Below are 84,275 nucleotides of genomic sequence, written 5' to 3' on the forward strand. Positions count from 1 at the left end.
TGTTTTTTTGATTTCGATATTTTTGGCTATAGTAGGATATTTCTCAGCGTCTCCATTGATGAGTTTGGTAGGGGCAGGGCCGGAAATATTGGAAGATTCGGTCACTTATTTTAAAGTTTCGTCTTTTGGCTTTGTATTCCTCTTTTTGTTTTTCGTTTTCCAATCCTTGATGAGAGGAATAGGCAATGTACTGTTGCCTATGTACATAGTCTTTGGCACGGTACTGCTGAATTTGGTGCTGGATCCCCTGTTTATTTTTGGCTATGGAAGTATAGCAGGCTTTGGGGTAGCAGGTGCGGCTATTGCCAGTATTGTCACTCAGGGTTTGTCCGCGGCGGCGGGGCTTTTTATACTCTTTAGGGGAAGGGAGGGAATCAAAATAAAGTTAAAGAACATGAGGCCTCAGTTTACCTGGGTTAAGCGTCTGTTTGAATTGGGTATCCCGGCGAGTTTGGAGCAGTCCTCCAGAGCAGCAGCCATGACAGTGATGGTGATGCTGGTGACAAGCTATGGAAGTGAAATAGTGGCAGCATATGGGATAGGGGCGAGGATTCTAAGTTTGGTCATCGTGCCAGCACTTGGGATGGGAATAGCCACGACTACTTTAATTGGTCAGAACATCGGTGCGGGCCAGATCAAACGAGCGGAAAAGATAGGTGACCTGAGCGCTACCGTTGCTTTTTTTGGACTTACAGCGGTAGGCCTGATGTTGTTTCTGTTTGCGGAGACGCTGACAGCTTTTTTTGTCCCGAACGATCCCCAAGTAATCAAGGATGGTGCAAGGTTTATCAAAATTATGAGTCTTAGCTTCGGTCTTCTGGGGGTACAACAAGTATTGAACGGGGTGTTCAACGGTAGCCGTTTTACCCAGGCGTCCATGTTGATTTCCATCTTTAGTCTATGGGTGGTCCGCTTTCCGGTAGCTTTTGTGCTCTCCCATAAAACTGACCTGGGTTTTGAAGGTATCTGGTGGGCATTTCCGATTTCCAACCTGGTCGCTGCACTTGTCGCGTTCTCTTACTACAAAACCGGGTATTGGAAAATCAGAACCTTCCGCAACAGAAAACAATGGTTGGAGTCAGGATTAGGTTAGGTAAATTGTTTTGCCATCGCCTTAATCGTATCTGAGAAAAACGCCAAAGTGTGGAAAGAGCTCGGAGGCCAATAAATTCCTGACTTCTATAGCTACAATGCTCTGATAAGAATGGAACTAAGGGTGAAAAACGACAAAATGTGTCTGATATGCGATTGGTAGTTCTTTATTAGCTGAAGAGGTTTTTGGATGAGCGGAAAATTAACTTTCTTCGCCTTCGTAATTTTTGTAAACACAATGACCTGGCAATTAATCAAAGACGCCTTGCAGGGCAAGGAGCAGGATTTTACTAGTCTTACCCTGAAAACAGCCATTTTCATTCTTGCGATTCCCATGATTCTGGAGATGATGATGGAGTCTGCCTTTGCTGTGGTGGATATCTTCTTTGTGGCAAAATTGGGAGAGCATGCCATCGCCACTGTAGGGCTGACGGAATCAGTGATTGTGCTGGTATATGCCATGGGGTTTGGGATAAGCATGGCCGCTACGGCTTTGATATCAAGAAGATTTGGGGAAAAGGATTATAAAGAAGCAGGCGCGGCGGCTTTCCAGCTGCTAATAGTTGGGGGTGCAATATCGATTATCCTAGGGGTGCTGGGCTGGATTTTCGCGCCGGATATTTTGGGATTGATGGGAGCTGAGGCACAAGTGATCGAGACGGGCGTGAATTATACCAGGATCATTTTTGCCGGCAATACAGCGATTATGCTTCTGTTCTTGCTTAACGGTGCTTTCCGTGGGGCCGGACAGGCCCATCATGCGATGCGGTCACTTTGGATCGCCAATGGCTTGAATATGATATTGGACCCGGTTATGATTTTTGGTATAGGAAGCTGGGATGGTTATGGTCTGGAAGGCGCGGCTATTGCTACCACTTTTGGAAGAGGGGTAGGTGTCGTGTATCAATTATACCATCTGTTCAATGGTAAGCACAGGCTAAAGATCCTCAAAGAAAACATCATGATTTCCTGGGAGATCATAAAAAAGATAATGGAGATCGCCGTTGGTGGAATGGGGCAGTTCTTGATTGATTCGGTGTCTTGGATAGCCCTAACCCGGATGAATGCTGAGTTTGGATCAGCTTCCTTAGCCGGTTTTACCATTGCTTTTAGGATTTTGATTTTTACACTTTTGCCAGCATGGGGTTTGTCAGGTGCAGCGTCCACATTGGTAGGACAAAACCTGGGAGCCAAGCAACCTGATCGCGCTGAAAAAGCCGTTTGGCTGACCACTAGATATACCGTGGTCTTCATGGCTTCTGTCACCGGGATTTACCTTTTGTTTAACCAACAGCTTGCGGGGTTCTTCACGGATATTCCGGAAGTACAGCAAGTGGCAGCCCAAGGGCTTTGGGTAGTGGTGTTGGGTTATGTCTTCTTCGCTGTTGGGATGGTATTGACGCAGGCATTTAACGGGGCTGGGGACACCAAAACCCCCGCCTGGATCAATATCGGGGTTCTGTGGTTTATTGAAATCCCACTGGCGTATGTGCTTGCTTTCCCGTTTGGACTGGCGCATCTGGGGATATTTATCTCCATCGCATTTAGCCATAGTTTCCACTCTTTGGTTGCTCTTTTCTTCTTTAAAAGGGGTAATTGGAAGTTGATGGAGGTGTAATTGCTTGTCCTCACGTTACGATTTTCATAAATTGGATGTATAGCCATGCTTGGCAATGAAAATGAATAATACTAAAATTTGATTTATAACCATAACCCCAAACACGATGACTACAATTAACACTTACTTGACTTTTGAAGGAAATTGCGAGAATGCCTTCAATTTCTATCGTACTGTTTTTGGAGGAGAATTTGCCCATGTAGGGAGATTTTCTGATATGCCGGAAGATCCAAATTATCCAATCTCTGACGAAGCCAGAAATCAAATCATGCATATCAGTTTGCCGATCAGCAAGGAATGCGTGCTGATGGGAAGTGACACCGGTGGACATGGTGGGCCGTTGACTGTTGGGAATAATTTCTCACTTTCAATAAATACGGATTCCAAGGAAAAAGCGGATACCTTTTTCTCTCAACTTTCCGCAGAAGGGAAAGTGACGATGCCCATGGACAATACATTTTGGGGGGATTATTTTGGGATGCTTACAGATAAATTTGGAATAAATTGGATGATCAGTTTTAATGAGGCTGCCCAACAAGGGTAAACTGGCATTAGGTTTTGTTTTGTATAGCCGGGGAGTTTGATTCCCAGCTATTTTAGGGCCTGCTTAAAAACGCCAGCAATAGATTAAAAGCTTTCATTTGGAATGATTAGCTTGTTTTTCATGCGAGCGGTTTTTCAGCAAGCCCTATTTAGTGGAAGATTGGACGATTGCATACGTCCTTGGTATTAGGTACATCAAGCCCTGCTTTCCGATTAGTGTTTTATGATTCTAGAAGCCTGGGCATTCCTGTAAGTTTAAGGTTAGTGCAGTCCTTAGCTTTTTTGGCCTTTTTTCTGACAGAGGACTGTGTCAGATCGTAAGTTCTAGACCTTATTTCTTTGTAAGGTATTTTTCAGGCATTTTAGCCATGAGCCAGCGTGGATGGGCTCTTTGGGAAAAGGCCGCCAAAATCCTGTATAAAACAGACATCTGAGCACAGACATGTTTTATCCGATTTAAAAAGCCTGGCATTCGGCTAATTAGTAGGAACCTTGGCTGCCTTTAAATGAAAATTCCATATCAAAAAGTCATTTTTGTTTTAGTATTTGTAAGGAAACAGGAGGTTTATTCAATAAATATCTTATGTCAATCGAGTTGACCATGTTATTCTAAAATTAATTTTACTTAGTTTTAGACACATGAAGTTCTATGTCAGCAGTTAAAATATTAAACAAAACGCTATGAATTACTCTTTACTAAGAGATGAAGAGTTAGTTGATCGTTTAGTAAATGAAGAAGATGAGGATGCCTTTCAGGAAATATACAACCGCTATTGGAAACTAATATTTTTACAGGCGTACAGAAAGATTGGAAGCAAGGAAAAAGCGGAGGGGCTTACCCAAGATCTATTCATGAGCTTATGGGATCGAAGAAATATGGTAGGCATCCAGCATCTTTCAGGCTGGCTGAACCAGTCCATACGTTATGCCATCATTAATTTTTACAAATCCCAGGTTGTAAAGGAAAAGTACAGGCAATTTGCCAAAAACCATACTAATTCTTCAGAGAGCAGTAGCGATCATTTGGCCAGACTGAATGAATTGTCGGAAAGTATAAGACTTGCCATGGATTCTCTTCCGGAAAAGACGAGGATGGTCTTTAAAATGAGTAGGGAGGAAAACAAACCGGTAAAGGAAATAGCTGACCTGTTGGACCTTTCCGAAAAAGCGGTAGAATACCATATCAGTCAAAGCCTTAAGAAGATGAGGATTTATCTAAAAGAATACCTGATGGTGATTCTCTTTTGGATCTTCAAAACTTGGTAGTCGATCACCTGTTTTCCATCCAATCAAATTCCTGTATTAGCCCAAGAGGAATAAATTCAAAAAAAAATCACAAAAATATCATGTCGTGTTTAGGGATAGGCTAAGTCTGATTGACTATACACATGAACTGAGCAAACTATGAGCAGAGATTACCTTCAGAATTTACTGGAACGCTACCAATTGGGCAACTGTACCGATGAAGAACGGGCAATCGTGGAAGAGTGGTACGATTCCCTGGGCAAAAAGTACAATTTACCGGAAATAAGTTCAGAGGAATTGGAATCAATTGGGGAAATGATGTGGGCTCGTGTCATTGGTGAATCTGCGTCTTCATCAAAAAAGCAAATTGAGCCAATCAACCAAGTTCGTGCTGTTAGACTGTGGCCGAAATTTGTGGCTGCCGCGGGAGTGGTCGGTATTGTTATATGTGCGGCATTGTTGTTCAATGTTGTCTATAAACAATCCGATGTCACACAGCAAGAACGGATAGCGGCGATTGCCGAGCCTATTACGAAGGAAAACAGAACCGACTCACTTATGATTGTGGAGATGGAAGATGGAAGTAGGATAACCCTTCATACAGGAGCCAAAATAATTTATCCTAAAGCGTTTGAAAAGGATAAAAGAGAGATCTTTTTGTCGGGAGAGGCATTTTTTGAGGTGAGCAAAAATACCGACAGTCCATTTTTCGTGTTTTCCAATAGTTTGATTACCAAAGTAATTGGGACTAGCTTCTATGTAAGGTCAGGGGAATCTCCAGAAAGTGAAGTGGAAGTGGTCACGGGAAAAGTGCTGGTCACCGCAAATAATCAAGGCGTGTCTGCAAGTGATGCCAATAAGGAGGTTTACATCACACCAAATCAAAAAGTAATCTTCAATGAGGAGTCAAAAGAATTAATCCCTGCAATAGTTGATAATCCAAAACCACTCAAGAGCGCACAAGCCCTTGTCGAGTTTGGGTTTAATTATAAAAATGTACAGTTACAGCAGGTTTTGAATGATATTGAAGTAACCTACGGGATAAATATAATTCCCGACGATTCAAGAATATACAATTGCACCTTTACAGGCGATTTAAATGATGAAAACATGTATTCCAAACTTGATTTGATCTGTCAATCCACCGGAATGTCATATGAAGTAAACAACCTCAGCATCATCATCAAAGGGAATGCATGCAGCCTCTAACCTAATAAATCTATTATTCTCATGAAACAGCAGACTATGTAAACACCGCTACTATCCCCCTAAAACTTAACAGATATACCTGATTCTTTTCCCTCATAGGATCAGCTGAGCGTAGATAAAAAACTGGCAATGCCCTAACATTGCCAGTCAACTACTACCTGATGGTAGGATATTGCCCAAGTTAATTTTAGAACAACGACATTACAAATATATATGAAAAAAAAGCAGCATTTTGCTTTAAAGGATATTTATTATAAGATATCCATGCTCTTGATTATTGCCATTACATTCTCCATAGAAGTGGCAGATGGACGAGTATTAGATAAAAGAATTTCTATTTCATTGCATAAAGTTGAGTTGGTTGACTTTTTGGAAAGCCTTCAGTCTATGGCAGATGTTAGGTTTGTCTATAGTCCATCGGTCATTCCTGTCAATGAAAAGATCTCTCCGAAATTCAATAGGCAAAAGCTGAGTGAGGTACTCAGCGTGACCTTGTCTGATTTTGGAGTCGATTACAAAGAAATGAGCGGACAACTTGTTCTTTTTAAACATAATCCGGAAGAAAAGAAAGATGGGGAAAAACCCTACATTATCCCGCTCAGCTCACCCCAATCTAAAATCCTTTCCGGGAAAATTACCGATGTGAGAGGAGAGGGAATTGTAGGGGCCACTATCATGCTGAAAGGCACCAGCATTGGAACAACCACAGATATTGATGGATCTTTCAAGTTTTATATTCCCGACGATCATGAGGAGGGTTTTCTGGTGGTTTCTTTTATAGGTTACAAACCCCAGGAAGTGAAAATCGGAGATCAAAGTATTTTTCAGATTACACTGGAAGAGGAGATTGGCCAGTTGAGTGAAGTTGTGGTCAATGGTTACTCTGAGATCAGGAAGGAATCGTTTACAGGAACCACAGTCACCATTTCAGGAGAGGATTTGAAGCAGGCTAATCCCACCAATATCCTTGCCGCCATTCAATTGTTTGATCCTTCTTTTAGGGTGTCGGAAAACACTTCTTTAGGATCCAATCCCAATGCTTTACCGGAAATCACCGTCAGAGGCTCCACAGGTTTACCCAGCAATACTTCTGAATCTACCGATGATTTCAATTTGAGCAAAGCTTCATTGCTCAATAATCCAAACCTCCCCACTTTCATTTTGGATGGTTTTCAGGTGAGTATTCAAACTGTTTTTGATCTTAACTATAACCGCATTGCATCTATCACTTTGCTGAAAGATGCGGCTGCTGCGGCTATTTATGGTTCCCGTGCTGCAAATGGAGTAGTAGTCATTACGACCAACCCTCCTGAGGAAGGGAAAATTCATGTGACCTATACCGCCGATGTAAATATCAGCGGACCAGACCTTTCCGTGTACCAGTTGCTAAATGCTGAAGAAAAGCTGGAATATGAGCGATTGGCAGGACTATATAGTACCAGTACCAATACTAATGGTAACAGCCAGAATGAATTGGATTTGCTCTACTATCAAAAGAAGAAGAATGTGGTCAGTGGGGTGGACTCCTACTGGTTGTCCGAGCCTGTAGAGACCTCAATAGGGAGTGCCCACTCCATTTATGCAGAGGGAGGTTCCAACACGATGCTTTATGGAGTGACAGGAAGATATCAAAAAATGAAAGGTGTCATGAAAGGGTCTGAACGAAACCGGTATGGAGGGGATTTAAGGCTTACTTACCACTTGAAAGATAAAATCACCTTTAACAATCAGCTGTCGATCACGATAACAAAAAGCCAGGAGTCTCCTTATGGAAGTTTTTCGGATTATGCGAGAATGAATCCCTACTACCCCAAAAAGGACGACAATGGCAATGTTCTTCAAGCAGTGGACAGCTGGCAGCGCCGAGAGGCCAGTGGCACACAGGTGCAGGATGTAGTGCTGAATCCTGCATACAATGCTACCCTGAGCAATTCTGACGTTGAGAATTACACTCAGATCATCAATTCGTTTTCCACTATATACCGAATTACACCGAGTCTGCGCATGCAAGCACAAATAAGTTTAAATCGGATATTATCGGACAGGGATAGATACCAATCACCATTTAGTAATGAATTCTATAACTATACCGGTGATGCCTTGAAAAATAGGGGAAGGTATGATTATGCGGGGGCAAATGAGACTTCTATAGATGGGAATTTTGTGGCCTCGTATAATAAGGCTATTGGAGACCATTTTTTCAATGCCTCTCTAGGGGGGAACTGGAGAACCTACAGTTCTGAATTCAAGAGCTTTACGGCTACCGGGTTTATAAGCGACAGATTCACAAATATTTCTTTTGCCAATCGCTATGAGGAAAATGCTTCTCCTAATGGAGATAGGTCTGTAGAGCGATTGCTGGGATTATTTGCCAATATTAATTACTCTATAAAAGATAAGTATCTCTTTGACCTGGCCACCCGGATTGACGGTTCGTCAAAGTTTGGAACCGAAAATAAATATGCTCCCTTTTGGGCTGCCGGTATTGGTTGGAACATGCATAATGAGGATTTCTTGTCTAATAGGTCTTTTATCAATAGACTAACGATAAGGGCCACAACCGGCGTTACCGGTGAGGTTTCTTTCCCATCGTACATGTCCAAAACCACTTATGAATACAGAAATGATTGGTATTCGACAGGAGTGGGTGCCGTGAGTCTGGGTTATGGCAATGAGTCGTTGAAATGGCAGAGAACACGAAACTATGACTTGGGTGTAGAGCTTTCGCTTTTCAATAATAGAATCTACCTGTTGCCGAGGTACTATTATAGAAGTACCGAGGATGTTCTGGCAGATATCATCGTTCCGACATCTGTGGGTTTTGGTTCATACAAGGCCAATCTTGGCGTAATGGAGAACAAAGGTTTTGAGTTAATGCTTAGAACCAATGTGATACACGGATCGGGAGGCTGGTTTGTAGGGCTCTTTGCCAATATTGCCCATAACAAGAACACCATCAAGAAAATCTCTGAATCGCTCAAGAAGTACAATGATGAAGTCGATGAAGACCAGGGAGGAGCGCCATTGTTGAGGTTTAGAGAAGGAGAGTCGTTGAATACCATATATGCGGTTCCTTCTTTGGGTATCGACCCTGAAAACGGAAGAGAGCTGTATGTGAAGCGGGATGGGACAATCACTTATGAGTACGATGCCAAAGACAATGTACCGGTAGGCGATAGTTCACCTATAATCGACGGCTCTTTCGGTACCAATATCTCATATAAGAATTTCTATCTATCGGTTAATTTTTACACCAAACTCGGAGGGGATCTCTATAATCAGACATTGGTGGATCGAGTGGAAAACGCCGATCCGAGATACAACGCAGATAAGCGAGTGCTGTCGGAAAGGTGGCAAGAGTCGGGAGATGTGGCATTCTTCAAGGATATAGCGATCAGGGAAAACACGAATGCCTCCTCACGGTTTTTGCAGACGGACAACGCCGTAGAGTTGCGTTCGGTAAATCTGAGCTACGAAAGTTATGGTAAACTGGCTAAAGACCTGAAAATGCAGAGCCTGAAATTCACGGTAACCATGAATGATATCTGGAGATGGGCACCTGTGAAGTTGGAACGTGGTATCCAATACCCGTTTGCAAGAACAGTTACATTCTCAGTTCAGGCCAGGTTCTGATCAGCACCCGGATCAATCGAAATAGACAGAAGAATTTATACTATCAAAAACATTGAAATGAAATCGACACGATTAAAATCATCATTAAAACACATAGTGCAATGATTATTTTAATCGTCAAAGATTCCATCTGACCAATTAAAAACAAAAAATATGCAGATGAAAAAATACCTGATATTATTCTCGGGCCTGCTCATTTTCTCTTCATGTGCGGATTATCTGGATGTGAGACCGGAGTCCCAAATTGAAAAAGAGGTGTTGTTCAGTACGGAACATGGTTTTTTTGAAGCACTTAATGGTGTTTATGTAAGAGGTACCGAAGGCGATATATATGGCAATGAACTTACTTTCGGTTCTCTTGACGTTTTGGCCCAGAATTATTCCATGACCAATGGTTCCAATACCTTGGCTGAAACCTATGCCGAAACGGCTGAATTCAACTACCTGGACAATTCTTTTGTAACCAGGAAGAACAGCATCTGGAATGGATTGTACAATGCTATTGGGAATAGCAACCTCATTCTTGAAAATATTGATGAAAGAGAAGATGTGTTTACAAATGCGCTTTATGCCCCATTGATTAAAGGTGAAGCCAAGGCACTGAGAGCTTACTTGCATTTTGATTTGCTGCGATTGTTCGCACCGTCCTTTTTCAGTAATCCTGCAGCTCCTGCTATTCCTTATGTGGTCAATTACTCTACCGAGATTACACCTCAATCCACCGTGTCTGAAGTGTTGGACCTGATCATTGAAGAGTTGCTTGAAGCAAGGACTTTGTTGGAATCTGATCCGATTTTAACAGATAGCTATGTGGTAGGCTACACCTACAATAATGATTTTGATGGCCTGCCCGATGATGGATCCAATGAAGAACAGGGCAACGATCTGTTTATTCAAAACAGAAGGCACCGAATGAATTACTACGCTGTTTGTGCGGAATTGGCAAGGGTGTATTTGTATAAAAACGACAAGGTAAATGCACTCAGATATGCGTTGGAAGTCATTGAATCAGGCAAGTTTCCGTGGACAGATAAAAATGATTTTACAGCAGATGACGATGAACTCAAGGATAGGGTTCTTTATAAAGAATTGATTTTCGGATGGTATATACCGGCCAGGGAAAACGATCTGAGAAGCAGATTTGAAAATATTGCCACCAGTACGGCTATCGTATCCGCAGAAGGAAATATCCTCTATGAAACAGGCGGTGTAGGCGCAGATGATTTCAGGTTCAAAGAATGGATGAAGCAAGAAAGTGACGGGATAACCACAAAACTGCTGCTTATGAAATTCAAGCGGGACGGAAATGCAAATCTACACAGTTTGATGGCCCCTGCATTGCGTTTGAGCGAGATGTATTATATCGCTGCGGAATGCAGCTTTGATTCCGATCCGGAAAGGGCATGGGGATACTTCAATACAGTTAGATTTAACCGAGGTATAGGGACGGAGATTCATAATGAAACTGATTATGAATTTTTTATATCCGAGCTAATCAAGGAGGCTCGCAAGGAGTTTTATGGAGAAGGCCAGATTTTTTATATGTACAAGAGATTGAACCGGGATATCATGGCCCAGTCTGGAGGGACTATTTCTGCCAGTGATAAGGTGTTTGTTTGGCCTATGCCTGATGATGAAATTGTTTTTGGAGACAGAGATTGATATATAAACGAACTTAACATGACAAGATATTTAACCTTACTTATTCTAGCATCTATCTCCTTGTTTTCATGCCGGGACGAGGATGAGCTTTTGTACCGGTCTCCTGACAATGTTTTCTTTAATTTTGATGACGAAAACACGAATGACCGAGATAGTGTTTTTTACACATTTGCCTATAATCCGGAGTTGGGATCAGATACGGTTTTCCTACCAGTCACCATCTCGGGAAAAAGGATCCCTCATGACAGGAAATTTTTTGTGTCTGTGGTCGATTCAGCGACTACAGCCGTCCCAGGCACCCATTATGAGCCGTTGGAAGCCTACTACCTCATGCCTGCGGACTCAGGACAAACACACATTCCATTTATTATGTATAGTTCTGACCCCATTCTTGCGGATACTTCAGTGTCAGTCAGTATGGTACTTCGAAGTGGTGAGGATTTTGGGGTTGGTTTCCCTGACTTTATTGCCGCCAAAGTAGTGTTTTCCAATAGACTGGAAAAACCGGAATGGTGGGATTTGTGGGTTGGTCAGTTGGGGGCTTATTCCCGCACAAAACACCAGCTTTACTTGATCGCTGTTGGGAATCAGGATTTGATCTCTTCCTATGCAGACTATCTGTTTATTCCGAGAAGCCTTTTTTTAATTGATCAGCTAAGAAAGTTTATCAATGACCCATTCAGTTGGGCTGAAGCTCACTCTGACGAATATTCCTTGGAAAAGGTAAATGACCAATTGTACTATTTCTATAGTATATCAAACCCTGACACAAAATATGAATTGACATATTATCCTGATGATGCGAAGTTTTATTTCTACAATGAACACAATCAACGGGTGACTATAAATTAAATACATTTTGGAAGGACGAATCTCTTTGCTGCGGATTTCACACACGATGTTTAAGATATACATGTCTTCATCACAAAGAAAAATCTCATTGAGGTTAGCTTTCATCGCTTACAGACATGATCAAATGATCGGGTTTAAAAAAAATAAAATCACATGAAATCATATTCAATCATATCCATAGTGTGCTGCCTGTTTTTGGCAACCTCATGTTATGAGGACTTGGGAAACTATAACTACGATCTCCCTGAAGAGCCCGTGGTACTTGGAGTTGTCGATTCGGTGTTTCAAGTATCGGTTGGCGACAGTCTGCGGATACATCCCACTCTGGATCACAGCATGGCGGACACGGATAATTTCTCTTTTGAATGGCAGATTCAAATAGCTGAGGAAATGAGGCACGAGACCTACACAGGGAAAAATCTGGAGATACAGTTTGGATTTAAAGCGGGTAGATATCCCGGTATATACAGTGTGCTGGACAAGTCTAATGGCATGAAATATTTTTATCCTTTTACTATTGAATGTCAGACACAGTTTTCTAAGGGGATTGTTGCTCTTTGTGATGATAATGGGCGGGGCAAACTTGCCTTTGTGAAACCTGATTCCACAGTTATCAACAACTTATATGAGAGTCTCAATAACGGATCACTGCCGGACAACCCGTTTCAATTGGTTCCTATTATCAATCAGGCAAATACAAATACGGGGCTGACCAGGTATTGGTTTTTAGGAAAAGATGAGATCAATCCGGGAATAGGTATTAATGCCAACACAATGTTTTTCGAGGCAACTCTCGAGGATAATTTTTTCTCTCCGCCAAATTCCATCATGCCAAATTATGTATATCCCACCATGCTGGGGGCCTCTACAGGGGTGTTCAACAATAAGCTTTATTTGGGAACTACCAGTACACAGGATATTAGCCCTGATTACGGCAGATATGGCAATGCTATTGCCGGCGATTACTCACTGGCTCCGAGTTATATCTATGTGGATCTTCAGTATTATCTAGGCTTTGATATTAAGCATTATCAATTCGTGCGTTTTGCGAGTAGTGGCGCTTATTATGGAGTGGATTATAAGGTAGATACAGTAGGGACTGGATTTGATCCCAAAAAACCTGGCTTGGTATCCTTTTCCCACATGCTTTATTTGAATGGAGCGACTTCTTATGCTTATGGAACTGATTCGGCAAATAACTTTGTGGAGTTTAAATTCACGTTGAACGGAGAGACTTTCCTGACGGATTATGTACGTGATTTTGTCCGTCCGGACCTGATCAACGAATCCAATATCTGGATTGGCAATCAATTGGGTATTATCTACTTCACATCAAACGATAAAATCTATCGCTACAACCCTATCAATGAAGAAATCAGAGCTCTTTCAGCAGATTTTGGAGGTAAACCTGTGACGATGATAGAGTTTGTTCCAAACAGTGATTACATCATAGCCGGAACTGAAGGAAGTCTTTATTATTTGGATATTGGAACCGGAAAGGGAGGGAATATAGCCCATCAAATAGATGGTTTCGTCGGTGCTCCTGTTGATGTGTTTATAAGAGAGTAAGCCTTTACAAATACTACCCAATCAATTTTATTTATACAATAGCAAAAGGAGCTGGGTTTTTGGATCGTATAGTACGGTTTAAGTCACTTGTTTTTAAACCATACGGACACTTATTCAGCCCTTTTTTTTTCTTTACCCAAAAAAAGTCTCTTTTATATTTTAGGGTTTTTGGACTTGTCCTTTACTTAAGGATAGATGGTTTTCTATTGTCAGTATTTATTTCGATTAGTTAGTTGAATATTTTATTTAATAAGTAAAAGATGAAGTTTAAGTTTATAAAATTCAAAATTATATTATCTACTATGCTCGTGTTTCTTGGCCTTGCTGGGTATTCTCAGCAACTAAAGAAGGTTTATGAATCGGAGCCGGGTGTTATTATAGATGATGCCGTTTTCCAACATATAGATCAGGAGGCACATAAGCTTATGGAGCATAGACACCCAGAGCGCTTTGCTACGTTGGCTAAACAGCTGGTCAATGATCATGTTGATCTTAAGTTATTGGAATCCTTCCAAAACAAGGTAGAGGCATCTGAAATCTTTAATACAAATGCTTCCGGAGTACTTGTAGTAGCGACCATTTATAAATGTGAGGATTGTCCAAATACACACCTCCGGGCCGCTTCCGGTTTTGTGATTGCAGAAGAAGGAATTGCTGTAACAAGCTATCATATATTCAAAGGCGATGCCACGGATGAAAATTCTGATTTGGCAGTGGTTGTGATGGATTTTGATGGGCATGTTTATCCCGTAAAGGAAATCCTTGCTGCAAGTGCCAATGATGATGTGGCTATTTTTCGATTTGATGCCATGGGTAAGAAAACGAATGTGTTGTCTCTGGGGCAGGATATTGTTCCAGGTCAGGATGTAAGTATTATTTCACATCCGCATTCTATGTTTTATTCTTTCACTTCAGGTGTTGCCACGAGAAGTTACCTTCGGAATGATGCCAAAAAGACTAGCGTTACCGCAGATTTTTCACAGGGATCGAGTGGAGCTCCTGTGTTTGATACGAAGGGCAATGTAGTGGGAGTTGTGTCTGCCACGCTGGCACTTTACAATTCTGATCGGAATGTACAAATGGTTTCAAGGGAGATCATCCCAGTTAGTCGGCTAAAAGCCCTGATTAACTAAGTGTCTTAAAATGTTTTCAAATTCAGCATTAACGTAAAACTCAACCAATAATACAGATAAGATCAATTATGAAAAATAGTTTAGTTATTCTAATTTTGGCCATAGGTATTTATGCCTGTCAGCCGTCCAGTGAAAAAATTGAGAGGGAATCAGATCACTTTACCATAGAGGGTGAGATCAAAGGTCTCGATGTTTCTCAAATTTATTTTATGCACCGAGACTCTACAGGTGACCACAAGGACACCTTGCTCGTTGACCGTGGGAAATTCAGTGTCTCTGGCACTGTAGATGAACCCCAGTTCGTGATGATTTACTCTGATGAAGTCAGATTTCAGAAGGTGTTTTATGTGGAAAACAAAGCAATGAAACTCACCGGTACATTTGATTCATTGGCGCACGTGGATGTGAGTGGATCACCTGTACAAGATGATTTTGAAGTTTTGGAAGAAAGAATTCAGACACATAGAGATTCGGTGATGAAATACTGGAATATGGCGCAGGAGGCCGGTGAAGCGGGTGATTCATTGCGGTATGAAGAATACCAGACTATTGCTGATTCCATGTATAGATCCGAAGCAGCAATAAGAAAACAATTTGTACTCGAGTTTTCCGATAGTTTTGCGAGCCTTAATGAACTGTTGAATTACAGCAATGAGGAGAACCTGGACGAATCACGCATGCTGTATGCAGGCTTGTCGGAAGCTGTCACTACTACTAAAAAAGGAAAGGAAGTAGCCACACATCTGGATAATCTGGACATGGTCAAAGAAGGCAAAATGGCGTTGCCATTTTCTCAAACCGATGTAGAGGGTTCGGTAGTCAGTTTGGAGGACTATGAAGGGAAATATGTCTTATTGGAGTTTTGGGCCAGCTGGTGCGGACCATGCCGGGCAGAAAACCCCAACCTTCGGGCGGAGTATCTGAAATATCATGATAAGGGATTTAATATTCTGGGTATTTCTCTGGATGAATCCAGAGAAAAATGGTTGAAAGCTGTGGAAAAGGATGACTTGCCCTGGACTCAGGTCTCAGACTTAAAAGGGTGGCAGAATGAAGTGGCGGTGCTTTATGGTGTACGCGGCGTCCCCGCCAACTTCCTTGTTAGTCCAGAGGGAAGAATCATAGACAAAGGACTGAGAGGGGAAGTACTGAATGCTAAGCTCAAGGAGATTTTTGATTAAAGGTTTTTTGTTTTTTTGATTTAGATAAACTGGTATTCAGGACAGGATAGCCGGGTAATTGTATGCTCGGCTGTCTTGTTTTTTTATATGATACATATCCTCTGCATCTCCGTACTTGGATTTTTAGCGCTGCCTGTATAATCTAACTAAAGCCCCATGTTCTGTAGGATTCAAAGACTTTCGGAAAAAGCCGTAATTTTGGCTTTTCAATCTAGATTTATCCTTACCTATGACCAACAACGACATAGCCCGAAGCCTTCGCTATACTTTTGATTTCAATGATTTCACCGTGATAGAAATAATTAAGTCCGGGGGTGAGACGGTAAACCGTGAGTTGGTGGCCAACTGGCTGAAACGTGACGATGATCCTGAGTTTGAAGAAATGTACGACAAGGAATTGGCGACTTTTCTGAATGGATTTATCATTCTCAAACGTGGTAAAAAAGATGGGGTGCAACCTGTGGCTGAAAAAAGGCTCAATAACAACATTATCCTCAGGAAGCTTAAAATTGCCCTAAATCTAAAAGATGAAGATATTTTGGAGATATTGGAATCGGTGGGCAGGACGGTCAGCAAGCATGAACTGAGTGCTTTTTTCCGTAAACCAGGCCAGGCTCAATTCAGACCTTGCAAAGACCAGATTTTAAGAAATTTTTTAAAGGGTCTTCAGGAAAAATACAGGCCTTCCACAACCGGCTAATCCTCAATAAACACATCCACTACTCTCCCTATTTCGCCGGTATCCAGCATTACTTTGATCCCGCGTGGATGGGTGGGGGAGGAAGTGAGGATTCTTTTTACGAAACCCGTAGTCAGTTTGCCCGTCCGTTGGTGGTGCTTCTGTACTATGCTGACTTCACTGTCTAGATTTATGTTTTTTCTTATTGTGCCTGTGCGTGTTTTCTTTTCCATTTTATAATCGCGATGCTGAGACTGTGTCAGGACTTTGGTGGAATTCCATACTTCTGATAAGTCAGATACAATTTTACGGGATAAGGACGTAATCTAAGGGATTATTGCCCGTTGGGACTAACTGCCCCGATTAAGTGCTTTTTCCAGCGTTAAGGTTTGATATGCGATCCCAAGTATTTTAGGCTGGAGGTTTTTGCATGGGATCATACATTTTGGTGTGCTTTATACTTATATCCCTGCAAGGTTACTGTTATGTTTTTGTCAGAACTTGACTCAATGAAATCAGTTAGAACTACCTGAATATCATGGTCAATAAACTGGGCCTTCTCTGTGTTGATGATCAACTCACTGCCCTCAGGGATTTTTTCCAGATTTTTCATCAACAACGCCTTATTCAAAAAGGATACGTCTTTATGGAACTGTAGGAGGTAGGTTTCTTTCATTTCTGTCAAAGTGACCGCACGTATAAAGTTAGTTTTGATCACGAAAAACAGTCCGAACACCATACCTATACCTATTCCAACCAGTAGATCAGTAAATAAAATTGCTATGACTGTCATGATAAAGGGTATAAACTGATCCCATCCGTTTCTATACATATATTTGAAAATGGCCGGTTTGGCAAGTTTATATCCCACAAGAAACAAAACTGCGGCCAGGCAGCTTAACGGGATCATGTTCAGTATGTTTGGAATCGCTAATACCAAAATCATCAATAAAACCCCATGAAAAACTGCTGACATTTTTGTTCTTGCTCCAGAGGCTACATTTGCAGAACTTCTCACAATGACAGCTGTCACCGGCAGTCCACCTATCAATCCTGAAATTGTGTTGCCTATTCCCTGCGCCACTAATTCTTTGCTGGGAGGTGTAGTTCTTTTAAAAGGATCCAATTTATCAGCGGCATCTATGCTCAGGAGTGTTTCCAAGCTGCCGATGATGGCAATAGTGGCTGCTACAATCCAGAAAGTACTTGCCCCGATGCCTGAAAAATCAGGAAAAGTCAACAGGTCACCGATATTGCCCATAGAATCGAGTACTGGAATGTTCACTAGATGCTCTCCGGTCAATTTCCACTCAGGAATCCAGAACCCATATAGATAATTAATAACTATCCCCGAAATAACAGCCCACAAAGCGCCAGGTATAGCTCCAAATAATTTGTGGTTTTTGACTTGGGGTCTTTCAAAAAGGATCAAGATTCCCATGGCAATCAGTACTATTGGAATAGCCCCGATACTATGGTATTTGATCGCGTACCATATTTCCGTAAAAGTATTGTGGTTATCAGCCTGTAGAAATGCCTCATCCCCCATAAGATCTACATCATATCCTAGCGCATGCGGAATCTGTTTGAGAATCAAAATCAATCCTATGGCGGTAAGCATACCTTTAATCACTGCATGTGGAAAATAATAACCTATCACTCCGGCCCTGACTATTCCAAGTCCGAGTTGAATCAGTCCGGCAGCCACCAGTGCTGCAAGGAATAAAGGGAAAGAGCCCATGCTGGTGATGGAATCCAAGACGATTACAGTCAGGCCGGCAGCAGGCCCACTCACACTTACATGTGACCCTGACAAAGCCCCTACAATGATTCCCCCCACTATTCCCGCTATTAATCCGGACATGGGCGGTGCGCCACTCGCTACCGCAATACCCAGACACAGGGGAAGGGCGACCAAGAACACCACCAAACTTGCTTTTAAATCGTATTTTAAATTCTTACCAAGAGGTGTGTTCATGAAAATTAGTCTTTTTGGGGATTCGAGGACGGTGAAATAGACCTCTGTATAGTAAAGGCTTTCGTCCTAATATAGACCTAATATAAATAGAAGAAAATTCTATTTATATAAGCATTCGTGAAATACTTTGTTCAATGGCCAGAAAATTAAAATTCTGTATCGACATTTTCATCTTTTTTTGTATCAGGTCTAGATTTAAATTCCCTATACTCCCTTCGTGGGTATGTTTGAGTTGGCTTTGATTTGGAGAAAAGTTTCCGGATTCTATATCCATCCCAACTTGCTTATAGGCATCCCGGAAAGGTATTCCTTTCAGTACAAGTTCATTGACTACTTCCACAGAAAAAAGATGCTTATAAAATGGATCAGTTAGTATATCCTGCCTCACTTTTATCTCACTCAGCATGAAAGTACACATGCGGAGACAGCTTTTTAAGGTCTCTATCCCCGGAAAGATCTCTTCCTTCAGCAGCTGTAAATCCCGGTGATAACCTGTGGTAGTATTAGTTAAAAGTAAGTTTATCGCATTTGGGATAGCCTGGATTTGATTTGTCTTGGCGCGGATCAATTCAAAAACATCTGGGTTTTTTTTATGTGGCATGATACTGCTTCCTGTGGTGAGATTATCCGGGAAACTGATAAATGCGAAATGCTGGTTCATAAATAAGCATACATCAGAAGCTAACCTATTCAGAGTACCGGCTAAGCCAGATAGCCCAAAAGCAAGTGTACGTTCGGTCTTTCCACGGCTGTTTTGTGCATTGATCACATTGTGGTGAAGATCAGCAAAACCCAATAACCGAGTGGTCATCGTTCTATCCAACGGAAAACTTGAACCGTACCCCGCCGCTGAGCCAAGCGGGTTTTTATTGGCGAGATCAAAAGCTGCTCTCAAAAGGCCCAAATCCTCAGTAATACCTTCGGCAAATGCACTGAACCATAGTCCGAAAGAAGAGGGCATGGCAAGTTGTGTATGGGTGTAGCCTGGCATCAGGTCATTTTTATGCTTTTCGGCCAACTCAATCAGCAAGTCAAAAAGCTCACTGCTCTCTTCCACGATTTCACGGATGGCTGATCTGTAATACAACTTCAGGTCTACTAATACTTGGTCATTTCTACTTCTACCACTGTGAAGTTTTTTGCCCACATCACCAAATCGCTCAGTCAACAGGAATTCAACTTGCGAATGCACGTCCTCTACTCCCTGGGCAATCTCAAATCCACCTTTTTCTATTTCCTGATAGATGTCTTTTAGTCCTCGCTGCAGGATTTCATTTTCTTCGGCAGTCAAGAGTCCTATAGTGGAGAGCATCTGTGCATGCGCCATAGACCCCAATACATCGAAGGGTGCCAAGAGTATATCAAATTCGGGATCCCGTCCTATAGTAAAGGACTCCACTTCTTTTTTGCTGCCGGTTTCTTTTTGCCAAAGTTTCATTTCTAATTGGTTTTGAGCATGTCTGCGTAGGTGTCCAGGAGTTGGATATAACCTGCTATGCCGTCCTGGATTTCGTTCAAATAAATAAATTCGTCCGCTGAATGAGATCTCGCTGAATCGCCAGGGCCTATTTTTACAGAAGGATAGGGAATTAGTGCCTGGTCAGACAGGGTAGGGCTTCCATAGGTTTTTATTCCAAGTTTCTCGCCGACTTTTAGGATCAAATGCCCTTCCGGTACATGAGAAGATTGAAGCCTTAGCGATCTGGGGGTCAGTTCGGCTTTCAGTGAATCTTTCAATTCCTCCAAGGCTTCCTCTAAAGTATAGACATCTGTCACCCGTACATCTAGGACAAACTCACAAAGATCAGGTACTACGTTGTGCTGTTGCCCGGCATGGATTACAGTTGCCGATACTTTTGTCTTTCCCAAGAACTTTGATACTTTTTGGAATTCAAAGTCCTTGATTGTCCGCAAGTCTTCCAATGCCAGGTATAGTGCATTCACCCCTTCCTCTCGAGCTGCATGGCCTGCTTTTCCATAGACTTTAGCATCGATCACCATCAGTCCTTTTTCGGCAACAGCCATCTCCATCAGAGTAGGTTCACCTACTATGGCAAGGTCACAGGCAGGGAGTTGATTGATCACGGAAGCTATCCCGTTTTTGCCGGAAATCTCCTCTTCAGCTGAGGCAATCATGATCAGATTATAGGGGAGATCCTGCCCATAAAAATGTGTAAATGCAGACATCAAGCTTACCAAAGGTCCTCCAGCATCATTGCTGCCTAATCCATAGAGTTTGCCATCCGCTGTACTAGCCAAAAAAGGATCCTTCGTGTAACCTGAATTTGGCTTCACCGTGTCATGATGGGAGTTCAGCCAGAGCGTAGGTTTGTTTTTATCAAAAGGATTGGCCAAAGCCCAGATGTTGTTGTCAGACTTGGAATATGGGATTTCCCGATTGGCAAAAAATTCCTCTATGATATCCGCGGTCGCACTTTCTTCCTTGGATAGGGAAGGGGTTTCTATAAGTTGTGTCAGGAGCTCAACTGCATCTTCATATAATTCTTGGATATCTTTCACAGTTGATGGTCAATAGAGGTCATACCGGCTTCTCTCTATTGTCGTGCCGGAGAGTTTGCCTTTTGCGGCCAGGTGAAGATTTTCTGCTTTCCCGATCCATACGTGATTTACGCCCTTCGCCAATGCTTCGAAGGCATTGTCCAGTTTTGGGATCATCCCTGAGTGGATTACATTTTCATTTCTTAGCTCCTCGTAAATATCCTCGTTGATGAGTGGAATGATGGAGCTTTCGTTTTTCTCGTCTATGAGCACCCCGCTCTTGTTGAAGCAGAAATATAGATTCACCTGATGATCTTTGGCCAGGCTGGTGGCCAGGGCAGATGCTATACTGTCCGCATTGGTGTTGAGGAGTTGCCCTTTTGCATCGTGGGTGATCGCATTGACTACAGGAAGTAGATTTCCGCTCAATAAATGGTCTATCAGTTTGATGTTAACTTCTTGGATATCACCTACAAATCCATAATCTATGCCTTTGACGGGACGCTTGACAGAGCGGATGATATTTCCGTCAGCCCCGGTCATTCCGATCGCGTTTACTTTAAGAGCTTGAAGCTTAGCGACGATATTTTTATTGATCAATCCCGCATACACCATGGTGACCACGTCCAGGGTTTCCTGATCGGTAATTCTCCTCCCGTCCACCATTTCGGGCATTACGCCGAGAGATTCTCCAAAACGAGAAGCCATCACACCTCCGCCATGAACCAGGATTTTGTGTCCGGGAAACTTGGCGAATAACGCTAAAAACTCATCTAGTTTTTCCGGAAAATCGATGACATTTCCACCGATTTTGATAATGTTGATTTTCATAAATCAAGGTTATATTTAAAATTGTCCCAACAAGTGGCTGATTACCGCCTGGGCAGCATAAATTCGGTTTTTTGCCTGTTGTTGTACTAAAGAGCGGTTTCCGTCGAGAATCTCATCAGACAGCTCCAGGTTTCTTCTTACCGGGAGGCAATGCATGACTTTGGCATTTTTAGCCTGGGCAAAATGCTCTTCGGTAAGCATCCAAGAAGCATCCGTAGAGATTATTTTACCATAATCCTTGAAAGATGACCAGTTTTTAACATACACAAAATCAGCGTTTTCCAATGCTTTGCTTTGATTGTGTTCTATAATAGCCCCTTTCGTGAACGCTTCATCTAATTCATATCCCACAGGATGGGTAATAGTCAGCTCATGGTCCATTCCCAGGCTCCATTCCGCAAAAGAATTGGCCACTGCATGCGGAATGGCCTTGATATGCGGTCCCCATGTGAGTACTACCTTAGGCTTCTTTTTTCCTGACCAGTTCTCCCTGATGGTAATCTGATCCGCCAGGCTTTGAAGGGGGTGTCTGGTTGCGGATTCCAAGCTGATAACCGGAATCCCGCAATAGTTGACAAATTGGGAAAACACAAAATCTGAGCTGTCTTCCTCCTTGTTGGTCAAAGATGGGAAGGAGCGGATCGCCAGTATGTCAAAATAAGAGCCTAAGACCGCGGCGGCATCTTTGATATGCTCCACTGTGCCCCGGTTCATCACTGCGCCATCCTGCATCTCCAGTGCCCATCCTTCCTTGTCCATATTGAGTACAATAGGCTCTATTCCCAGATTCAAAGCTGCCAACTGTGTGGAGACTCTCGTCCTGAGGGATGGATTAAGGAAAATACAGCCGATACGCTTTCCAGATCCCTTTGCCTTGTCCAGATTAGGGTTTGCTTTGTAAATAAGTGCCTGCTCGATCAGCTCATTGCCCAGATCGAGGGATTCAAATTTTGTGAAATGCTGTAGTGGCTGGATTTTATTGGCCATTTTATTTTATAGGTGATTTACTTAAAATTTCTTTTAATGCGGTTATAAACGAATTTAACTGTTTCCAACTGATATTTAAAGGTGGCAGGAGTCTTATCGTATTCTTTCCTGCCGCACTTCCTGTAAACATGTGGTATTTAGTCACCAATTCTGAGCGGACAGGGCCCGCCTCCCGATCCAGATCAATGCCGATCATCAGGCCGGTTCCACGGATAGCCATGATGCCGGGGATTTCTTTTAATCCTGCCAGGAGCTTTTCGCCAAGGGTGCTTGCGTTTTCCAGAAGATTTTCATTTTCAATCACTTCCACTACTGCCATACCTGCGGCACAGGCTAGGTGGTTGCCTCCGAAAGTAGTTCCTAGCAATCCGTATGTTGCCTTAAATTCCGGAGAGATTAGGATTCCTCCAATCGGAAATCCATTCCCCATGCCTTTGGCCATGGAAATGATATCCGGCTTTAGGTCTTCAACCAATTGGTGTGCAAAGAATCTGCCTGTGCGTCCAAATCCTGACTGAACCTCGTCCAAAATCAACCTTGCTTCATATTTCTTGGCAAGTGTAGCCAATCCTTGAAGGAACTCTCCAGATGGAACCTGAATCCCGTTTACACCTTGTATGCCTTCAATGATAATCCCCGCTATTCCCTTTGACTTCAGCACATTTTCCACGGCCTCAAGGTCTTCCCATGGTAGAATGTGGAAATCTTCACGCTCATTGCATGGGGCGACGATTTTTGCATTGTCAGTCAAAGCCACTGCGCCGGAAGTCCTTCCATGAAAACTTCCTGAAAAAGCGATAAATCCAGACTTCCCTGTGGCAAAGGAGGCTAGCTTAATGGCATTCTCATTGGCTTCAGCCCCTGAATTGCACAGGAAAAGCTCATAATCCGGATAGCCGGAAAGCTCGCCTAGTTTCTCCGCATATTCCTTTTGGATCGGAATCTGAACAGAATTGGAGTAGAAAGCAATCTGACTCAGCTGTTCTTCGATACGCTTCACATAGTGGGGATGGGTGTGGCCTATGGAAATCACGGCATGGCCACCATAGAGGTCTATATATTCTTGTCCCTTATCGTCCCAGAGTCTTGCTCCTTCCGCTTTTGCGATGGTCACGGGAATCAGAGGATAAACATCAAATAATTTCATTTTGAATTACGAGTTACGAAATACGATTGACGAGCCGGTTTTGAACTTCGTAAATCCATTTCTAAGTTGGAGAATAATGAATGCTGAATAATGAACACCAAATTTCAAAGTGTCCACAAATCAGTCTTGAATCTTGTGTCTAAAGTCTAATATCTAATTAAAACCCTATACTTTTTAGATTCAAGCCCATCCTCTCCTCTAATCCAAACGCCAAATTATAATTCTGAACTGCCTGTCCTGAGGCTCCTTTCAGCAGATTATCAATAGCAGAATAAATCACCAATTGACCCGCTTCTTTTTGCACATGGAGGATGCATTTATTAGTGTTCACAGCCTGCTTCATATCTATATCCTGATCCGAAACATGTGTGAACGCTGCGTCTTGATAAAACTCTTTGTAAGCCGCTACCGCTTCCTCCTGAGTTCCCCCAAAAGGAAAATAGGCTGTGATCCATATACCTCTAGGGAAGTTGCCCCGGTAAGGGACAAAGAGAATTTCAGAAGAAAAATCAGAATCCAATTGGGAAAAAGTCTGGTTGATTTCTTTTAGGTGCTGGTGGGTAAATAGCTTATAGACAGATATGTTTGAAGATCTATAGCTGAAGTGGGAGGTCTCAGCAAGTTTCTTTCCCGCCCCGGTACTCCCTGTCACCCCAGAGATCTGAATTGTATCCTTTACCCAACCCTTTGCGATAGCAGGGAGCAGTGCCAGTTGGATTCCCGTGGCAAAACATCCTGGATTTGCGATTCTTTTAGCTGATTTGATTTTCTCAGCATTCACCTCTGGAAGTCCGTAAACAAAACCATTGGACTCGTCGCGAAAATCCGTGGACAAATCAATCAAAACGGTCCCGGGAGAGAAAGAATGTCGCTCCAGAAAACCTTTGGTTTGACCATGTGGCAATCCTAGGAATACAGCTTCAATTCCTTCGGTTTGTACCTCGTCCGTGAATACTAACTCACAGTCTCCGATCAGATCCGGATGAACTTCGCTTACTTTTTTGCCTTTCTGGCTATTGCTATGTACATAGATCAGCTCACAGGCAGGATGATGGACCAGAAGGCGAAGGAGTTCTCCGCCCGTATATCCCGCTGCGCCTATGATCGCTGTTTTGATTCTAGTCATTGTCTGAGTTTACTTTATGGAAGATCGCGGTTTGGTTGCCCAATATGCGGGTGAACCCTTTTACGTCTTCCGCAGTGTATCCTTTGTTCATTTCCCCGTAGCTGCCAAACTTGTTGGACATCAGGTCATGTGGAGAATTGATTCCCAGCAAAGTGAATCGATAGGGCTGAAGCAACACGCGTACATCCCCGCTCACATAAGTCTGCGTACTGGCCATGAACTCTTCCAGATTTCTCATCACGGGATCCAGATAATGTCCCTCATGGAGGTGGTTTCCGTAGAACTCAGCCAATTGGTTTTTCCAGAAAAGCTGCCACTTGGTAAGCGTATGCTTTTCCAACAATTGATGCCCCTTGATGATGATCAGTGGAGCTGCGGCTTCAAATCCGACTCGACCTTTGATCCCGATGATAGTATCCCCTACATGGATATCACGGCCTATCCCGTAAGGTGCGGCCAGTGCTTGTAATGCCTGTATGGCTTCTACGGAATCCTCATACTTTTTGCCATCCACGCCTTTCAATTCGCCTTTTTCGAATGAAAGAATCAATTCATAGGGCTCAAAAGCCGTAGCCTGGGTAGGCCAAGCTTCTTCGGGGAGGTAATCAGAAGAAGTGAGTGTTTCTTTACCTCCCACGGAAGTTCCCCAGATTCCTTTATTTATAGAATAGGCGGCTTTTTCGAAGTTCATCTCCACCCCATGTTTTTTGAGATACTCTATTTCTTCTTGCCGGGATAGTTTCAGGTCACGTATAGGAGTGATTATTTCTATGTCAGGGACGATGGTCTGGAAGATCATATCAAATCTTACCTGGTCATTTCCAGCTCCCGTAGAACCATGGGCTACAGCTTTTGCGTCAATGGACTTTGCATATTCCGCAAGAGATTTTGCCTGAAGAATACGCTCAGCGGATACAGAAAGGGGATAGGTCTGGTTTTTCAGCACATTGCCATAGACTAAGTATTTGATCACCTCATTGTAATAAGTGTCCATGACGTGAAGGATCTTAAAAGAAGCAATGCCAAGTGTTTTGGCCCTTTCCTCTACACCTTTCAGCTCTTCTTCGGAAAATCCACCTGTATTTACCAAGACTGCATGCACTTCATAGCCCAATTCTTTGGAAAGGTGCAGCGCACAAAAGGTGGTATCCAAACCACCACTGTATGCTAAAACTATTTTCTTCATTGTTGTAGGATTTTTGCTTCCAAAAAGGAAGAATTGATTTATAAGAAGATGCCTGAAATGGTATCCTTGGACTTGTTCAATTTAAGCATCACGTATTTCTTTAATCTTACCCAGCGATCAAATAATTTGAGTTCTTTCTTGAAATCATCTCTGAGTGCCAGCTCTTGAGTATGGTTTCTCTTCGAATTGGGGTCATATAACATCGCCGTGCAAAGACAGTTTTGTCTGTTTTTGCTCATTAGAATCTCATAGTTGACACAGCTTTGACAGCCTTTCCAGAACTCATTGTCATCTGTAAGGTCAGAATAAGAGACGGGTATATAGCCAAGTTCCGAGTTTATCTTCATTACGGCAGCTCCGGTGGTCAATCCGAAAATTTTAGAATCCGGAAATTTTTTACGGCTGAGTTTGAACACTTCGTTCTTGATCTTGCGCGCAAGGCCATACTTTCTATACTCTGGAGAGACGATCAATCCTGAGTTGGCCACATATTTACCATGTCCCCACGCTTCAATGTAGCAGAATCCTGCCCATTTGCCATCTGAGGTCAGAGCGATTACAGCCTTTCCTTCTTCCATTTTGGTTTCCACATAAGCTGGGCTACGCTTGGCTATGCCGGTACCACGGGCTTTGGCGGAATTTTCCATCTCATCCGTGATCTGAGTGGAGTATTCTTTATGGGAAGCATTGGCTACAATAATCTGGAAAGTAATATTATCCATTAGGGATTGCATGTGTTAATTCCGAGAAGATCGGAAGTTTAATAAATAAATCAAGGGTTAAAGGCGCGGGTAGGTACTCCTCGTAGGAATACAAAAATTCAATACAGGGTTAAACCCTATAGAAAAATCTACACGTCCTTATAGGAGTGAAAAAAGCAATAGCGTCAACCCTTGCCACTACCGATGTAGCAGGTGAGCAAAATGGCGCTATGTGATTTACTTGTGTCATGCGTAATCAGGTGGCAAAATTCATTCCTTAGAAAGGAAAATCCAAGGATTTCAGTGAAAAAAAAAGAGGTGTTGTGATGTTTTTACAATATTCGCAATTAAAGGTGGTGAAACATGTGAAAAACATATTTAACGGAATATTGTTTTGTGCTTTTTTGCAGAGTGTGCAATAAACTTTCACAGGATATAGCTGACCACCCAGACAATCAACAGCAATACTGCTACCCACGCAATCCAGGGTGAACGTTTAGGGAATTCAAATTTACAGATTGGGCAGATGTTTTCTTTAGCATCTATCGGCATTGCGCAGGACGGGCATTCTTTGGTTTTCACGCTAAACTGAACTCTTTTTGTTTGATTTATAGTTTAGCTAAAGTTACTCAAAGATTTTAGTGATGAAAATAGAAATATGGTCCGACATAGCATGCCCTTTCTGCTACATCGGAAAAAGGAAAATTGAAAAAGCACTTGGGAAATTCTCTTATAAAGATCAAGTGGAGATTGAGTGGAAGAGTTTTCTGCTCAATCCTGACCAATTGACTCAGCCGAATAAGAGTTCACTGGAATACTTGTCCGAAGCAAAAGGATGGTCGCTGGAGCAAACCAAAGAGATCATGGGCAACGTGACTAATATGGCGGCCCAAGAAGGGCTGGAATATCACTTGGACAAAACCGTAGTAGCGAATACCAAGAAGGCCCATCGGATTTTGCATTTGGCAAAAAAAGCCGGAAAAGGAGATGAAATGAAAGAAAGGCTGCTAAAAGCTTATTTTACCGAGGCTGTGAATATTGACGATGATGGGGTTCTTTTGGGAATAGCTTTGGAGATTGGACTGGAAGAAAGCACTATCCAAGAAGTGCTGAACACAGATAAGTTTTCGAATGAGGTAGATCAGGATATCTATGAATCCCGTCAGATAGGGGTGAGAGGAGTACCTTTCTTTGTGTTGGATCGTAAATTTGGAATTTCAGGAGCTCAACCGGATGGGGTTTTTGAGGATACTCTGGCAAAGGCCTGGAAAGAATTTACGAAAACAAATCCGTTATTTGAAGTTTCCGATGGGAAAGGGGGGACTTGTGCGATAGATGGTGAATGCTGATTTGAGCCCTGATGCCAAATGTAAAACAGGCAGCTGCTTAGTCGGTCTGATCTTACAACGAATCAATAACCGCAGAGAATACCTGTCACATTCACCCAACTCAAAATCAGACAGTATCAAATCCATCCCTAAAATAATTCTACTAATCTTGGTATTGATTTCCGGTGTGGGCACTGAAGGGAATTCTCAAGGTTTTGTAAAACGCTATATCAACAGTATCATCAATGATACTTCAGATATCAGCAAACCTCAGTTTTTAGTCTATCCCACCTTAGCTTACTCTCCGGAAACCAGCTGGGAAGTCGGGTTTTCTTCACTCTATGTTTATTATTCTAAGCGGGATACTACCAATCGCCTAAGTGAGATCAGTGGCTTTACTTTCTTCACGTTGGAAAATCAATATGGGCTGTGGTTTGACCATGCTTTGTATTCTGACCAGAGTGAATGGTTTTTTCTAGGCCGCTTGCGTCTGCAGAGCTTTCCATTGAGGTATTACGGAATAGGGATGGATAGTTCGCCGGAATATTTGGCCTTGGTAGAAGCCAATCAGATTCTCATTAAGGAGCGTGTGCTTCGCAAAGTACGGGACAACCTTTTCTTTGGGGTAGAACTTGACTACCAGCGGCTCGGAGGGGTAAATTTTGTCTCAGCTCCGGATTCACCTGTTTTTGAGCATCCAACAGGAAGTAAAGGTTCGTCCAATCTGGGAGTGGGAGTCGGTTTGGTTTATGACAACAGGCACAATGTGCTCAACGTAAGGAATGGGTTTTTCTCAGAATTGGGCTATCTAAGATATTTGGATGGGTTGAGTACGTATCAGTTCAATACAGTAATCTCAGATACGAGAATCTACAGACCTTTGGGAAAGAACAATGTGTTTGCTGCACAGCTTTTGGGACAGTTCAATAAAGGAGATGTACCCTTCAACCAACTCGCTCTTATGGGAGGTGACAGCATGATGAGGGGATATTATTCCGGGCGTTTTAGGGATAACAACCAAATAGCCTCTCAGGTAGAATTGCGCTTTCTTCCTCTTCCTTTAGGATTTTCCAAACGGTTCGGCGCGACAGCCTTTGCGGGTGCTGCTACTGTTTTTCCAGATTTCAATAACCTTAACCTTGATAAAATTGCCTGGTCAGCCGGTGCAGGTTTACGTTTCTTGCTTTTCCCCAAGAAGGATATTTATACCCGTCTGGATTACGCGCTTACTGCCGAGGGATCAGGTTTTTATATTTTTATTGGAGAAGCATTCTGAATTTTATTGAAGAGTTTATTCTAGAATATGTATGTCCGCTTTTCTGCCAGTAAAACAATAAAAGCATCATAGGATTCGGAAAACACCAGCGTCAAGGCCACTTCGGTCACCCTTCTTCGGTCTTCCGTCCAGTAAAGCAAAGAGAATAGGGTTACTGGCATCATTGCGGATAATCACATTCTAAAATTATCCGCATAAAAATGTCCTCAAAAATCTTCTGAAGTTGACTTTAAGGGTGTAATTGATAAGTGTTTTTTGCAATTTCCAGAATATTTTTTCATTTTTTTGCTGATCTTATTTTTCTGGAATAAATTATAAAATCCTGATTATCAATATATTATATTGGTTTCATTTTTTTCAATGCGCAAGATTTCAGGAGTAGCGCTGAATAAATTTCTAATCTTATTTAGATTAATTACAATTAAGGATTACTTTTGCTGCCGTTCAAACAGGAATCTATGAAAGCAGCAATACCCTCACTGATTTTTTGCATTGGCTTCTTATTGTCCATAGAAGGATTTTCCCAGACAGGGGATGTTTCAGGTACCTTGAAATTCGAGGATGGTGCACCAGTAGCTTACGCCACCGTTTATATCAAATCTCTAAATAAGGGAGTTCTTTCCGATGAAAAGGGAAGGTTTGAGCTTGGGGCCATCCCCTTTGGTACTCATCAGATTACGGTTAGTAGTATAGAGATTGAAAAGCATGATTTCGATATTACTCTGGACAAGCCTTCATTGGATTTAACCCCTATCGTGAAGCATGCCAGTCACAATGATTTGGCTGAAGTATTGGTGGAAGGTGCTTCTTACAAACAGGAAATTGAAACGACCGGATTTGCGGTTAATGTCATAGAGACAAAAAGAGCCGCTCTGCAATCCATACAGACCAATGATCTGTTGAATAGGTCGGTAGGAGTGAGAGTTCGTCAAAATGGAGGTCTAGGCTCTGCTGTTTCTTATAATCTCAACGGGATGTCAGGTAGTTCTGTCCGCATTTTTATCGATGGTGTCCCCATTTCTACTTACGGGGCTTCTTTTAGTCTGAACAGTATTCCACCTGCCCTCATAGAGCGGATAGAAGTTTATAAGGGAGTAATCCCGGCCCATTTGGCAGATGACGCTTTGGGTGGCGCGATCAACGTCATCCTGAAAAAGGGGGCGATGAACAATCTGACTGCTTCTGTTTCCTACGGTTCATTTAATACCCAGCAGGCCATTGTCAGCGGGTCATACCGTAACTCTAACACCGGCTTTACCGCGAGAGCTTCTGCTTTTTACAATTACTCGGACAACGACTACGAGGTCTGGGGGAAATTTGTGCGAAATATCCTTCCAAACGGGAGATACGAATACGTAAGAGCCAAGCGCTTCAATGATGCTTACAAATCTTATGGGGCAAATGTCCAGCTTGGCTTTACCAATGTAAGGTGGGCTGACCAGTTTCTGATAGGTTACAATGTGTCTGATGATTACAATGAGGTACAGCATGGTACCTACATGACCATCCCATACAAGGGGAGATTTACAGAATCTCAGGCGAATGTTCTGAGTTTGACTTATGCCAAGGCGGATTTTTTGGCCAAAGGCTTGGAAGTTTCTTTCAATGGGATGTTTAGTGACAGAAAGCAGGTTGTGAATGATACTGTTCGTTGGAATTACGATTGGTTTGGCCAAAAGAGCATAGGTCTAAACGGAGTTCCCATTCTCAGACCTAACGGTGCCCAACAAGGAGCTCCTACAGTGAACCATATCAATAGGAATATAGGGACTTTCCGTGGGGGATTTAATTATTCGATTTCTGCAGACCATAGACTTATATTCAGTCACATGTACTACACTATAGACAGAACGCAGCGTGACGAAATGAAATCGGCGGCAGAAAGGGAATTTATAGGAACAAGGGATTTGACTAAGAATGTCTCAGCATTGGCCTATGAAATGACGCTTTTTAAATCCAAGTTCAAAACAAATCTTTTTGGTAAATATTACCAGCAGAAGATAGACCGGATGGATCCCAAACTGGTCAATGAAAATGGCGAGAGGGTAAAGGTAGAAGACAGGGTAAGCAGCAATAGAAATACCACAGGTTTTGGCTTAGCCACCTCATACGCTTTCAATACAAAAATGACCTTGCTTGTCTCAGCCGAGCAGGCAGTACGTATGCCATCTGAAAATGAAATATTCGGGAGCCCAGGGGAAAACATTATTGAGAACCTGGGAATCAGGCCTGAGATCAGCAACAATCTAAATATTGGTCTGAGGACCGGCCCCTATACTTTTTCCACTGACCATAAAATAAATCTGTATGCTTCCGGCTTTCTACGGGACACTAAAGATAAAATTGTCAGAAGAATCAACCCTCGTCTGAATGATGCCGTGCAGACAGACCCCTTTGAAAACTTAGGCAAAACAAAATCCATAGGATTTGAAGGGGAAATCAACTATGCCTTTAAAGAAAACCTGAGTGTACTGGTTAATTTCTCCAAGTTTAATTCTGTGTTTAACATGAGGTATGACAACAACGGAAATGAGTACACCTACTATAATCAGCAGCTGCCAAACGAACCGTTTTTTACTATCAATACTACTGTTCAATACGGCTTAAAAAATCTGATACAGGACAAATCATCCCTTAATCTATATTACAGTTTTGGGTTTGTAGATCGCTTCTATACCACCTGGCTAGAGATAGAAGACTTCCGTACTCCTAGACAGTTTATCCAGGATCTGGGTGTGAACTATGTATTTCCTAATGAGAAACTGGTGCTGAGTGCTGATCTGCGGAATATTTTTGATCAGCAAGCTTACGACAACTTCGCTGTTCAGAAGCCGGGCAGAGGTATCTATTTGAAAATAAATTATTCGATCAATAAGTTTTAACCAACCACAATTAAATGATGAAAAAGCAATTTTTAAACCTCATGATTATTGGAGCGATTTCAGGAGGACTTGCCCTTACCAGCTGCAGTGATGATGGGGGAGATCCTGTGACTCCACCAACAGAACAGGAAGACCGATGGATAACGGTGGCTGGAGCTCTGATGGGTGAAAATCCCGGCGATGGAAATGGAGGGACTATGGTCTATTCTGTTTCTAAAGAGGAAGCCAAAAACCCAGAAACCCAAATTTCGGTTTACGAAAATGGTTTTGGGGTGAAATCCAACAGAACGGCTCGTCTTCAGTCTTCCGAAGACGGCAGCACGCTATTTAACATAGCATATACTGGCGATAATGGGGGAGAGTTCTCCAGATATGCAGTGAACGGAGGAGGTGCTTTTGCACAGTCAGATGTGTCTGTGAATATATCCCAGTATGCTGGGACTTCTCCCCGTTGGTTGAAGCTATTTGATGGAGATAAGACTGGAGTGGCGCTGAATATGGCCAATATTCAGGCTAATAACGCTCCTGAGAGCGGGAATGAGGATGATCCTTTTAAATATTTTAGAGGTGTCGCCACTATTTTGGCACTGGATCTTCAGGAATCTTTAATCAAAAACTACGTACAATACGAAATTCCGCTTACAGAAGGGGAAGAAGCCGAAGGACATGCCATCTTCAGACTGGACGGTTCCGTGCTCAATGCTGCCGGCAATAAGCTGATTATCGGTACCTGGATGAGAAAATACGATACAGAAACCCTGTTGCCAACAGGTGACTTTGAAAGATTGGGTACCAAGTCAGTGGTTGTAGATTATCCTTCTTTTGCGAATCCTACTATAATCAATTCCACAGTGGGACATGGTGATAATAGTGGCTATAGAAGTCATTTCAGCTATTTAGGTGATGATAAGAATATTTATCAAGCTACCGAGAGAGATCCGAACGGTTCTCATATATTGAAGATCAACCAGAACAATGAATATGACGACAGTTATGTTTTCAGCTTGAATGATGCCCTTGGACTTACTGGAGTGACCATCGAAGCATGGAAATATGTGCAGAACGGTAAAGCATTTGCATTGATTTCACATGATGGAGCTGATAACGGATTCGTGGTGTGGATGGATTTGAATGCAAGAACAGCTTCTGTTGTAGATCTGCCCTATGATCCGGACCTGGAGTTTAACCAATACCAAGGTTTTGTAGCCGATGGGTCTGATTTGTACATAGCAGTTACCCCAGTGGGCAAAAACGGAAACATTTACATTTTAGATAGCAATACTGGAGTGGCCACAAAAGGTGCAACATTGGTAAACCAACCGGGAAATCACTATATCGGTATTTTCTAAACCCGGTGGATTGCTTTCCTTACCCTTGATTTTTTGAATATCAAAAGGGTAGGTTAGCCAAGAAATAAAATCCCGGAAGAAGAGGTATAAACGCTTCTTTTCCGGGATTTTTTTAAACTCTTCTTACCACTCGGTGTACAGAGGTTTATCTAGTAAGTATAGCTCTTGATCTGTTACAGGCATTCTTCAGCAAGCCCTTAGCAAACACTTTGATCGATGGTCATCACTTACCAAACTCCCCGGTTTTTCATTTGCAAGGTATAGACGGCTTCAGAGGCGGTGATAAACAGTGTTTTTCTGTCCAGTGCCCCAAAGACTACATTAGCAGTCCACTTGGCAGGAACTGGTATATGGGCAATCTGCTCACCTTTTTTATTGAAAACAGTAACTCCATCACCGGTCAGGTAGAGATTGCCACGTTCGTCTATGGTCATGCCATCTGATCCCATTTCACAGAACAGTTCTTTATTGATCAGGTAGCCATCCTCTCTGATCTCATATTTGTAGGTTTTCTTTGCTCCTATATCAGCTACATAAAGGTACTTACTATCCGGCGTCCCTACGATACCATTGGGCTGCACCAGATCATCCGCTACCTTAAATAACTCAGTCTTGTCTGCTGAGAGATAATACACATTTTGACCTTCCTGCTCAGATTCCTTGCTGCGATCCCAGTAGGAACGGGGATAAAGGGGATCGGTGAAGTAGATTCCTCCCTTTGGGCGCACCCATAGATCATTGGGGCCATTGAGTTTCTTGCCTTTGAAAGCAGTGATCCAGACCTCGTGGTTGCCATCTGTATCTATGGCCCAAAGTTCGTTTTTATTGTCCGCACAAGCGATCAAGGTACCATCCAATAGGAAGTACATTCCGTTAGACCTGCCTGCACCTTCTTTGAATACACTTACTTCATTGGAAAGTGCGTTCCATTTATGGATCCGGTCATTGGGCTGGTCAGTGAAGTACACATCGCCAAACCTGTTCACAGCGGGGCCTTCTGTGAAGGAAAAACCGTCTTGGACTTTGACTAATTCAGCATTTTTAGCGACAATGCCTCTTTTATCTTCTATTTCCTGGGAAAAGACGTGGGTACAGCCCATCAGGGCAGCCATAATGATGGATGATTTGATAAGGTTCATAGAGTGTGGATTAGATTCTGTCCATAGTGACTACCAGCACATTTAAGTCTTCGCTGTAAGCCATCCTGGTGATTTTTTGATGAGTGTCTGATTTTATTTTCCCTAGGGATTTCCACGCTGCGTTGGAATACTTGCGGATGAAAATTTCATTTCCTGAAGCCATTAATAAGTGCTTTTTGTCGATCCAGATAAAGTCCCTGGCACCTTTGAGACCCTCAAGGTACACTTCCCTCGCCCCGGATTCAATATCGAAGCTTTTGATGATTCCCGGTTCATCACCGGAGACTTCGGTCAGGTAGGTGATTTTTGAGGTTTTAGGCCGTTTTACTATTGATCTTTCTATGCTGCTGTCAATGGATATGAGGTCATTACGTCCATTTGCATATAGTAGTCGATTAGGCTCCCCTAGGACAAACATGGCCGCTTTGTTGTCATACCAATCGTAATATCCTACCGGCTCAATGTCATCGTACAGTAGTTCCGCAGGCTCAAAACTGGTGGGATAGAGCCAGATTCTTTGCTTCTTATCTTCCTCCATCACCACTGCTGCGATGTACATCCCGCAATCAGTGATTCTGGGAGAAAATTCGCTTCGGTCATCAGTTTTGGAAAGGTTGGTGAATTTTTCAGACTCGAAATTATAGACGATAATATCATGGTTGCCATTTTCATCCGCGGCAGAGAACACCAATTGATATTCATTGATGAAGCTTGGCTGATTATCATACTCAGGTCTGTCAGTCAGTTTTTTAGCAGATTCAGGTAGGATTTTTAAATTGCCCCCTTTGCCCGTTGTCTCCAAGACCCATAGATCGGTACCTGTCTGGGAGTACCCGGAAGTCAACAGGAAGGCACATAAAAAGAACAGATAGAGGTATTTTATATTCATAGAACACGGATGATTGGGCAGGCAAAATACAAAATTACCAGGATTAAGAAAGTCTGGTGGGAGGACTAGTTTGCTTAGGCTTCACAGGGCTGTCTTAATGGCAGTTTGAAAAGATGACCAGTTGGAAAACCAATGTTGCCACAGGTATGATAGGTGGCTATTTTCATTTACAAAAGAAGAAACACTGTCTCCAGACCGTTCATTTTCGTACACTAGGTTGTTCATTTCCTTTGCAATAAAATAGCATACCCTGCGAAATTCCGTGTTTTAAGCTATGTTTGGGGTATGGCATCTTTTTCGTAATTAAACAGAACATGAAGGTAATAACCCAAGGATTCTCAAAACTGCCCTTAGAGCTGGTCTTTTGGATCGGAAGCTTGATAGCAGTGCTCTTCCTGGATCCTCATGGTGGCAGTCATTTTAGTCTCTGTCCCTTGAGCCAGTTGGGCATCGAATGGTGTCCTGGGTGCGGGTTGGGCAGGTCTATGAGTCTGCTTGCAAGAGGAGAGTTCCAAGCTTCCTGGAGCATGCATCCACTGGCCTCTCTTGCATATTTGGTTATTATCGCTCGGATCTGGCAACTTATTAAAAATTTAAAAACAACACACAATTATGGCTAATGTATTAAGACATCTTCCTGAATTGGAAGGAATGGAACTGGGCTACATCCAGGGTTTGATGAAAAACATGGATGAGGATCAAGCCTCACTTTTCGCACAGGTTTACCGTGCCAGGAGAAAAGACGCCCAAATGATATTGATTTTGACACTTATTGGATTCTTCGGGTTTGCGGGTTTGCACCGGTTTATCCTGGGACAGGTGGGATTAGGGATTCTTTATATATTGACTTTCGGATTATGCTTTATCGGTACAATCGTCGATTTGGTCAATTACAAGAGCCTTGCCTATGAATTTAACATCAAAGTGGCCCACGAGACCATGAACATGCTGAACGCAAATTATCCGGGGGAAGCCATGAATACTACGGTATAATCCCTGAAAAAGTGTTTAACTAGGAGGCTGCCGCATAAGTAGGTTTTTTTGTCAGGCTAGCGAAGTCGAAGCCTTTAATTCGCTAATTAAGCCCATTTCGACTTCGCCCAATGTGACAATTATGAATTATGAGACAGCCTCTTTTGTTTATTTATGACCATGACCAGTGGGATTTGCCGAGTCTCAAGTTGCGTTTAGATTTACTTGATGGAGGCTTTTCATAAAGCTAGACGCGTTTAAGCATCTCTATGTGCTCTATGCCATCTTCCAGATACGGCCTGCCTTCATTTTCAAAACCAAGGGACTTGTAGAAATCATTGAGGTAGGTCTGTGCTCCAATTCTTATGGTGCAAGAACCAAATTCCGATTTTATAAAGGAAAGTGATTGCTCCATGATCTTTTGCCCTAATCCCTTCCCTCTAGCACTTTTATCACATGCTACACGTCCAATAGAAACCTCTGGATAAGAGATGCCGGGGGGTAAGACTCTGGCGTAGGCTAATAGGGCATCATCAGACTTGATCATGACATGATAAGCTGCCAGATCCTTATTATCAGCATCCTGGTACAGGCAATTTTGCTCTACCACGAAAATCTCATTTCTAAGCCTTATTATAACATACAGTTCCTGGGTACTTAGTTGTTCGAAGTTTTTTATCTGGATATTCAAATGGATTGATTTTGGGATTTTACGCTTTATTAGTCTCTATAATTAAAATTGATGGAATATTCTGATCAAAAATCCACCGATAAATGTAGAACGGATAGCTTTGCCTACAAGAAGATAACCTAGAATGTATTCTCTTACCAATCCTCCCCATTTTCAACTTCCGGTTCATCTGCATCAAAACTATCAAACATAGCCAGACCACTTTCAGAAAGTGTCAGATGGATGCTTCGGAGTTTTGCATGGATGGTCTGTAAGGTACTAAAGTCAGGCTGCTGTACATGAAAAGGAATCCTGATCAGGTTTTCGGCATCCTTAGAAAAAGGGGGTGGGGGATCACTTCCCAGAAAATAAGGCCACAGTGTCTTGCCACAGCTATACCCCCATGTAGTAATGGCAAAATCCTTATCGTACTGCTGAAGCCGTTCATTGATTTCCTCAAAAAATTGAGCTGATTCCCCTAGTCTTAGTCTGGAGCCAGCACGGGATTTACCTTTGGTTTTGAGGTATTTGATCTGGCTTTTGCCCTGCTTCTGCCTGACCATATAGGCACGGAACACCTTATGGTCCAGCATTTCTCCATTATGAAAATATCCTGTGGTGGCGATTCCCGCCCGGATCATCACCAAAGCCAAGTGGAAGTCATCTATTTCTGCCAAACTCCCAGAGGAATCCGGTAGTGTATGCCAGGGCAGGGAGATTCTCGCAAGCCAGGATTCTGAATCAGCTATAACCCATTGATGCTTAGTTTTTTCAAATGAGGTTGATAAACCATGCTTTTTTGTAAACTCTAAAAGGGCTTGGTACTTTTCAAGGCTAATTAACTTTGGTTGGCCGGAAATCATAGCGGGGGATGCTTTTCAATTATATTTGTGCAAATAAACCGAAAAATCATGGACGAGGAAATCCAAGGCTTGATCATGCGCATGAGTGATCCAAATGAAAAGGAGGCTTTTTATTTTGCGGATAAATTGGGGACAAAACTGGATGAAAACTCTCTAGCTGAGGTATACAAGTTGGTAAAAGGGGACAATTGGGAAATTGCATATTTGGCTTGCAGGGCACTTTCCAAATCCAGCTTTAATGAGCAATCCCTAGATGTGGTTTTTGAAGCAATCTATGACAAAAAAAACAGACCCCACCAGGGAGCCTTTGTTCAGGTCTTGGAGGAATTTGATCTAAGCCAACGTTTTGTGGATATTTTTAGAGTCTATTTATTCGGCAACTTCAAGGCACAGACATTGGCTAAAATGTACTTGGATGAGGTGGAGTTTGACATTACTCCAAGGACGCTGCGCAAAGTAGAAAAACACTGGAACCATTACCTGCACAATCCAGAAGATGAAGGTAGTCTGGAATTAAAAAAACAAGAGGTAGTACCCATTCTTGAGGAGCTCAGGGAATTATTTTCTGAGGACTAGGGGATATTTGCCTGATTTTTGAGCTAATACCCATACAGGATAATGTAGGTTATGCTTAATAAATCGGATATAATAAAATCACATACCCCCTTCTTCACGATGCACGGGTTTGACTCAAACCCATGCGGATCAGTGTTTGAGAAGGCTTTTGAGGGTGGTAGGCAAGTTGTGGAGGTGCAATGTCGAGAAGAAAGCGATGGGGTGGTTGTAGAATATTATTTCGGTATCCGCATACATTCTGTTGAGGAACTGGTAAGCCAGTATCTTCCAACTCTGATCACTAATGTGGAGGAATCGCTTACTTTGTATATGTCTCTGGACAAGTTGGGGAATTCCCGCCTAGGTAAAATCAAAATTTCTACTACTGAGGAGCTTACTGAGTTACAAAGTGCCATTGAAAATTTCTTCAGTATAAACGGGTTTAGCAGGTTGGATCAAATGAGCAATCCACTAAATCTAGAGCAGGATTTTTTTTACCAACAAAGTAAGCCAAGTAACTCTAATGAGATGGTGGAGGTCGCCTTTCGATCCATTGCACTAAGCAAGCTTTTCAATCCAGAAGATTATCCTGTTTTGAGACAGGCCTACCTGGAAAAAATGGATTACAGTGAGATGACCCCGTTGACAGTAGCCTCATTCTTCCATTTTCTCAATTTTCTGGATCATCTTAAGCCAATAGCGGCTTGAACCTGTCTTGTTCCCAAAAATCAAAAGCCTGTGCAATAAGTTTTTCTGTGGCTGAAATGGGCTGTTGAAATGTTAGATTTAAGCTAAATAACCCGTTATCGAAACTTCCTTTTTACCCCTCTAACTGCCTCGGCATCAATAGGGTCTTCAGGCCACTCATGCTTGGGATAGCGTCTTTTCAGATCCTTCTTCACTTCGAAATAGCCATTCTGCCAAAAGCTTTTTAAATCTTGGGTAAGTTGAACAGGTTTATAGCCGGGCGAGAGCATTTCTATCAGGACATTGACTTTGCCATCGTTTACTTTGGGTGTTTCCAGAAGACCAAATAATTCCTGAAGCCGTACAGAAAGAAGGGGGGCGTCTCCGCTTCTATAAGTAAGTCTGATCTTACTTCCGGATGGAACGCCGATTGTGGCAGGTGCGAGCTGATCCAATTCCTTTTGCTGCTCATAATCCAAGGAATGCAACAGGATTTGACTGATATTTAACTTCTTGAAATCATCGTTTTTCTGGATCCCTTTTAGGTAAGGTTCTATCCAGGTTTCAGGTTTTTCACAGAGATCAGCCACAGACCAGTCCGGCCATTGCTGCTCAGGATTCCATTGTTTCAGGGATTGCACACGCAAGATCAGTTGCTCTACCTCATCATTGAAATCCAGCAAATATTCTCCTTCCTCACGGATAGCTTCCAATATAGCCTCCGTCACATCTCCCTCCGAATATTTTGCCAAAGGTCTTGTGCCCAAAATAATGGATCCGATCCGGATCTCTGAATGAGCCTGAAGACCGCCTTTTTTTCTGTCCCACTTCAGAACTTCCTTGGATTTCAGCATAGGTGCCAGATCCTTTGGATTTATCGGAGCGGCCATCCATATTTTACCCATGCCTTCACGGGCATCCACATGGGCCACCGCAAGCCAGGATTCATGGGCTAAATCATCCTTATGCCCAATCTGGGCTATCTTGCCATTGGCGAGTTGAAATTGTGCATTGTTGCCGGGGCGTGCAGCGGCGATACGCTCAGGATACGCATAGGCGAGGAGCAGTCCGGTTTGCCAGGGATCTACAGGTCCGTTTTCCGGTTGTATAGAAAACATTCGTCTATACGAGGCAGCCATCTTTTCGATTTTTTTTATTCTTGGAATGCTCACGTTGTGCTGTCGGAACCTTCGGAGTGCTTCTATCCTGAGGTTCAAATCCACACCCGCATCCGGGCCAAGAGGATCCCGCTCGTCCAGTATGGCCGCTATATCGGTAGCCAAGCCTAACTGATCAATTTCTTCCGCATTGATCAGCATATGGGCTATACGGGGGTGAGTTGGAAGTTGATGCACTTCCCTGCCGTGAGGCGTAAGTTCGCCCCCGGCGATAGCTTCTATGGATTCCAGGGTTTTTTCGGCCAAAGCCAAAGTGCCAGCAGGAGGAGGAGTAAGCCAGGTCATGGAGCGGATGTCCTGCTTACCCCAGGCTTTCATATCCAGAACCAGCCCTGTGAGATCTGCTTCCATCAATTCAGGAGTACGGTATTCGTCCAGTTGGTTTTGAATAGCTTTAGTCCAAAGTCTATAGCTATGACCAGCGGTCAATCGACCTGCCCTTCCTGATCTTTGATCAGCGGAATCCTTGCTGATCCTATGTAAAACCAGTCGTGATAAACCTGATCTGGCAACAAATCGGCTCGACTTTGCAAAACCGGAGTCCACCACGACCTTCACTCCCTCTATAGTCAGAGATGTCTCCGCTATATCTGTGGAAAGTACTATTTTTCGTTTTCCTGAGGGATGGGGCATGATTGCCCTGTTCTGGTCTCCAGGCGAAAGTTGTCCATAGAGTGGCAATACCGCATCATCCGGCAGTGCTTTTCGTAAAATCTCCTGGGCTTTTCGGATTTCTCCCTGTCCCGGAAGAAAAACCAGAAAATCTCCTTCATGAATCTTGGTCAAAGGAATAACCTGCCTTGCTGCATCTTCCCCAATCGCGTATTGATCCACCTCATTCAGGTAATTTACTTCCACTGGATATTGTCTTCCTTTGCTTTCGATGACGGTGGATTTAAGCAATCCTGAAAGTACGTTCGCGTCAATTGTCGCAGACATCAGCAGTATCCTGAGATCAGGTCTCAATACTTGTTGTACTTCCCTACATAGCGCCAAGGCAACTTCAGAATGAAGATTTCTCTCATGAAATTCATCAAAAATCACCAACCCTACATCTTCCAGCGCATTGTCTGAGTGGAGCATGCGGGTGAGAATCCCTTCTGTAATCACCTCAAGCCGGGTATTTGCCGAAATGGCAGATTCGAAGCGTATTCGATACCCTATCAGATCGCCTAGCTTGGTGTCCGTCATAGAGGCCATCCGCTGTGCTATGGTCTTTGTGGCCAATCGTCTGGGCTCCAGCATGATGATTTTTTTGCCCTTCAGCCAGGGTTCATCTAGGAGAGTTATGGGTAGGAGTGTACTCTTGCCTGCTCCTGGAGGAGCCTGGATGATCAGGGAATTCGCAGCAGTGAGTTGGGATTTTACCTGTGGGATTATCTCCGCTACCGGCAGATCAAAAGAAGTAGGGTCAAAATTCTGGAGCATGGCTGCAAAAGTAAGATTTCCTGACCAGAAAGGGAATTGTGCGGTAATTACGTCACTGCGAGACTTAACATTTGGTTGCCAACCGCACAAAATCGGAATGACGTTGTAATGTCATCTCGACCAGAGGAAGAGATCTCAAGCGATACTACATTCATCACAATTCCCATAGACGTCATCGGTAATGGTGAGGTACGAACCTGAAGCAGTCTCTTGGAATAGAAAGAAGAAGGTCAGGGACTACTAGGGTATTATTCTTCTATTGAAATAGAAGAGGGACTGTATAATCCCATACATCTTCCATTCAAGCTTCTCAGTGAAATCCAGCAGAAAAGAAACTCAGTAGGGTGGATCAGTATGGATCATTCGGCAGACTATGTGGAAATAGCGATGTTCGGCCCTGGAAGTGAAATACTGACACCATTCATCAAAAACACAGACCTGCACTTCTTGATGCTCAAGGCTGCGGAAGTAAAAAACAAGTTTTAGCCCCGTCGAATTTGAATAAAGGTCAAAAGCTCATCGGGAAGATGAAATAGAGATGTACTTTGGCGAAAAAGCTCGCTTGAACAGTTTTTCAAGCTAGTTTCGCTGAAGACCTTTCCCTATGACCACCAGTTGGGAATTTGGGGGTTCAATTGCTTTTTCGCTCCCTAAAAGAGAAAAGTTCACCTGTTTGCCATGGGATTGGATGATGACAGGTAGTTTTTCATCCCGGCACCATACCAATCCTTTAATTCGGTAGATTTGATGATAGCTTATGAACAAAGTCATTGTGAGTAGATTGATCAGCATCTCCTTGTCGAAGGGTGTGTCAAAATCCAACAAGAAGCTTTTTAAGGGATGCTCTGAGACGTTTTCACTCCATTGTTGGTGCTTTTGTGGGTTCCATTGGCTTTTTCCTTTGTCGAAAGTGTCTATCGGAAGCATGCCCTGGTCCACTGGAAGTATGTCCGCAATGGAATTGATCTCCCCCAATTGTTTTATCAGCTTGACCAGGTAGGTGTTGGAAACCGATGATTTTTTGTTCAAAACAATTACATCCGCGGCCGCCAGTTGTCGGTTTATCTCGGGTATTTCTTCCGCCCAATCTTCTATGCAGGCAGCATCAACTACACATAGGATCTGTTGAAGGTCAAAAAAAGCGGCTACCTCATGTTGGGAGAAGAGTGCGGCTATCCCTCCGGGGTCTGCCACACCGGAGGCTTCGATGAACACATTGTCCGGTCTGGTCTCCAAGCGGATGATAGAGGCGAGCACTTCTGCCAGTTCATCATCCAATGTACAGCAGATGCAGCCGTTGTTCAGCTCAAAAAGGGAATCATAGGATGCCGCTACCAAATGGGAGTCAATGGATATTTTCCCGAATTCATTCTCTATGACTATATTGTTCTCATCTTTTTTGGCTTCCAGGAAGCGGTTCAAAACAGTGGTTTTGCCCGCTCCCAGGAAGCCTGTAAGTAGATATACCTTTATTCTGGTGGCAATCATTGTATTAGCTTCGGTTTATATTGGCCACTCGTCCTTAAACTGGGTCATCATGGAGAAATTTCCGGATTCTTTGTCGGTGACCAGGCAGGCAGTCAATTCACTGGTCAGGGTTTCTTTATCCAGATCTTGTCCGATCAGTACCAGTTCATTCATGCGATCCCCATAGTTCTGGTCCCATTTAGCCAGGATCAAGTCCTGATTCTCCATATATCCGGGATTTCGAAGTCTTTCCTTCTCTGAATAGGCTGCCCACCAAGTGCCAAAAAGATCAGCTTTCAATGACCCCCCGGCCTGGCTCCAGAGTAGCGCATGATGAGGTCTAGAAGCCAGCCAAAAAAGCCCCTTACTCCTCAGTACCGTGTCCGGCCAGGATTGACTGATATAATTCCAGAATCTTCCGGGATGAAAAGGGCGGTGGTCACGGAACACAAAACTACTGATCCCATACTCCTCAGTCTCAGGAACATGTTCCTTGTTCAGTTCTTTCAGCCAGCCTGCCGACTGTTCTGCTTTTTCATAATCAAATAGATGCGTGTTGAGTATTTCCTTTGGCTCAATCTGCCCATAGGAAGTACGGATGATTTTTGCGTCGGGATTCAGTTTGATGAGCATGCCTTCCAAAAGCTTCAGATTCTCTTCTGATACAAGATCACTTTTGTTCAGTACGATCACATTGGCGAATTCTATCTGGTCTGTGAGTAGATTGACGATGGATCGGGAGTCTTCCTCATCATCAGTCATATTTCTGTCCACAATTGTTTCATTGCTACTGAAGTCCTTAAAGAAATTAAATGCATCCACTACAGTGACCATTGTGTCCAGCTTGCTGATCTGATTGAGATCCAAAAGACTGTCGCCTGTCTCAAAAGAGAAGGTTTGTGCCACAGGAATAGGTTCGGAGATGCCCGTGCTTTCTATCAGCAGATAGTCGAATCTGTTCTGCTTTGCGAGTTTCTGAACTTCCTGGATCAGGTCTTCCCGAAGTGTGCAACAGATACATCCGTTGGACATTTCTATGAGCTTCTCTTCCGTACGTGAGAATTTGACCTCGTTTTGCACCAGTTTGGAATCAATGTTTACCTCGCTCATATCATTTACTATGACTGCGACTTTATAGCCTTCACGATTGTTGAGCACGTGGTTGAGCAGGGTGGTTTTTCCTGCGCCTAGGAAACCGCTCAGCACGGTTACCGGAATTCTGTTTTGCATAATTTATAAGTTGGGATGATTACAATCAGGAAATTCAATTTTTGATTTTCTTATATAGAGCCAGTTGATATAGTGGGCTATCCCTACCAGGACCGCACCTGTAGGGGTGATAATCAGTTCCAGTTCCTCCGGGCCCCAAAGCAAGCCATAAGCAATGATGAGGAAGCCCAGACTGACGATGATAATGGGCAGTTTCTTTTTGTGATGCCTGCTGAAGCCATGGGACAAGGCAAAAAGTGCAAGAAAAAGGCTGAGCAAAATGATGCTGTATTCAATCCAGGGGTTTTCTAAGAACCCGAGGCTGAAAAAGGGCAATGCACTGATCAGAAAAGGAAGAAATGCACAGTGGATAGCACAAGCTACAGAGGCTGAGAATCCAATAAAGTCCAGGTGTGTTCCTACAAAAGTGTTTTTCATTAGAGATTTTTTGCAATTATGTTGCAAGTATAAAAATCCCCTCAATTAAATGCAACATAATTGCATAAATGAGGTCTGCTATGTAGGTTTGAACTCCAGAAACTATATCGCTATGCTGAAGACGAACGCCTTATCTTTTGAATATGATGCAAACAACCGGTTTGAGTTCCCAGACCTATCTGTAGAAGATGGGGCAGATCAGCTGATTTTAGGAGAATCAGGGATTGGAAAAACCACTTTTCTCCATCTGATAGCTGGGTTATTACCTCCTAAAACCGGAAAGATATTTATAAAAGAGACCAACATCACCCGATTGAAAGGAAAGGAACTGGACGCTTTCAGAGGACAATATATCGGGATAATATTCCAGCAACCACATTTTATCCATTCCCTCACATTAGGGGAAAATCTGGCAATGATTCAATATTTGGGAAAGAAGAAGTCTGACCCTGACCGGGTCAGATCAGTTCTTGACTGCCTGGGCTTACTTTCCAAAATCAAAGACCGCCCTCACCTGCTCTCTCAAGGCGAGCAGCAGCGGGCTGCTATCGCCCTCGCTGTGGTCAATGAACCTAAGTTGATCCTTGCTGATGAGCCTACCGCTGCATTGGATGATAAAAATTGCATCAAAGTAATAGAGTTACTTCGGAGCCAGACTAAAATTAATAAGGCAAGTCTTGTCATCATCACCCATGATCAGCGGCTCAAAGCCCAGTTTAATAATGCCGTGACGCTTACCGACAGATCAGTTGACCAGCCCATAACAAGTGAATTATGAATATTTCCATCTTAAGTATTAAGAATATTACTTCCAAGCCACTTTCCACTGGCTTGAGTCTGGTGCTGTTGGCGCTGGGTGTGGGGCTAATATCCTTGATCCTACATATTGACAGACATCTGCAATCCCAGATGAACAACAATATCCGGGGGATCGATATGGTGGTAGGGGCAAAGGGCAGTCCCCTGCAATTGATACTTTCCGCAGTATTCCAGATAGATGTGCCTACGGGAAATATCAAGCTTTCGGAAGCCAATAACTTGAAGAAAAACCGATTGATAGAATATGGGATCCCACTTTCGTATGGAGATAGTTATGAGACTTTCAGGATCGTGGGAACCAATGAAGAATACCCGGAGCTTTACTCCATGCAATTGGAAGAAGGGGGCTTATGGACTAAATCCCTGGAAGTGACTATCGGTGCCACAGTGGCCGAAAAGACTGGAATGAAAATAGGGGATACATTTCTAGGCTCACATGGGTTAAGTGAGGGAGGGCATGTGCATGAAGACCAGTTTTATACCGTAACGGGGATTTTTCAGTCTTCCGGTTCTGTTATTGACCAGTTGATTTTGACTGGTTTGGAAAGTGTCTGGGATATACATGACGATCATTCTTCACATACGGCGCATGATGATGACCATGAGAATCATGATCCAGAACCTAAAGCTTCTGGCGAAATAAAAACTTCAGAGGAAGAGGAACATGATCACGACCATGTAGTTCCTGACGAAAACCGTGAAATTACCGCTATGTTGATCAAGTTTCGAAGCCCCATGGGCATGGTGCAGCTGCCACGCATGGTCAATGAAAACACGAATATGCAGGCAGCTCTTCCTAACTATGAGTTGTTGAAACTATTCAGTTTGATGGGAATAGCTACCACTTCATTGAGCATGGTGGCATTTGTGGTGATATTGGTGTCGGGAATCAGTGTTTTCATCAGTCTCTACCTGAGTTTAAAGGATCGCCTTTATGAAATGGCTCTGCTTCGCACCTATGGAGCATCCAGACAGCAGCTCCTCGGCATGATATTTCAGGAAGGTCTTTTGATCGCATTTTCGGGATTTTTGCTTGGAATCATGCTCAGCAGGGTAGGATTGTTTGTAATAGCTTACCTGTTGGAATCGGATTATCGGTATGGTTTTAAAGGTTCAATGCTGATCATTGAAGAAGGCTATTTACTCATTATCACCCTAGCAATAGGATTCTTGGCAGCTTTGACACCTGCTGTTCAAGTGTTTAAAATCAATCTATCAAAAAGCTTGGCTGATGCTTAAAACATCTCTTCTTATCTTCTCCTTTTTCCTGGCTATCTCAGCGTATTCCCAAACAAAAATCGACTGGGATATACTCTCTGACGTCACTTTCACTGATAAATACAGTGAGGAGGTACAGGCTTATTACTATTTTCCCACCTTTGGTCCCTCGGTTTTGTCCCTGAATAAAAAAGAAGTAATCATCAGGGGATATGTACTGGAAATTGACCGGGGCAATGATGTGTATATACTTTCTGCCAATCCCTTTGCGGCCTGCTTTTTTTGCGGAGGGGCAGGCCCGGAATCTATCGTGGAGCTTAAGCTGGACAAGGATCACCCCCGGTTTAAAATGGATCAGGTGGTGACTTTCAAAGGTACTTTGAAGCTAAACGCTGTGGATATTTATCAGTGCAACTACATCCTGGAAAATGCCAAAGTGTATAAGAACTAACCCGGGGTATTAAAATCCGCTTTGAAACAATCTTTAAAGTAAAAATACAAAGTGCTAGCTGGGAATATCCTGATTCTTGGCTAGCACTTCATATTATTTAAAAATAGGGCTTAATAGAAACCTTTCCTGTACCAGGTATTCCGCCTCCCTGTTCGTTAAAGTCCTCAGCACGTTTGAACACACAATTGAATGTGAAATCTCCCATAGCCAGTCCGGTAGATACTCCAGCGCTTCCTGAGCCTGGAGTTTCCTGATACCTCTGCCCACTGACAGACATACTGCCGGATTCGCTTCCATATCTGCTGAAGAGATCAGTTCCAGGGGGAGTGATTATCACAAAACCACCATCCACCTCGTCTGATTCGGGATCCCTGATAGGCAGTACTGTTGTGCCTCGAAGCATTGCCTGCACCAGCATTTCAAAGTCTCCATCTACGATATTGAATGTGATCATCCTATAGCTGGGCTCGCCGGGAATATCGGTGTACATTGCAATCAATTCGTCATTTGGTATAGTTCCTGAAAATGATTCCCCGTTTTCCAGATTTACCTGATAGGTATGTGCCGCAGGGACTTCAGATCCGCTTCCACAGGAGAAAGCTCCCAAAAGAAGAAGTGAGAAAATAAGTTTAGAAAAAGACTTCATGGCTTAAAAGTTGAATTTGAGGCCTGCGGCGAGCACCAGTCGGTCAAAATCACTGATGATGTATTTCACTTCAGCAAATGGCAGGAAATTTTTGCCTAGGTCAAAATTGGCTCCTGCGCCGAGATTAAGGCCTATACGTCCTTGGCTGACAGAAAAGTCAGTAGTACCCCCGATAATGGAAAGGTCAGTTTTCACCTTCATCTGCGTGAAATTCAATCCCCCTAAGCCATATAGTTGAATGGAATTCTCTTCTAGGAGGATATAATTCAAGTTTCCGTTGATCTCAAAGGCTGAGGTTTTGACCACCGTCTCATCCTTTGGGAAATAAAAGGAAAAGCTGGGTGAGATCACCAATTTTTCTGCAATAGGGAACTCAGCTATTGCACCTATTCCAAGGGTGTTGATGTTGGTACCATAAATCAACTGTCCCCCGATTCGTTTAGAATCCTGAGCCCAAAGTTGCCCCATACCTGCGATCATTGCGATCGCAAAAACAAGTAATGATTTTTTCATTTGAATTTGTGATTGATAAATACTAGATAAAACAAGGCTATTTAAGCCATTCTTTCTTTAGTCTGGGAAGAGGGGAAAAGGTAAACACGGAACTAAAAAATAGAATTGAAATTGACTTTGTTCCAAATCCAAAGGCTTAATATTGAATAGTGGCGTGATTTGATTTGTTACGACAAAGGATTCTTATGCCCATGCATTTAATTTCACCTCATTGGACGAGAGTTTGTTGGGATTTCAAAGTGGATTTTCTGATGATCAGCTCAGACCTTAATGTAATTGTGTCCGTGTTTTGAAGAACTGCACCATTATCTCCGTTGAGGTGATTGATGAGATTTCTCATGGCCAATTCTCCCATTTCAAACCCGGGATAGTTTGTGGTACTCAACTTTGGCTCAATCAAACGTGAAATCACGTCATTGTTGAATCCCATCACAGCTATATCTTCAGGCACCCGCAGCCCTCTTTCTTTCAATTCATTGATACATCCCGCGGCCATAATGTCATTGGATACAAACAGCCCGTCAGGGAGGCTATCGTGGCTTAGGATAAAATCTACAATGGACTCAAACTTCTCTTCAGTGAAGTCCGTATGCAGGACCAATTCAGGGCGATATTCCAGACCCTGATCAATCAATGCATATCGATATCCTTTCAGTCTGTCGAGATATACATTTACCTGTCCGTTGCCCAGTACATGCACTATTTTTTTGCACCCCTCCTTGATCAGGTGTGCAGTCGCGTTGTACCCGGCTTGGACGTTGTCTATCATCACTCCGGCAAACTGGGTGTTCAGGGGGATTCTGTCAAAAAACAATACGGGGATGTTCTTCTCAAGAAATGGCTTGAAATGGTCATAAGTGACGGAATTGGCTGCTAGGGATACCAAAAGACCATCTACCCTTGAGTTGTACATCGTTTTTACATTGGCCTTTTCTTTTTCAAAGGATTCAAAGGATTGGCTTATGATCAGATTATACCCCGATTGACTGGCTACTTTTTCCATTCCGGCCAAGACGGAAGATTGGAAATTACTGTTCAGTCTGGGAACGATTACTCCTATATTGTTTGTCCTTTTGCTCCGCAGATTTGAGGCGAATACATTAAAACGGTAGCCCATTTCACTGGCAGTGTCGTAGATTTTCTTTTTGGTCTTTTCATTTACTGCCGGATGGTCATTCAAAGCCCTACTTACTGTAGTGGATGATACCCCTGCACTTCTGGCTATATCATAGATAGTGACTTCTTTGCTCATTTCTGTACAAATTAAATTAGATGTGACCCTCTTGTCGTACTGCTTCCCTGAATGGATATGTATGGCCTTCGCCCAAAATTTTCCAAGTTTTGGACATAGTTAAATGAAATTTACCACAAAGTACAATAGTTTCATGAAAATAATAAGAAATCGATTTCATGAAATTGCTATTTGTTTTTGGGCTGCTTAGGTTTTAGTGCAATTAAGTATTCTATTTTGTAACACCTATGATTTATTCCATTTTTTACTGTATAAATATATTTAGGTAAATAAAATTCTGATTTATGGTTCATATATTCTTTACTTCTAATTTTTTGAGCCTAAAAATTTTATCCGAGGCTATTTTGTGTCTGAACAAAATGTGCTATGGATTGCAGTTTGTTTGAGAAATTCCTAATTGAATATCATTTCTTGTAGTTATTATGAATATTTTTTCTGCAATCGGTTGCAGTTCTAAATGTTTTTGCCCAGATTCATAGCTCTGATTTCACTTAAACCTAAGTCTATGAAGGAAAAAACGTAAATCCCCCTGGGCGGTACCTATGCTCTCAAGCCTTACCGTCTCTTTCAGGACACTTAAAAAATATCCCAATCCTAACCAATTACAATTAAACCTAAAATGCATATGAAACATGCTAAACACACCTATAAAAGGTGGATTATGAAATCGCGCAAAATCGATTTGAAAATCCCCTTATTTATTTTGACCTATCTCCTTGCCTACACTGCGATTCTCGCTCAAACTACGGTTCGGGGAAGAGTAACTGATGACACGGATACAGGACTGCCCGGAGCCACTATACTGGTGAAGGGTACCAGTGTAGGCACCACATCTGATGTGGACGGAAATTTCTCTCTTTCGGTTCCAGATCAAAACGCTGTTCTGGTATTTTCCTTTATAGGTTACCAGGCCCAGGAAATCCCGGTTGCTAACCAATCAGTCATCAACGTGAAGCTAGATCCAAGCACAGATTCTTTGGAAGAAGTAGTAGTGGTGGGATATGGTACACAGCGGGAAGAAGCAGTGACGGGGTCGGTGGCTTCAGTCTCAGGAGATCTCATCAGGGAAATACCTTCTACCAACGTGACTAACGCCTTACAGGGGAGGATGCCAGGAGTGGAGTTTTCCCAGACTTCATCCAGGCCAGGAGCCGCTATGCAGATCCGAATACGGGGTTCCCGATCTCTCAATGCCAGCAATGATCCATTGATTGTCCTTGACGGGATTCCTTTTCCAGGATCCATCACAGATATCAATCCGAATGATATTAAAAGTTTGGATATTCTTAAAGATGCTTCGGCCACGGCCATTTATGGTTCCCGGGGAGCAAACGGCGTCATATTGATCACCACCAATCGGGGGTCAAAAGGACAAAAACCAAGAGTCAACTATAACGGTTTCTACGGCCCACAGACAGTTTTCTCCAAGTTTCCAATGATGAACAACGAGGAATTTGTGGCATTGAGGTCGGCAGCTGGCTTGTTCAACAATGGCCCAGATGAAAATGATGCCATAAATACCGACTGGCAGGATCTTTTGTATAAAACCGGGTCATTGTCCTCGCATGATATCAGTGTTACAGGAGGTACAGAGGGTGGGAATTACAATGTTGGCCTAGGGTACCTACAAGACAAAGGGGTGATCCCTACCCAGGAGTACAACAGGATTTCCCTTCGGGCTTCGATTGACCAGCAAGTGGGGAAATATTTTCGCTTTGGGCTTACTACCAATAACAACTACAACGTCACCGAAGGCGGGCAGGTAGGTCTGGGGCTTCTAGGGTTTACACCTATTTCTGATCCTTATCAGGCTGACGGTTCTTGGAAAAGAACAATCAGCTCGGCACTGGATGATTCGTGGGTTTACTCCCGAGAGATCGTGGAGAGCCTGGAAGATCAATGGTTGAGTGAATCCCGTGCCTTCGCTTCCTACAATTCTATTTTTGCTGAGGTGAAAATCCCTGGTGTGGAAGGATTGAAGTACCGCTCCAATCTAGGTCTTGACTACAGACAGGTAAATGGAGGCAGCTTCACGGCTCAGGGTGTCAATAATGTCAATCCGGAGACACCATCTTCTGCCACCGTCAGCAATTCCCATAATTACCATTGGGTATTCGAGAACCTTGTGACTTATGATAAAGCTTTCGGAAAGCATTTATTCAATGTGGTAGGCTTATACTCTGCGGAGCAAAACACATTCAACAGATCTCAAATGGGAGCAAGGGGAATACCTTCGGAGGCATTTCAGTTCTACAATATAGGATCCGCAGACGGTGAGATAATAGTTAACCCTGGGGATCAGCAATACCAGCAATGGGGATTGATGTCATGGATGGGTAGAGTGATGTATTCATATGATGACAAGTATATGCTTTCAGCGACCCTTAGATCTGACGGTTCTTCCAGATTGGCAGACGGATATAAGTGGCATACCTATCCGGCCATTTCTGCAGGTTGGAATATAGCAAGGGAGTCATTCTTGAATAACAGCACCACTATCAACAACTTGAAACTCCGTGTAGGATATGGACAGACCTCTAACCAGGCTATTTCACCTTATGCCACCCTGGGACAATTGGCGACCAGACCATATAACTTCGGAAATGATCATTATGCTACCGGTTATTATGTTTCACAACTACCAAATCCAAACTTAGGATGGGAATATTCTGAAACCTGGAATGTAGGGGTAGATTTTGGACTTCTGAACAATAGATTAAGCGGTACTTTGGAATATTACCTCACCAATACCAACGATATTTTGCTAAATGTCAATCTTCCAGGTACTTCGGGAGTGGGCAGTTACACCGCCAATATAGGGGAGACCCAAAATAAAGGTATTGAACTCTCTCTAAACGGGGTAATCATCCAGAATACCAATGGTTGGAGCTGGGAGGCTGGGGTGAATATCTATGGTAACAGGAATAAGCTGGTGTCTCTGGCCTCAGGACAGCTGAGAGATGAGTCCAACTGGTGGTTTGTGGGACACCCAATTGATGTGATATTCGACCACAAGAATATAGGCCTGTGGCAAGAAGGAGACCCACACCTGGATATTTTAGAACCAGGAGGAAATGTGGGTATGATCAAGGTGAAATACAACGGTGATTTTGATTCAGAAGGCAAACCGACCAGACAGATTGGACCGGATGACCGGGAAATCATGAGCGTGTTGCCGGATTTTCAAGGCGGATTCAATACCCGTCTGGCCTATAAAGGGCTTGATTTGAACATCGTTGGGGCCTTCAAGAGTGGCGGTATTCTGATCAGCACATTGCACTCCGCTTCCGGGTACCTGAATATGCTGAGCGGACGTAGAAATAACGTAAAGGTGGACTATTGGACTCCGGAAAACACAGATGCCAAATATCCTAAACCGGGAGGGATCATTTCCGGGGACAACCCAAAATATGGAAGTACATTGGGCTACTTTGATGCTTCCTATGTCAAGATCCGCAATATCTCCCTAGGTTATAATTTCAATCAAACCTTACTGGAGAATGTGGGTGTGGACCGGTTACGGGTGTACTTCAGTGTGCAAAACCCTATAGTGATCTCCTCTCCATTTTACAAGGAAACCGGACTGGATCCTGAAACAAATTCCTTTGGAAATGAAAATGCAGCGGTCACCAGTGCCTATCAGAGTAGGCTGTTGACCTTAGGTACCAATGCGCCTGCTGTCCGCAATTTTCTTTTCGGTATCAATTTGACATTTTAAGGATGAACATCATGAAAATTAGAACAAGCAACCCCATACTTGTAATTGGATTTACAATTTTATTATTGACAGGCTGTTCCGGGATTTTGGATGAACAACCCCGCAGCACCTTTGAGCCCAGTTTCTTCAAAACTGAAAACGGCGTTTTGGGCGGACTGACAGGAATGTACGCTCATTTGAGATACATCTATGGCCAAGCGTACTATTACAATACCACACTTACCGGTACGGATGAAGCTACCTACGCCCAGAGCGCCGATCAGAACTTCCAAGTAATGGATATTTCCGGGCAGGGTGAAATCACCTCTACCAGTAGCCGGGCAGATGCGCTCTGGGGTACAGCGTTCACCAATATCAATACGGCCAGTGGTATTATTGAGAATGCTGCCGAGGTAGGTATTTCGGACGCATTGATAGCTGAAGCAAGGTTTTTCCGGGCCTTTGACTACTTCCTTCTGGTTCAGACTTTTGGGGGTGTGCCGTTGGATCTGGGCGCCGGTGATTTGACATTCAACTCTAATCCGGTAAGGATATCTACCCGGAATACCGTTCCTGAGGTATATACAAAGGGGATTTTCCCGGATTTGCTACAGGCTGTAAATGATCTTCCTGTGAACCCTCGTCTCACCGGAACTGCCACAAAGACCCTGGCTCGGATGTATCTGGCAAAGGCATATCTTACCTATGCCTGGTGGCTGGAAAATCCCAACAACATACCGACTTATCCCGAAACCAGTAGAATAGACCCAGATGGACATGACCCACAATGGTATTTTCAGCAGGCTTATGATATCGCCATGGAAGCGATCAATGATCCGGGGCCTTTTGGCTTACAGGAGACATTTTACGATGTGAACTGGGCGCCTAATGACCGTAATAATGAAATACTGCTGTATGCCGACCGTACCGAAACCAGTGAGTTTTACAACGGGAGCAGTCTCACATGGGGGAATGGCGGCGCGCCGGACAACTTTGCTGTATGGATGATGACATGGAACTATACCGTGATGCAGAGCAGCTCTTCACCTAATTCCTGGTCGCCTGTGAATTCCGTTCAAAGAGACGCGGTACAGTCCCTTGGAAGGCCTTGGACCAGAATGGCTCCTACCATAGGCGTGATCACCAATACCTTTGCCGATAAAAGCAATGACTCTAGGTATGATGGGACATTCACTACCAGCTACAGAGGTAACTGGAATAAAGCTGGTATAAGTGGACCCCTATACAACGCCAACCTGATTGAAATCAATCCGGGAGATCCTGTACTTACATTTTTGGATGAGGAGCCTGATCAGCCTATAGATTATTCCCTTCCTGTGGCTCAGGCAGCTAACATAGGGGCAGGAGTACTTCCTGGTAGATCCGATTTTGTGATATCTCCTTCTGGAATCAGCAGAATCGTCTATCCAGGGCTTTGGAAACTTGGCGTTTATCGTACGGACAGTGGTACGGGGCTAGGCCAGCCAAACGCCGCTAGTACCAGACCATATAATATCGCCAAGTTTTCTGAGCTTTACCTAATTGCCGCTGAGGCTTCCGTAAAGGGTGCTACAGGTGGCATGTCCGCACGGGACCTGGTGAACGTGCTTCGGGCAAGAGCAGGGAAGTGGAGATGGGACAATAATGGAAATCAGGAGAAGATAGAGGATAACAGTGCTGAGATGATCTCTGCCACTCCAGCAGTAATTGATATTAATTACATCCTTGCCGAGAGATCTCGGGAGTTTTACGGAGAGGGATACCGATGGTATGATCTGATCCGGACACAGAAGTGGGAAGAATTAGCTTCTACTTATGAAATAGGTGGTTCGAACTATGGTGATCATACCCCTAGGACCATTACCAGATCTATACAGCCTTTCCATTATTTGAGACCTATCCCTCAGGGTCAGATTGATTCTATGGAAGGGGATGTTTCCGATTACCAGAATCCGGGATACGATTGATTTTGGGAAATTCTTTAAACCTTAGAAGCTGCCTCTCATAGTAGGGGCAGCTTTTTTTCTGAAAGTAGCTAATAGTTCCCACAGATTTTCTTGGAAAAAGGCGCAGATCACCGCGAAATTATCCGAAAAAGGAAAGTTTATCTATCGTATTCGTTTGTAAGACCCTAGTCCATGAATATTTTTTTGCACAGTAGGAGAGGTATGTTGCCTCTGGTTAAAAAAACAGTTCTTTGGCTAGGATATAAGACCCCATCGCCAATACAAACCAGCCAAAAGCAATCTTCAGCTTACTGCCTTTTATTCTTTTGGATAATAGAATCCCTAACCAAATCCCTACCACTGCCAAGCCTGTAAACAAAAACAGAAAAGTCCAATCAATAGGCACTCCACTGCTCACATATCCCGCAAATCCAAGTAGGGAATTAAAGGCAATGATAAACAGAGAGGTACCCACGGCCAGTTTCATAGGCATTTTCGCAAAAATGACCAATGTTGGGATAATAAGAAACCCCCCTCCCGCACCGACAAGTCCCGTCATTATTCCCACGCCTATTCCAAGCAGGAAAATCATGGGATAATTAAAGTTTATTTGCGGGGCTTCCAGCAGGTCGTATTTGCCACAATCCACGCAGGGACGGATCATGGAAATGGAGGCTGCTATCATTACCACGGCGAAAAGCACCATAAGAAAAATGGATTTTGTAAACTCAAATCCATCCACAGTAAATAAAACCTCTGGGATGTTGGGAAGAATGCCTAATCTAGCCAGATACAACGTAGCTATGGAGGGGATTCCAAAAATCAACGAAGTCTTAAAATCTACTCTTTTCTGATATATATTCTCTATTCCACCTACGAGCGAGGTGCTGCCTACAATGAACAGTGAATAGGCAGTGGCGATGACTGGGTCGATACTGAAAATGTAAACCAGAATAGGGACAGCAAGGATAGATCCCCCGCTTCCTATCAGACCAAGTGATGCCCCTACCAATAGTGCCAGAACATAGCCCAGTATTTCAATCCCCTGCATTGTTTATAGTGATTCTTGATTTCATGACAAAGGTAAGTCTTCGTGCAGATGAACAAGGTAACTTTGGTCACACTTGAAGACAGAGAGCTCGAGAAAAATAAGTACTTCTTTTAAACCTGGACTACGCATAATGCGGGTTAATGAGAAAGGGGTTTACAATCCTGATGGTCTCAAGAACGCAAACCCCGATCATTGTGACTTTGTCACTAGTAACTGTAGTCTATCCCAACCAGGCAGACCATGGTATTCTGCTTAATATAAGGACAAGCCCGATCGCGTACATCATGTAAATACTTCTGAATCTTGCACGGGAAGCTCCAGGCTTTTTAGCCTTGATGTATCCTATACTGATTACTACTATGGCAATGATGTTGATCAGTGGATGCTCCAGTGCCATTAGTCTGGCTCCAGAGTCAGACATTGCCGAGCCGGATTTCAGCATTTCCAATCCCAATGGGCTAAGGAAATAAAGAATCAAGCCAACCAACAACTGGATATGGGAGAGGATAAAGGCTATCAATCCGATTTTACGGTCTTTCTCTGTAAACTCACGCCCGGACAGTGAGCCGATCAGCATGTAAATGATTACCACTATCAGAGCAAGTAGTGCCAGATAAGCGATTCCCGAGTGGAGATGTTGTATTCCTGTGTACATGATGAAATGTTTGATTGGCGCAAAGTTAACTAATTATAGTCTACGATAGCCAGGACGGATTGAGAAGAATTTGCTTGACTATATCGTGTGTAAAGTTGTGATTATAGAGGGGGCTAGGGCTTAATGTAGGGGAGGGAGTGCTACCCAAATCTGAAAACTTCCCAGTAAGTCTGTTTCATTCTTTGAGTGGAAATCCCAGTCTTAATTTGTCTGTTTTTATAAACCGGGTTTAGTTTTTAGCCATATCTGGGAAAATATATGCGATATTTTATAATCAATGGTAAAAATGATACATTTCAATTATTTTAATTAATTTTTATTTTATTACAATTTTTAATTTTTTATATTTTTAATACGGTGTATATTTTAATAATATTCTTTATTTTTCAATAATATTAAAATAATATTCTTTTAATTTAAAAAAGTATAAATTGTTATTTTTTATATGAGAGGGTTATTTAAGTTTTTTTTTGTTCTTACCTTTTTCAGATCAATTCATGGATCCGGATTGTATTAATTACCCCCTTCCCCAAATAGCCTAATTAAGTAATTATTGCTATCAGCCTAAGCTGGTAGCTCTGTAGTGCTGTCCCCTATTTATAAACAACCCTTATGAAACACAATTTTACAAAAAGTAGGAAATCACCGCCATTGGGGATTTTAATGTTATTAACAAGTATGATGCTCTTTGCCACATTTTCGGTGGCTACTGCCCAGACAAGAACTATTACGGGGCAGGTATTGGATGAAAGTGATTTACCCATTCCCGGTGCCAACGTCTTGGTAAAAGGGACTTTAGTAGGAACGGTGACCGATTTAGACGGAATGTTTTCCGTAGAACTGGAGGAGGGTCAGAATACGTTGGTTGTCTCCTTTATAGGATATAAAGCAAAAGAGATTACAGTTGAAAACGAAAGTGTGCTGACCGTAAAGCTAAGTGGCGATATAGAACTGAATGAAGTAATAGTCACCGCAGCCGGAATAGAGCGGAATACTGCCAATTTGGGATATGCAGTATCTACACTTGGTGCGGACAGATTGGGGCAGAAGAACGAACCTGACCCGATCAGGTCTCTATCAGGCAAGATTGCGGGAGTTAATGTACAGGGATCGGGTGGAGTAGCGGGTGGAGCAACCAATATAACTATCCGCGGTAATTCTTCCTTGGGAAATAATAACCAGCCCTTATTCGTAGTAGATGGGATTCCCTTTGATAATTCAACCTATGATGCAAGTGGTACTAGAAATACACAGTCATCACAGTCAACTTCCAGCAGGGCTTTTGACATAGATCCCAATAATGTGGAAAGCATGACCGTACTGAAAGGCGCTGCAGCTTCTGCACTGTATGGTTCCCGTGCGGCTAACGGCGCGATAATCATCACCACAAAATCAGGATCAAAAAAGGGTAGAAAGGGCACTGAAATAACACTTGCTTCTTCATACAGTTTGGAGGAGGTTTCCGGTCTTCCTGATTACCAGCATATGTACGGGCAGGGAACTAATGGGGATTACCGTGCAGGCGTTTATGGGTCTTATGGCTCTCCATATAGTTCAAGAGCTACTATTCCCCATCCACTAGCCTCCAGTGCTTATCCATCCAGTGTATTTCCTGACTTCTACGAAAGTGACGGAGTGACTCCAAGAGAAGTGCCCTATCAATCTTATGCGGGTAAAAATCAAAAGGATTTTTTGAGAACAGGGCAATTGCTGGAAAATGGAGTCTCCATCAACACCGGAACTGAAAAGACCGGATTGTCAATCGGAGTGAGTAGAATGGATAATAAAGGGGTCGTTCCTGGAAACAGTATCTCAAGGACTTCTTTTTCTGCGGGAGGAAATGCTAATCTGGACAATGGTTTTTTTGTCAGGGGAACAATCAATTATGTTAAAACCGATCAGGAGAGTCCTCCGATTGGGGGATCAGGTTCAGTAATGGGAAATCTCCTGTTCATGCCTACCAGCTATGATCTGACCAACTTGCCCTATAAGCATCCCGAAACGGGTGCAAATATTTACTATAGAGCGCTGGACAATCCCTACTGGTCAGTAGAGAACAGTCCTTCTACAAGCAATGTGGATAGGTATTTTGGAAGTTTTGTTTTTGGAAAGGATATCACTTCCTGGCTGACCATCCAGAATACATTTGGGTTTAATGGATATTCTGATTCACGTGTGAGTGTACTGGGTAAGGGATCTAGTGTATATGCCAATGGCACTATCAATACTGATGATATTTACAGACAGGAGTTGGACAATACGCTATTGATCACGACGAGTTTCAGCTTGACAGAGGATCTGAAACTAAGAGGGATTTTGGGCAACAACATCAACCAGCGTATGACCAGACGTTCGGCTTTCTCGGGCGATGGAATTATTGTCTCAGGAATTAATGATATCCGGAATACTACCACAATCACACTTTCCGAAATCCCCAGAAATCAGGCGTTGATCAAACAGCGGTTTTATGCCTTTTTTGCAGATTTAACGCTGGACTATAAAAACTTTGCCTCCATAAATTTTGTAGGCAGAAATGATGTTTCCTCTACACTTCCGGCTGAAAACAGAAGTTACTTATATGGTGGTGTAAACGGTTCGTTGACTTTTACAGAAGCACTTCAAATCAAAAATAACTTCCTGAACCATGGTGCAATACGGGTGGGGTACACACGGGTGGGGAATGAAGCAGCAGCATACCAGACCGTCAATGTGTTTAATGCGAATGAGACTTTTGGAGGAATAGGGTCTCCCTTTTCTAACGGAAGCAATACTAACGTAAGTACGCAGACCTTATCAAACAGCCTGACTAATTCCTCGCTGAAGCCGGAATTTATCACGGAGTTTGAGATAGGAACTGACCTTAGCTTCCTTCAAAATCTATTTTCACTTGATATTACCTATTATGACAAGCGGAGTACTTCCCAAATATTTGTCGTGGATTCACCACCATCCTCCGGTTTTCTCACGCGGATAATCAACTTGGGTGAGACTTCCAACAAGGGGATCGAAATAGGACTCACAGCGAATCCTTTGATGTCAGACACAGGATTGAACTGGTCTATTTCAGGCAATTTTACCAAAAACAAAAATACGGTAGAAGATATTGGCGAGAACTCCCAGTTGGTCTATGGAGGAAATGTACATATTGCAGGGATGCCTTATGGGTTGATTTTCGGAACCCGATATGCCCGGGATGATGAGGGGAATATTCTGGTAAATCCAGCAACTGCCAAGCCGATCACCGCAGCTACAAATGGTCCGATAGGAGATCCAAATCCTGATTTTATGGTCGGGCTTACCAATACCTTCACTTTTAAAGGATTGACGCTGGATGTGCTTTTTGACTGGAAGCAGGGAGGAGATATTCTGTCCACGACCATTGGCGAAACGTACGCCAGAGGTGTTTTGAGAGATACCGAGGACAGGGATTCTTTCAGAATCGGACAGGGAGTTTTGGGAGATGTCAACACCAGAACGCCTCTTTTGGATGAAAATGGTAACAAAATCCCTAACAATACCGCCTTGAATTACAATGATTACTATTTCGGGAGCGGATTTGGCCCGAGTGGTGCATCTGCCGGCTACATAGGTGAAGCCACTGTGTTTGATGGGACGGTATTCAGGCTGAGGGAGATTTCCTTGGGATATTCTTTGCCTGTTGCATTACTATCCAAGACACCTTTTGGAAGAGCGTCAATTTCCATAAGCGGAAGAAATCTTTGGTACAAAGCTCCCAATACCCCCGATGCAATGAATTATGACCCTGAGGTAAGCACTTCCGGTGCCAATAACCTTGGCAGAGATGCTTTAGGTGTTCCATCCACCAAAAGATATGGGGTAAACCTCAGTCTTAGTTTCTAATAAAAGTCAACTACAACAAAATGAAGAAATACAGCTATATAAAAGGTTTACTGCTTCCACTATTAGCACTGACATTAGTCAGTTGTGATGATTTCATAGATATCAATGAGGATCCAAGCAACCCTACAGTGCCACAACTCAACTTGCTTTTACCTGCTTCCCAGCTTTCAATTGCAGGGAATTTTGACAACATAAATAGAGGGGCATCCAATGTGGTACAACATCGCGCATCGGGAAGTCTTAACAGGTATGACCAATCAGGTACTACTTTTCAGAATGCTTGGTTGGGATATTATACCGAAGCAATTCCTGATCTGGAAACCATTATTTCCACAGGTACGGAGCAAGGTGAATGGGGCTATGTGGCAGTGGCCAAACTTCAAAAGGCATATCTGTTCAGTGTGATGGTCGATGTATGGGGCAATGTCCCTTATTTTGATGCGGGGGTTGCACCAAATCCCACTTTTGATGAGGGGGAGGTGATCTATGATAATCTTCTTGCGCTGATAGATGAAGCATTGGAAGATATGGGCAGAGGTTTTAATGTTTCCGCTTCGGCAGATTTGTTTTATCAGGGATCCAGAGAGAATTGGGAAAAAATGGCCAATTCACTCAAATTGAAAATGTACCTCACGATCAGAAAATACGATGAGGCAAGAGCCAGGCAGGGCATCATGGATATTCTCCAGGCAGGAAATTACATTCAGGATAATGAAAGTGACTTTACGTTTCAGTTTGGTACAAACACTGCGCCGAATGCACGCCATCCTTGGTATTCCTCTGGATATGCGCCTGGCAGAGATGGTTATGTGAGTATGGTGCTGGTGGACAGGCTTCAGGACCAGGATGATCCTAGGTTAAGGTATTACATATTCAGACTTAATGAAAAAGCGGGTCTTGCCAATTCCCAGACAGGGGAAGGATATTATGGCAGATATCCGGGAGACGGAGCTTCTTCACCTGCGGATCAAAATACACGTGCAATAGTGGGGGTATATCCGGCAGCGGGACTGTATGACAATGGCATGATGCCAAGTTTGGGAGCAGAAAATACATTTCTCACCAATGAAGGTGCTACTACGGGAACTACATCAAATTCCTTCAAAATTGCCCTTTTTGCGGAGGGTGATGGGACGGGGGCTGGTATCCTTCCCCTTATTACCAATTCCATGATGCTATTCAGCCGTGCCGAGGCTGCTCTTACGTTGGGAACCGGTGAAAATGCAGAAGAACTGATGAGAGAAGCTGTAATAGCCCATTTTAATGTGATCAATTCCGTATCGCCTGCATTTCCAATATCCAGTCAGACGACAGATGGTTTTACAGAAAGACTGGGTGCACAGTTCCAAAGTCTTGATGAGGAGGGGAAGCTTAGGCTTGTCATGATGCAAAAATGGATATCACTTTATGGAAATGGAGTAGAGGCGTACAATGATTTACGACGTACCGGCTATCCTGAGCTCCAAGAATTGATTTCCCCATTGGATGTGTTTCCGGGAAGATTTTATTATTCCGAGACCGAGTTGACATCCAACATCTCAGTCATCGATATACGGGAACAACTCCAGCGTGATCAGCAGATAGTGCCTGTATTCTGGAGAAGGTAAGTGTGTTATAACCATTACAATCCGCAAAAATTGCAAGTGAACGGAGTATTCTGCTTAAATAAATAGGTAAATGTATTCTCTTCAACAGTCAGGGTGTAAGCCTAGCTGAAAGAAACAGGTAAATCTATATTTAAGTTTTATCTCTATCACTTGGCCGATTCCGATGTGGATTTATACAACAAAAATCATAACCAATGAAACTATACAAATATCTAACAGCAGCAATGATCCTGGCTATAGGAAGCTGCAAGACCGTGGATTACGATTACGAAGATTTTATCTATGCAGCTACTCCGAGAGTGACGTTGAATACCGAAGCTTCAGCCTTGCCTACCTATCAGACAGCCAAGGCTTCCTTTTTCAATATGGCTGACCCGGAATTCGCCACAAACCAGCTATTTGAGTGGGAGCTTTCCTATTACGATGCTGAAGGCAGGGCACCTGTATCGGAGATTGAGGTGTATGTCAGTTTCAACCGTAGAGAAGGAAACGTACCAGTGTATCCTATTGTGCTATCTCTTGCAGAAGTACAGCCCAATGAGCGGCAGTTTCCTCTGCCCAGCTCCGTAAGAGCAACTGATATTCTCTATGAGCGCGTTACCGAATTCCCAAAGTCATACAGTTTTACGGCTACCGAACTGGCAGAAATTACAGAAACTGATCTGTCTACTGTCCAGGTAAATGATTACTTTCTCTTCAAATTTATAGTGACAATGGAAGACGGAACCAGAATAGTCCAATACAATGACAACTCCTGTGATGAGTCCCGGGGAGAGCTGTGTGACTGCAGAGTTGGAGTGAGGTTTAAAAGCATGTAATTATATAAATCAGGAGGGAAGTGATAATCTTCCCTCTTATTAAAATCTTAGTAAAGAAAATATGTTTAAAAGATTAATACCTATTATCCTGATCCAATTAGGGGTAATCACCGGGATGATGGCTCAGTCCGTTACTTCCCCAAAGGAACATTTTGGTTACGACGTAGGAACCGATTATGAGTTGTTTAATTTCACACAGACAGAAGCTTACTTTAAGAAAATAGCAGGTGAGTCAGACCGTATCAAGCTGGAGACCATAGGCAAAACCGCCGAAGGAAGAGAGCAATACATGCTGATCGTGACCTCTCCGGAAAACCACACAAAGCTGGAAAGGTATAAGGAGATTTCCACTTCCATGGCCAGAGCGGAAGGGCTATCGGAAGAGCAGGCTAGGGCGATGTCCAAGGAGGGCAAGGCTGTGGTCTGGATTGATGGCGGTCTTCATGCCACCGAAGTTGTGGGAACGCACCAATTGATAGAGACGATTTATCAGATTAGCTCTAGAACAGATGAAGAAACCATGAATATCTTGGATAATGTGGTCATTATGTTCGTTCATGCCAATCCTGATGGACAGGAATTGGTTTCTGATTGGTACATGAGGAATTCAGACACCACCAAACGCAGTACCAGTGGTTTGCCAGTCCTGTATCAAAAGTACATAGGGCATGACAATAACCGTGATTTCTATATACAGAATATGGTTGAATCCCAGAATATGGGCTACCAGCTTTTTGTGGAGTGGATCCCTCAGATTATGTATAACCATCACCAGCGTGGTCCTGCAGGATCGGTACTGGCAGGCCCTCCCTATAGAGATCCTTTCAACTATTTATTCGAACCCTTGATGGTCACCGGAATAGATGCGGTAGGTGCTGCGATGTACAACAGGCTGATCACGGAGGATAAGCCAGGTTTTACGAGGATGACAGGTTCTACTTTCTCAGTATGGTACAATGGAGGGCTGAGAACCACCACCCATTACCACAATATGATCGGTATTTTGACTGAGATTATTGGAGGCCCTTCTCCGGAAGAAGTTCCATTGGTGCCTTCCAGACTTCTGCCCAACAGTGATACGCCTTATCCGGTTACTCCCCAAAAATGGCACTTCAGGCAATCAATTGATTACTCAGTCTCGCTCAATTACGCACTTTTAGACTATGCCGCCAGGAACAAAGACCATGTGCTGTACAATATTTATTCCATGGGAAGAAGTGCAATCAATAAAGGGAAGATGGATAACTGGACACCTTTTCCCAAAAAGATAGATGAAATCAATGCTGCCTACAAGGCGGATATGGCGGGGAAAAAACCTTCTGAGTCCGGTGATAGGGGCTTCTCCCGCGGTGGAATTCCTACTAAGTATTATGACAGTATCTATCAGCAACCTTCAAAGCGTGATCCCCGCGCATATATTATTTCGGCAGATCAGGCAGATTTTGGCACGGCGGTGAAATACATCAATGCGCTAATCAAAACCGGAATCAAGATTGAAAAAGCAAATGCTGATTTTCAGGTAATGGGTAAAACGTATCCGAAAAATTCCTATGTAGTAAAAACAGACCAGGCATTCAGAGCACACGTAATCGATATGTTTGACCCACAAGATTATCCTAATGATTTTGAATATCCGGGTGGGCCACCGATCAGGCCTTACGATGCCGCAGGCTGGACATTGGCCTATCAAATGGGAGTGGAAGTGGATCGGATTCTTGATCCATTGGATGAACCCTTTGAGACGCTGACTTATGGAGTATTGGAAGAATTGCCACCGGTTGCCATTCCGGATTCCAAATCGGGATATCTGATCAGTTCCTCACTCAATGAAGCGTTTCCGCTCGTCAATGCACTTCTGAAAGATAAAGCACAGGTATTCAGATCTCCTACAGCAGTAGAAGGACTTCCGGCAGGATCTTACTTTATTCCTGCCAAAGATGGTGCGAAATTGAAAGAGCTGACCAAAGAGATCAGAGTGCCTATCATAGCTGCCAAAAGCAAACCAGCCGGATTGTTTGAGCTGAAAAAGCAGCGGATTGCTTTGTACGATTCGTATGGTGGATCTATGCCTTCTGGCTGGGTGAGGTGGATGCTGGAGCAAAATGGGTATGATTTTGAGCTTATTTTCGCCAAGGAGATAGATGCCGGAAACCTGAACAAAAAGTACGACATGATCCTGTTTATCAGTGGGGGGATCCCTGCTTATAAAGAGAGTGGCCCAACAAATAATTATTATGGAAGGCAACCTGATGCAGCTGATATACCGGAGGAATTTCGGTATCGTCTGGGGACAATTACGCCCGAAAAATCTATTCCACAACTAAAATTATTTATTGAAAATGGTGGAAAGGTTTTGACAGTTGGAAACAGTGCTTCACTCGCATATCACTTGGAGTTGCCGGTAAAAGATGGACTTACTGAGATAAACAAAGAAGGGAAAGAGGAGAAACTTTCGCAGGGAAAATACTATGTGCCCGGGAGTGTGCTAAGATCAAAAACCGATCCTGCGAATCCATCAAATTGGGGTATGCGTGAGCATGTGGATGTGATGTTTAACAATAGCATGGTGTTCAAAATGAAACCGGAGGCGGAGCTACAGCAGCTTAAAGTTGTCGCCTGGTTTGATTCAGCCACTCCTCTAAGGAGCGGATGGGCATGGGGACAATCCTATTTGGAAGACGGGGTCATTGCTTTTACTGCACCTATCGGCAAAGGGCAACTGATGGTTTTTACTCCTGAGATCACCTTTAGGGCACAGTCCCATGGTACATTCAAGTGGTTGTTTAATAACCTTTATGGGATGAATTGACCGTGAAATAATAAGTCTATCCCCTAGGCTTACTAAAGGGGCTCTCTCATAACTCACAATTGTCACATTGTGCGAAGTCGAAATGGGCTTAATTAGCACCTGAAAGGCTTTGACTTCGCTAACTGACAAGAAAACCTGATTATGAGACAGCCTCTTTTTTTACTTCTTGCCATTTTCCGGCTTGGGATTTATAGTTGAGAGTAAGTTTTACTCCACAAAAAGCACTAATCCCTTCAGGTATTCTGTCTCTGGGTGGAAAATATTGATAGGGTGATCTGCCGGCTGGGTTACCTGATGCAGGACTTTTACATTTCGCCCGCATTCCAGCGCTGCTGCCGTCACCGTATTCTTGAAGAGGACCTTATCCACAACCTGACTGCAGGAGAATGTAAACAGAATTCCCCCTGATTTGATTTTCTTCAATGCTTCGGCATTTAATCTTTTGTAAGCCTGTACGGCATTATGCCTAGCTTTGAGATTTTTGGCAAAAGCCGGAGGATCCAGTACGATCACATCATAGTCATCTCCGATCTCACGGATGTACTTGACCACATCGGCTACTTTCGATTCATGCTTTCCTTTGATCTCCGGATTGAGTTGGACATTCTCTTCTGTCAGCTCTATGGCTTTCGGAGAAATATCCACTGAATGCACTTCCGCTGCTCCTTCCATCAGTGCCAATACAGAAAAGCCGCCTGAATAGCAGAAGGTGTTCAATACTTTCTTGCCTTTGGAATAGGAGGCAAGCAGCTTCCTGTTTTCCCGCTGATCGATAAAGAAGCCTGTTTTCTGCCCCTTTTCCCAATCAATTTTATATGTGGCACCATACTCTTGCACCAAGTCGGTTTTTGGCTCACCGAGCACCCATTCATTGGAAGTGATGCCCAGATTCTTTGGCAAAGTCTCGGCGCTCTTATCGTAAACGCCGGAGAGTTGATCACCATAGGCCGCCTTGATAGCCTGCGCAATTTCCTTTAGATGGGCATGCATCCCTAATTGATGCGCCTGTATTACTACGGTGCCATTGTAGTAATCAACGATCAATCCGGGCAGTAAATCTCCTTCGCCATGGATCAACCGATATACATTGGTGTCTTCATTGTCAGTAAGTCCCAAGCTTTTTCTTAAAGAAAGTGCTGAAGCAATTTTTTCATTCCAAAATTCCTGATCTATTTCCCGCTCCTCGAAGGAAATAACCCTCACCATGATAGAGCCTTCTGCAAAATGTCCTGTTCCCAGAAATTCACTTTTGGAGGAAAATACAGACACCAACTGACCGGATATAAGGTCTGGATCTTTTTGGAAAATAGCCCCTGAAAATACCCAGTGATGTCTTCTCTTCAGAGAGATCTCTTTTCCGTGTTTGAGTATGATTTTAGGATAGTTCATAGGTGGGTAAGGGTTTGTTGGGAAATAGCAAGCTGCCAGTCATAATAGAGATGGCACTGGCAAGCAATCCGTAAAGGTGTGAAGAAATTTCCGGCTCAAACTTATCCATAGTCAAATAGGTAAGCATGCCGATGACCATGGATAAGATTGCGCCGACTTTTGAAGACTTGCTCCAATATAATCCTGCGGTCAGTGGAATGAACAGCGAAACCAGCAATAGTATGGATGCTTCGGCTACCAATTCGTAAATAGTAGCGTCTTGAAGAGCCATCACTACGGATACCACCGCCACCAGAAGTACATTGATCCGCAAAATCCAGAGCAGGTGAAAATCCGATAGTTTATCCCTGAAAAATGGTTTGATTAGGTTTTCAGAGATCAGGGCTGCAGGAGCCAAAACTCCTGAGCTCGCCGTGCTCATGATCGCTGAAATCAGTGCGCCAAAAAAGACGATCTGTACCGGTAATCCTCCATGCGCCAACACCATTGATGGCAGCAGCATTTGTTTATTTTCCAAGTATAGTTCCGGATACAACACTTTTGCCCCCAGTGCAATAAATAGGGGTAAAAGCCCGAAAGTGAGGTAAAATCCTCCTGCCAAATAAGTGGATTGAACTGCTGTTTTCTCAGATTTGGAAGCCATGACACGTTGGTAGATATCCTGACTGGGGATACTCCCCAGACCAAGAATCACCCAAGCTCCGAAGTAATTGATCCAGGAGTTCCAACCGGGATCAGGGAGAAACTGAAAACTTTGCTCAGGAGCAGAACCCAGAATCGCATCTATTCCACCTGCTTCTTTTATCACCAGAACAGAAACTACGATCAAGCCCAACACAATCATGATGGTCTGGATAAAATCTGTAATGGAAATTGCCCACATTCCTCCCAGAAAAGTATAGATCACTACGATCCCGGCAGAGATCAGAATCCCTTCGGTCATACTCAAGCCAGTGACAGTACCAAAAATCAGGCTTAGTGCTACCAGCTGTGCGGCCACATAGCCAAAAAACACCGGAACCATAAATACAGTAGATAGAAACTCTACTTTCTCTCCATAGATTTTCTTAAATACATCTCCGATGGTCAAGACACCCATACGGTACATGGGGCGGAGGTAGAACATACCGAAGAGTACCAGACAAAGTGCCCCGCCAAAGGGATCTTCAATCACTCCTTGCAGTCCTTCGTCCAAGTAAACGGATGAAGCTCCAAAGATGGTCTCGGATCCAAACCAGGTAGCGAATAGTGCGGAGGCTGAAAGAAATAAAGGGAGCGAACGACCTGCCAAAACAAAGTCATTCGATCCCTTTACGAATTTGGAAGCCCAGGCTCCCACGGCAATCGTAATCGCCAGATAAAAGATTATTGCAGTGAGTAGCAATGAACCAGGATTAGGCTTTGGCGTACATTTTTTCTCTCAACGCCTTGATTTCCTCACTTTCAAGATAAGCTTCATAAGGCATTCTTCGATCAATAGTCCCGTTAGGAGTGAATTCCACGATACGATTAGCGGTAGATTGTACAAAGGCATGATCATAAGAGGTCATCAGCACTGTGCCGGTGTAGTCAATGATGGCATTGTTAAATGCTGTGATAGACTCCAGATCCAGGTGGTTTGTCGGCTCATCCATTACCAGAAGGTTTGGATTCTGAAGCATCATTTTGGAGATCATACAGCGGACTTTTTCTCCCCCGGAAAGCACTGAGCATTTTTTCAGGGATTCTTCTCCCGTGAAAAGCATCCTGCCCAGGAATGTTCTTACGTATGCCTCTTCTTGGTTATCTGAAAACTGCCTCAACCAGTCAATCAGGGAAAGGTCAGATTTGAAGTATTCGGAGTTGTCATTTGGTAAGTAAGCCTTGTTGATCGTGACACCCCATTTGAAGCTTCCTTTGGTCGCAGGGATTTCTTCCATGATCACTTGGAAGAACTTGTTCACTGCCTGCTTGGTCTTGGATATAAAAGCGATTTTATCGCCTTTGTCCACCATCAGGTTTACATCTGTGAAGTAAGTCACCCCATCGGCTTTCAATTCCAGATTTTCGGTCATGAATATCTGATCTCCGGCTTCTCTTTCCGGTTTGAAGATAATGCCAGGATATTTTCTCATCGAAGGCTCGATCTCATCGATGTTCAGTTTCTCGATCATCTTCTTACGTGCTGTAGCCTGCTTGGACTTGGCCACGTTGGCAGAGAACCGGTCGATAAATGCCTGCAATTCCTTCTTCTTTTCCTCAGCTTTTTTATTGGAATCAGAGCGTTGTTTGAGAGCCAGCTGGGAAGATTCATACCAGAAAGTATAGTTACCGGAGTATATTTTTATTTTCCCAAAATCTATATCCACGATATGCGTGGCTACCGAATCGAGGAAGTGCCTGTCATGGGAAACCACTATAACAAGGTTTTTAAAATCTAAGAGAAAATTCTCCAGCCATTCGATGGTGGAAGCATCCAGGTCATTGGTAGGCTCATCGAGGATCAAAATATCCGGATTGCCAAAAAGGGCCTGAGCCAGCAAAACCCGTACTTTCTGATTACCAGCCAGATCCTTCATCTGCATGTAATGCAAATCTTCGGTGATACCCAAACCCGAAAGTAGGGCAGCTGCGTCAGACTCCGCATTCCAGCCATCCATCTCAGCAAAATCAGCTTCTAATTGTGATGCACGAAGTCCATCCTCTTCGGAGAAATCCTCCTTCATATAGATGGCGTCTTTTTCTTCCATGATGGCATAGAGTGTTTTATGCCCCATTAGTACTGTTTTCAATACTTCTACTTCGTCAAAGCCAAAGTGATTTTGGCTCAATACCGCCATACGCTGGCCAGGAGTGATACTGATGCCTCCGCTGGTACTCTCAATCTCACCGGAAAGTATCTTCAAAAATGTTGATTTTCCGGCTCCGTTAGCCCCGATCACACCATAGCAGTTGCCTTGGTTGAATTTTAGGGAAACTTCATCGAAAAGGGTTCTTTTTCCAAATTTAAGGGAGAGATTATCTACTGAGATCATATGTTGCTTATAAATAACTGTAAACCAGTTGGTTGATATCTGGTTTTACTAGTGGGGTTTCAGGTTGTGAATTAGCTCTTTTTTGGTTACTATATCCAAAACCTATAATAGGGAGGATGAGATGAGCCAAAGAGCTTGCAAAGGTAAAGGTTAGTAAAAGAAAAGCCAACTCTATCATGAGCTGGTTTTGGATAAGGCAGTAGTTACTTTTCAAGTTACCCCCTACGTTTTTATACTACAATATAGGCGACAGTAAGATTCCCATTCCGTAGTTTAATTGCCCCAAGCATTTCATGGTGGTATAATGGTTCCATTATGATCAGACTTATCCTAAACCCACCGTGATTTGTTTACGGTTTCCTCATTCATTGAATGATTGGAAATTATATTTCCCAAGAGTGTAGTAGGGAGCATTAAATCTGCAGGAACTGAATAAAGTGCTAGTATCACGAAAATAGACGGATATCTTTGTAGAAGGCTGTAACTGCGCTTTCGTCACACAAAGAAAAGTAATGCAAAACTGGCTCTTGTTACTCTCATTTTCAGCGTTATTGGTTGGAGGTTTTCTGCTAAGAAAATTGTGGCTCGGGGCATTCATAGGTTGTATTATTCTGATAGTCGGCAAGCTGCTCTTTACCGAAGGGGAAATCCTGACGCCATTGGCAAATGGTGCCATTGTTTCAGTGGAACTGATTCTGCTTCTTTTTGGAGCCTATCTTTTTTATAACACATTGGCGTCCCGCGATCATTTTGTAGGTTTTGTAAAATCAAGCGCTGCCTTTTCTTCCAGGCTTACGATGGCCATACTATTGTGCTGGTTTCTGGGAAGCTTTATGGAAGGGATTGCGGGTTTTGGGATTCCGGCTATGCTGATCGCTCCACTGATGTTGGCAGTAGGATATAGGCCGCTTACCAGTGTAGTCCTTCCTCTGGCCGCTGATACCACTGCGGTGACCTTTGGGGCATTGGGTACCCCCTTCAAAGTCGGATTGGATATCTATTCCAATAGCCCTGAGATACAATTTACGGTAATTATGAATGTATTGCCCGCCCTTACCGTCCCGATGGGATTGGCTTGGCTGTACAGTAAAACCGAACAGGAAAAGATAGCTTGGAAAACTGAATGGAAGACGCTGGTATGGGGAGGAGTTTGCTTTATAGTTCCTTATGGAGTAGTTGGGCAGTTCAGTGTAGAATACCCATCAGTGGTCGCTGGCTTGATAGGAATGATTCCCTTCTTATGGCTATCCGTGCCAAAAAAGGAGAGACCTCCTACACGGGTGTGGCTAAAGACATTTTATCCTTATCTGTTATTTGTAGGTATGCTTATTCCCGCAAAATATTTGTTGGGAAGCATTGGGTTTTCTTTTGGAGAGGGTCTCAAAACATTTTCATTGTACCAACCGGGACTTGTGTTTGGCGTTTCAGCGCTGGTGTACTTATTCACTACTTCCCAACAAAACAAGCTTTTGTATTTGGCAAAACATGCGAAAGGCACCTTCTCACGCATTACGATGCCCATTTTCACCATTCTTTTTCTTGTATTCTTTGCGCAGCTGCTTCGCCAAAATCTGGAAATGTCTGCCGGGCAGATCTTTGTGGAGGTTTCAGATTTAGCCTCACTGGGTTTTGTGACTTTTGCCGGTGTCATGGGCAGTTTTATTACAGGCAGTGCCACGATGGGGGTGTTGTTGTTCAATAGTTCGGTTATCGCATTATTCCCTTGTGGCGATCCTCTTTATCTACGTCTGGCTTTGTTGCTCACAGGCGCCGCTATTGGAAATGCAATATCCTTTCAAAACATTGTGATGGTGCAATCGGTGGTTGCCCAGCCGGTCAGCATATCCGAAGTGCTTTCAAAGAACCTAAAATTTGTTTTTATATATCTTATGGTGGTGTTTATGGAGGGAGCGTTTATTTCATATCTGTTAACTTAGTATGCTTATATAATTGGAAGGGATAGTATTTATTCTGATAAAATGACAGAAGTACCTTTTGATTTTTGGATGTTTTTGGCCGGACTTGGCATTTTCCTTTTTGGGATGAGCCACTTGGAAGACGGTATTAAAGGTCTGGCAGGAAAATCATTCCAACGCTTTATAAAGCGTTTCACCAATCGAAGCTGGAAGGGTATTCTGACTGGAACATTTGTTACCGCAATCCTGCAAAGCAGTTCAATGGTGACATTGCTGGTTCTTGCTTTTCTCGGCACTGGGATGCTAACCTTAAAGAGTGCCCTTGGGGTTGTGCTTGGTGCAAATCTGGGAACGACCATCACAGCCTGGATTGTAGCTGCTCTTGGTTTTAAGATGAACATAGCCGATTTTTCATTCCCGTTTCTGGCGGTTGGGATTTTGTCTTATTTGTTCTTGAAGAGCAGACCGGTTCTAAAAAATATGGGCGGTTTTTTAATTGGGTTTGGCCTGTTGTTTTTGGGACTTGATTTGATGAAAGACGCATTGGATACGGTTGCCGAACAGCTAGACCTTTCCGCTTTTTCAAAATATGGACTTTGGGCATTTTTACTTTTGGGATTGATCGTTACTGCATTAATACAATCAAGCTCTGCTATGATTGTCATTATTCTGAGTGCGCTGAATGCAGGCTTGATCGATGTCTATCAGTCCTTTGCAATGATAATCGGCGCCAATATGGGAACAACTTCCACCTTGTTGCTCGGATCTATCGGAGGCACAGCAGATAAAAAACGGCTTGCAATCGCAAATGTGATATTTAATTCAACAGCAGGTATCATCATTTTTTTGGTTTTGGAACCATTAGTGGACGGAGTCTATTCTTTTTTCAAAATGACAGATCCCTTGATGGAGCTGGTGTTGTTAAACACCCTTTTAAATCTGGCGGGGATTTTACTCTTTTTGCCGTTTTTGGGTGTTTTTCAGAAATTTTTGAAGAATCGCTTCAAAAGCGCTGAACCTGGAGGTGAAACGCTCTATATAAAGAATATTACCGCCGAATTCCCCAATGTAGCTCTTAAGGCAATCAGAGATGAACTAGATCAGATGTACGTGTATGTTCTGGATTTTATATATCATAATTTTTCCATTGGAGCCCCAGCTGTGAAATATCCAGGCTGGAAATCAATCTTCCAAACGGCAATAAACATCAATGAGAAATACGATAAAATAAAACGTATAGAAGATGAATTGACTGCGTTTTACGCCCTCTTGCAAGAGCAAAATCTAGAGACAAATGAAGCTGAGGAATTGACTGAAAGTATGCTTTCGCTACGATCCATGGTGTATGGGGCAAAGGATATAAAGGATGTGGCCCATAACATCAGCTTTATGTCCGAAAGTGAAGATCCTCTTGCGCAGGAAGTGCTAAAAAGATTGCAGGCTTTCGTCAAGACACAAACAGAAGAGGTGTACAACAGCAATCTCACTAAAGAGGATCATAAGTTGTATTTGAATGAAGGGATTGCCAAAAATGAGGCATTCTATGAAGAAATGATTGCCTTTTTGTACGAGAACATAAAACACCATACCAAAAAAGGAGTGCCAATTTCCACTATGACCAATGTGATAAAGCAAACTGTTTCTGCTATGGACAACTTGTGTAGTTCATTCCAAATAAAACGGATTGAAAATGAAGAAGTTGAAAGTTGAATCCTGTTTTTTTAATTGAAAGCTAGGTTTAGCTACAATCTCTCTCCGTTTTCAGCTGCTCAAGCAATAAAAATGACAGCTTTTGATCTATTACTGGCATTTTTCAGCGTGCCCTAAGTATGTTGGGGAGTACATTTAATCATCTCTTTGTTAGCAGCCAGGTATTAGGTGCGATCCTACCTTCGTCTGGATATTCCCATGCAGGTTACCTATATTGTGGTATCAATGCCATATTGGTTCCGAATGGAGAAATTTTACAGAATTGCTTTTTTCTTACTTTGCCTGCAAGGGGTGGTCTTGGCTTCCCAAGCGCAGCTCTCTACTATAGGGAAGGAATTCTGGGTGGGATTTATGGACAATAACCGCGTACTTCCCGGTGCCTCTGATAGAGCGGTGTTGGAGATAGCGGCAGTCGAAGATGCTGAGGTTACCATAGAATATTTGGGAAATATCCGTAGCCAATCCCTCGCCAAAGGTGAACGTTTCAATTTGGTTGTGGATTCCCAGGACTTAGACCTTTTTCATAGGTTTTCCGAACGGGTTGAAAACAAGGGGATTTTTATTAATTCTACGGGAGATTTATCTGTCTATGCGTTCAATGAGCGTATCCGAAGTGCCGATGGTACCGTAGTGTTGCCTGTGGCGGCTCTGGGAAAGGAGTACCTGGTCACATCCCACTATGAACAACTCACAGCACCTGTGGAATACGAGGGCAACATTGATGATGAAAGTAGCCTTCTAGTGATCGCTACAGAGAATGATACACAGGTGGAAATCACCAAAAGCATTGGAGGCGCACCGATTGTCCTGAATCTGAACCGCGGTCAAAGCTACCAGATCAAAGAAAAATATGATCTCACGGGCAGCAGGGTGAGGGTGATTGGAGAGGATGCCAGTTCCTGTAAAAAAATCGCTGTTTTTGGTGGAAATAAATGGACATCTGTAGGGAACTGCGGGGCTGCCAATGACAATCTTTTCCAACAGGCCTATCCTGTAAATACCTGGGGACAATCCTTTATCCATGTGGGGTTGGAAGGTAGGTCATCCGGTGAATTGGTGAAAGTGCTGGCAGCAGAGGACGATACAGAGGTTTTAGTGAACGGAACAATCCGGGCTTCGCTTTCAGCCACTGAGTTTGTTGCCTTATCTTTCGAAGCAGACGAAGTGGTATCCATCACTACTTCAAAACCTTCTTCTGTTACGGTATTTGCTAAAAGCCAGGAATGTAATAACGCAAGTTCAGGCAATTTTGAGCAAGGTGATCCATTTATGATTTCCTACAGCCCTAATGAACAATTGCTGAAGGAGGTGGAGTTTTCCGCTCTATCCATCGTTTCTATCTCTGTCAACTATGTGAATATAATCGTACCTGCGGGGGCTCAGGGAAATACAATTTTGGATGGGAGAAATGTAGGTGCTGAATTTTCTCCAGTACCTGGCAATGCCTCCTTTTATTTCGCCCGGATTAGTATTTCCAAGGGACTTCATAGTCTATCCAATCCGGATGGCTTTATCGCTTATGTGTATGGATTCGGTTTCCTCGAATCCTATGGGTATGCGGTAGGCGCGGCTTTGGACAATCTGAATTTTGAAGTGAAAGCCAGCTATGATTTTGATGTACAAGGTGATCTTACTGCTTGCCTCGATAGGGAAGGAACATGGAGTATCACATCCGAAAACAAAGATTTCACCTATTTTGTCTGGGACTTTAATGATGGTTCAGAGGTAAAGGAAGGGCAGGAAGTCAGCCATACTTTTGCTGCTCCAGGGATCTATGAAGTCACTGTCACGGCTTCTCTCAGCCCACTTACCTGTGATCAGCAGGAGGAGAAAACTTTCCAGGTGGAAGTTTTGGAGACCAAAGCGGAGTTGCTGGGCGAGCAATCTGTGTGTCCTGAAGTAGAGGAGTTTCTCTATAAACTCGGCTCACAGGAAAACCTGCAGTCTGTAAGTTTTGAAGTGCAAGGAGGGGTTATCCTTCAAGACTATGGAGATTCGGTACTGGTGAATTGGGGCGAAGCCAACCCTGATGCCAGTATCATCGCGAATCCTATAGGGAGCAATGGTTGTTTGGGAGATCCTATAATTTTACCGGTGGTGATCAACTCCAAATTGGACGCTGCCAGCCCGGTCGGTGAATCGGCTGTTTGTTATAATCCGCAGAACACACATGTCTATTCAGCACCTAATTCTTCAGAAGGACGTGGCTACGAATGGGTGGTAAGTGGGGGTGAGGTAGTTGCGGGTGCTGACCAGGCAGTGGTAGAAATCCGATGGGATCAGCCGGGAATCACTGGGACAATCAGCTATACAACTTATAGTCTGGATGACCAATCCTGTGAAGGAACTTCGGAGCTTTTTGAAGTGACAATTGCGGAGAAACTTGAGACAAGTATTTCAATATTGGAAAATGTCAGGTGCTTTGGAGAATCTAATGGAGTGATAGAGCTTGATATTCAGGGAGGAGTACCACCTTATCACCTAACATGGTCCCATGATGCTGGTTTGGATGATATACGTGCTGATAATCTGCCTCCTGGTACTTATTCAGTGCTTATCACAGATAGCTTGGGATGTGAAGAAGAGTTGAACAACATAGTTGTTACAGAACCAACTTTACTGGAACTGGTTTCTTTGGAGACAGCTGGCGTAAGTTGCTTTGGTAAAAAGGATGGAAGACTAGAGCTGGTTGTCAACGGAGGAAGTCCACCCTATCGGCTAGAGATGGATGGAGAGGAGTATGAGTTTACAGGAAGATTGGATTTGTCCGAAGTTCCCCAGGGTCAGTACGATGTCTTTGTGGTGGATCAAAATACATGTGGTATTCCGCTTGACTTTGAAATAACCTCTCCGTCTGCTTTAGAAGTTGATGTGAGGATGAACAAGCCAGCCTGTCCGGGTGGGAGCAACGGTGAACTTTTTGCTTTTATCGAAGGGGGAGAGGCACCTTATATTTATTACTGGAATGAGGGGGATCCCGGAAACAATACCCTGCAGGGACTGTCGAAAGGGACTTATTCCATTTCCATAGTGGATGCATCTGGATGCGTAAGCTTGGGAGAAGGCAGGGTGTCCGAGAGTGCTCCTGAAGTACGTATGCCTACTGGATATAATCCAATGAAAGACGGTGGTTTTTTTGAGGGAGTTTCCAATTGTGAAATCACCTATACTATCTGGATATACAATAGATGGGGTCAGCTGATATTTTCAGGATCTGAGGGATGGAACGGGAAAGTGAATGGTGAAAATGCTGTTCAAGGAACCTATACTTATTTGATGCAATACAGCTTTCCAGTGGATGAGGATATCCAAACTGTAGAAAAACGGGGCAGTTTTTTGCTTGTCAGATAATTACTTATAAACGTTGTGCTGATTTCCCATGAGGCCAAATGAGAAAGAGAATTTTTGTGTATGTGTTTTCTTCAGAAGTCTTTCCAAAAATCATTCGTATATCAATTCAAAACGATAGTTTTGCCTTGACAAACTTTTATGACAATGAAAAATATTCTAATAACAGGGGGAGCCGGTTTTATTGGTTCACACACTGCAGTCCAACTAGTCGAAGCAGGTTTGAATCCTATTATCATTGATGATCTTTCTAATTCCCATGAAAAGGTGCTCGCAAGACTGGAAGAAATCACTGGCAAAAGCTTGGTTTTTTACAAGGGAGATTGCAGTGACCGTAGTCTTTTAGATGAAATAGCGTCAGCACATGATATTTCAGGTATTATTCATTTTGCGGCATTCAAGGCTGTCGGAGAAAGTACCGAAAAGCCGTTGAAATATTACCAGAATAATATTGGTTCTCTGTTGGCTCTGCTTGATTTTATGAAGGCAAAGCAAATCAAGGATTTGGTCTTTTCGTCTTCATGCACAGTGTATGGTCAGCCGGAAATTCTACCTGTGACTGAAAAGACTCCTAGACAAGAGGCGGAAAGCCCGTACGGCAATACCAAAAAAATCTGCGAGGATATTCTGGTGGATTATGTCAAATCCCACCCAGGAATCAGGGTGATTTCTTTACGATATTTCAATCCAGTTGGAGCCCACCCCAGTGGAAAAATAGGGGAATTGCCGATAGGAACCCCTGCTAATCTTGTCCCTTTCGTGACACAGACGGCTGCTGGAATCCGTGAAAAACTGACAGTTTTTGGTGATGATTATGATACCCCTGATGGCTCCTGCGTAAGGGATTTTATTCATGTGATGGATCTGGCAGATGCCCATGTGAAAGCCTTGGGGTACCTGGGTGAGCAGCAGGTTGATTTCTATGATGTGTTTAATGTGGGTACGGGCAAGGGTAACACCGTTTTGGAAGTAATCAGGACATTTGAGCGGGTCAATGGGGTAAAGCTAAACTTTGAGATAGGGTCGAGAAGAGCGGGTGATATAGTGAAGATATGGGCAGATACCACTAAAATCAATTCAGTTCTAAAATGGCAGCCAAGCTTTAGCCTCGAAGACTCTATGAGGGATAGTTGGAACTGGCAGATCAAGTTGTGATTGAATAAAAAAAGTAGAGCTAATGGTTCTGGGCTTTTTGTTGTAAATAACGGATTCCATTATTTGAAAAACGTTTACAGATGTACTTCCGACGGAAATAGTATAAACTGTCGGCGGAATACCTTCCTAGGTAAGTTTTTGTGTAGAGCTATTTTTTAATATGTAGGAAAAGTATTCTATTTTGAGAATTAAAATAGATCGGTATCCTGATTGAAAATGAAATTCAACTAGTATATATGAGTGAATTAGAGGAGAGTAGGAGTGCGTCGGATAAATTGTCAACCCATCCTTATCAAAGTCTCGATGCAGATCAGGATGTATCCCTATATAGAATTTGTCAGTTAAGTTCCATAGTCAGTGCCACGCCCAAATCCCTGATTCTATTTGTTGATCCGGAAAATAGGTTTAAAGCCTCCTCGGGGTTTGAATTGGATAGTGATGTGCTGGCGGATTTTTTAATTGAAAAAGCGAGGAATTCAAGTTCCTTTTTTTTAAGCCAGGATTTACAGAAAGATGAGCTTCCCAAAGAAGTGCCCCTTGCCTTGGAAGCGCATGAAATAGGGGCATTTGCTGGTTTATCTTTCAAAGATGAAAACGCTGACTGGGTAGGAGGGTTGTTTGTCCTTGGAGCAGACCCCATTAAATTGGATGATAAAGCCAAAATAGCTTTAGAATTACTTGCGAGTGAGGCTTTGATCATAGTCCAAGAGCGCAAGCTGATCACAGAATTCAGTAATGTGGAGAAGTTTTTCAACTTATCCAATGATTTGATTTGTATCGCAGGGACAAATGGCTATTTCAAAAAAGTCAATCCTTCTTTCAGTAGATTACTGGGATGGGACAATGAGACGCTTTTGACTCGCTCATTTTTTGAATTGACACATCCTGATGATATCAAGAAAACTAGGCGAAACTTAGAAAAACTGATCAATGGTGAACTGTCCACAGAATTATCGCATAGGTTTATGTGCCGGGATGGCTCTTACAAATCCCTTGATTGGGTGGCTACCAAAGATCCCAAGACCGGCAATATTTACAGTATAGCCAGAGACACCACTGAAGCTAAGGCAAAGGAAGAACAGCTTGCTAAAAGTGAGAACAGGCTTAGGGTGTTTTTTGAGAATTCCCAAGGCTTGATGTGTACTCATGATCTGGAAGGTGTTTTTCTGTCGGTAAATGAAGCCGGGGCCCAGATGTTGGGATATACCGCGGAACAGGTAATTGGAAGAAGTTTATATGACATTGTTCCTGAATCCCGGCATCCGCTGATAGACCAATATTTGATGAAAATCCAAAATGAAGGGAAAGCCAGCGGCCAGATGGTAAGCACACATAGAAATGGTTCCAATCTGATATGGATATACAACAATGTTCTAGAGCGGGATTCTTCTGGAGGAGGGGATTATGTGATTGGCAATGCGATCGATATTTCAAGCCGAGTGAAACTGGAAGAAGAACTCTCCAGAGCTAGAGCTATGCTGGAGGAGACTGAAATAGTAGCCCGAGTGGGAGGCTGGAATCTGGATCTTAAGTCCCAAAAACTCACCTGGACCTCCTCTACTAAGCTGATCCATGAAGTGCCTATGGATTATGAGCCTGATCTGGCTACCGCCATTGATTTTTACAAAGAGGGTGAGAACAGGAGTAAAATCCAGGCAGCCTTTGAAATGGGATTGAAGACAGGTGAAGGCTGGGATCTGGAACTTCAGATTATCACTGCCCGGGGCAACGAACTTTGGGTCCGGGCTATAGGAAAGCTGGAATTTGTAAATGGGGAGTGTATTCGGATATTCGGGACATTCCAGGACATAGATGTCAGTAAGAAATCCCAGATAGAACTGGAACAGACGCGTAAAGTACTGGATGATGTGATCAATGCTTCATCAGAAGTCTGTGTAATCTCTACAGGTCTCGATGGGATGATTACAGTGTTCAATGTTGGGGCTGAGAAAATGCTAGGCTACTCCGCAGGGGAGCTAGTAGGAAAGCAAAGCCCTATTATTCTCTACAAACCTGAAGAAATAGAGGCATATCGGACCGAATTGGAAAAAGAATTTGGAAGAGAGATACATTCTTCTGAGATTTTGAATATAAGGCCCAGACGGAATGGTTTTGAGCAGCGTGACTGGACGTTTGTCACCAAAAAAGGAGACGAAAAAGTAGTTTCGCTGGTAGTCTCTGCCATGAGAGATCATGAAGATCAGCTGATTGGGTATCTGGGGATCGCGATTGATATTACTGATAAAAATAAGATCGAGAAGGATCTTTATAATGAAAAGAGCAGGCTTAATGCTTTTGTGACACATGCTCCTGCGGCTGTGGCCATGTTGGATAATAACATGGTCTATATCGCAGCCAGTAACCAGTATAAAAAGGATTATAATCTTCAGGGGCGGGATATCATAGGTAAATCCCATTATGATGTTTTCCCTCAGACAGATGAATTAAGTAGAGATAGGTTTGAACGCGTACTGGCTGGATCCATAGAACGTAAAGAAGAGGAGAAAATCAAACTTCCAGGTGAAACAGAAGAACGGTTTGTGTCCTGGGAAATGAGGCCATGGTACTTGCATGATGGTGACGTAGGAGGGATGATGATGTTTGTACAGGACATCACCAGAATGGTGAAACATACCGAAGAACTGAATAAGGCAAAATTGCTGGCGGAAGAGGCCAACGTAGCCAAGTCGGAGTTTCTGGCCAACATGAGCCATGAAATCAGAACACCTCTGAATGGAGTGATAGGATTTACTGATCTGGTATTAAAAACGAATCTCAACGAAACCCAGCATCAGTACCTATCTATAGTCCATCAATCAGGAAACGCTCTCCTGAGTATTATCAATGATATTCTGGACTTTTCGAAAATAGAAGCAGGCCGTCTTGAACTTGATATAGACAAATGTGACATTTACGAGCTCTGTTCACAAGCAACGGATATCATCACCTATCAGATCCAGAATAAAGGCCTGGAAATGCTACTCAATATGGCCACTGATTTGCCTAGGTTTGTTTTTGCGGATTCAGTCCGTCTCAAACAAATCCTGGTCAACCTTCTCGGCAATTCCTCCAAATTCACTGAACAAGGTGAGATAGAATTGAAGATAGAGATTATTGAAAAGAAAGGGGATTTTTTCAAACTTCGTTTTTCAGTTCGGGATACCGGTATAGGTATCAAACCAGAGAAGCAATCAAAAATCTTTGAAGCATTTTCCCAAGAGGACAGTTCCACCACAAAGAAATATGGAGGTACAGGCCTCGGGTTGACTATTTCCAATAGTCTGCTGAGGCTTATGGGAAGTAAGCTGGAGTTGGAAAGTGAGCTAGGCAAAGGAAGTACGTTTTATTTTGATGTACTGCTGGAGACAGAGCAAGGTGAGCCCATAGACTGGTATGATGTGGACAAGATAAGCAATGTGCTTATAGTGGATGATAATGCTAATAATAGATTGATCGTCAGAGGAATGCTTTTGTTGAAGAATATTCAATCTGTTGAGGCTTCCAATGGATTTGAGGCTTTACAGGTACTGGCCTCAGGAAAGGAGTTTGATGTGATTTTGATGGATTACCACATGCCGTTTATGGATGGGTTGGAGACAATCCGAAAGATAAGAGAGACCTTTCCCGCTTGGAGCTCGGACGAACCTATCCTATTGCTTCATAGCTCATCTGATGATCATAAAATCATAGAGAGCTGTAGGGAATTAAGGGTGCGGCACAGATTGATCAAGCCTGTCAAAATCCAGGATTTTTATCTGTCCCTCTCCCGACTACACAAAATAGAAATGAGTAGAGGGGAGACTGGGGAAGTAGTGACGAAAGGGGCAGTGGGCAGATTTATCGTATTGATTGCTGAGGATAATTTAGTGAACATGCTACTAGCCAGGACACTTTTAAAGAAAATAGCTCCGGAGGCTACTGTGGTGGAAGTGAAAAACGGCCAGGAAGCGGTGGACTATTGCCAAGAACAAATGCCAGATATCATTCTGATGGATGTGCAGATGCCGGAGATGAACGGGTATGAGGCTACAAAGCAGATCCGTTTGCTTGAGCATGATGCACGTGTTCCTATTATTGCGCTGACTGCTGGTAATGTAAAGGGTGAGCGGGAAAAATGCCTTGCTTCTGGAATGGACGATTTTGTCGTAAAGCCTATAGTGGAGGAGACTATAAAAATGATACTGGATAAATGGCTTAACGGGATAACTGAAGCTGCGGATGCTGACCGAGCTCACCATGAAGACAAAGACACGCATTATTGTGAGGAGAAATTGAGACTCTATGCAGATAATGATCCTGAATTGCTTCAGGAAATTTTGGGTATTGCAAGTGTTGAAATAACTAAATCCATGGAGTCACTAAAAGCGGCAATCCAAGAAGAAAATCTACTTGGCCTTACTGAAGCTGGTCATAAACTCTATGGAACAGCCATCTCCTCTGGTATGCAGGTATTGGCAGGCATAGCGAGAGAATTTGAGCATCTGGAGGAATTTGAAACTGAACAAGTGGCTCACATGTATGGGAGATTACTGGCAGAAATAAAATTGGTAAAGGAAATGATGCAGTCTGGATCTTAGTGGGATGACAAAGTTGTTGTATGCCGTCATTGTGAGTTTAACCAGGTTCATGCAGGTGGCTTCAATTCTTGCTTAATGACAAAAATATCTCGTTGAAAAAGAAGTCTATACGAATTGTTCCAGCAAAATTTCACTTCTATTTTTGCAATAACAAATCAAAAACATACCTTTGCATCACTCAAAAACGGGGTAACGGTTGAGAAATCAACAAAGCCTAGGATTTGAAGTAAACGGAGTGGTAGTTCAGCTGGTTAGAATGCCTGCCTGTCACGCAGGAGGTCGCGGGTTCGAGTCCCGTCCATTCCGCATCGCGTTTGATGATAACGGTCATCAATTAGAGTCAGTAAAATATTGGAGTGGTAGTTCAGCTGGTTAGAATGCCTGCCTGTCACGCAGGAGGTCGCGGGTTCGAGTCCCGTCCATTCCGCATCAAGTCCCGAAGAAATTCGGGACTTTTTGTTTTTGCGTGGATTTCTTTTTTTATGGTTGATTTAGGGATCAGTCCTAAAAGTTGGGGGAATTGACTGAATCGATTTTCTTTGTTGAAAAAAAGAATTGGAAGAAAAGGATTACCTCAGCTTGCTTTTGCCGCATGGCCTGCTTGAATTTTTCAAGGTTACTT

62 protein-coding genes and 2 tRNA genes (1 of these 64 only partly in view) are annotated in these 84,275 nt (G+C 43.2%); 37 read left to right on the forward strand and 27 right to left on the reverse strand.

Annotated elements, in window-relative coordinates; translation table 11 throughout:
• From LZF95_RS07950 to LZF95_RS08005, 12 genes are all read left to right on the forward strand, one after another.
• Nucleotides 1–1,093, forward strand: the 3' portion of a protein-coding gene (locus LZF95_RS07950) for an MATE family efflux transporter (RefSeq protein WP_233754448.1). Its footprint begins 296 nt before the window's first position; the window shows 1,093 of its 1,389 coding nt (coding positions 297–1,389); the start codon falls outside the window, past its left edge; it ends in the stop codon at nt 1,091–1,093.
• A gap of 237 nt (nt 1,094–1,330) precedes the next feature.
• Complete coding sequence (locus tag LZF95_RS07955) at nt 1,331–2,710, forward strand: MATE family efflux transporter (protein ID WP_233754449.1); 1,380 nt, start codon at nt 1,331–1,333, stop codon at nt 2,708–2,710.
• A gap of 106 nt (nt 2,711–2,816) precedes the next feature.
• Entirely contained in the window at nt 2,817–3,254 is a 438-nt protein-coding gene (locus LZF95_RS07960; RefSeq protein ID WP_233754450.1) for a VOC family protein, read from the forward strand.
• Nucleotides 3,255–3,934: 680 nt separating this feature from the next.
• Nucleotides 3,935–4,519: an RNA polymerase sigma-70 factor gene (locus LZF95_RS07965; protein ID WP_233754451.1), complete on the forward strand. Its 585-nt coding sequence runs from the start codon at nt 3,935–3,937 to the stop codon at nt 4,517–4,519.
• 138 nt (nt 4,520–4,657) lie between these two features.
• Nucleotides 4,658–5,707, forward strand: coding sequence for a FecR family protein (locus tag LZF95_RS07970; protein WP_233754452.1), 1,050 nt, complete (start codon nt 4,658–4,660; stop codon nt 5,705–5,707).
• 213 nt (nt 5,708–5,920) lie between these two features.
• Nucleotides 5,921–9,340: a SusC/RagA family TonB-linked outer membrane protein gene (locus LZF95_RS07975; protein WP_233754453.1), complete on the forward strand. Its 3,420-nt coding sequence runs from the start codon at nt 5,921–5,923 to the stop codon at nt 9,338–9,340.
• 159 nt (nt 9,341–9,499) lie between these two features.
• A complete protein-coding gene (locus LZF95_RS07980; RefSeq protein WP_233754454.1) occupies nt 9,500–11,002 on the forward strand; it encodes a RagB/SusD family nutrient uptake outer membrane protein in 1,503 nt (500 codons plus the stop codon).
• Nucleotides 11,003–11,020: 18 nt separating this feature from the next.
• Entirely contained in the window at nt 11,021–11,854 is an 834-nt protein-coding gene (locus tag LZF95_RS07985; protein ID WP_233754455.1) for a DUF4843 domain-containing protein, read from the forward strand.
• A 153-nt stretch (nt 11,855–12,007) separates the two neighbouring features.
• Nucleotides 12,008–13,423: a PKD-like family lipoprotein gene (locus LZF95_RS07990; protein ID WP_233754456.1), complete on the forward strand. Its 1,416-nt coding sequence runs from the start codon at nt 12,008–12,010 to the stop codon at nt 13,421–13,423.
• A gap of 260 nt (nt 13,424–13,683) precedes the next feature.
• The gene (locus tag LZF95_RS07995; protein WP_233754457.1) at nt 13,684–14,556 is read left to right on the forward strand and encodes a serine protease; all 873 of its coding nucleotides are present in this window, start codon (nt 13,684–13,686) and stop codon (nt 14,554–14,556) included.
• Between the two features lie 68 nt (nt 14,557–14,624).
• Complete coding sequence (locus tag LZF95_RS08000; protein WP_233754458.1) at nt 14,625–15,737, forward strand: TlpA disulfide reductase family protein; 1,113 nt, start codon at nt 14,625–14,627, stop codon at nt 15,735–15,737.
• 229 nt (nt 15,738–15,966) lie between these two features.
• Nucleotides 15,967–16,437, forward strand: coding sequence for a DUF1456 family protein (locus tag LZF95_RS08005; RefSeq protein ID WP_233754459.1), 471 nt, complete (start codon nt 15,967–15,969; stop codon nt 16,435–16,437).
• Here the strand turns inward: LZF95_RS08005 and LZF95_RS08010 are convergent.
• The 10 genes from LZF95_RS08010 to LZF95_RS08055 form a co-directional block, all read right to left on the reverse strand.
• Nucleotides 16,434–16,649, reverse strand: a complete 216-nt coding sequence (locus LZF95_RS08010) for a YwbE family protein (protein WP_233754460.1) — start codon at nt 16,647–16,649, stop codon at nt 16,434–16,436. The two genes, LZF95_RS08005 and LZF95_RS08010, sit on opposite strands and share 4 nt — an antisense overlap.
• Nucleotides 16,650–16,852: 203 nt before the next feature.
• A complete protein-coding gene (locus LZF95_RS08015) occupies nt 16,853–18,394 on the reverse strand; it encodes a SulP family inorganic anion transporter (protein ID WP_233754461.1) in 1,542 nt (513 codons plus the stop codon).
• 103 nt (nt 18,395–18,497) lie between these two features.
• Nucleotides 18,498–19,832 carry an argininosuccinate lyase gene (gene argH / locus LZF95_RS08020; RefSeq protein ID WP_233754462.1) on the reverse strand — a complete coding sequence of 445 codons (1,335 nt, stop codon included), beginning with the start codon at nt 19,830–19,832 and terminating at the stop codon, nt 18,498–18,500.
• Nucleotides 19,833–19,834: 2 nt separating this feature from the next.
• Entirely contained in the window at nt 19,835–20,914 is a 1,080-nt protein-coding gene (locus tag LZF95_RS08025; protein ID WP_233754463.1) for a M20 family metallo-hydrolase, read from the reverse strand.
• Between the two features lie 9 nt (nt 20,915–20,923).
• Nucleotides 20,924–21,724 carry an acetylglutamate kinase gene (gene argB, locus LZF95_RS08030; protein ID WP_233754464.1) on the reverse strand — a complete coding sequence of 267 codons (801 nt, stop codon included), beginning with the start codon at nt 21,722–21,724 and terminating at the stop codon, nt 20,924–20,926.
• A gap of 15 nt (nt 21,725–21,739) precedes the next feature.
• A complete protein-coding gene (locus LZF95_RS08035; RefSeq protein WP_233754465.1) occupies nt 21,740–22,711 on the reverse strand; it encodes an acetylornithine carbamoyltransferase in 972 nt (323 codons plus the stop codon).
• Between the two features lies 1 nt (nt 22,712).
• On the reverse strand, nt 22,713–23,858 hold the full coding sequence (locus LZF95_RS08040) for an aspartate aminotransferase family protein (RefSeq protein ID WP_233754466.1): 1,146 nt from the start codon (nt 23,856–23,858) through the stop codon (nt 22,713–22,715).
• Between the two features lie 157 nt (nt 23,859–24,015).
• Entirely contained in the window at nt 24,016–24,984 is a 969-nt protein-coding gene (gene argC / locus LZF95_RS08045; RefSeq protein WP_233754467.1) for an N-acetyl-gamma-glutamyl-phosphate reductase, read from the reverse strand.
• Nucleotides 24,977–26,170 (reverse strand): argininosuccinate synthase, encoded by a 1,194-nt coding sequence (locus LZF95_RS08050; RefSeq protein ID WP_233754468.1) that lies wholly within the window; start codon nt 26,168–26,170, stop codon nt 24,977–24,979. Before LZF95_RS08050 ends, argC begins: the two co-directional genes overlap by 8 nt.
• A gap of 38 nt (nt 26,171–26,208) precedes the next feature.
• On the reverse strand, nt 26,209–26,892 hold the full coding sequence (locus LZF95_RS08055; RefSeq protein WP_233754511.1) for a GNAT family N-acetyltransferase: 684 nt from the start codon (nt 26,890–26,892) through the stop codon (nt 26,209–26,211).
• Between the two features lie 623 nt (nt 26,893–27,515).
• Between LZF95_RS08055 and LZF95_RS08060 the strand changes: the two genes are divergently transcribed.
• Together LZF95_RS08060 and LZF95_RS08065 are read left to right on the forward strand one after the other, a co-directional pair.
• Nucleotides 27,516–28,220 carry a DsbA family protein gene (locus LZF95_RS08060; RefSeq protein ID WP_233754469.1) on the forward strand — a complete coding sequence of 235 codons (705 nt, stop codon included), beginning with the start codon at nt 27,516–27,518 and terminating at the stop codon, nt 28,218–28,220.
• Nucleotides 28,207–29,475: a BamA/TamA family outer membrane protein gene (locus LZF95_RS08065; protein ID WP_233754470.1), complete on the forward strand. Its 1,269-nt coding sequence runs from the start codon at nt 28,207–28,209 to the stop codon at nt 29,473–29,475. The genes LZF95_RS08060 and LZF95_RS08065 overlap by 14 nt, the downstream gene beginning before the upstream one ends.
• A 20-nt stretch (nt 29,476–29,495) precedes the next feature.
• On the opposite strand, the gene LZF95_RS08070 is transcribed toward LZF95_RS08065, so the two are convergent.
• Entirely contained in the window at nt 29,496–29,639 is a 144-nt protein-coding gene (locus tag LZF95_RS08070) for a hypothetical protein (RefSeq protein ID WP_233754471.1), read from the reverse strand.
• Between the two features lie 294 nt (nt 29,640–29,933).
• On the opposite strand from LZF95_RS08070, the gene LZF95_RS08075 reads away from it, so the two are divergent.
• Together LZF95_RS08075 and LZF95_RS08080 are read left to right on the forward strand one after the other, a co-directional pair.
• Nucleotides 29,934–32,357, forward strand: coding sequence for a TonB-dependent receptor plug domain-containing protein (locus LZF95_RS08075; protein ID WP_233754472.1), 2,424 nt, complete (start codon nt 29,934–29,936; stop codon nt 32,355–32,357).
• Nucleotides 32,358–32,371: 14 nt separating this feature from the next.
• Entirely contained in the window at nt 32,372–33,706 is a 1,335-nt protein-coding gene (locus tag LZF95_RS08080; protein WP_233754473.1) for a hypothetical protein, read from the forward strand.
• A 227-nt stretch (nt 33,707–33,933) separates the two neighbouring features.
• Here the strand turns inward: LZF95_RS08080 and LZF95_RS08085 are convergent, their stop codons facing one another.
• Both LZF95_RS08085 and LZF95_RS08090 read right to left on the reverse strand, forming a co-directional pair.
• Nucleotides 33,934–34,845: an SMP-30/gluconolactonase/LRE family protein gene (locus tag LZF95_RS08085; protein WP_233754474.1), complete on the reverse strand. Its 912-nt coding sequence runs from the start codon at nt 34,843–34,845 to the stop codon at nt 33,934–33,936.
• Nucleotides 34,846–34,855: 10 nt separating this feature from the next.
• Entirely contained in the window at nt 34,856–35,734 is an 879-nt protein-coding gene (locus LZF95_RS08090; protein ID WP_233754475.1) for a hypothetical protein, read from the reverse strand.
• A gap of 314 nt (nt 35,735–36,048) precedes the next feature.
• Here LZF95_RS08090 and LZF95_RS27560 point away from each other — a divergent pair, with 314 nt between their 5' ends.
• Entirely contained in the window at nt 36,049–36,354 is a 306-nt protein-coding gene (locus tag LZF95_RS27560; RefSeq protein ID WP_262912227.1) for a DUF2752 domain-containing protein, read from the forward strand.
• Nucleotides 36,347–36,727: a TM2 domain-containing protein gene (locus LZF95_RS08100; RefSeq protein WP_233754476.1), complete on the forward strand. Its 381-nt coding sequence runs from the start codon at nt 36,347–36,349 to the stop codon at nt 36,725–36,727. Before LZF95_RS27560 ends, LZF95_RS08100 begins: the two co-directional genes overlap by 8 nt.
• A gap of 226 nt (nt 36,728–36,953) precedes the next feature.
• Here LZF95_RS08100 and LZF95_RS08105 read toward each other — a convergent pair whose 3' ends face one another.
• Nucleotides 36,954–37,397, reverse strand: coding sequence for a GNAT family N-acetyltransferase (locus LZF95_RS08105; protein ID WP_233754477.1), 444 nt, complete (start codon nt 37,395–37,397; stop codon nt 36,954–36,956).
• Between the two features lie 134 nt (nt 37,398–37,531).
• Nucleotides 37,532–38,239 carry a hypothetical protein gene (locus tag LZF95_RS08110; protein ID WP_233754478.1) on the reverse strand — a complete coding sequence of 236 codons (708 nt, stop codon included), beginning with the start codon at nt 38,237–38,239 and terminating at the stop codon, nt 37,532–37,534.
• A 48-nt stretch (nt 38,240–38,287) separates the two neighbouring features.
• Between LZF95_RS08110 and LZF95_RS08115 the strand changes: the two genes are divergently transcribed.
• The gene (locus LZF95_RS08115) at nt 38,288–38,815 is read left to right on the forward strand and encodes a HEAT repeat domain-containing protein (RefSeq protein ID WP_233754479.1); all 528 of its coding nucleotides are present in this window, start codon (nt 38,288–38,290) and stop codon (nt 38,813–38,815) included.
• A gap of 51 nt (nt 38,816–38,866) precedes the next feature.
• Nucleotides 38,867–39,502, forward strand: coding sequence for a hypothetical protein (locus LZF95_RS08120; protein WP_233754480.1), 636 nt, complete (start codon nt 38,867–38,869; stop codon nt 39,500–39,502).
• Between the two features lie 95 nt (nt 39,503–39,597).
• Here LZF95_RS08120 and hrpB read toward each other — a convergent pair whose 3' ends face one another.
• Nucleotides 39,598–42,087: an ATP-dependent helicase HrpB gene (gene hrpB / locus LZF95_RS08125; protein WP_233754481.1), complete on the reverse strand. Its 2,490-nt coding sequence runs from the start codon at nt 42,085–42,087 to the stop codon at nt 39,598–39,600.
• A 354-nt stretch (nt 42,088–42,441) separates the two neighbouring features.
• Between hrpB and LZF95_RS27565 the strand changes: the two genes are divergently transcribed.
• Complete coding sequence (locus LZF95_RS27565; protein WP_262912228.1) at nt 42,442–42,573, forward strand: hypothetical protein; 132 nt, start codon at nt 42,442–42,444, stop codon at nt 42,571–42,573.
• A gap of 93 nt (nt 42,574–42,666) precedes the next feature.
• On the opposite strand, the gene LZF95_RS08130 is transcribed toward LZF95_RS27565, so the two are convergent.
• From LZF95_RS08130 to LZF95_RS08140, 3 genes are read right to left on the reverse strand one after another with little or no spacing between them, the layout of a single operon-like run.
• Entirely contained in the window at nt 42,667–43,575 is a 909-nt protein-coding gene (locus LZF95_RS08130; protein ID WP_233754482.1) for a GTP-binding protein, read from the reverse strand.
• 15 nt (nt 43,576–43,590) lie between these two features.
• Nucleotides 43,591–44,784 carry a GTP-binding protein gene (locus LZF95_RS08135; protein ID WP_233754483.1) on the reverse strand — a complete coding sequence of 398 codons (1,194 nt, stop codon included), beginning with the start codon at nt 44,782–44,784 and terminating at the stop codon, nt 43,591–43,593.
• 3 nt (nt 44,785–44,787) lie between these two features.
• A complete protein-coding gene (locus tag LZF95_RS08140) occupies nt 44,788–45,201 on the reverse strand; it encodes a MerC domain-containing protein (RefSeq protein WP_233754484.1) in 414 nt (137 codons plus the stop codon).
• A 49-nt stretch (nt 45,202–45,250) separates the two neighbouring features.
• On the opposite strand from LZF95_RS08140, the gene LZF95_RS08145 reads away from it, so the two are divergent.
• Genes LZF95_RS08145 through LZF95_RS08155 form a run of 3 tightly spaced genes read left to right on the forward strand, consistent with a single transcriptional unit; the run spans nt 45,251 to nt 47,689 of the window.
• On the forward strand, nt 45,251–45,979 hold the full coding sequence (locus LZF95_RS08145) for an ABC transporter ATP-binding protein (RefSeq protein WP_233754485.1): 729 nt from the start codon (nt 45,251–45,253) through the stop codon (nt 45,977–45,979).
• Nucleotides 45,976–47,259, forward strand: coding sequence for an ABC transporter permease (locus tag LZF95_RS08150; RefSeq protein WP_233754486.1), 1,284 nt, complete (start codon nt 45,976–45,978; stop codon nt 47,257–47,259). Before LZF95_RS08145 ends, LZF95_RS08150 begins: the two co-directional genes overlap by 4 nt.
• Complete coding sequence (locus LZF95_RS08155; RefSeq protein ID WP_233754487.1) at nt 47,252–47,689, forward strand: DUF3299 domain-containing protein; 438 nt, start codon at nt 47,252–47,254, stop codon at nt 47,687–47,689. Before LZF95_RS08150 ends, LZF95_RS08155 begins: the two co-directional genes overlap by 8 nt.
• A 97-nt stretch (nt 47,690–47,786) precedes the next feature.
• On the opposite strand, the gene LZF95_RS08160 is transcribed toward LZF95_RS08155, so the two are convergent.
• The 3 genes from LZF95_RS08160 to LZF95_RS08170 form a co-directional block, all read right to left on the reverse strand.
• Nucleotides 47,787–48,335, reverse strand: a complete 549-nt coding sequence (locus LZF95_RS08160) for a hypothetical protein (RefSeq protein ID WP_233754488.1) — start codon at nt 48,333–48,335, stop codon at nt 47,787–47,789.
• Nucleotides 48,336–48,338: 3 nt separating this feature from the next.
• Nucleotides 48,339–48,848, reverse strand: a complete 510-nt coding sequence (locus tag LZF95_RS08165) for an outer membrane protein (protein ID WP_233754489.1) — start codon at nt 48,846–48,848, stop codon at nt 48,339–48,341.
• Between the two features lie 208 nt (nt 48,849–49,056).
• Nucleotides 49,057–50,100, reverse strand: coding sequence for a LacI family DNA-binding transcriptional regulator (locus LZF95_RS08170; RefSeq protein WP_233754490.1), 1,044 nt, complete (start codon nt 50,098–50,100; stop codon nt 49,057–49,059).
• 661 nt (nt 50,101–50,761) lie between these two features.
• Between LZF95_RS08170 and LZF95_RS08175 the strand changes: the two genes are divergently transcribed.
• Nucleotides 50,762–53,818 (forward strand): TonB-dependent receptor, encoded by a 3,057-nt coding sequence (locus tag LZF95_RS08175; protein ID WP_233754491.1) that lies wholly within the window; start codon nt 50,762–50,764, stop codon nt 53,816–53,818.
• A gap of 11 nt (nt 53,819–53,829) precedes the next feature.
• Nucleotides 53,830–55,764, forward strand: coding sequence for a RagB/SusD family nutrient uptake outer membrane protein (locus tag LZF95_RS08180; protein WP_233754492.1), 1,935 nt, complete (start codon nt 53,830–53,832; stop codon nt 55,762–55,764).
• 214 nt (nt 55,765–55,978) lie between these two features.
• Here the strand turns inward: LZF95_RS08180 and LZF95_RS08185 are convergent, their stop codons facing one another.
• Together LZF95_RS08185 and LZF95_RS08190 are read right to left on the reverse strand one after the other, a co-directional pair.
• Nucleotides 55,979–56,794, reverse strand: a complete 816-nt coding sequence (locus tag LZF95_RS08185; RefSeq protein WP_233754493.1) for a sulfite exporter TauE/SafE family protein — start codon at nt 56,792–56,794, stop codon at nt 55,979–55,981.
• Nucleotides 56,795–57,014: 220 nt separating this feature from the next.
• Nucleotides 57,015–57,449, reverse strand: a complete 435-nt coding sequence (locus LZF95_RS08190; protein ID WP_233754494.1) for a hypothetical protein — start codon at nt 57,447–57,449, stop codon at nt 57,015–57,017.
• Nucleotides 57,450–58,061: 612 nt separating this feature from the next.
• Between LZF95_RS08190 and LZF95_RS08195 the strand changes: the two genes are divergently transcribed.
• The 4 genes from LZF95_RS08195 (at nt 58,062) to LZF95_RS08210 (ending at nt 66,544) form a co-directional block, all read left to right on the forward strand.
• A complete protein-coding gene (locus LZF95_RS08195) occupies nt 58,062–61,310 on the forward strand; it encodes a SusC/RagA family TonB-linked outer membrane protein (protein ID WP_233754495.1) in 3,249 nt (1,082 codons plus the stop codon).
• Nucleotides 61,311–61,330: 20 nt separating this feature from the next.
• On the forward strand, nt 61,331–62,917 hold the full coding sequence (locus LZF95_RS08200) for a SusD/RagB family nutrient-binding outer membrane lipoprotein (protein WP_233754496.1): 1,587 nt from the start codon (nt 61,331–61,333) through the stop codon (nt 62,915–62,917).
• A gap of 194 nt (nt 62,918–63,111) precedes the next feature.
• The gene (locus LZF95_RS08205; RefSeq protein ID WP_233754497.1) at nt 63,112–63,735 is read left to right on the forward strand and encodes a hypothetical protein; all 624 of its coding nucleotides are present in this window, start codon (nt 63,112–63,114) and stop codon (nt 63,733–63,735) included.
• A 61-nt stretch (nt 63,736–63,796) separates the two neighbouring features.
• The gene (locus tag LZF95_RS08210) at nt 63,797–66,544 is read left to right on the forward strand and encodes a M14 metallopeptidase family protein (RefSeq protein ID WP_233754498.1); all 2,748 of its coding nucleotides are present in this window, start codon (nt 63,797–63,799) and stop codon (nt 66,542–66,544) included.
• Between the two features lie 207 nt (nt 66,545–66,751).
• On the opposite strand, the gene LZF95_RS08215 is transcribed toward LZF95_RS08210, so the two are convergent.
• From LZF95_RS08215 to LZF95_RS08225, 3 genes are read right to left on the reverse strand one after another with little or no spacing between them, the layout of a single operon-like run.
• The gene (locus LZF95_RS08215; RefSeq protein ID WP_233754499.1) at nt 66,752–67,933 is read right to left on the reverse strand and encodes a class I SAM-dependent rRNA methyltransferase; all 1,182 of its coding nucleotides are present in this window, start codon (nt 67,931–67,933) and stop codon (nt 66,752–66,754) included.
• Entirely contained in the window at nt 67,920–69,317 is a 1,398-nt protein-coding gene (locus tag LZF95_RS08220; RefSeq protein ID WP_233754500.1) for a sodium:solute symporter family protein, read from the reverse strand. Before LZF95_RS08220 ends, LZF95_RS08215 begins: the two co-directional genes overlap by 14 nt.
• Before the next feature lie 10 nt (nt 69,318–69,327).
• A complete protein-coding gene (locus LZF95_RS08225; protein WP_233754501.1) occupies nt 69,328–70,947 on the reverse strand; it encodes an ABC-F family ATP-binding cassette domain-containing protein in 1,620 nt (539 codons plus the stop codon).
• 512 nt (nt 70,948–71,459) lie between these two features.
• Between LZF95_RS08225 and LZF95_RS08230 the strand changes: the two genes are divergently transcribed.
• The 7 genes from LZF95_RS08230 to LZF95_RS08260 all read left to right on the forward strand — a co-directional run bounded on the left by LZF95_RS08230 (nt 71,460) and on the right by LZF95_RS08260 (nt 84,080).
• Nucleotides 71,460–72,884, forward strand: a complete 1,425-nt coding sequence (locus LZF95_RS08230; protein ID WP_233754502.1) for an L-lactate permease — start codon at nt 71,460–71,462, stop codon at nt 72,882–72,884.
• A 42-nt stretch (nt 72,885–72,926) separates the two neighbouring features.
• Complete coding sequence (locus tag LZF95_RS08235; protein ID WP_233754503.1) at nt 72,927–74,573, forward strand: Na/Pi cotransporter family protein; 1,647 nt, start codon at nt 72,927–72,929, stop codon at nt 74,571–74,573.
• Between the two features lie 243 nt (nt 74,574–74,816).
• Entirely contained in the window at nt 74,817–77,924 is a 3,108-nt protein-coding gene (locus tag LZF95_RS08240) for a PKD domain-containing protein (RefSeq protein WP_233754504.1), read from the forward strand.
• A gap of 144 nt (nt 77,925–78,068) precedes the next feature.
• Complete coding sequence (gene galE / locus LZF95_RS08245; protein WP_233754505.1) at nt 78,069–79,076, forward strand: UDP-glucose 4-epimerase GalE; 1,008 nt, start codon at nt 78,069–78,071, stop codon at nt 79,074–79,076.
• Nucleotides 79,077–79,312: 236 nt separating this feature from the next.
• Nucleotides 79,313–83,653 carry a PAS domain S-box protein gene (locus LZF95_RS08250; RefSeq protein ID WP_233754506.1) on the forward strand — a complete coding sequence of 1,447 codons (4,341 nt, stop codon included), beginning with the start codon at nt 79,313–79,315 and terminating at the stop codon, nt 83,651–83,653.
• Nucleotides 83,654–83,885: 232 nt separating this feature from the next.
• Nucleotides 83,886–83,959, forward strand: a tRNA-Asp gene (locus tag LZF95_RS08255).
• 47 nt (nt 83,960–84,006) lie between these two features.
• Nucleotides 84,007–84,080, forward strand: a tRNA-Asp gene (locus tag LZF95_RS08260).
• Nucleotides 84,081–84,275 lie beyond the last annotated feature (195 nt).

It is taken from the genome of Algoriphagus sp. AGSA1 (assembly GCF_021390545.1).
Lineage (GTDB): Bacteria > Bacteroidota > Bacteroidia > Cytophagales > Cyclobacteriaceae > Algoriphagus.

Excerpts from the sequence above, each read along its gene's own strand:
- LZF95_RS07955 (WP_233754449.1), top strand. The coding sequence starts at position 1,331 with ATGACCTGGCAATTAATCAAAGACGCCTTGCAGGGCAAGGAGCAGGAT.
- LZF95_RS07960 (WP_233754450.1), top strand. The coding sequence starts at position 2,817 with ATGACTACAATTAACACTTACTTGACTTTTGAAGGAAATTGCGAGAAT.
- LZF95_RS07965 (WP_233754451.1), top strand. The coding sequence starts at position 3,935 with ATGAATTACTCTTTACTAAGAGATGAAGAGTTAGTTGATCGTTTAGTA.
- LZF95_RS07970 (WP_233754452.1), top strand. The coding sequence starts at position 4,658 with ATGAGCAGAGATTACCTTCAGAATTTACTGGAACGCTACCAATTGGGC.
- LZF95_RS07975 (WP_233754453.1), top strand. The coding sequence starts at position 5,921 with ATGAAAAAAAAGCAGCATTTTGCTTTAAAGGATATTTATTATAAGATA.
- LZF95_RS07980 (WP_233754454.1), top strand. The coding sequence starts at position 9,500 with ATGAAAAAATACCTGATATTATTCTCGGGCCTGCTCATTTTCTCTTCA.
- LZF95_RS07985 (WP_233754455.1), top strand. The coding sequence starts at position 11,021 with ATGACAAGATATTTAACCTTACTTATTCTAGCATCTATCTCCTTGTTT.
- LZF95_RS07990 (WP_233754456.1), top strand. The coding sequence starts at position 12,008 with ATGAAATCATATTCAATCATATCCATAGTGTGCTGCCTGTTTTTGGCA.
- LZF95_RS07995 (WP_233754457.1), top strand. The coding sequence starts at position 13,684 with ATGAAGTTTAAGTTTATAAAATTCAAAATTATATTATCTACTATGCTC.
- LZF95_RS08000 (WP_233754458.1), top strand. The coding sequence starts at position 14,625 with ATGAAAAATAGTTTAGTTATTCTAATTTTGGCCATAGGTATTTATGCC.
- LZF95_RS08005 (WP_233754459.1), top strand. The coding sequence starts at position 15,967 with ATGACCAACAACGACATAGCCCGAAGCCTTCGCTATACTTTTGATTTC.
- LZF95_RS08010 (WP_233754460.1), bottom strand. The coding sequence starts at position 16,649 with ATGGAAAAGAAAACACGCACAGGCACAATAAGAAAAAACATAAATCTA.
- LZF95_RS08015 (WP_233754461.1), bottom strand. The coding sequence starts at position 18,394 with ATGAACACACCTCTTGGTAAGAATTTAAAATACGATTTAAAAGCAAGT.
- argH (WP_233754462.1), bottom strand. The coding sequence starts at position 19,832 with ATGAAACTTTGGCAAAAAGAAACCGGCAGCAAAAAAGAAGTGGAGTCC.
- argB (WP_233754464.1), bottom strand. The coding sequence starts at position 21,724 with ATGAAAATCAACATTATCAAAATCGGTGGAAATGTCATCGATTTTCCG.
- LZF95_RS08035 (WP_233754465.1), bottom strand. The coding sequence starts at position 22,711 with ATGGCCAATAAAATCCAGCCACTACAGCATTTCACAAAATTTGAATCC.
- LZF95_RS08040 (WP_233754466.1), bottom strand. The coding sequence starts at position 23,858 with ATGAAATTATTTGATGTTTATCCTCTGATTCCCGTGACCATCGCAAAA.
- argC (WP_233754467.1), bottom strand. The coding sequence starts at position 24,984 with ATGACTAGAATCAAAACAGCGATCATAGGCGCAGCGGGATATACGGGC.
- LZF95_RS08050 (WP_233754468.1), bottom strand. The coding sequence starts at position 26,170 with ATGAAGAAAATAGTTTTAGCATACAGTGGTGGTTTGGATACCACCTTT.
- LZF95_RS08055 (WP_233754511.1), bottom strand. The coding sequence starts at position 26,892 with ATGGATAATATTACTTTCCAGATTATTGTAGCCAATGCTTCCCATAAA.
- LZF95_RS08060 (WP_233754469.1), top strand. The coding sequence starts at position 27,516 with ATGAAAATAGAAATATGGTCCGACATAGCATGCCCTTTCTGCTACATC.
- LZF95_RS08065 (WP_233754470.1), top strand. The coding sequence starts at position 28,207 with ATGGTGAATGCTGATTTGAGCCCTGATGCCAAATGTAAAACAGGCAGC.
- LZF95_RS08070 (WP_233754471.1), bottom strand. The coding sequence starts at position 29,639 with ATGATGCCAGTAACCCTATTCTCTTTGCTTTACTGGACGGAAGACCGA.
- LZF95_RS08075 (WP_233754472.1), top strand. The coding sequence starts at position 29,934 with ATGAAAGCAGCAATACCCTCACTGATTTTTTGCATTGGCTTCTTATTG.
- LZF95_RS08080 (WP_233754473.1), top strand. The coding sequence starts at position 32,372 with ATGATGAAAAAGCAATTTTTAAACCTCATGATTATTGGAGCGATTTCA.
- LZF95_RS08085 (WP_233754474.1), bottom strand. The coding sequence starts at position 34,845 with ATGAACCTTATCAAATCATCCATCATTATGGCTGCCCTGATGGGCTGT.
- LZF95_RS08090 (WP_233754475.1), bottom strand. The coding sequence starts at position 35,734 with ATGAATATAAAATACCTCTATCTGTTCTTTTTATGTGCCTTCCTGTTG.
- LZF95_RS27560 (WP_262912227.1), top strand. The coding sequence starts at position 36,049 with ATGAAGGTAATAACCCAAGGATTCTCAAAACTGCCCTTAGAGCTGGTC.
- LZF95_RS08100 (WP_233754476.1), top strand. The coding sequence starts at position 36,347 with ATGGCTAATGTATTAAGACATCTTCCTGAATTGGAAGGAATGGAACTG.
- LZF95_RS08110 (WP_233754478.1), bottom strand. The coding sequence starts at position 38,239 with ATGATTTCCGGCCAACCAAAGTTAATTAGCCTTGAAAAGTACCAAGCC.
- LZF95_RS08115 (WP_233754479.1), top strand. The coding sequence starts at position 38,288 with ATGGACGAGGAAATCCAAGGCTTGATCATGCGCATGAGTGATCCAAAT.
- LZF95_RS08120 (WP_233754480.1), top strand. The coding sequence starts at position 38,867 with ATGCTTAATAAATCGGATATAATAAAATCACATACCCCCTTCTTCACG.
- hrpB (WP_233754481.1), bottom strand. The coding sequence starts at position 42,087 with ATGCTCCAGAATTTTGACCCTACTTCTTTTGATCTGCCGGTAGCGGAG.
- LZF95_RS27565 (WP_262912228.1), top strand. The coding sequence starts at position 42,442 with ATGGATCATTCGGCAGACTATGTGGAAATAGCGATGTTCGGCCCTGGA.
- LZF95_RS08130 (WP_233754482.1), bottom strand. The coding sequence starts at position 43,575 with ATGATTGCCACCAGAATAAAGGTATATCTACTTACAGGCTTCCTGGGA.
- LZF95_RS08135 (WP_233754483.1), bottom strand. The coding sequence starts at position 44,784 with ATGCAAAACAGAATTCCGGTAACCGTGCTGAGCGGTTTCCTAGGCGCA.
- LZF95_RS08140 (WP_233754484.1), bottom strand. The coding sequence starts at position 45,201 with ATGAAAAACACTTTTGTAGGAACACACCTGGACTTTATTGGATTCTCA.
- LZF95_RS08145 (WP_233754485.1), top strand. The coding sequence starts at position 45,251 with ATGCAACATAATTGCATAAATGAGGTCTGCTATGTAGGTTTGAACTCC.
- LZF95_RS08150 (WP_233754486.1), top strand. The coding sequence starts at position 45,976 with ATGAATATTTCCATCTTAAGTATTAAGAATATTACTTCCAAGCCACTT.
- LZF95_RS08155 (WP_233754487.1), top strand. The coding sequence starts at position 47,252 with ATGCTTAAAACATCTCTTCTTATCTTCTCCTTTTTCCTGGCTATCTCA.
- LZF95_RS08160 (WP_233754488.1), bottom strand. The coding sequence starts at position 48,335 with ATGAAGTCTTTTTCTAAACTTATTTTCTCACTTCTTCTTTTGGGAGCT.
- LZF95_RS08165 (WP_233754489.1), bottom strand. The coding sequence starts at position 48,848 with ATGAAAAAATCATTACTTGTTTTTGCGATCGCAATGATCGCAGGTATG.
- LZF95_RS08170 (WP_233754490.1), bottom strand. The coding sequence starts at position 50,100 with ATGAGCAAAGAAGTCACTATCTATGATATAGCCAGAAGTGCAGGGGTA.
- LZF95_RS08175 (WP_233754491.1), top strand. The coding sequence starts at position 50,762 with ATGAAATCGCGCAAAATCGATTTGAAAATCCCCTTATTTATTTTGACC.
- LZF95_RS08180 (WP_233754492.1), top strand. The coding sequence starts at position 53,830 with ATGAAAATTAGAACAAGCAACCCCATACTTGTAATTGGATTTACAATT.
- LZF95_RS08185 (WP_233754493.1), bottom strand. The coding sequence starts at position 56,794 with ATGCAGGGGATTGAAATACTGGGCTATGTTCTGGCACTATTGGTAGGG.
- LZF95_RS08190 (WP_233754494.1), bottom strand. The coding sequence starts at position 57,449 with ATGTACACAGGAATACAACATCTCCACTCGGGAATCGCTTATCTGGCA.
- LZF95_RS08195 (WP_233754495.1), top strand. The coding sequence starts at position 58,062 with ATGAAACACAATTTTACAAAAAGTAGGAAATCACCGCCATTGGGGATT.
- LZF95_RS08200 (WP_233754496.1), top strand. The coding sequence starts at position 61,331 with ATGAAGAAATACAGCTATATAAAAGGTTTACTGCTTCCACTATTAGCA.
- LZF95_RS08205 (WP_233754497.1), top strand. The coding sequence starts at position 63,112 with ATGAAACTATACAAATATCTAACAGCAGCAATGATCCTGGCTATAGGA.
- LZF95_RS08210 (WP_233754498.1), top strand. The coding sequence starts at position 63,797 with ATGTTTAAAAGATTAATACCTATTATCCTGATCCAATTAGGGGTAATC.
- LZF95_RS08215 (WP_233754499.1), bottom strand. The coding sequence starts at position 67,933 with ATGAACTATCCTAAAATCATACTCAAACACGGAAAAGAGATCTCTCTG.
- LZF95_RS08225 (WP_233754501.1), bottom strand. The coding sequence starts at position 70,947 with ATGATCTCAGTAGATAATCTCTCCCTTAAATTTGGAAAAAGAACCCTT.
- LZF95_RS08230 (WP_233754502.1), top strand. The coding sequence starts at position 71,460 with ATGCAAAACTGGCTCTTGTTACTCTCATTTTCAGCGTTATTGGTTGGA.
- LZF95_RS08235 (WP_233754503.1), top strand. The coding sequence starts at position 72,927 with ATGACAGAAGTACCTTTTGATTTTTGGATGTTTTTGGCCGGACTTGGC.
- LZF95_RS08240 (WP_233754504.1), top strand. The coding sequence starts at position 74,817 with ATGGAGAAATTTTACAGAATTGCTTTTTTCTTACTTTGCCTGCAAGGG.
- galE (WP_233754505.1), top strand. The coding sequence starts at position 78,069 with ATGAAAAATATTCTAATAACAGGGGGAGCCGGTTTTATTGGTTCACAC.
- LZF95_RS08250 (WP_233754506.1), top strand. The coding sequence starts at position 79,313 with ATGAGTGAATTAGAGGAGAGTAGGAGTGCGTCGGATAAATTGTCAACC.